General features: G+C 70.1%; 98 protein-coding genes (1 of these 98 running past the window's edge). 60 read left to right on the top strand and 38 right to left on the bottom strand.

Annotated elements, in window-relative coordinates; translation table 11 throughout:
- Together IEY91_RS02140 and IEY91_RS02135 are read left to right on the top strand one after the other, a co-directional pair.
- A protein-coding gene (locus IEY91_RS02140) for an FUSC family protein (protein ID WP_189172573.1) crosses the window boundary here: on the top strand, positions 1-1754 show its 3' portion. It extends 424 nt beyond the left edge of the window; the window shows 1754 of its 2178 coding nt (coding positions 425-2178); the start codon falls outside the window, past its left edge; it ends in the stop codon at positions 1752-1754.
- 122 nt (positions 1755-1876) lie between these two features.
- On the top strand, positions 1877-2392 hold the full coding sequence (locus IEY91_RS02135) for a hypothetical protein (protein ID WP_164321179.1): 516 nt from the start codon (positions 1877-1879) through the stop codon (positions 2390-2392).
- Between the two features lie 62 nt (positions 2393-2454).
- On the opposite strand, the gene IEY91_RS02130 is transcribed toward IEY91_RS02135, so the two are convergent.
- Positions 2455-3810, bottom strand: a complete 1356-nt coding sequence (locus tag IEY91_RS02130; RefSeq protein WP_189172572.1) for a M14 family metallopeptidase — start codon at positions 3808-3810, stop codon at positions 2455-2457.
- A 273-nt stretch (positions 3811-4083) separates the two neighbouring features.
- On the opposite strand from IEY91_RS02130, the gene IEY91_RS02125 reads away from it, so the two are divergent.
- Positions 4084-5445 carry an Nramp family divalent metal transporter gene (locus IEY91_RS02125; RefSeq protein WP_189172571.1) on the top strand — a complete coding sequence of 454 codons (1362 nt, stop codon included), beginning with the start codon at positions 4084-4086 and terminating at the stop codon, positions 5443-5445.
- 162 nt (positions 5446-5607) lie between these two features.
- Positions 5608-6582, top strand: a complete 975-nt coding sequence (locus tag IEY91_RS02120) for an endonuclease/exonuclease/phosphatase family protein (protein ID WP_189172570.1) — start codon at positions 5608-5610, stop codon at positions 6580-6582.
- A gap of 67 nt (positions 6583-6649) precedes the next feature.
- On the opposite strand, the gene IEY91_RS02115 is transcribed toward IEY91_RS02120, so the two are convergent.
- Positions 6650-7711: a chitinase gene (locus IEY91_RS02115; protein ID WP_189172569.1), complete on the bottom strand. Its 1062-nt coding sequence runs from the start codon at positions 7709-7711 to the stop codon at positions 6650-6652.
- Positions 7712-7914: 203 nt separating this feature from the next.
- On the opposite strand from IEY91_RS02115, the gene IEY91_RS02110 reads away from it, so the two are divergent.
- From IEY91_RS02110 to IEY91_RS02080, 7 genes are all read left to right on the top strand, one after another.
- Positions 7915-8895, top strand: coding sequence for a hypothetical protein (locus tag IEY91_RS02110; RefSeq protein ID WP_229696626.1), 981 nt, complete (start codon positions 7915-7917; stop codon positions 8893-8895).
- Between the two features lie 156 nt (positions 8896-9051).
- A complete protein-coding gene (gene cpaB, locus IEY91_RS02105) occupies positions 9052-9765 on the top strand; it encodes a Flp pilus assembly protein CpaB (protein ID WP_164321168.1) in 714 nt (237 codons plus the stop codon).
- Between the two features lie 67 nt (positions 9766-9832).
- Positions 9833-11452: a CpaE/TadZ family protein gene (locus IEY91_RS02100; protein WP_189172568.1), complete on the top strand. Its 1620-nt coding sequence runs from the start codon at positions 9833-9835 to the stop codon at positions 11450-11452.
- On the top strand, positions 11449-11919 hold the full coding sequence (locus tag IEY91_RS02095; protein ID WP_444545461.1) for a TadE family protein: 471 nt from the start codon (positions 11449-11451) through the stop codon (positions 11917-11919). Before IEY91_RS02100 ends, IEY91_RS02095 begins: the two co-directional genes overlap by 4 nt.
- A gap of 5 nt (positions 11920-11924) precedes the next feature.
- Positions 11925-13265 (top strand): TadA family conjugal transfer-associated ATPase, encoded by a 1341-nt coding sequence (locus IEY91_RS02090; protein ID WP_164321164.1) that lies wholly within the window; start codon positions 11925-11927, stop codon positions 13263-13265.
- A gap of 49 nt (positions 13266-13314) precedes the next feature.
- On the top strand, positions 13315-14262 hold the full coding sequence (locus IEY91_RS02085) for a type II secretion system F family protein (RefSeq protein WP_189172567.1): 948 nt from the start codon (positions 13315-13317) through the stop codon (positions 14260-14262).
- Position 14263: 1 nt separating this feature from the next.
- Positions 14264-15154, top strand: a complete 891-nt coding sequence (locus tag IEY91_RS02080) for a DUF5936 domain-containing protein (protein ID WP_268240843.1) — start codon at positions 14264-14266, stop codon at positions 15152-15154.
- Between the two features lie 19 nt (positions 15155-15173).
- Here IEY91_RS02080 and IEY91_RS02075 read toward each other — a convergent pair whose 3' ends face one another.
- Positions 15174-15374: a hypothetical protein gene (locus tag IEY91_RS02075; protein WP_189172566.1), complete on the bottom strand. Its 201-nt coding sequence runs from the start codon at positions 15372-15374 to the stop codon at positions 15174-15176.
- Between the two features lie 274 nt (positions 15375-15648).
- Between IEY91_RS02075 and IEY91_RS02070 the strand changes: the two genes are divergently transcribed.
- From IEY91_RS02070 to IEY91_RS02040, 7 genes are all read left to right on the top strand, one after another.
- Positions 15649-16092, top strand: coding sequence for a hypothetical protein (locus IEY91_RS02070; protein WP_189172565.1), 444 nt, complete (start codon positions 15649-15651; stop codon positions 16090-16092).
- Positions 16093-16120: 28 nt separating this feature from the next.
- Positions 16121-17521: a hypothetical protein gene (locus IEY91_RS02065; protein ID WP_189172564.1), complete on the top strand. Its 1401-nt coding sequence runs from the start codon at positions 16121-16123 to the stop codon at positions 17519-17521.
- On the top strand, positions 17518-18318 hold the full coding sequence (locus IEY91_RS02060) for a hypothetical protein (RefSeq protein WP_189172563.1): 801 nt from the start codon (positions 17518-17520) through the stop codon (positions 18316-18318). Before IEY91_RS02065 ends, IEY91_RS02060 begins: the two co-directional genes overlap by 4 nt.
- A gap of 288 nt (positions 18319-18606) precedes the next feature.
- Complete coding sequence (locus IEY91_RS02055) at positions 18607-18834, top strand: hypothetical protein (RefSeq protein ID WP_189172819.1); 228 nt, start codon at positions 18607-18609, stop codon at positions 18832-18834.
- A complete protein-coding gene (locus IEY91_RS02050) occupies positions 18831-19451 on the top strand; it encodes a pilus assembly protein TadG-related protein (protein ID WP_268240849.1) in 621 nt (206 codons plus the stop codon). Before IEY91_RS02055 ends, IEY91_RS02050 begins: the two co-directional genes overlap by 4 nt.
- Before the next feature lie 32 nt (positions 19452-19483).
- The gene (locus tag IEY91_RS02045; RefSeq protein WP_189172562.1) at positions 19484-20080 is read left to right on the top strand and encodes a hypothetical protein; all 597 of its coding nucleotides are present in this window, start codon (positions 19484-19486) and stop codon (positions 20078-20080) included.
- Between the two features lie 2 nt (positions 20081-20082).
- Complete coding sequence (locus tag IEY91_RS02040; RefSeq protein ID WP_189172561.1) at positions 20083-20721, top strand: OmpA family protein; 639 nt, start codon at positions 20083-20085, stop codon at positions 20719-20721.
- A 16-nt stretch (positions 20722-20737) separates the two neighbouring features.
- On the opposite strand, the gene IEY91_RS02035 is transcribed toward IEY91_RS02040, so the two are convergent.
- Together IEY91_RS02035 and IEY91_RS02030 are read right to left on the bottom strand one after the other, a co-directional pair.
- On the bottom strand, positions 20738-20929 hold the full coding sequence (locus IEY91_RS02035; protein WP_189172560.1) for a hypothetical protein: 192 nt from the start codon (positions 20927-20929) through the stop codon (positions 20738-20740).
- 15 nt (positions 20930-20944) lie between these two features.
- Positions 20945-21796: a helix-turn-helix domain-containing protein gene (locus IEY91_RS02030; protein WP_189172559.1), complete on the bottom strand. Its 852-nt coding sequence runs from the start codon at positions 21794-21796 to the stop codon at positions 20945-20947.
- 179 nt (positions 21797-21975) lie between these two features.
- On the opposite strand from IEY91_RS02030, the gene IEY91_RS02025 reads away from it, so the two are divergent.
- The 5 genes from IEY91_RS02025 (at position 21976) to IEY91_RS02005 (ending at position 25229) form a co-directional block, all read left to right on the top strand.
- Positions 21976-22170, top strand: coding sequence for a PLDc N-terminal domain-containing protein (locus IEY91_RS02025; RefSeq protein ID WP_189172558.1), 195 nt, complete (start codon positions 21976-21978; stop codon positions 22168-22170).
- Complete coding sequence (locus IEY91_RS02020; RefSeq protein ID WP_189172557.1) at positions 22167-23156, top strand: ABC transporter ATP-binding protein; 990 nt, start codon at positions 22167-22169, stop codon at positions 23154-23156. Before IEY91_RS02025 ends, IEY91_RS02020 begins: the two co-directional genes overlap by 4 nt.
- Before the next feature lie 11 nt (positions 23157-23167).
- Entirely contained in the window at positions 23168-23941 is a 774-nt protein-coding gene (locus IEY91_RS02015) for a hypothetical protein (RefSeq protein ID WP_189172556.1), read from the top strand.
- 34 nt (positions 23942-23975) lie between these two features.
- Entirely contained in the window at positions 23976-24767 is a 792-nt protein-coding gene (locus IEY91_RS02010) for a methyltransferase domain-containing protein (RefSeq protein WP_189172555.1), read from the top strand.
- A gap of 99 nt (positions 24768-24866) precedes the next feature.
- On the top strand, positions 24867-25229 hold the full coding sequence (locus tag IEY91_RS02005; protein ID WP_164328216.1) for a winged helix-turn-helix transcriptional regulator: 363 nt from the start codon (positions 24867-24869) through the stop codon (positions 25227-25229).
- A gap of 555 nt (positions 25230-25784) precedes the next feature.
- Here the strand turns inward: IEY91_RS02005 and mgrA are convergent.
- Positions 25785-26822: an L-glyceraldehyde 3-phosphate reductase gene (gene mgrA, locus IEY91_RS02000; RefSeq protein ID WP_189172554.1), complete on the bottom strand. Its 1038-nt coding sequence runs from the start codon at positions 26820-26822 to the stop codon at positions 25785-25787.
- Between the two features lie 164 nt (positions 26823-26986).
- Here mgrA and IEY91_RS01995 point away from each other — a divergent pair, with 164 nt between their 5' ends.
- From IEY91_RS01995 to IEY91_RS01980, 4 genes are all read left to right on the top strand, one after another.
- Positions 26987-27748, top strand: a complete 762-nt coding sequence (locus IEY91_RS01995; protein WP_164321141.1) for an isoprenyl transferase — start codon at positions 26987-26989, stop codon at positions 27746-27748.
- A 298-nt stretch (positions 27749-28046) separates the two neighbouring features.
- Entirely contained in the window at positions 28047-29369 is a 1323-nt protein-coding gene (gene phoH2 / locus IEY91_RS01990; protein ID WP_164321139.1) for an RNA 5'-3' helicase PhoH2, read from the top strand.
- A 427-nt stretch (positions 29370-29796) separates the two neighbouring features.
- A complete protein-coding gene (locus tag IEY91_RS01985) occupies positions 29797-30537 on the top strand; it encodes an aggregation-promoting factor C-terminal-like domain-containing protein (RefSeq protein ID WP_491583901.1) in 741 nt (246 codons plus the stop codon).
- 167 nt (positions 30538-30704) lie between these two features.
- Positions 30705-32237, top strand: coding sequence for an AI-2E family transporter (locus IEY91_RS01980; protein ID WP_189172551.1), 1533 nt, complete (start codon positions 30705-30707; stop codon positions 32235-32237).
- Between the two features lie 339 nt (positions 32238-32576).
- Here IEY91_RS01980 and IEY91_RS01975 read toward each other — a convergent pair whose 3' ends face one another.
- On the bottom strand, positions 32577-33110 hold the full coding sequence (locus IEY91_RS01975; protein WP_164321135.1) for an alkyl hydroperoxide reductase: 534 nt from the start codon (positions 33108-33110) through the stop codon (positions 32577-32579).
- Between the two features lie 15 nt (positions 33111-33125).
- On the bottom strand, positions 33126-33680 hold the full coding sequence (locus IEY91_RS01970; protein WP_164321132.1) for a peroxiredoxin: 555 nt from the start codon (positions 33678-33680) through the stop codon (positions 33126-33128).
- A 127-nt stretch (positions 33681-33807) separates the two neighbouring features.
- Between IEY91_RS01970 and IEY91_RS01965 the strand changes: the two genes are divergently transcribed.
- Positions 33808-34752 carry a LysR substrate-binding domain-containing protein gene (locus IEY91_RS01965; RefSeq protein ID WP_189172550.1) on the top strand — a complete coding sequence of 315 codons (945 nt, stop codon included), beginning with the start codon at positions 33808-33810 and terminating at the stop codon, positions 34750-34752.
- Positions 34753-34818: 66 nt separating this feature from the next.
- On the opposite strand, the gene IEY91_RS01960 is transcribed toward IEY91_RS01965, so the two are convergent.
- The 3 genes from IEY91_RS01960 to IEY91_RS01950 are packed head-to-tail and all read right to left on the bottom strand — an operon-like array spanning position 34819 to position 38455.
- Positions 34819-37248 carry an FtsX-like permease family protein gene (locus IEY91_RS01960; RefSeq protein WP_229696625.1) on the bottom strand — a complete coding sequence of 810 codons (2430 nt, stop codon included), beginning with the start codon at positions 37246-37248 and terminating at the stop codon, positions 34819-34821.
- Positions 37245-37931 (bottom strand): ABC transporter ATP-binding protein, encoded by a 687-nt coding sequence (locus IEY91_RS01955; RefSeq protein WP_164321128.1) that lies wholly within the window; start codon positions 37929-37931, stop codon positions 37245-37247. Before IEY91_RS01955 ends, IEY91_RS01960 begins: the two co-directional genes overlap by 4 nt.
- Entirely contained in the window at positions 37928-38455 is a 528-nt protein-coding gene (locus IEY91_RS01950; RefSeq protein ID WP_030358046.1) for a PadR family transcriptional regulator, read from the bottom strand. The genes IEY91_RS01955 and IEY91_RS01950 overlap by 4 nt, the downstream gene beginning before the upstream one ends.
- A 306-nt stretch (positions 38456-38761) precedes the next feature.
- On the opposite strand from IEY91_RS01950, the gene IEY91_RS01945 reads away from it, so the two are divergent.
- Complete coding sequence (locus tag IEY91_RS01945) at positions 38762-41224, top strand: transglycosylase domain-containing protein (RefSeq protein WP_189172549.1); 2463 nt, start codon at positions 38762-38764, stop codon at positions 41222-41224.
- Positions 41225-41323: 99 nt separating this feature from the next.
- Here IEY91_RS01945 and IEY91_RS01940 read toward each other — a convergent pair whose 3' ends face one another.
- The 5 genes from IEY91_RS01940 to IEY91_RS01920 all read right to left on the bottom strand — a co-directional run bounded on the left by IEY91_RS01940 (position 41324) and on the right by IEY91_RS01920 (position 48253).
- Complete coding sequence (locus IEY91_RS01940; RefSeq protein WP_189172548.1) at positions 41324-42793, bottom strand: catalase; 1470 nt, start codon at positions 42791-42793, stop codon at positions 41324-41326.
- Between the two features lie 164 nt (positions 42794-42957).
- A complete protein-coding gene (locus tag IEY91_RS01935) occupies positions 42958-45078 on the bottom strand; it encodes an ATP-binding SpoIIE family protein phosphatase (RefSeq protein WP_164321122.1) in 2121 nt (706 codons plus the stop codon).
- Positions 45079-45134: 56 nt separating this feature from the next.
- The gene (locus tag IEY91_RS01930) at positions 45135-45821 is read right to left on the bottom strand and encodes a class I SAM-dependent methyltransferase (protein ID WP_164321120.1); all 687 of its coding nucleotides are present in this window, start codon (positions 45819-45821) and stop codon (positions 45135-45137) included.
- A 115-nt stretch (positions 45822-45936) separates the two neighbouring features.
- The gene (gene fomD / locus IEY91_RS01925; RefSeq protein WP_189172547.1) at positions 45937-46620 is read right to left on the bottom strand and encodes a cytidylyl-2-hydroxypropylphosphonate hydrolase; all 684 of its coding nucleotides are present in this window, start codon (positions 46618-46620) and stop codon (positions 45937-45939) included.
- 199 nt (positions 46621-46819) lie between these two features.
- Positions 46820-48253 (bottom strand): class II fumarate hydratase, encoded by a 1434-nt coding sequence (locus IEY91_RS01920; RefSeq protein WP_189172546.1) that lies wholly within the window; start codon positions 48251-48253, stop codon positions 46820-46822.
- 131 nt (positions 48254-48384) lie between these two features.
- Between IEY91_RS01920 and IEY91_RS01915 the strand changes: the two genes are divergently transcribed.
- A complete protein-coding gene (locus IEY91_RS01915; RefSeq protein ID WP_189172545.1) occupies positions 48385-49947 on the top strand; it encodes a ricin-type beta-trefoil lectin domain protein in 1563 nt (520 codons plus the stop codon).
- Positions 49948-50076: 129 nt separating this feature from the next.
- On the opposite strand, the gene IEY91_RS01910 is transcribed toward IEY91_RS01915, so the two are convergent.
- Positions 50077-51744 (bottom strand): fumarate hydratase, encoded by a 1668-nt coding sequence (locus tag IEY91_RS01910; RefSeq protein ID WP_189172544.1) that lies wholly within the window; start codon positions 51742-51744, stop codon positions 50077-50079.
- A gap of 210 nt (positions 51745-51954) precedes the next feature.
- On the opposite strand from IEY91_RS01910, the gene IEY91_RS01905 reads away from it, so the two are divergent.
- Complete coding sequence (locus IEY91_RS01905) at positions 51955-52623, top strand: DUF1707 SHOCT-like domain-containing protein (protein WP_189172543.1); 669 nt, start codon at positions 51955-51957, stop codon at positions 52621-52623.
- A gap of 181 nt (positions 52624-52804) precedes the next feature.
- Positions 52805-53221, top strand: a complete 417-nt coding sequence (locus IEY91_RS01900) for a WhiB family transcriptional regulator (RefSeq protein WP_373287869.1) — start codon at positions 52805-52807, stop codon at positions 53219-53221.
- Between the two features lie 69 nt (positions 53222-53290).
- On the opposite strand, the gene glpX is transcribed toward IEY91_RS01900, so the two are convergent.
- On the bottom strand, positions 53291-54325 hold the full coding sequence (glpX, locus tag IEY91_RS01895; RefSeq protein WP_164321108.1) for a class II fructose-bisphosphatase: 1035 nt from the start codon (positions 54323-54325) through the stop codon (positions 53291-53293).
- Between the two features lie 152 nt (positions 54326-54477).
- Between glpX and IEY91_RS01890 the strand changes: the two genes are divergently transcribed.
- The gene (locus IEY91_RS01890; protein WP_164321106.1) at positions 54478-55020 is read left to right on the top strand and encodes a DUF4245 domain-containing protein; all 543 of its coding nucleotides are present in this window, start codon (positions 54478-54480) and stop codon (positions 55018-55020) included.
- A 97-nt stretch (positions 55021-55117) separates the two neighbouring features.
- Here IEY91_RS01890 and IEY91_RS01885 read toward each other — a convergent pair whose 3' ends face one another.
- The 4 genes from IEY91_RS01885 to IEY91_RS01870 all read right to left on the bottom strand — a co-directional run bounded on the left by IEY91_RS01885 (position 55118) and on the right by IEY91_RS01870 (position 58873).
- A complete protein-coding gene (locus tag IEY91_RS01885) occupies positions 55118-55708 on the bottom strand; it encodes a malonic semialdehyde reductase (protein ID WP_164321104.1) in 591 nt (196 codons plus the stop codon).
- Between the two features lie 202 nt (positions 55709-55910).
- Positions 55911-56153: an exodeoxyribonuclease VII small subunit gene (locus tag IEY91_RS01880; protein ID WP_189172542.1), complete on the bottom strand. Its 243-nt coding sequence runs from the start codon at positions 56151-56153 to the stop codon at positions 55911-55913.
- Positions 56154-56162: 9 nt separating this feature from the next.
- The gene (xseA, locus tag IEY91_RS01875) at positions 56163-57377 is read right to left on the bottom strand and encodes an exodeoxyribonuclease VII large subunit (protein ID WP_189172541.1); all 1215 of its coding nucleotides are present in this window, start codon (positions 57375-57377) and stop codon (positions 56163-56165) included.
- 98 nt (positions 57378-57475) lie between these two features.
- Complete coding sequence (locus IEY91_RS01870) at positions 57476-58873, bottom strand: APC family permease (RefSeq protein ID WP_229696623.1); 1398 nt, start codon at positions 58871-58873, stop codon at positions 57476-57478.
- Between the two features lie 87 nt (positions 58874-58960).
- Between IEY91_RS01870 and IEY91_RS01865 the strand changes: the two genes are divergently transcribed.
- Positions 58961-59956, top strand: a complete 996-nt coding sequence (locus IEY91_RS01865; protein WP_164321097.1) for a 4-hydroxy-3-methylbut-2-enyl diphosphate reductase — start codon at positions 58961-58963, stop codon at positions 59954-59956.
- A gap of 97 nt (positions 59957-60053) precedes the next feature.
- On the top strand, positions 60054-60806 hold the full coding sequence (gene ppgK, locus IEY91_RS01860; RefSeq protein ID WP_189172540.1) for a polyphosphate--glucose phosphotransferase: 753 nt from the start codon (positions 60054-60056) through the stop codon (positions 60804-60806).
- Between the two features lie 84 nt (positions 60807-60890).
- Here the strand turns inward: ppgK and IEY91_RS01855 are convergent, their stop codons facing one another.
- On the bottom strand, positions 60891-61547 hold the full coding sequence (locus IEY91_RS01855) for a DUF6542 domain-containing protein (RefSeq protein WP_373287868.1): 657 nt from the start codon (positions 61545-61547) through the stop codon (positions 60891-60893).
- Positions 61548-61898: 351 nt separating this feature from the next.
- On the opposite strand from IEY91_RS01855, the gene ychF reads away from it, so the two are divergent.
- Positions 61899-62987 (top strand): redox-regulated ATPase YchF, encoded by a 1089-nt coding sequence (ychF, locus tag IEY91_RS01850; RefSeq protein WP_164321093.1) that lies wholly within the window; start codon positions 61899-61901, stop codon positions 62985-62987.
- A gap of 19 nt (positions 62988-63006) precedes the next feature.
- Here ychF and IEY91_RS01845 read toward each other — a convergent pair whose 3' ends face one another.
- The 3 genes from IEY91_RS01845 to IEY91_RS01835 all read right to left on the bottom strand — a co-directional run bounded on the left by IEY91_RS01845 (position 63007) and on the right by IEY91_RS01835 (position 65728).
- Positions 63007-63588 (bottom strand): Uma2 family endonuclease, encoded by a 582-nt coding sequence (locus IEY91_RS01845; RefSeq protein ID WP_164321077.1) that lies wholly within the window; start codon positions 63586-63588, stop codon positions 63007-63009.
- 111 nt (positions 63589-63699) lie between these two features.
- Positions 63700-65013 (bottom strand): MFS transporter, encoded by a 1314-nt coding sequence (locus IEY91_RS01840; protein ID WP_268240841.1) that lies wholly within the window; start codon positions 65011-65013, stop codon positions 63700-63702.
- A 94-nt stretch (positions 65014-65107) separates the two neighbouring features.
- Entirely contained in the window at positions 65108-65728 is a 621-nt protein-coding gene (locus IEY91_RS01835; protein WP_189172539.1) for a malonic semialdehyde reductase, read from the bottom strand.
- Positions 65729-65891: 163 nt separating this feature from the next.
- Between IEY91_RS01835 and IEY91_RS01830 the strand changes: the two genes are divergently transcribed.
- On the top strand, positions 65892-66398 hold the full coding sequence (locus IEY91_RS01830) for a MarR family winged helix-turn-helix transcriptional regulator (protein ID WP_164321071.1): 507 nt from the start codon (positions 65892-65894) through the stop codon (positions 66396-66398).
- Between the two features lie 17 nt (positions 66399-66415).
- Here the strand turns inward: IEY91_RS01830 and IEY91_RS01825 are convergent, their stop codons facing one another.
- The gene (locus IEY91_RS01825; protein WP_189172538.1) at positions 66416-69136 is read right to left on the bottom strand and encodes a discoidin domain-containing protein; all 2721 of its coding nucleotides are present in this window, start codon (positions 69134-69136) and stop codon (positions 66416-66418) included.
- 513 nt (positions 69137-69649) lie between these two features.
- Between IEY91_RS01825 and IEY91_RS01820 the strand changes: the two genes are divergently transcribed.
- Complete coding sequence (locus IEY91_RS01820) at positions 69650-71233, top strand: S8 family peptidase (RefSeq protein ID WP_164321067.1); 1584 nt, start codon at positions 69650-69652, stop codon at positions 71231-71233.
- 32 nt (positions 71234-71265) lie between these two features.
- Here the strand turns inward: IEY91_RS01820 and IEY91_RS01815 are convergent, their stop codons facing one another.
- On the bottom strand, positions 71266-72390 hold the full coding sequence (locus tag IEY91_RS01815) for a serpin family protein (protein WP_189172537.1): 1125 nt from the start codon (positions 72388-72390) through the stop codon (positions 71266-71268).
- A gap of 237 nt (positions 72391-72627) precedes the next feature.
- Here IEY91_RS01815 and IEY91_RS01810 point away from each other — a divergent pair, with 237 nt between their 5' ends.
- The 6 genes from IEY91_RS01810 (at position 72628) to IEY91_RS01785 (ending at position 79994) form a co-directional block, all read left to right on the top strand.
- On the top strand, positions 72628-73380 hold the full coding sequence (locus IEY91_RS01810; RefSeq protein WP_164321065.1) for a GntR family transcriptional regulator: 753 nt from the start codon (positions 72628-72630) through the stop codon (positions 73378-73380).
- Positions 73381-73622: 242 nt separating this feature from the next.
- Complete coding sequence (locus IEY91_RS01805) at positions 73623-75374, top strand: purine-cytosine permease family protein (RefSeq protein ID WP_229696622.1); 1752 nt, start codon at positions 73623-73625, stop codon at positions 75372-75374.
- 261 nt (positions 75375-75635) lie between these two features.
- Complete coding sequence (locus IEY91_RS01800) at positions 75636-75818, top strand: SPOR domain-containing protein (RefSeq protein ID WP_164321063.1); 183 nt, start codon at positions 75636-75638, stop codon at positions 75816-75818.
- A 19-nt stretch (positions 75819-75837) separates the two neighbouring features.
- A complete protein-coding gene (locus IEY91_RS01795) occupies positions 75838-76236 on the top strand; it encodes a (deoxy)nucleoside triphosphate pyrophosphohydrolase (RefSeq protein ID WP_164321060.1) in 399 nt (132 codons plus the stop codon).
- A 145-nt stretch (positions 76237-76381) separates the two neighbouring features.
- Entirely contained in the window at positions 76382-76834 is a 453-nt protein-coding gene (locus tag IEY91_RS01790; protein ID WP_189172536.1) for an ATP-binding protein, read from the top strand.
- Positions 76835-76976: 142 nt separating this feature from the next.
- Positions 76977-79994: a SpoIIE family protein phosphatase gene (locus tag IEY91_RS01785; RefSeq protein ID WP_189172535.1), complete on the top strand. Its 3018-nt coding sequence runs from the start codon at positions 76977-76979 to the stop codon at positions 79992-79994.
- Between the two features lie 46 nt (positions 79995-80040).
- Here IEY91_RS01785 and IEY91_RS01780 read toward each other — a convergent pair whose 3' ends face one another.
- From IEY91_RS01780 to IEY91_RS01750, 7 genes are all read right to left on the bottom strand, one after another.
- Entirely contained in the window at positions 80041-80754 is a 714-nt protein-coding gene (locus IEY91_RS01780) for a PspA/IM30 family protein (RefSeq protein WP_189172534.1), read from the bottom strand.
- An 87-nt stretch (positions 80755-80841) separates the two neighbouring features.
- A complete protein-coding gene (locus tag IEY91_RS01775) occupies positions 80842-82962 on the bottom strand; it encodes a TPM domain-containing protein (RefSeq protein ID WP_373287867.1) in 2121 nt (706 codons plus the stop codon).
- Between the two features lie 60 nt (positions 82963-83022).
- Entirely contained in the window at positions 83023-84303 is a 1281-nt protein-coding gene (locus tag IEY91_RS01770) for an alpha/beta hydrolase family protein (protein WP_189172532.1), read from the bottom strand.
- Between the two features lie 95 nt (positions 84304-84398).
- Positions 84399-85229 carry a succinate dehydrogenase/fumarate reductase iron-sulfur subunit gene (locus tag IEY91_RS01765; RefSeq protein ID WP_189172531.1) on the bottom strand — a complete coding sequence of 277 codons (831 nt, stop codon included), beginning with the start codon at positions 85227-85229 and terminating at the stop codon, positions 84399-84401.
- Positions 85226-87154 carry a fumarate reductase/succinate dehydrogenase flavoprotein subunit gene (locus IEY91_RS01760; RefSeq protein WP_189172530.1) on the bottom strand — a complete coding sequence of 643 codons (1929 nt, stop codon included), beginning with the start codon at positions 87152-87154 and terminating at the stop codon, positions 85226-85228. The genes IEY91_RS01765 and IEY91_RS01760 overlap by 4 nt, the downstream gene beginning before the upstream one ends.
- A gap of 19 nt (positions 87155-87173) precedes the next feature.
- Positions 87174-88007 (bottom strand): succinate dehydrogenase subunit SdhC, encoded by an 834-nt coding sequence (sdhC, locus tag IEY91_RS01755; protein ID WP_164321046.1) that lies wholly within the window; start codon positions 88005-88007, stop codon positions 87174-87176.
- Between the two features lie 45 nt (positions 88008-88052).
- Positions 88053-88370: an Rv0250c family protein gene (locus tag IEY91_RS01750; RefSeq protein ID WP_164321044.1), complete on the bottom strand. Its 318-nt coding sequence runs from the start codon at positions 88368-88370 to the stop codon at positions 88053-88055.
- A gap of 379 nt (positions 88371-88749) precedes the next feature.
- On the opposite strand from IEY91_RS01750, the gene IEY91_RS01745 reads away from it, so the two are divergent.
- The 7 genes from IEY91_RS01745 to IEY91_RS01715 all read left to right on the top strand — a co-directional run bounded on the left by IEY91_RS01745 (position 88750) and on the right by IEY91_RS01715 (position 99533).
- The gene (locus IEY91_RS01745; protein ID WP_189172529.1) at positions 88750-91092 is read left to right on the top strand and encodes an ABC transporter family substrate-binding protein; all 2343 of its coding nucleotides are present in this window, start codon (positions 88750-88752) and stop codon (positions 91090-91092) included.
- Between the two features lie 221 nt (positions 91093-91313).
- On the top strand, positions 91314-93221 hold the full coding sequence (gene typA / locus IEY91_RS01740; RefSeq protein WP_189172528.1) for a translational GTPase TypA: 1908 nt from the start codon (positions 91314-91316) through the stop codon (positions 93219-93221).
- Positions 93222-93712: 491 nt separating this feature from the next.
- On the top strand, positions 93713-95335 hold the full coding sequence (locus IEY91_RS01735; protein ID WP_164321040.1) for a peptide ABC transporter substrate-binding protein: 1623 nt from the start codon (positions 93713-93715) through the stop codon (positions 95333-95335).
- A 90-nt stretch (positions 95336-95425) separates the two neighbouring features.
- Positions 95426-96355 (top strand): ABC transporter permease, encoded by a 930-nt coding sequence (locus IEY91_RS01730; RefSeq protein WP_164321039.1) that lies wholly within the window; start codon positions 95426-95428, stop codon positions 96353-96355.
- Positions 96348-97307 carry an ABC transporter permease gene (locus tag IEY91_RS01725; protein WP_164321037.1) on the top strand — a complete coding sequence of 320 codons (960 nt, stop codon included), beginning with the start codon at positions 96348-96350 and terminating at the stop codon, positions 97305-97307. Before IEY91_RS01730 ends, IEY91_RS01725 begins: the two co-directional genes overlap by 8 nt.
- Positions 97308-97318: 11 nt before the next feature.
- A complete protein-coding gene (locus IEY91_RS01720; RefSeq protein ID WP_164321035.1) occupies positions 97319-98377 on the top strand; it encodes an ABC transporter ATP-binding protein in 1059 nt (352 codons plus the stop codon).
- Positions 98370-99533 (top strand): ABC transporter ATP-binding protein, encoded by a 1164-nt coding sequence (locus IEY91_RS01715; RefSeq protein WP_164321033.1) that lies wholly within the window; start codon positions 98370-98372, stop codon positions 99531-99533. The genes IEY91_RS01720 and IEY91_RS01715 overlap by 8 nt, the downstream gene beginning before the upstream one ends.
- Positions 99534-99615: 82 nt before the next feature.
- On the opposite strand, the gene IEY91_RS01710 is transcribed toward IEY91_RS01715, so the two are convergent.
- A complete protein-coding gene (locus IEY91_RS01710; RefSeq protein ID WP_189172527.1) occupies positions 99616-100701 on the bottom strand; it encodes a methyltransferase in 1086 nt (361 codons plus the stop codon).
- A 237-nt stretch (positions 100702-100938) separates the two neighbouring features.
- Positions 100939-101523, bottom strand: coding sequence for a Uma2 family endonuclease (locus IEY91_RS01705; RefSeq protein WP_189172526.1), 585 nt, complete (start codon positions 101521-101523; stop codon positions 100939-100941).
- A 454-nt stretch (positions 101524-101977) separates the two neighbouring features.
- On the opposite strand from IEY91_RS01705, the gene IEY91_RS01700 reads away from it, so the two are divergent.
- From IEY91_RS01700 to IEY91_RS01680, 5 genes are all read left to right on the top strand, one after another.
- Complete coding sequence (locus IEY91_RS01700) at positions 101978-103609, top strand: peptide ABC transporter substrate-binding protein (protein ID WP_189172525.1); 1632 nt, start codon at positions 101978-101980, stop codon at positions 103607-103609.
- Between the two features lie 67 nt (positions 103610-103676).
- Positions 103677-104600 (top strand): ABC transporter permease, encoded by a 924-nt coding sequence (locus IEY91_RS01695; protein ID WP_164321025.1) that lies wholly within the window; start codon positions 103677-103679, stop codon positions 104598-104600.
- Positions 104593-105576 (top strand): ABC transporter permease, encoded by a 984-nt coding sequence (locus IEY91_RS01690; RefSeq protein WP_164321024.1) that lies wholly within the window; start codon positions 104593-104595, stop codon positions 105574-105576. Before IEY91_RS01695 ends, IEY91_RS01690 begins: the two co-directional genes overlap by 8 nt.
- Positions 105577-105581: 5 nt before the next feature.
- Positions 105582-106625 carry an ABC transporter ATP-binding protein gene (locus tag IEY91_RS01685; RefSeq protein WP_189172524.1) on the top strand — a complete coding sequence of 348 codons (1044 nt, stop codon included), beginning with the start codon at positions 105582-105584 and terminating at the stop codon, positions 106623-106625.
- A complete protein-coding gene (locus tag IEY91_RS01680) occupies positions 106618-107640 on the top strand; it encodes an ABC transporter ATP-binding protein (protein WP_164321021.1) in 1023 nt (340 codons plus the stop codon). Before IEY91_RS01685 ends, IEY91_RS01680 begins: the two co-directional genes overlap by 8 nt.
- A gap of 322 nt (positions 107641-107962) precedes the next feature.
- Here IEY91_RS01680 and IEY91_RS01675 read toward each other — a convergent pair whose 3' ends face one another.
- Positions 107963-110137 carry a S9 family peptidase gene (locus IEY91_RS01675; protein WP_189172523.1) on the bottom strand — a complete coding sequence of 725 codons (2175 nt, stop codon included), beginning with the start codon at positions 110135-110137 and terminating at the stop codon, positions 107963-107965.
- Between the two features lie 211 nt (positions 110138-110348).
- Here IEY91_RS01675 and IEY91_RS01670 point away from each other — a divergent pair, with 211 nt between their 5' ends.
- The 4 genes from IEY91_RS01670 to IEY91_RS01655 all read left to right on the top strand — a co-directional run bounded on the left by IEY91_RS01670 (position 110349) and on the right by IEY91_RS01655 (position 114519).
- Positions 110349-110543 carry a hypothetical protein gene (locus tag IEY91_RS01670; protein ID WP_164321017.1) on the top strand — a complete coding sequence of 65 codons (195 nt, stop codon included), beginning with the start codon at positions 110349-110351 and terminating at the stop codon, positions 110541-110543.
- A gap of 114 nt (positions 110544-110657) precedes the next feature.
- Positions 110658-111584, top strand: coding sequence for an N-acetyl-1-D-myo-inositol-2-amino-2-deoxy-alpha-D-glucopyranoside deacetylase (mshB, locus tag IEY91_RS01665; protein WP_189172522.1), 927 nt, complete (start codon positions 110658-110660; stop codon positions 111582-111584).
- A 188-nt stretch (positions 111585-111772) separates the two neighbouring features.
- Positions 111773-112153, top strand: a complete 381-nt coding sequence (locus IEY91_RS01660) for a DUF6113 family protein (RefSeq protein ID WP_164328206.1) — start codon at positions 111773-111775, stop codon at positions 112151-112153.
- Between the two features lie 140 nt (positions 112154-112293).
- Positions 112294-114519 carry a hypothetical protein gene (locus IEY91_RS01655; RefSeq protein ID WP_189172521.1) on the top strand — a complete coding sequence of 742 codons (2226 nt, stop codon included), beginning with the start codon at positions 112294-112296 and terminating at the stop codon, positions 114517-114519.
- Positions 114520-114552 lie beyond the last annotated feature (33 nt).

The raw sequence follows: 114552 nt of genomic DNA, 5'->3' as shown, positions 1-114552 counted from the left end.
CGACCATGCGGGACGCGACGCGAGTCCTCCAGGAGGCGGACGAGACGGACCGGGTCGCCGAACGGGCCCTGCGGGCACTGGCACGCGGCAAGCACGACTTCTCCGACGTCCGTGTGAACAGCCTCGATCACGCGAAGGACCTTCAGGGCCGGGCCGACGCCGACCGCTGGGCCAAGGAGGTCGCCAAGGGCGACGTCGCCGGATGGAGCGACGAGAAGCTCAAGCGCTTCAACGACGACCTCGCCCGCTACCGCGACACTCCCGCATTCGGCGAGCGCTTCGCCACCAAGCTGGGCGCCGAGGGCACACTCCGCTTCTGGCGCGACCTCGCCCACCCGGCCGACACGTTGGGCGCGGTGGGGCGCGAACGCGCCGAGATCCTGGGAGGCGTGCAGGAGAACCTGAGCCTCACACTGGCCGCGGCCACCAGCGTCGACAGCCCGGCGATGGACGCGTGGAAGAAGGACATGATCGAGGCCGGCGGCCAACGCCTGCCCGCCGCACCGGGATTCGGCGCGGGCACCCCGCCGTACGGCTTCGACGTCATGTCGAGCCTGATGCAGAGGGGGAAGTTCGACACCAAGTTCCTTCAGGACTACGGCGGCAAACTCCTGGAGCACGAGAAGGGGCTGTCCCCCTTCGAGTCGCGTCCTCCCGCGAACCAGTTCAACTACCTCCCTGACGCCCCCGGCGACGCGGTTTCCGGATTCATGGAGTCCCTCAGCCACAATCCAGACGCGTCCCTCCAGTTCTTCCACAGCGGTCCCGACGCCAAGAGCAACTGGGACTACCTCGTCGGCCACGGGGACGGCTCCCGCAACAGCTTCTACGACGCCGCCGAACCGCTGGGTATCGGCAGCGGCCCCCGCGACCAGTACGAGACCAGCCTGGGCCACGCCCTTGAATCGGCGGCCATCCGCACCCCCTACGACGCCGACGCACCACCGAAGCCCCACTCGGACGCCAGCGCGTCCTTCGTCAACCGTCTCGTGGACTACTACGGCAACAATCCGGAAATCCTCGAGGATTCGAAGCTGCGGGGCAGCATGGGGAACATCACGGCGGAGTACATGCGGGACTTCCAGGACGGGATGAACGGGGAGAGGCGGATCGCGACCAACGGAAGTAACGCGGACCTTGGCTCGGTGGGGGGTTCCACACTGCGGGACTTCCTGGGGGCGGTCGGGAAGGACCCCGACGCCTACGGTGCCATCCTCAATGCCCAGCAGTCCGTCACCACGGATCTCGTCAACGAGACTCTTCGGGATCGAAGCGGAATGTCCGACGGCATGATCGCGACGGACGTGAAGAACCTGGTGTCTCCAGGTGGCCAGATCGCGGGAGTCATGGCAGAAGCGCGCACGCAGGCCGTCTACGACGACAGAATCGCGCAGGACGCGGAATTCAACGAGGGCATTCGCACCGCTGACAAGTGGGCTGGGCGCGTCATTGACCTCGGGGCCAACAAGTTTCCGGTTGTCGGTGATGTGGTCAGCTGGGTCGCCGAGGATGCCCGTGAGTCCGTCGTTGAAAAATACACTCGAGACTCAAGTGATGTGGCAGGCCAGGAGAGAGACGATTTCTTGAACGATCAACTCGACAGTTCCGGCAAGGCGGTGTTTGACGCAACCCATCGGGCCGCCCTGGAGCAGGGCTACTCGGAGCGCAAGGCAACTGTACTGGCTGATGCTGCGCAAAAGGACATTCAGGTCTTCTACAGACTTGAGATGCAGGGTGGAGGTGGCGCCGGGTGAGGAAAATCTTGTGGGGTGCCATTTCTGCCGCAGTTGCAGCCTCCGTGGGCGTTGCCGTATGGCAGCTGTCGCCATCTGATGAGACTGCTGTTTCCGTACCTGCCCGGGTATGCGATGAATCGTTGCCGGCGAAAGCCGCCGCCCAGATTCTGCCGAAGAGCGGGAAGCGGTACTTCGAGTACATCAACGGGACTGAGTTCGGTACGGCCTTCCGTCCCGGCGAGCCGCCCCCAACCTGCACCGTCACCGGCGGGGGCCAGCGGATAAGGGTTGAGTACAACCGTCACTTCAACGAACCCTCCCTTGGGATCACGGCGGCCGACGACGCGAGGGGGCAAGCCAAGAAAGAGTCCAAGACTCCGGGCAATGCGTCACTCTCTGTCGGAGAGTCATACGGATATGCGTCGAAGCATGGCGCAGCGCTCCTGCTCGACTGTCGAGACGACGGTGAGACGGGAGTCATCGAGGTGAGCGTCGACGCAGGGAAGGAATTCTCGGCCGACAGCTCTGACACCAAAGCCTTCGCTGAACTAGCCACAGAAGCCCTCCGCATGGTCACCCGGCAGGTGTACCGCTGCGACAGCAACACGCCCCTCCCAGCAGGCCCACCGACCCTCGGCGCACCGAGGGGCGCCTGACGGCAAGGCGCACGGGCGTGGGGCGCCCGAACCGGACGCCCCACGTCGTGTGTCGGACAGGCTCATGTGCCGGAGCAGTACTGCTGCTCCTTCCCAATAGACCGATACATGCAGTCCGAGTTCTCCAGGAGCTGCAGCACCGCGTCCTTGTTGCGGGACGTCTCGCGTTCGATGACCTCGTCGGGCGGGTAGAAACCGCCGCCGCCGGAGCGCGGGTACATCTCGAAGGTGTAGCTGAAGATCTTCTGGTTGCCCCAGAGCCAGTCGTCTATGGTGCCGTCGGTGATGTAGAGGTCGCTGGCCTGCTCGGGGGTGTAACCGTTGCTCGCGGCCATCTTGCGGCCGACCGCGGCGTGGGCGTCGCGGTCGTCCTGGGTGAGGCCGGGGGCGGTGTCGGCGTAGGTGTAGCCGTAGGGCCACAGGACCAGTTCGCTGTACGTGTGGAAGTCGACGCCGGCCTTGATCTGCTGCTTGCCGCCGACGACCCGGCTGCGTACGAAGTCGGCGACGACCTTGACCTCGGGGGCGGACTCGGCGGACCGGCCGCGGTAGGTCTCGGAGCCGGGGGTGCCGGAGGAGCCGCCGCAGCAGCCCCACTTGAAGTTCCAGTTGCGGTTCAGGTCGGTGCCGGTGGCGCCGCCGGAGTTGGGCTGCCGGTTCAGGCGCCAGCTGCGGTAGGAGCCGGTGGCGATGTCGTACTCGCCGCCGTCGGGGTTCATGTCCGGCACGATCCAGATCTCGCGCGAGTCGAGCATCTTCTTGATGCGGGCGTCGGTGCCGTAGCCCGCGCCGAGTTCGCGCAGCAGGTAGAGGGCCATCTCCACCGTCAGGTGCTCACGGGCGTGCTGGTGGTGGGTGAAGAGGACCTCGGGCTCGTTCTCGTCCGTGCCGACGTTGTCGCTGATCTTGATGGCGACGATGTCGCGGCCCTGGTACGACTTGCCGATGACGCGCTTGCTCATCAGGCTCGGGTACTGCTGGATGCGCTGGTCGATCTCCGCGGTCATCTCCGCGTAGTTGTGATAGCGGGCGTCGGCGGGCGGGAAGTCCCGTACCTCGACGCGCTTGCCGTCCGTACGCGCGGGCGGCGCGGGCAGCACCTTCAGCTTGTAGCCGAGCGCGCGCAGCTTCTTGGCCTGGGCGGCGTCCGCCGTGACGACGACCGCGTGGTCGCTCGCCTCGTCGATGGACACGCCGGTGGCGGCGACCGCCGTGCGCGCGGCGGGGGTCGAGGGACCCGGGATGGAGTACTGCCGTACGTTCTCGTCGGCCGCGGTGGCGGCCGCCGCCCTCTCCGCGGTCTTCTTGGCCGACGGCGACGAGGTGTCGGACGCGGTGGCGCTGATGGGCGCCGCGACCGCGAGGGCGAGTACGGCCGCGAGGGCCGCTGATCTCTTTCCGCGGATGCGAAGTCGCATGAATGCTCCTGTGGGGGTGGGGGGTTGTTCAGGCGACGCATGTGGAGCGGCGGTGCGGCGGTGCGATGGAGCGGCCGTGCGGTGTGGCGGCGGTGCGGGACGCACGACGTGCGCGGTGTGCGGGCCCATCGTGCTGGGCTGGCATGCTCCGGTCAACACACCTTTGAGTCGTCTGTGTGAATCCGATGAAATGCGGACTCCCGAGGTCCGGCCCGGCACGAGCGTGCCGTACGACCCCTTGTGCCCCACGCGCCCATGCGCTTTCTTGATCGCATGGCTGAAACGACAGGCGGCGGCATCGGCGAGGTCGGCACAGGTGACGGTCGCGGCGGCAGGCCGCTGCGCAAGGCCAGTTGGAAGTACGTGGGCCCCGGCATCGTCGTCGCCGCGACCGGCGTCGGCGCGGGCGACCTCGTCGCCACCCTGATCGCGGGCAGCAAGTTCGGCTACACCCTGCTGTGGGCGGCGATCATCGGCTGCCTCGTCAAGATCTCCCTCGCGGAGGCGACCGGCCGCTGGCATCTGGCCACCGGCCGCACCCTCTTCGAGGGCTGGCGCAGCCTCGGCCAGTGGACGACGTACTACTTCGCGATCTACGTCGTCATCTGGGGCTTCGTGTACGGCGCCACGGCGATGTCGTCCAGCGCGCTGCCGCTGGTCGCGCTCTTCCCGGACGGGCCCGGCATCAAGACGTGGGCGATCATCTGCGGCCTGCTTGGCCTCGGCTTCGTCTGGTTCAACCGGTACGCCGTCTTCGAGAAGGTCATGACGGTCGTGATCGGCATGAAGTTCCTGATCGTCGTGTACGTCGCGATCAGGGTCTCGCCGGACCTGCCGGACGCCGTCGCGGGCCTGGCCCCCGTACTGCCGGACGGCTCGATCCTCTACACCCTCGGCCTGATCGGCGGCGTCGGCGGCACCATCACCATGGCGGCGTACGGGTACTGGGTGAACTCCAAGGGCTGGACCGACATCACCTGGATCAGGGTGATGCGCCTCGACAACCGCGTCGCGTACATCACCACCGGTGTCTTCGTCGTCGCCATGCTGATCATCGGCGCCGAGCTGCTCCACTCCTCGCACATCGCGCTCACCTCCGGCGACAAGGGCCTGATCCAGCTCGGCGACGTCCTGGAGGACCGCTTCGGCGCGGTGACGGCGAACCTCTTCCTGATCGGCTTCTTCGCGACGTCGTTCGGGGCGCTGATAGGGGTGTGGCACGGGGTGAGCCTGATGTTCGCGGACTTCGTGGAGCGGATCGCGAGGGAGCGGAAGTCCGGTGTCCCCGCCGACGGGGTCGCCGACGGGGAGAGCGACATGGTCAAGGAAGTCGCCGCGGGCAAGCGCGAGAAGTCCCTGCCGTTCCGCGCCTACATGCTCTGGCTCACCTTCCCGCCCATGGGCCTGCTCTTCCTCGACGAGCCCTTCGGCCTGGTCGTCGCGTACGGCGTACTCGGCGCCTTCTTCATGCCGTTCCTGGCGCTCACGCTCCTGTGGCTGCTCAACTCCACGCGCACGCCCAAGGAGTGGCGCAACAGCTGGCTCAGCAACGGCATGCTGGCGGCCGCGGGCCTGCTGTTCCTGGTGCTGTGCGTCAAGCAGGTCATGGACGTGGACTGGGACCGCCTGTTCTGACCGTCGCGCCAGCGACATCCAGCCCCGTTCTGGTCCCTTCCTGGTCCCCTTCCGGTTCCTTTCTGGTCCCAACAGGCAAGCAGCGAACGGGAGTTGTACGTTCGTTGCCGTCCCTCCTCCCGCCGGGAGGAGGGGGAGCCCGGGAGACGATCAGGGGGAACGATGGAATCCGCGAAAGCGGCACGAAGAGTCACCCGTACGTCCCGTACGACTCGCACGTCCCGTACGTTCATCGCGGTGGCGGCACTGCTCGGCGGCGGGACGCTGTGGGCGGCACCGGCGGGCTCGGCCGAGCCGGACCCCGCACGCACGGCCTCGTACCAAATAGGCCAGTTCAACATGGCCGGAGGCAACGCCGAGCACGGCGACACCGGCGACGAGGCGCCGGACGCGCTGGTCCGCAGCGTCCAGGACCGCAAGCCCGCGTTCATGACCCTCAACGAGGGCTGCGCGGACTGGTCGGGCCGGCTGCGGGACAGGCTGGCGGGCGAGTACGAGATCTTCTTCGACCCGGTCCAGACGTCCGCGGGCGGGCCCATGGCCACCTGTAAGCACCCGGTGGACCTGCCGCCGGAGCAGCGCACCCAGTTCGGCAACGGCCTGCTCGTCCGCAACGACCTCGGCTTCGACCGCACGACGGTCAAGGAACACAACCTGCGCAGCTCGGCGGACCGGGAGCAGCGCGAGATGCTCTGCGTCACCTCGCCGTCGCGCAAACTGGCGCTGTGCAGCGTGCACTTGACGCACGACAGCAAGCCGGAGCGGCGCCGCGAGTCCGCGGAGGCCAAGCGCGTACTGGACACCGAGTACGCCGGATTCACCAAGTTCGTCGGCGGCGACCTCAACGCCGAGCCGCTGCACCAGGCGCCGGACAACTTCTACGACACCGGCTACGGGCGGGGCGCGCGCGGGGAGTTCAAGGAGGTCGACAGCCACTGCGGGAACGACATCCGCTGGGGCGACGTGATCGGCGCTCCGTTCCCGGTGTTCCTCTGGTGCAGGGACGGTGAGCGCACGACCGGGGACCGGAAGATCGACTTCATGTTCGTGCCGAAGTCGGTCCACGTCGACTGGGCGGACGTCACGAACGCGATCCACTCCGATCACCGGCTGCTGTGGGCCGGGGTCACGTTCTGAGCGGAACCGCCGCGAGGAGGTAGGGCAGCGCCGCCGGGGGAGCGGCGGCGCTGCGCGACGAGCGGGCTTACGGAAGCCCGTGGACGTGCGGCCCGACCGCGTTGGACCACGCGTTGCCGTTGGCGGCGTCCCAGTTGGTGGACCAGGTCATGGCGCCACGGATGCCGGGGTAGGTCTTCGACGGCTTGAAGGAACCGCAGTTGGTGCCCTTGGCCAGACAGTCGAGGGCGTTGTTCACGACGGACGGCGCGACGTACCCGGAACCGGCGCCGCGCGTCGAGGCGGGCGTACCGATGCCGACCTGCGAGGGCGCGAGCCCGCCCTCGAGCTGGATGCAGGCGAGGGCGGTAAGGAAGTCCACGGAGCCCTGGCTGTAGACCTTGCCGTCGCATCCGAGCATCGAACCGCTGTTGTAGTACTGCATGTTGACGACCGTGAGGATGTCCTTCACGTTCAGCGCGGTCTTGAAGTACTCGTTGTTCGTGTTCTGCATGTCGATGGTCTGCGGAGCCATGGTCAGTACGAACCCGGAGCCGGCCTTCTGCCCGAGGGACTTCAGGGCCTGGGTCATGTAGGTGGAGTTGAGCCCGTTCTCCAGGTCGATGTCGACGCCGTCGAAGCCGTACTCCTGCATCAGCGAGTAGACGGAGTTGGCGAAATTCGTCGCCGCCTCCGAGCTGTTGACCGCCACGGCACCGCGCTCACCGCCGACCGAGACGATGACGGACTTGCCGGCCGCCTTCTTCGCCTTGATGTCGGCCTTGAACTGGTCGACGGTGTACCCGCCGAGCCCGGCCGAGTCGAGGTTGAAGGTCACCTGCCCCGGCGTACCGGTGGCGTCCGCGAAGGCGACGGCGATGATGTCGTACTGATCCTGCACCTGGCTCAGCTTCTGCACGGTCGCGCCGTTGTTGAAGTTCTGCCAGTACCCGGTGAGGGCGTGCTTGGGCACGGCCTTGACCTGCGCGTCCGTGTTGCCTTGCGCGGCAGCCTTGGCCGGCCCCTGCGAGTCGGCGTCCGCCGTAGGCGCACCGGCGGTGAACAGCCCGGTCAACGCAAGGCCGAGAGCGGCCAACGCCCCGGCAAGGACACCGACCCTGCGGCGCGGGGGTATGTGTGCGCGGTCCACTTCTGCCTCCGTGGGGGGATGTGGGGGAGTGGCCCGGTGAGGCCCGGGAGGAAACGGTGGCCACCGCTGCTTGCTTGGTCGTACAAGGTGGTCCAGACCAATGCCCTTGTCAAGACCTCTGGCGCCACTTGCCCCCCTCGGGAACAGGTCGATCTCAAGGTGAACAGTGGGAAGTTGGGTGTTGAGGTGGCCCCTGCCTGGATATGGTGCTCAGGCAGGAGGCCCAGTACGACAAGCGGGACGACAAGGTGGGCGTGAGGACCGGGACCGGGGGTGTGCGGATGCCGACCGCGATAGCCGTCACCAGCCCCGAGCTGGTGCTGCCCTCGCCCGACCGCCACACCCCGACCGCCGCAGTCCTGCAGAGCGCCGTCCAGGCGACGAAGACGCACTCGTCGAAGTCGCTCGCGACGTACTCGCTGGACGACGCCCTCACCGAGATGCACACCCTGATCGAGTACCACGGGTACGTGATCGTGCTGTGCCCGGCCTCCGCCCCGGACTCCGTGCGGCATCGGCTGCACGCCATCCGGTCCGTGCTCGAGAGTGACCGGATTGCCTTTGTGCGTAGTGATCTGCCGCCTCTTGGGCTGTCTGTTCTCGCGCTTCAGTTGCGGCAGTTGTCCATATGCGACTTCAGTCCGGGGGTGCTCGCCTGCGCCGCCCGGCTTCTCAGTCATTACATCTACGCGGGCGCCCTCCTCGGCTCCGTCGCCAAGCTCGACCGCGTGCCCGTCACCCTCCGCTCGCACGCCAAGTCCTGGGTTCCGGGCGCGCAGTTCGCGGTACTCGCCACGCCGCGGCCCGAGCTGGTCAAGGTGAGTGGTGGGGGTGATGCGCTGCTGCAAGGGCCCGGGTTCAGTACGAAAATGCTGTACGCGGCGGGGCAGCTCGCGCCCGACTGGGTGGTCGGGGAGCTGGCGGGCGCATGGAACGTGCAGGGGGCGGCCGACGTGAAGCTGCCCGCCGAGTCGGCGAAGTGGTGGGCCACCGGCAAGCTCGTCGAGTTCGCCGCCGCCATCCCCGACATCTCCGTGCTCTATCAACTGGTGTCGTCCGTGCGGAGGGAGGACTGCCACTGGTGCGGTCTCGAACTCATCGGTGACCGCTGCGCCTTCTGCGCCGCGCCGATGAATACGGCGGCCGAACCAGGAGTACGCGCCTTGCCGCGAGGCGCGACGTAACACCCCGCCCCCTTGCGTACGTACGCATCCGACGTCTCACGCACCACCCCGCTCACTGTCCGTAGCCACCCGCACGCAAGCCACCCGCACGCAAGCCACCTGCACGCAAGAACCACGCACTTGCTGCACGATCGATCGAGGTAGGTAGTCCGGCCCATGAATTCACGCCAGCGCCGCGGTGTCATCCTGCTGGTCCTGTCGGTCCTGTGCGCGCTCGGCGCGTTCGCCGGCGTGCTCTCGGTGATCCGCGACGTGAACTCAAAGGTCGGGCCCGAGGTCGAGGCGTACGAACTCAAGACGGACGTCGCGCCCTACAAGGAGCTGGAGCCCGGCCAGTTCAAGAAGGTCGAGATGCCCGAGCGGTGGCTGTCGGACAACGCCGTGACCAGTTTGAGGGAGATCCGGGGCAAGATCGCCGTCACGCAGCTCCGCAAGGGCTCACTGCTGCAGACCGACATGATCGTGAAGCGGCCCCAACTGGAGCCGGGTCAGCAGGAGATCGCGATCATGATCGACGCCGCGACCGGCGTCGCCGGAAAGATCACGCCCGGCTCGACCGTCAACATCTACGCCACTTTCAAGGCCGAGGACGAGAAGGGCGCCGACCAGTCGAAGGTCATCGTGGAGGGCGCGAAGGTCATCGACGTCGGCAAGCTGACCTCGCTCGACGCCGACCCCGACGACGACCGCTCCCGGCGCCGCGAGAGCGAGGCCGTGCCGATCACGTTCGCCCTCGACACCAAGGACGCCCAGCGCGTCGCGTACGCCGAGTCCTTCGCCTCGCACGTGCGGCTCGCGCTCGTCGGGCAGGGAGGCGACGCGGACGTGCCGCGCGGCGACCGTACGTACACCTTGGACGAAGACAAGTGAGCACGAGTCAAGTGAGCACGATGAGGGGGCCACTCATGTACGTTCCCCGGGCCGAGGGAGGCCGCGTGTGACCACCCGAATCCTGCCCGCCGTCGGCGACATGGACGCGGCACGCGCCCTCACCGGCCTCGCCGCGCAGCTCCCGGACGCCGAGCCCGCCGCGCCCGTACCGGACTCCACCGCGCTCCTGGACACCCTCGCCCGCCTCGCCGCCGAGTCCCTCGACGAGCTGCCCGAGGTCGTCCTCGTCCACGAACGCATCGCGCCCGTGCCCGCGCTCGATCTGATCCGCGACCTGGTCCTGCGATTTCCCGCGGTGGGCGTCGTGCTCGTCACCGCCGACACCAGCCCGGCGCTCCTGACCGCCGCGATGGACAGCGGCGCCCGCGGCATCGTCACCTTCCCGCTCGCCTACGACGCCCTCGCCGAGCGGGTGCAGGCCGCGTCCGCCTGGTCGGCGGGGATGCGGCGGCATCTGGGGTCGAGCGCCGTCGAGCTGTACGGCGGCGGGCCGGGCGCCGCCGTCCCCGGGGGCGGACAGGTCGTGGCCGTCGCCGGCGCCAAGGGCGGCGTCGGCACCACCCTGGCCGCCGTCCAGCTCGCCCTCGCCGCGCAGGCCTCCGGCCGCAGCACCGCCCTCCTCGACCTCGACCTCCAGTCCGGCGACGTCGCCTCCTACCTCGACGTACAGTTCCGCCGCTCCGTCGCCGACCTCGCCTCGATCAGCGACATCTCGCCGCGCGTCGTCCAGGACGCGGTGTACGCCCACGAGTCCGGCGTCGGCCTGCTGCTCGCGCCCGCGGACGGCGAGCGCGGCGAGGAGATCACCGACCGCGTCGCCCGGCAGACGGTCAACGCGCTGCGCGGGCGGTACGACGTCGTGGTCGTCGACTGCGGTACGTACGTCACGTCCGCCACCGCCACCGCCATAGAGATGGCCGACCAGGCCGTCCTCCTGGTCACCCCCGACGTGGTGGCCGTGCGCGCAGCCAAACGCATGGTCCGGCTCTGGGACCGGCTCCAGATCCGCAAGGCCGAGGAGACGGTCACGGTCGTCAACCGGGCCGCGCGGGGCACGGAGATCCAGCCGTCGCTCGTCGCCCGCGTCACCGGCGCACGCGCGGCCCGCGCCACGGTCCCGGACGCCCCCAAGGAACTCCAGGCCCCCGTCGACGCGGGCCGCCTCCAGGACCTCGACAGCAAGTCGACCGTCAAGCAGGCGCTGTGGGGGCTCGCGGGCGAACTCGGGCTCGTGGAGCCGGAGTCCGCGGGGCACGGGCGCAAGGGCGGGCGGGGCACCCGGCGCCTCGGCAAGTCCGACCGCGGCGCGGTCACCCTCGAATTCGCCGGGATGTTCCCGCTGGTGCTTGCCGTCATGGGGATTCTGTGGCAGTGCGCTTTGTACGGGTATACGTACTCGTTGGCCGGGAACGCGGCCGATGAGGCGGCTCGGGCCGCGACGGCCGCGTACGCCATGGGTGACGACGGACAGGGTGCCTGCGAGGCTGCCGGGAAGGAACATCTCCCCGGGGCCTGGCAGGACGCCGAGATCTCCTGTGCCCCGGCGGGCGACGTCGTGGAGGCCACCGTCAGGGTGGACGTGCCGCTGTTCTTCCCGGGGGTGGAGACGGGGTGGCGCGTCGACGCGAAGGCGGGGGCGGCGCGCGAGGGGGAGGACTCGCCGTGAGGGACGTGTTGTGGCGTCCGTCCGCCGTCCCGCACGGCTACCGCCGCGTGGTGGGCAGGCTGCCCGCGCCCCGAGCTGTCGGCCCCCGTACCGCAAAGCGCCGCCACCGCTTCGACGACGCCGGCGTCTCCATCCTCGAATTCGCCGGCTACCTCCCCATCCTCCTCATCATCGGCCTCGCCGCCATCCAGCTCGGCCTCGTCGGCTACGCCGCGAACCAGGCCGGTTCCGGCGCGCGCGCCGCCGCCCGGGTCGCCTCGCAGGGCGAGGGCGGCGGGGAGGCGGCGGGCCACGCGGCCATGCACGACAGCCTTGACGCCACCGTCAGCGTCGGCGACGGAAGCGGCGAGACGACCACCGCCACCGTCACCGTCCAAGTCCCCACGCTCCTCCCGTTCGTGGACACCGACTGGAGTGTCGAGAAGTCCGCGACGATGCCCAACGACGACCCCGACGCCGGAGGCTGACCCCCATGAGCCTGCGAGCCCGCATCGCGTCGCCCGCCGACGCCACCGCGCCCAACCGCGACGACAGCCTCGTGGCGACGTACCGCGCGAAGCTCCTCGAAGAGATCGACCTCGCCGAGATGTCGTCCCTGACGGCGTCCGAGCGCCGCGCCCGCCTGGAGCGCGTCCTCAACCACATCATCAGCCGCGAGGGCCCGGTCCTCTCCTCCGCCGAGCGCGCCCACCTGGTCCGCCGCGTCGTCGACGAGGCGCTGGGCCTCGGCGTGCTCGAACCGCTCCTCGCCGACGCCTCCATCACGGAGATCATGGTCAACGGCCCCGACTCGATCTTCGTGGAGCGGTCGGGCCGGGTCGAGCAGCTCCCGCTGCGCTTCGCCTCCGAGGACCAGCTCATGCAGACGATCGAACGCATCGTCTCCACCGTGAACCGTCGCGTCGACGAGTCGAACCCCATGGTCGACGCCCGTCTGCCCACCGGCGAACGCGTCAACGTCATCATCCCGCCGCTGGCCCTGACCGGCGCGACCCTCACCATCCGCCGCTTCCCGCGCGCGTACACGCTGCCCGAACTCATCGGCCTCGGCTCGCTCGACGAGCACATGCTGATGCTGCTCGCCGCGTTCGTACGCGCCCGCTTCAACATCATCGTCAGCGGCGGCACGGGCTCCGGCAAGACGACGCTCCTCAACGCCCTGTCCGGCCTGCTCCCCGCCCACGAACGCATCATCACCATCGAGGACTCCGCGGAACTCCAGCTCCAGCAGGACCACGTGATCCGCCTGGAATCCCGGCCCCCCAACGTCGAGGGCAAGGGCCAGATAACGATCCGCGACCTCGTACGCAACTCCCTGCGCATGCGCCCCGACCGCATCATCGTCGGCGAGGTCCGCGGCGGCGAGACCCTCGACATGCTGCAAGCCATGTCCACCGGTCACGACGGCTCGCTCGCCACGGTCCACGCCAACACGGCCGAGGACGCGCTGACGCGGCTCCAGACCCTGGGCTCCATGTCGGAGGTCCAGGTCCCCTTCGAGGCCCTGCGCGACCAGATCAACTCGGCCGTGGACGTGGTCGTCCAGCTCGCCCGGCACGCCGACGGCTCCCGCAAGGTCGCCGAGATCGTGCTCCTGGTCAGCCACGGCCGCCAGCAGTTCCGCATCGCGCCCGTGACTCGCTTCGTACCGCGCCCTGTCGGCCCGGACCGCATCGTCCACGGCTACTTCGAGCATCTGCCGCTGCCGCGGCCGATCGCGGAGAAGCTGTACGTCGCGGGGGAGCCGGTGCCGCCCGCGTACGGGGTCGCCGGGGCCATCGACGTACTGAACACCAGGGAAGCGATCGGCTGATGAACACGAACACGCGGACGGACATGAGCATGAGGAAAGCGACCGGCTGATGGACAACCCCACGCTGCTGGCCCTGGGGGCCACGCTCCTCACCGGCACGCTGGCCGTCGCCGGACTCCAGACGTACGCGTCCGGGCGCGCCCAGCGCCGGGCCCTTGAGGACCGCCTGTCGGGCGAGGGCTCCCGGCCGGCCCTGGAGGGCGGCGGCCGCGTACGCCGCTTCACGGCCGTCGACCGCCGTCTGCGCCGCACCCGTCTGGGCCGCGAACTCCAACTACGTCTGTCCGCGACCGGCCTGGACCTGACCCCCGGCGAGTTCTTCACGTACGTCATGGCGGTCGTGGCCGCCCTCTGGCTGATAGCGACCGCCTCCCTCGCCCCCTTCTTCGGCCCCATCGCCGGGGTCGTGGCGGTCTGGGGCGCCGTCGTCTTCCTCAACTGGCAACGCCAGAAGCGCATCGAGGCCTTCATCAACCAGCTCCCCGACGTCGCCCGCATCCTCGCGAACGCGACAGCGGCGGGCCTGGCCCTGCGCACCTCCCTGGCGATGGCGGCGGAGGAGCTGGAGGCCCCCGCGGGCGAGGAGCTCTCCCACGTGGCGCACCAGCTCACCCTCGGGCGCTCGATCGACGACACCCTGGAGGAGCTGGCGCAACGCCTCCCGTCCCGCGAGTTGATAGTCCTCGTAACGACGCTGGTCCTGTCGAACAAAGCGGGCGGATCGGTGGTCAACTCCCTCCGCAACCTCACGCAGACCCTGGAGGACCGCAAGGAGACGCGGCGTGAGGTCCGCACGATGCTCTCGGAGGTCCACGCCACCGCCTTCACAGTCCCGCTCCTGGGCCTGGGCTCCCTCCTCCTGATCAACTCCTCGAACGAGGGCGCCCTGGAGCGCGTGACGGGCTCGCCCCTCGGCCAGACCCTGATCCTGATCTCGCTCGGCCTCTACGCCGTCGGCTTCTTCGTGATCAGGCGCCTCGGAAAGATCGAGGTGTGACGTGACCGCACTACTGCTCGCCGCAGTGATGGGCCTGGCCGTGGCCGGCGCCGCGCAGGGCATCCGCATGTACCGCGCGGAGGCGAAACTCCCGGCGGACCTGGCGGTGGCCCTGGAGGTGGGCGCGTCACGCGTCTCGGTGGCGGGCGGGGCGGTGGACCGCCTGGGCATGCGATTCGCGCCACTCGTCCTGCGCCTCATGGGCCCGAAGCGCGTCACCGCCAAACGCCGCCGCATCGACATGGCGGGCAACCCCGGCGGCCTCACCATCGACCGCTACGCGGCCCGCCGCGCGGTGTACGGAGTCTTCGGCGCCGTCCTGGGCCTGATCTTCCTCACCAACTCCCAACCCCTCTTCGCGGCCATGACCTTCGTCTTCGGCGCGGTGGCGGCGGACGCCCTGATCTGGCAGGCCATCCGCGAACGCCGCGAGGTCATCGACCGCACGCTCCCCGACTTCCTGGACGTCCTGGCCGTCGTCGTCTCCGCGGGCCTCGGCTTCCGGCAGGCCCTGGACCGCGTGGCCGAGAAGTACGAGGGTCCGTGGGCCGACGAACTCCGCATCACCCTCCGCCAGATGGACATGGGCGTCAGCCGCCGCCAGGCCTTCGACGAACTACGCAAACGCAACTCCTCGGAGCAGGTGGCCCAGTTCGTCTCCGCCCTCCAACAGGGCGAGGAACTCGGCTCCCCGATCGCCGAAACCCTGATCCAACTCGCGACCGACATGCGCCGCACAGACGCCCAGAACTCCCGCCGCCGCGCCGCGAAAACAATCCCGAAGGCGACGATGGTGACGCTTGTGTTCATGCTTCCGGCGACGATGATCCTGATCGCCTCCGGGATGTTTCTGGGGTCGGGGTCGGACTTCGGGTCGATTCTGGGGAAGTAGACGTGGCGGAATGTGACCGCTAGTTGCCTTCGCCGTGGTGGTGCGAGGCGGCGTTGGCCACCACACCGGCGAGCAGGCATGCCACCGCCAAGGCGAGGACCGTTCCGTGCAGGACTGTGTACCTGTCGGGTCGCGGGAGCATGGGAAGAACCACACCGAGCGCCACCGCGTACAACAGGAAGCGGCCTCCCCACACATCCCCGAAGTTGAGAGCTGTCATGCAGGCATCGGTGTAGGACGAGCGCTCGCCACACCTCACCGTCGTACCCGTCGGTGCCCATGGATACGATCCCCCACCACACCAACGTCGGCGGCAGGGCGAGCCAGAACACGATGACCGGCCACCTGCGGCCAAAGCCGCCGTGTGGCGGGCGAACTCGCGTCGGCAGCCGAATCCGGCCGTTCACGCTGGGGCCAAGGCCAATGCTTGGGTACGGTTGGCGTTCGTGAACACGGCGATGGTCTAACGGTCCGACAGCTACCGGGGGTTGATCATGACGCACGACTTCGGCGAGGAGTGGGCCCAACTCAAGCAGGACGCCCTGGACCGGCGTGCGGCGGAGGCGCCGATGCAGCTCGCACAGGCTGATGGCACGTCTCCCGCACCAGGTGCGAGCATGGGTGGACCGCCCGACCTGGGCCTGTCGGACGGCCCCATACGTAAGAAGGCGGGAGACTTCCGCGTCGTGAAGTCCGACGCTCGTGACCGCTCCAGGATGGACGACTGCGAAGCGGTGGGCAGGACGCACTCAAGCTGGGCGGCGGGTGCCGCGAGCAAGGACTGCGTAGGCGCGTGGCAGCGGCACCTCCACAAGCTCGGTGACCGCGTCGAGGAGGCGACGGCGGGGCTTACCAAGGCGATGGACCACCAAATCAGTGAGGATGGCTCGGTCGCGGCGCGCCTCAGGGCGGCGGGTAGCTGGCTGGAGAAGGCCTGATGGCGCGCCTGGTCCTGAAGGAGCAACGGTGATATCCGTAAAGGAGTTGGACGAGGCGAAGCCGCAACAGTGGCGGGACGCGGCTGACGACGCACTCCGCGCGGCGAAACAGTGCACGACGATCGCTGACTACGCCCGTGACGAGATTGCCAGCACCGTCAAGTCGAACTGGTCCGGGGAAGCGGGTCGTGCGGCTCGCGCGAAGTTCGTCAAGCACGCGGATGACTACGAGGCGGCGGAGATCGCGCTGAAGGCCATGGCCAACGCGTACGACGACCTGGCGGAGGTCATCAGGGACGCCCAGCGCGATTTGCGCAGCGGTCTCGATTACGCGGCCAGGCATGGCCTGAAGGTCTACCCCAGCGGCCGTGTGGAGCTCGCTCAGCCGATTGCCAGCGAGCCGGGTGCTGACAAGTACGAGTCCGAGGCCGACGCACATGTCCAGCACGCCCATGAGGTCGTTTCCGATGCCTTGGTGAAGGCGTCTCGCGCTGACATAGAGATTGCGGGTCGGCTCCGCACGATCGAGGGCCTCACCGCTGTGTCGGACCCCAAGGTCGCCCGCCAGGCCTTGGAGCCGGGTAGCCCTCTCGGCATCGCCCTGCGTCTGACAGGCGGCTTGGACGGCGTGCATCGCATCAACGTCCCGCCAGCCGTGCTCGCCGCCGTGGACAGAGCTTCCAAGGAAACGGGGGTGAGCCGCAAGCTGCTGCTGGCCACGCTGTGGCAGGAGCAGCAGTGGTACCAGAACTATGACCGCGGCCTGCGCAGTCCATTGAGCGAGTTGTGGCGGGTCGGTGAGTGGATGGCGGCTTCGACGTTCAAGTCGGACAAGTCGCTTGGGATCACGCACATGAAGCTTGAGACGGCACGCCAAGTCCTACGGGAGTACCCTGGTCAATTCAGGCTCGAGGACGGGCGGTTGCTCCGTGACGTGAGTGATACGGAGCTGGCTGCGAAGATCGAGGGAAACCCCGAGCTTGACGTGCGGTTGAGTGCCTACCTCCTGAAATACAAGGGCGAGGATCCGCAGGGTTCCGACAGCGACAAGCAACTCTTCACGCTCTACTCGGCAGACACTTCTCAGGTCCGCAGCTACAACGAGCGATACGGCGACGAATCCGACTATCGTGACGGCGACATCAAGCGGCGGGGTAACAACTGGGACAGGATCGAACCGCACATTGACGATGCCATAGCTTGGAGGAACTTGACCGAAAAGGAACGGGAAGACGCTATGGCCCAGCTGCAGGCGCAGACGCCGGGCCGACAGGTCTCCCTGGATCCGATCTATGGTCATCAGCCGGTCGGCGAGGGCGGTCCGGGCCTCATTCCGTCGGCACCCACTTCGCCGGGCGCTCCCGGCCGTGGTACTCCTGCCCCGAGTCCGCTTCCGGCCCCTGTGCCACCGGAAGGCGGCGACCGATGAGGAAGCTCATACTCTCGCTGTGTGCGGTGCTCACACTGTTTGTGCTCGTCGCTTGCGACAGCGTGAAGACGCACAACCCAACTCCGGTTTCGATGCCGAGCGGCGTGCCCAAAGGTCCTCAATTTACCAAAGCGGACGACGTGGTGGTGGCGCTGGCCAAGGAAGGCATCGGATGCGAGATTCTGCGGCGCAGTCCGGGCGGCCTCGATTGTGCGGCCAATATCGACGGTGCGAAGGTGGAGGTTGAGATCTCTGTTTTCTCGGGAAAGATGAGGAAATATCTTACCGACTCCATCGCTGCTCGGCGTGAACCCCCCGTTCCGCAGACTCTTGTAGCCGCAGGGAATTGGTATATCTGGGTGCGGGGCACGGCGAGAGTCCCGTCCGCTGCTCCCGCGATCGCCAAGGCCCTCGACGCCGTGGTCCTGAAGCCCAAGGGGCCCAAGACCCCGAAGTATCCGCTCCCCAGGATCCCTGAAAAGCCGCGGTACAAGCACGTGAACGACCTCGCCGACGCGCTCGACAAGTCCGTGGGATGCAAACAGCGGAAGACACACTCTGTCGGAAGTTTGGAGTGCCGTACGGCGGTGCCGGGATCGAGAGGGTGTGCGGTTCTGTCCCTCCACGAGACGACCGCACGGCGGGATGCGGTGCTGCGCGAGGCGATCAAGCACCGGGGCGTACCCGCGCAGTTGGTCACGGCGGGGAACTGGACGATCAACTTGTGCCAGAAGGGGCTCGGGACCGAGATCGCGCGGGAGCTCGGCGGGGTCCAGGTGTCGTACGACGGCAGGTAACCGCGAGTTGCGCGAAACGTCGTAGCGGGTGCAACCCGGTGTGGGACAGTCGGCCGAGGAGGCGTTCGGCTGTCGCTCTTCCTGCGCCCCTCCTCCTGTGGTGCATGGTGACCTTGGCGGGAGGGGAGGGAACACGCCAACTTGCTTGTCCGGGTGTGAGTTGGTCGCACAGAGTCTCTGCCGGTGCACGTGTTGTGGCGTACCTTGCCCCTGGCGGCAGTGGCGTTGGTATCGGCAAGGGCAGCGGTATCCCCGTGGATACCAGTTGAAAGAGAAGGGTCGTCCGTCGTGTTGAAGGATCGCGTGCTGGGGGCGTGGGTGACGTGGACGCTGGCAGTGTCCGCCCGGATGAGCCGGGTCCGCGGGAGCGCGGGCGACCGGGGGGCGGGGTTCGTGGAGTATGCGGGGCTGATGATTCTGATCGCCGGGATCTACACGCTGATCGACGGGTTGGCGTTGGACAACAAGATCTCGCAGGCGATCAGCAAGGCTGTCGGAAACGTCATCGGCGGCTGACACTTGTTCGACTGAGGGACGACCAGGGGTCGACGCTGCCCCTCTACATCTGGCTGACGGGAATCCTGCTCTTTGCCGCGCTGGCGTTCTTCGCCTTCGCCCAGGGTGCATCGGCGCGAAACGGTGCCCAATCGGCGGCGGATGCCGCGGCGTTGGCGGCCGCCCAGGAAGCCCGAGACGAGTTGACCGAGGGTTTGGGCAGGGCGATCGCAGCCGGTGACGGCGACGAGTGGCTTGACTGGCTGGATGGGGACATGGCCATCCCGGCGGGGGAGGCCGAGGGCGCGGCCGATGAGCTGGCAGCCGAGAACGACTCCAACGTCACCGGCTTCATGCCGGACGAAGTGAACGGATACCCGGGCTACTGGGTGGAGGCCACCACCAACTACACCGTGGGGGACTCGATCATCCCGGGCACAGAGACGATGCATGCCAAGGCCAGGGCGACCGCAGTCATCAAGCCACGTTGCGGTCTCGGCGAGTCTGCGGACCCGGAGAAGGTCGTGGAGTTCATCTGCGACGGTGATGATGAGTCGACCGAGATAGACCCGGACGACTTCGACCCGGAGGACCTGCCGGACGCGTCCGATCTGTTTGCCGTGCACCTGGCCAAGTAACAAGCGAGCGACGAGAAGAGGAAGCCGTAGCAATGAAACTTCGGCGCACCAGGACGACCCGCAAGGCAATGACCGCCGTGGCGATCACGACTGGGCTGGTCCTCATGGTGGCCGGCTGCGGCGGCGGAGGTGATGACGACAAGTCCGGTTCGGACAAGAACACATCGTCGGCGTCGAGCGGGAGTGGTAGTGACCGGCAGGACGAGGAGTCGAAGGCTCCCACCGAGGACCAGCCACTGGCCGAGGTAAAGGCTGACGGCGTCACCATGGTGGTCAACTCGGCCCAGCGGGATGAGGGCGGTTTCGTCACTGTCGCAGGCAAGGTCACCAACACCTCCGGCGAACTCTGGACCGGTGCCCAATGGCGGGGTGATGAACTGGAGTTGCAACGGAACGGCGGTTCCGTGGCGGGGGCAAGCCTTGTTGATGGTGAGGGAAGGAAGAAGTATCTGGTCCTGCGGGACACCAGCGGCCGCTGCCTGTGCACCAAATTCGAGGGCGGTGTCGAATCGGGCCAGACGGTCGACTGGTTCGCTCAGTTCCCCGCCCCGCCGGAGAAGGTCAGCAAGCTGACATTCCAAGTCGGCTCTATGCCTCCGGCCCCAATCGAGCTCTCCGAGGGCGAGTGACCATGACCCCCACCCGCACGTTGGCGGTGGCCACTACCCTCACGGCCTTCTTCCTCCTCACAGTCACCCCTGCCTGGGCCGACGACGACCCCTCCACGCCCCCCGGCTCCTCCACTACCTCTCCGCCTCCAGAAATCGACGACAACAGCCCCGGTCTCAAGCTCGGCGACGGCGCCACCCTCGCGCCCGCCAAGGTCCTGGACATCAAGTCCGTGGTCGAAGACATGGGGGGCGAGGAGCGCCGGGAGGACACCGGCACCGATGTGAAGTTCGCGCTCCAGGCGGAGGTCCTCTTCCCCAAGGACAGCTCCAAGCTGAACCCCGAAGCGGCAGCCCGCATCAGGGCGATCGCCGAGGAGGCCAAGACCCAAAAAGCCACAGACGTACGCGTCTTCGGCTTCACGGACAACCTCGGCTCGTACGGCCACGGCAAGAAACTCTCCAAGGACCGCGCCGAGGCAGTCCACGACGAACTGGCCAACCACCTGGGCCCGGAAGTCACGTACGCCGTGCGCGGCTACAGCGAGGACTATCCGATCGCGGACAACGGCTCGGAGGAGGGCCGCAAGAAGAACCGACGGGTGGAGGTTTCGTTCCCGCGGGGTGGGGGCGGGGGTGCCTCGGCGGAGGGCGGCCGCTGATTCATGGCGCGGCGGCTCACAGCAGGTGGTCGGCCTTGCCCGCCTTGATGTCGCGGATGAGGGTCGCGAGGGCTTCGCGGGTGTCGGTGAGGTACGTGTGTTCTGCGCCGGCGAGGGTTATGTAGGCGTTGCCTTCGTCGTCGGTGCCCAGGCGGAAGCAGTTGTTGCCTTCGCCGCAGAAGGGCTCTTCCCAGTGGATCCCGGCCACGGTTTCTCCCTGCTCTCAGAGTTCGCGCGCGACCTTGTGGATGAGGTCACGTGATGCCGCGGGCGACAGCGCCGCGTCGTCCCACCAGTCAAGGTGAGAACGGTACTTGGTGAGCTGTGCCTCGGCATGAGTGAATTCCGGCCCGTGTGCGGAGTCCAGCTGCACGGTGTCGAGCTGGGGCACAACTCCATCCGCGTACAGCAATGCGTGCCCGGCGCCCGGAAACGCGCCGATGCTCGTCGGTATGACGCGGACCTCGACGTTCTCGCGCTCGGCGACGGTGGCCAGTCGCGTGAGTTGCTTACGTGTCACGTCGGCGCCCCCGAACGGCATACGCAGCGCGACTTCGTGGACGTACGCAACGTAGGCGAAAGGCCGTGGACGCTCGAGGACCTGCTGGCGGTCCATGCGGTGGGCGACCCGCAGCTCGACTTCCAGACGGGTCAGAGGCGGGAGTACGGCGGTGAAGATCGCGCGGGCGTAGTCCTCGGTCTGGAGCAGACCCGGTACGTGCAGGACCTGGGCAGTGTGTACGCGCGCGGCGTGCCACTCCAACTCGGCGATGTTCAGCAGCCCGGGTGGCAGTGCGCCCCGGTGCTTCTCCCACCAGCCGCGTTCCTTGCTCTCGGCCATCGCGACCAGCCCGTCCACATAACTGTCGTCGGCACAGGCGTAGTTGCGGGCCAGCGTGCGGATGCGCTCTACAGAGACGGGGCGGATGCCCGACTCGATGTCGGAGAGCCGCGTCCGGTCGATTCCGAGCAGCCCGGCGGCGTACTCCGTGGTGGCTCCCGCCGCGACGCGCATCCTGCGCAGCTCGGCACCCAGGCGCTTCTGCCGCTCTGTCGGCGTGGTTCTGGTCGGCATGCCGCCCCTTCATGTGGGCGGTGGTGCCGGGGGAGGGGGCGCGGGCGTACGGCATGGTCTGAGCGGTTGGGCCCGCCTGGATGCGCTGACCCGGCACCTGCCGTCCGGCCGCACGTAGAATCAAGCCCAACGAACCTGATATCAGGCGGAGTTGGCATGGCTCAGGGAGGCATGCGGCGATGGACGGCAGTACGTTGGGCGCGCTGTTACCGGTCGTCATTCTCGTGGTGTCGTTCGTCGGCTATTGCCTGGTCGATCTCGCCAGGGCCGACGCGGCGCGGCACTTGCCGAAGTGGCTGTGGGCCGTCATCTGTGTGGCGTCGGTGCCGCTGGGCGGCATCCTCTATCTCTCCATCGGCAGAGCCCATCGATGAGCGTGGGGCGGGCCGCGCTCACGAGCGCGGGACTTTCGCGTGACTTCGGCGGCGTCGGTGTCTTCGACGTCGATCTCCACATCGACCGCGGCAGCGTCTACGGGCTCGTCGGGAGAAACGGAGCCGGCAAGACGACGCTGCTGTCGATGCTGGCCGGTCTGGAGAAGCCTGACAGCGGCCTCGTAAAACTCGACGGCACCACCGTTTCGATGTGCCCCGATGTTCCGGAATTCGAGCCTTGGCTCACCGCTTTGGAGGTCGTGGAACTCTCCGCGGGGTTGGGGGCGCCACGACGGTCCGGTGTGCGTGAACAGGCGCTGTGTGATGCCGCGCTGCGCGATGCCGCGCTGCGCGTACTGTCCCGCGTCGGAATGGAGTCGGCCGCCCGGCGCCGGGTCGGCGGCTTCTCGCGGGGGATGCTGCAGCGCCTGAGCCTGGCCGCCGCCCTCGTCGTACGGCCGGATCTCCTGATCCTCGACGAACCGACGTCCGGCCTGGACCCCGAGGGGCGCCGCACGATCCTCGACCTTGTCCGGGACCTGAAGCAGGAGTCGACGATCATTCTCTCCAGCCACATCGTTCACGACGTGGAGAGCGTGTGCGATGCGCTGGGGCTGCTGGACGGAGGGCGGCTCGTGCTGCAGGGGCGCACCGCCGACATCCTCGACGCGCATGCCCGCCCGGTGTGGCGCCTCCAGTCACGCAGCTCCCGTGAGGCGCGCATTCTCGCCGCGGCGTTGCGGGCGGAGGAATGGACCCTGTCCGTCGAACCGGCCAGTGAGTTCGGCCTACTCGTCGAGGCGGCTTCCGTTGAAGCCGGGGAACGGGGAATTCCCCAGGTGGTTTCCCGCGAGGGGTGCGCCCTCGCCGGGCTCACGGCCCTGGACTCCGACCTCGAAAGCATCCTCCTGTCGGTGTCGTCGGCGTCAGCGTCAACGGTGGCATCGATGACCGGCGGTGGCACCCGCACCTGGCGGGGCCCATGACGCTGTGGCAATTGGAAATCGCCCGACTCCTCCGCACGCGCCGCGCCCTCGTCCTCGCGGCCCTCTTCACCTTCCTCGGCTGCACCGCCCCGCTCCTGGAGCACTACGCCGCCGACATCTTGGCGAGCGCCACATCGGACGGAGTGCGCGTCGAGCTTCCGCCGCCCACCCCGGCGGACGGGATTGCTTCGTACGAGAGCAACGCGCAGCAACTCGGTCTGATCGGCGTGGTCGTGGTGGCGTCGTCCGCGCTCTGTTTCCACGCCCGCCCGCAGGCCTTCGTCTTCTACCGGATGCGAGTCGCGAGACGACGGGACATGGTCGTTCCTCGCTATGTCGTGGTCGTCGGGGCGTGCGTCGCCGCCTATCTGCTGGGGCTTTTCGGTGCTTGGTACGAGACCACGTTGCTCATCGGCGATCCAGGCGTTCCCCGCACGCTCGCTCACGGCGGGCTGATGTCGCTCCATCTGGCATTCGTCGTTGCTGGAGTCGCCTTCATCGCCTCCTTCTTCCGGAGCGTTCTCGCCTCGGTCGGCTCTTCCCTGGGGGTTTATCTGGTGGCTCTTCCGGCCCTGTCCGTGGTGGACTTCGTGGAGCCGTGGACTCCGCAGGCACTCGCCGACAGCGCTGCCCCTCTGGTCTCGGGGAGCGACGGGCTCGGCCACTACGTCGTGCCCGCCGCGGTGTCCGCAGGACTGACGGTGCTGCTTCTCGCCGTGTCGATCCAACGGGTGCAGACGTCCGCGAGGAGCAGGGACCGTTCGGCAGGCTCCATCCCGGAATGACTGGGGTGGCCGGGATGAGTGGAATGATCGTTCTGTGACGCAGCGTACGAGCAGCAGCGGCCCCCGCGGCCCCCGCACCTTCGACGACCTCGTCGCCGAAGCCGAAGCCGCCCCCGTCGCAGGCTGGGACTTCTCCTGGTTCGAAGGGCGGGCCACCGAGGCGCGGCCCTCGTGGGGGTACGCGCGGGCCATGGGGGAGCGGCTCGGGCGGGCCGAAGCGGCGCTCGACATCCAGACCGGCGGCGGGGAGGTCCTCGCCTCCGCGCCCGCGCTGCCCCCGCTCGCCGCCGCCACCGAAGGGTGGCCGCCCAACGTCGCCAAGGCCGCCGCCCTGCTGCACCCGCGCGGTGTGGTCGTCGTGGCCTCGCCCGAGGACGCGCCGCTGCCGTTCGCGGACGGGGTGTTCGACCTCGTCACCAGCCGGCATCCGGTGACACCGCACTTCCGCGACATCGCGCGCGTACTGCGGACCGGCGGTACGTACTTCGCCCAGCACGTGGGGCCCGCCAGCGTCTTCGAGCTCGTCGAGTACTTCCTGGGGGAGCAGCCCGCGGACGTCCGGGGCGCGCGGGACCCGGAGGGGGAGCGGCGGGCGGCCGAGGCCGCCGGGCTCGACGTCGTCTCGCTGCGGGCCGAGCGGCTGCGGATGGAGTTCTACGACATCGGCGCCGTCGTCCACTTCCTGCGCAAGGTGGTGTGGATGGTCCCGGGCTTCACCGTCGACGCCCATCGTCCGCGCCTGCGCGAGCTGCACGAGCGGATCCAGGACGAGGGGCCGTTCGTCGCCCACAGCACACGGCATTTGTTCGACGCCAGAAAGCGGTAGCCAGAAAGCGGTAGCCAGGAAGCGGTAGCCCGCGGGCGCGTGCTCGGGGGTACTGTCGGTTCGGTAAGTGTGCGGACGTACGTCGACGGGGAGTTGGACATGGGCAAGGGCAAGGGACCGTACCTCTGCGGCCTGGACGCGGCCGTCGACGTCGTCGGCGGCAAGTGGAAGCCGCTGATCCTGTGGGCGCTGTACGCGGGTCGGACGCTCCGCTTCGGTGAGCTGCGGCGGCACGTGCCCGGCGTCAGCGAGAAGATGCTGATCCAGCAGCTCCGCGAGATGGAAGCCGACGGCATCGTCCACCGCGAGGTCTACCGCGAGGTGCCGCCCAAGGTCGAGTACTCCCTCACCGAGCTCGGCGAGACCCTGAACAAGGCCCTGGAACCCCTCGGCCTCTGGGGCGACAAGCACATGGAGCGACTGGTGGCCCGCCAGGCGGAGAAGATCGAGCAGTCCGCCTGAGGCAACCACCCGCCAACTCGCGGCAATTCGGGCATTCCGACCCCGCCTCGCCACTTGATTCCGCATCGTTATCGAGACTGGCTCGATTCCACCCCGTCGTTCCCGTAGGTTCGGACCAACGCTAATTCGCGCGAGCAAAGCAGTGCGGACGGTGCCGCGCAGTGGAGGGGGCTGCGCGGCCTCGCGCACCCGCCGGAGGCCCGCAGTGCACGCCCCGGCCCCGGCCGCCGTCAAGCTCGCGCCCCTCGCCTGCGTCACCCTTCGGGAGTACCGCCTTCCGCGACCGGATCCCGTCAAGAGGGCCGAAATCCGGTGGGAGGACAGGCTCAGGCAGTCGCCGGGTGACTTCGGAGCGTAGTTGTGGCACGCCGATGCACCCCGAACCACTTACGAAGGGTTATGGTGGAAACCCCCCCTCGGGCCGGTCCGTCTCCCCCCCACGGACCGGCCCGTTTTTTTGCGCCCACGAGTGCGCCGCGAACGCGCCGCCGGACGGCACGCGAACGGCGCCCGTTTCAGCCCCTCGCGGGGTGGCCCAGGGCGCCCCCACCAGGCCTAGGCCCGCCCGGCCCAGATGTTCGTCCCCTCAGTCGACACCGCGAACGCGTCGATCTCCTTCAGCTCCTCGTCCGTGAGCTTCGGACCCGACAGCGCCGCCACGTTCTCCTCCAGCTGCTTCACGCTGGAGGCGCCGATGAGGGCGGACGTCATGCGCTCATCACGAAGGACCCAGTTCAGGGCCAGTTGCGCGAGCGACTGACCGCGGCGGGCGGCGATGTCGTTCAGGCCATTGAGACGGCGTACGACCTCGTCGCTGAGGAGGTCCGGGTCGAGGGACTTGCCCTGGGTCGCGCGCGAGCCCTCGGGGATGCCCTTCAGATACTTGTTCGTCAGCAGGCCCTGGGCCAGCGGGACGAAGGAGATGCAGCCCATGCCCGCCGTCTCCAGGGTGTCGAGCAGGCCGTCGTCCTCGGTCCAGCGGTTGATCATCGAGTACGAGGGCTGGTGGATGAGGGGACGTACGCCCATCTCCGTCAGCAGCCGGGCCGCCTCCGCGGTCTGCTCGCTGCTGTACGACGAGACACCCACGTACAGCGCCTTGCCCTGCTGGACCGCGGACGCGAGCGCGCCCATCGTCTCCTCCAGCGGGGTGTCCGGGTCGAAGCGGTGCGAGTAGAAGATGTCGACGTAGTCCAGGCCCATGCGCTCCAGGGACGCGTCGAGCGAGGACAGCAGGTACTTGCGGGAACCCCACTCGCCGTACGGCCCGGGGTGCATGAGGTAGCCCGCCTTGGTCGAGATGACCAGCTCGTCCCGGTAGGAGGCGAAGTCCTGGGCGAAGAGCTTGCCGAAGTTGAGCTCCGCGCTGCCGGCCGGCGGCCCGTAGTTGTTCGCCAGGTCGAAGTGCGTGACGCCCAGGTCGAAGGCGCGGCGCAGGATCGCGCGCTGCGAGTCGAGGGCGCGGTCGTCGCCGAAGTTGTGCCACAGGCCGAGCGAGACGGCCGGCAGACGCAGGCCGCTGCGGCCGCTGCGGCGGTACTCCATGGAGTCGTAACGGTCCGTTGCCGCGAGATATGCGGAGGTGTCGTTCATGAGGACGAAGCTACTTCAGGGAACCGCGACGTGGCTCGCACGCGTGTACTCACAGGGCCCGTGCCGGAAACGGAATGCGGGCCGCACCCCGGATCGGGAGGCGCCCGCGCAGCGGTACGCTTTCGCCTTCGGGGACTGCCGTCTGTATGGAGGGGCTGACACAAGTGAAGCTGCGCGACCTGGTGTACGGACTCTACGCACGCCGGGTGGAAGGCCGCCTCGACCACGACCAGGTGCCCAAGCACATCGGTGTCATCCTCGACGGCAACCGCCGCTGGGCGAAGGCCTCCGGCGGCACCACCGCCGAGGGCCACCAGGCGGGCGCGTACAAGATCGAGGAGTTTCTCGGCTGGTGTGCCGAGACCGACGTCGAGGTCGTCACGCTGTGGATGCTGTCCACGGACAACTTCGACCGCCCCGAGGAGGAGCTCGGCCCGCTCCTCGGCATCATCGAGGACACCGTCCGCAGCCTCGTCGACGACGGCCGCTGGCGCGTCCACCACGTGGGCGCCCTCGACCTGCTGCCCTCGCGCACCCAGGGCGTACTGAAGGAAGCGGAACAGGCCACCCACACCCGCACCGGAATACTCGTCAACGTCGCCGTGGGCTACGGCGGCCGCCAGGAGATCGCCGACGCCGTCCGCTCCCTGCTGCTCGACCACGCCGAGCGCGGCACCGCGATCGAGGACGTCGCCGAGAGCGTCGACGTCGAGCAGATCTCCAAGCATCTTTATACGAGTGGTCAGCCCGACCCCGACCTGGTGATCCGGACGAGTGGTGAACAGCGCCTGTCGGGCTTCATGCTCTGGCAGTCCGCTCACTCCGAGTACTACTTCTGCGAAGTCTTCTGGCCGGCCTTCCGCAAGGTGGACTTCCTGCGTGCGCTGCGTGATTACGCCGCGCGCCACCGCCGTTACGGCGGATGACACCAGCGCCCCGATGAGGTCACGGTAACCAGGAGTTAACCAACGCGCCGTCATATGCCATGGCATGGCTGCGCTTGTTCGAGGGAATACCACTTGCAGGTCGGCGTCCGATTCACGGACGCCGGATCTCAGCGGACGGCACGGGGCCGTCCGCCCGGGAGGCCCTTTGCACCAGGACGACCGCGCGCCGAGCGCGGACGACAGGGAGGGCCGGTGTTCGGCCCGCGCAGGGTGGCCAGATCACCGGCCCAGTTCCCTCCGTCGCTCCCCGACCTCATCCGAGGGGGTACGTCCTTCCGTGGTGACCAGCACAAAGCGCCAGCAAGGCCGGCGCACCTATGTTCTTGACACCAGCGTTCTGCTCGCCGACCCGAACGCCCTGTCCCGCTTCGACGAGCACGAAGTCGTGCTGCCGATCGTCGTCGTGACGGAGCTCGAGGCCAAGCGACACCATCCCGAGCTCGGCTACTTCGCCCGGCAGGCCCTGCGCCTGCTCGACGACTGCCGGATCCGCTTCGGGCGCCTGGACGCGCCGATCCCGATCGGCGAACTTGGCGGCACGCTGCGCGTCGAGCTCAACCACTCCGACCCCGGCGTGCTCCCGGCGGGTTACCGCCTGGGCGACAACGACTCACGCATCCTCGCGGTGGCGCGCAACCTCCAGGCGGAGGGGTATGACGTCACGGTCGTCTCCAAGGACCTGCCGCTCAGAATCAAGGCATCGTCCGTCGGCCTCCTCGCCGAGGAGTACCGCGCGGAACTCGCCATCACGGAAGCATCCGGCTGGACCGGAATGTCCGAGCTGACGCTCTCCGGCGAGCAGGTGGACCTCCTCTTCGAGACGGAGACCCTGTACGTCCCCGAAGTGTCCGAACTGCCCGTGCACACGGGCCTGACCATCCAGTCCGAGCGGGGGAAGGCACTCGGCCGCATCACACCCGAGGGCAACGTCCGTCTCGTACGCGGAGATCGCGAGGCGTTCGGCATCAAGGGCCGCAGCGCCGAGCAGCGCATCGCGCTCGACATGCTCCTCGACCCGGAGGTCGGCATCATGTCGATGGGCGGGCGCGCGGGCACCGGCAAGTCGGCGCTCGCGCTGTGCGCGGGTCTTGAGGCCGTGCTCGAACGGCGCCAGCACCAGAAGGTGATGGTGTTCCGGCCGCTGTACGCGGTCGGCGGGCAGGAGCTCGGCTATCTGCCGGGCACCGAGGCCGAGAAGATGGGGCCCTGGGCGCAGGCCGTCTTCGACACCCTCGGGTCGGTGGCGGGCAAGGAGGTCATCGAGGAGGTCTCGGCGCGCGGCATGCTGGAGGTCCTTCCGCTCACGCACATCCGGGGCCGCTCGCTGCACGACGCGTTCGTGATCGTGGACGAGGCCCAATCCCTGGAGCGGAACGTTCTGTTGACCGTTCTGTCCAGGATCGGGGCGAATTCCCGAGTCGTACTGACCCATGACGTCGCCCAGCGCGACAACCTCCGGGTGGGGCGGTACGACGGAGTGGTCGCCGTCATCGAGAAACTGAAGGGGCATCCGCTCTTCGCGCACGTCACCCTCACCCGGTCCGAGAGGTCGCCGATCGCGGCGCTTGTGACCGAAATGCTGGAGGACGTGCAGATCTGACCGATCCCGCCCGCTTGAGTAACATCGAGCAACTTCACCGTGTTTACGGGGTAGTTGGCGCCGCCCGGCGAAGCCAGAGAGCCTAGCCGGGCGGCGTCTTGGTGTGCGGGTGTTTCCGCAAAACTCCTGGGGCAAACGGGGTGTGAGCTTTCACACGCAACGCAGAATTGCCTCCCGGCATCTCGCTACGGCAGAGTCTGGGTCCTGTCAGGCCCCGCATACGGCACACCTGTACCCCCAGCGGTACGGAACAACAGAACTTCATAGTGACCGCCGTATGCCGCCCGAGCACCAAGCGACGCTCCTGTCCCAGGAGTTGTCCACCGGGCCCGTGCCTCCCGTGACCGATTTACAAGCGGAGGCCAGCGCCAGGGGCACGATTGCGTCCGCGAGGTCACCGATGCGGGCGATGCTGGAAGGAAACCGTGTGAGCCGGATTTCGGTCCGGGGATTCGCAGTGGCGTCGGCCACCGCGGTCACCACCGTCGGCGCTGTCGTGGGCGTTGCCTCGGGCAACACCCAGTCCTCGAACTCGAACGACCTCGAGACAACGGCAAGCGACGGGACTCTCCTCGCAGACATCCCCGCGGGTCAGCACGCCCAGGTGCAGACCACCTCCGTGGCGCAGCAGGCCGACGCCCAGGCAATGGCCGCCGACACGGCCGCGAAGAAGTCCGCGGCCGAGGCGGCCCGCAAGCAGGCCGCCAAGGACGCCGTCGCCAAGCAGCAGGCTGCCGAGAAGGCCGAAAAGGCCGAGAAGGCGGAAGCCGCCGCGAAGAAGGCCGCGGACAAGAAGGAGCGCGAGGAGGCCGCCGAGAACAAGGCCAGCCGTTCCTCCGGCCGCGACGCGGGCAGCTTCGCGCCGCAGAGCTCCTACTCCGTCTCGCAGGTCCAGGCGATGGCCCGGCAGATGGTCCCCGCCGGTCAGTTCCAGTGCTTCAGCAACATCGTGAACCACGAGTCGACCTGGAACTACAAGGCCACCAACGCCTCTTCCGGCGCCTACGGCCTCGTCCAGGCGCTCCCCGGCACCAAGATGGCCTCGGCGGGTGCCGACTGGCGCACCAACCCGGCCACCCAGATCAAGTGGGGCCTGAACTACATGAACGACCGCTACGGCAGCCCGTGCGGTGCCTGGGACTTCTGGCAGGCGAACAACTGGTACTGAGGTGTGCGGCGGGCGCCGACCAGCGGTAACGGCGCCGCGGCCGCTCTCAACCTTCAGGGACCCCTCACCGTCCTACGGTGAGGGGTCCCGTCCGTGTACGGTCGACCCGAACAGCTTCCCGGGAGTCTCGGGACTCCGCGGGGAAAGACGGGGGTAGAGGACGGATCATGGCGCGAGTTCCGGGGTGGCGCGGCCGTGTGGGCGGCGCGCTGACCAGACTGGGTGAACGCCTGGGCGGGGACGGGCCCGTGAAGCGGGCTTCTCCCGCCGACGCGCCCACTGACTCCACCGCCGGGCGGGACGTACCGTCCGACGAGGCCGCCGTCGGTGCTGCCGTCGGAGCGGGTGCGCCCGCGGCCACCGCCGTTGCCGAGGCTCCGGCCGACGCGAAGCTGTCGCTGCGCAAGCGGTACGCGGACCGGGTGCGGGCCGCCGCCGAGGACGACCTGTCGGACGTGACGGCGGGGACGGCCGACGCCGACGCCGACGCCGACGCGGCCGACGCCACCGACCAGGTTCCCGCCCCGCCCGCCTACGCGCCCGCCATAGGGGCTCGGCCCGACCCCGTCGCCGCCGTGCCCTGGGGCGTGCGGGTCGCCGCCGAGGCCGGCTGGCGCCTCCTCGTCCTGGCCGGCACCGTCTATGTCCTGATGAAGGTCATCAGCGCGGTGCAGCTCGTCGTGTTCGCCTTCGTCGCCGCGCTGCTCATCACCGCGATGCTGCAGCCGACCGTCGCCCGGCTGAAGAGGCTCGGGCTGCCGCAGGGGCTCGCCACGGTGGCCACCGCCGTGCTCGGCTTCGTGATCATCGGGCTCGTGGGCTGGTTCGTGGTCTGGCAGGTCATGGAGAACGTGGACACGCTCTCCGACCAAATCCAGGACGGCATCGAGGACTTGCGCAAGTGGCTGCTCAACAGCCCCTTCCACGTCACCGAGGACCAGATCAACGACATCGCGAAGTCGCTGCGCGAGGCGGTGGGCGACAACTCCGAGGAGATCACGTCCGCCGGGCTCGAAGGCGTCACCGTCATCGTGGAGGCGCTGACGGGCATCCTCCTCGCGATGTTCTCCACGCTCTTCCTGCTGTACGACGGGCCGCGCATCTGGAAGTGGTTCCTCAAGCTGGTGCCCGCCGCGGCGCGGCCGGGGGTCGCGGGGGCGGGGCCGCGGGCGTGGCGGACGCTCACCGCGTATGTGCGGGGCACGGTGATAGTGGCTCTCATCGACGCCGTCTTCATCGGTGTCGGCATCTACTTCCTCGGCGTGCCCATGGCCGTGCCGCTCGCCGTCTTCATCTTCCTGTTCGCGTTCATCCCGCTCGTCGGCGCGGTGATCTCCGGGGCGCTCGCGGTGGTCGTCGCGCTCGTCACGCAGGGCGTGTTCACCGCGGTGATGGCGCTGATCGTCGTCCTCGCGGTGCAGCAGATCGAGGGCCACATCCTCCAGCCCTTCATCCTCGGCCGCGCCGTCGCCGTACACCCCCTGGCCGTGGTCCTCTCGGTCGCCGCGGGCGGAATGGTCGCAGGCATCGGCGGCGCCGTGGTGGCCGTTCCTCTGGTCGCCGTGACCAACACCGTCGTCGGCTACCTCCGCGCGTACTCCCGCGAAGCAGCCCTCAAACAGGCTCCGCAACCCAGGGGTTCCACGGCCTCGGAACTGGCTCCGGGCCCCACGGCCAGCGAGGACTCCCCGCAGTCCTGACCCGCGTGGGCGGGCCTTCGCGGGGCGCCCCAGGCCCACCCCTTCACCGTAACCAGGGGGCTGCCGCCCCCTGGACCCCCGCTTATCGGCCTGAACGGCCTCGTCCTCAAACTCCCCCAAGCTCTTAAAGAGCAGGGGGGACCCCCTCGACGGGCTATAGCTTGCCGCTGCGGCTGGGTGTCTTAGCCCGTCCGGCGTTTGAGGACGAGGCGCGGAGCGCCGAAAAGGGGGAGAGGGGCGGAGCCCCAGACGGGGAACGGTGATCTGCGGTCACGCAAGTGGGGCCCCGCTCGGCATGAGCGGGGCCCCACATTGCGTACGTAAGAGAAGACGCGCGCCCTAACCGGCGAGGTGCTCCTCGGAGTCCAGCGTGACGCCCACCGCCTGGAGGACGGCGGCGATCTTGACGGCTTCCTGGATGGTCTCGCGGTCGACGCCGGCCTTGCGGAGCACCTGCTCGTGGGAGTCGAGGCACTGACCGCAGCCGTTGATGGCGGAGACAGCGAGGGACCAGAGCTCGAAGTCGACCTTCTCCACGCCCGGGTTGCCGATGACATTCATCCGCAGACCCGCCCGCAGCGTGCCGTACTCCGGGTCGGAGAGCAGGTGACGCGTGCGGTAGAAGACGTTGTTCATCGCCATGACGGCGGCAGCCGACTTGGCGGCGGTGTACGCCTCGGGGGAGAGGTTCGCCTTCGCCTCGGGCTCCAGCTCGCGCAGCACGCGCGGGGAGCGGGAGGCGATCGCGCAGGCGAGCACCGTGCCCCACAGCTGCTGCTGCGGCAGGTCCGAGTTGCCGATGACCGAACCGAGGTTCAGCTTCAGGTCCTTGGCGTAGTCCGGTACGGCGGACTTCAGTTCGTCGAGAGCCATGAGGTCAGCGCCCCGTCACTCGCCGGAGAGCAGCGCGACCGGGTCCAGGGTCTCGTCGCCCTTGCTCCAGTTGCACGGGCAGAGCTCGTCCGTCTGGAGGGCGTCGAGGACCCGCAGGACCTCCTTGGGGTTACGGCCGACGGAACCGGCGGTCACCATCGTGAACTGGATCTCGTTGTTCTGGTCCACGATGAAGACGGCGCGCTGCGCGAAGCCGTCCTCGCCCTCGATGCCGAGGTCACGCATGAGCTCGTGCTTCGAGTCGGCCAGCATCGGGAAGGGCAGGTCCGTCAGGTCCGGGTGGTCCTTGCGCCAGGCGTGGTGCACGAACTCGGAGTCGCCGGAGAAGCCGAGGACCTGGGCGTCACGGTCGGCGAACTCGTCGTTCAGCTTGCCGAAGGCGGCGATCTCGGTCGGGCACACGAAGGTGAAGTCCTTGGGCCACGCGAAGACGATCTTCCACTTGCCTTCGTACGTCTTGTGGTTGATCTGCTCGAACTCCTTGCCCGTCTCCAGCGAGACACAGGCAGTCAGGTCGAACTCGGGGAACTTGTCACCGACAGTGAGCACGCGCTCTCCTTGCAGCTAGGAACCCGGTAAGGGGCTCCAGGGGGTTGGACTGCTGTCGATCGTGGCACAGAGTGCATTGATTATGGAAATAGCTACACTCTGTCCTGTTGATCGGAGGTGGCTATCAGTGCGAGCCATAAATAGGGGCAAGCAGCCCAGCCTGGCGCAGCTCCGCGCCTTCGCGGCGGTGGCCGAGCAGCTGCACTTCAGGGACGCGGCGGCAGCAATCGGGATGAGTCAGCCCGCGCTGTCCGGCGCCGTCTCGGCCCTGGAGGAGGCACTGGGTGTCCAGCTCGTGGAGCGTACGACGCGCAAGGTGCTGCTCTCCCCGGCCGGGGAGCGGCTCGCGGTGCGCGCGAAGGCGGTGCTCGACGAGGTCGAGGCGCTGATGGAGGAGGCGGACGCGGTGAAGGCGCCGTTCACCGGCGCGCTGCGGCTCGGCGTGATCCCGACGGTGGCGCCGTATCTGCTGCCGACGGTGCTGGCCCTCGTACACGAGAAGTATCCGGACCTGGATCTTCAGGTGCACGAGGAGCAGACGTCCTCGCTGCTCGAAGGGCTCGCGGCGGGGCGGCTCGACCTGCTGCTGCTCGCGGTGCCGCTCGGCGTGCCCGGGGTCACCGAACTGCCGCTGTTCGACGAGGACTTCGTCCTTGTGACGCCGCTGGACCACTGGCTGGGCGGCCGGGAGGGGATTCCGCGGGACGCGCTGCGCGAGCTGAACCTGCTGCTGCTCGACGAGGGCCACTGCCTGCGCGACCAGGCCCTGGACATCTGCCGCGAGGTGGGCCGCGGTGACGCGCCCGTCACCACGACCGCCGCCGGGCTCTCCACGCTCGTCCAACTCGTCGCGGGCGGCCTCGGAGTGACCTTGCTGCCGCGTACGGCGGTGCGGGTGGAGACGAGTCGCAGCAACCAACTGCTCACCGGGTACTTCGCCGATCCGGCCCCGACCCGGCGGGTCGCGCTCGCGATGCGCACGGGGGCGGCGCGGTCCGCCGAGTACGAGGAGTTGGCGGTCGCCCTGCGGGAGGCACTACGGCCGCTGCCGGTGCGGATGCTCGAGGCCTGAGGAGGCCCGGCACCCGCACCGGCAGCGGGAGTTGACCGCGTACGGATGGTCACTGCGTACGGAAGTTCACTCCGTACGCAGCCCATCCGGCCGCATCATCCGCCACAGCGCCGGCAGGCTCAGCAGCGTCACCGTTGCGACCAGCGCCGCGCCCGCCGCGCACAGCGGCAGGAACACCAGCCAGTCGGTGACCGACTTGTCCACCATCCGGCACATCACGGCCCCGAGGGCCAGGCCGCCGGTGATGGCGAGGCCGAGGCCGAGCACCACAGGGACGGCCGTCTGCCACAGCACCGACCAGGCCATCGACGAGCGCCGGGTGCCGAAGGCGGTCAGGGCCGCCAAGAGCCGCTTGCGCTCGCGCAGTTGCTCAAGGGTGGAGACCAGCATGGACGCGGCGATCAGCATCATCGTGGCGATCGCGCCCGCCTGCAGTCCCTTCTGCACCGAGGCGTACTGCTTGTCGCGCTCGATCATGCGGATGGTGTACACGCGGATCAGCGGATCGATCTGCGTGGCCGCGTTGCGCACGTACTCCTCGGCGTCCGTGACCTTCGGGTCGATCTGCACCAGGGCCTGGGTGTCGGCGCCCTTCAGCTTCGCCACGTCGATCGCTCCGGGCGTCACGAAGATGCCGTTGTAGCGCTCGCCCACCGGGTCGGGGCGCGAGGTGATCGTGCGCGACGACTTCGGCAGCGTCCACGGGACGTGCTTGCCGCGCCCCTCGCTCGCGTAGTCGCCCCAGCTCTCGCTGTTGAGGTCGATCTTCTCGCCGGGCCGTGCCGTCTGGTCCACCCACTGGTCCAGGTCCCGGTCCCCGGTGTGCACGACGAAGGTGTCACCGTCCTTGCAGGTGTCGACCCGCGCCAGCTCGCGCAGGGTCGCGCAGGTGCCGACGGACAGCTCCGTGGTGGGCCGCATGTCGTCGGCGTTCTTCAGCTCGCCCGGCTTGACCACGTACGACGAGACCCGGCCCATGACGCCCTTGACGCCCTTCGCGGTGCGGAAGTCGTCGATCATCCGCTGGGCCAGCGGGCCGCTGGCCTCCGGCGAGCTGATGTTGAGCTGGGCGCGCCGGGGGTCCTGCTGGGTGGTCGTGTTGAAGTCGTCGTGCATGGACGCGAAGAGCATCTGCAGCGCGACCGCGCCCGCCACCGCGACCGTGATGCCGCTGACCGCGCGGGCCGCCGTGCCGCTGCTCAACTGCAGCCGCCGGGTGGCGAGCTGCCAGGGCACGGGGCCGCCGCGCAGCCTGGCCACGGCCGCCTCGACCAGCCAGGGCATCAGTGTCGCGAGGCCCACCAGGGCGAGGGTGGCGCCCACGGCGATGGAGTACACCTGCACGTCCTCGCCGCCGGTGCGGGTCACCTGGTCCTGGTTGAGCAGGATCAGCAGGCCCACGACGGGCAGCAGGAGCCGCCACCACAGCCGCCGCTTGCGTGCCGTCGTGCTGCGTACGACGCCGAGGGGCTCGATGGCGACGGCGCGCAGCGAGACCAGCGTGACGAGCACGGAGGAGACCGGTACGGCCACCGCGATCAGCACGGTGAGTCCGGGCAGCGGCACCATGTCGGAGGGGAAGGCGCTGACCTTCCAGATGTCGACGACGCCCACCAACTGCCGTACGCCGAGGAAGAACACGGCGCCGAGCGCGAGGCCGAGGAGGGCGCCGAAGAGCGCCTCGCCCGCCGCGATCCGGCGCACCGCCCGCCGGTCCGCGCCGACCAGGCGCAGCGCCGCGAGCCGCTGGTCGCGCCGCTCGCCGCCGAAGCGCACCGCGGTGCCGATGAAGATGAGCACCGGGGTGAGCAGCACGACGCAGATCAGGACGACGAGCACGACCAGGAGGGGGTCGAGCGGCTCGGCCGGGTCCTCGTAGCCGAACGCCTTGATGCGGTGGGCGCCCTGATCCTTGGTGAGGGTGTCGGAACCCGTGTAGTAGTAGAGCTCCTTGGGGCTCATGAGGCCCGCGTCACCGATGGTGCCCGTGACGCGATAGCCCTCGAAGCGCTCCTTGAGGAGCTTGCCCTCGGAGCTGTTCATCAGGTCGCGCAGGGCGGGCGAGACCACCATCTCGCCGCCCTTGGGCAGCTCGCTGACGCCGGGCGGGAGCACCGGGTGGCCGCCGTCGGCGCGCACCGAGCGGCCGCCGATCTCCGAGTCGCGGAAGTCGGTGCCCGCGTCGACGATCAGGATCGTCGAGTCGCTGCGGTCGATCTTCTTGGCGGCCATCGTGTCCGAGGGATGGCGCGCCGTCGCGCGGGCGTCGCGGTTGGCGAGCAGGTCGGGCACGGAGGCGGCGCCGAGAAGGAGCGCGACGCCCAGGCCCACGCCGACGGCGGTGAGCCCGGTGCGCACCCAGCCCTCCCGGCCGCCGCCGACCGCGAAGCGGATGCCCATGGCGAGGTCGCGGAGCCAGGCGCGGGCGCCGGTGGGGCCGGTGGGCCGGTCCGCGGCGGCGGAGGGCGCCACCGGCTTCGTACGGGTCGTGCTCATACCAGGCGCTCCATGTCCCGGGACTTGCCGTCGCGCACGACGACCTCGCGGTCGGAGTAGGCGGCGACCCGGGTCTCGTGGGTGACGAGGACGACGGCGGCGTTGGTGGAGCGGGCGGCGTCGGTGAGGAGCTCCATCACGCGCTCGCCGTTGAGGGAGTCGAGGGCGCCGGTGGGCTCGTCCGCGAACAGCACGCGCGGGTTGGTGACGAGGGAGCGGGCCACGGCGACGCGCTGGCCCTGGCCGCCGGAGGCCTGACCGGGACGCTTGTCGCGTACGTCGTCGACCTCCAGGCGCTCCATCCAGGTCAGGGCGGCCCGCTCGGCGTCGCGGCGCTTGGCGCCGTTGAGCCTGAGCGGCAGCGCGACGTTCTCCAGGCACGTCAGCTCCGGGACGAGCTGGCCGAACTGGAACACGAACCCGAACTCGCTGCGGCGCAGCGCGCTGAGCGCGGTGTCGCTCATGCCGGTCAGGCTCTGCCCGTTGTACGTGATCTCGCCCGCGTCGGGCCGCACGATCCCGGCGAGGCAGTGCAGGAGCGTGGACTTGCCGGAGCCGGAGGGGCCCATCACGGCGACGATCTCGCCGGGGTGGATGGAGAATTCGGCGCCGTCGAGCGCGGTGGTCGGGCCGTAGGCCTTGCGCAGCCCGTCTGCGGTGAGCAGGGAACCAGCGGGGGTCATGAGGGGAGCACCTCCTTGGCGAGCTTGCCCAGTCGGGCGGAGGTGAGCTCCAGCCAGCGCAGGTCGGCTTCGAGATGGAACAGGGCGTGGTCGCAGATGAGCTGATCGGCGAGATCGCCCTTCCGCTTGCGGTCGGTGAGGATCCGCATCAGGCGCAGATGCTCCGCGCGCTGGGTGTCGAGGATGTCGGCGGCGTCGCGGTGGGTGAGCAGCGCGAGGACGACCTTGGTGTAGAGCGTCGACTGGAGGTACGGCTCCGGCTTCTCCGGGGTCGCGAGCCACCGCTGGACATCGGTGATGCCCGCCTCGGTGATGGCGTACCGCTTGCGTTCGGGACCGCCGCCCGCCTCCACCCCGTCGACCTCGACGAGGCCGTTCTTCAGGAGTCGGGACATGGTCGAGTAGACCTGGCCGTAGTGCAGCGGCTTGTCGTGCCCGAACTTCTCGTCGAAGGCGCGCTTGAGGTCGTAGCCGTGGCGGGGGCCCGATTCCAGGAGCCCGAGGAGGGTGTGACCGATGGACATACGGAGGACTATACACACCACGTATACGTGGTGTGTATACGCGTGGTGTGTAGATCGGCGGCGGCCCCTTCGTGGCCCGGTGGCGACTCCTGTGTGACCCATACCTGGCGCGTGTGTTCGGGTCGCGGGCAACCCTCCGCGCCCTTGGTGAGTCGATTTGGGTGGGACAGCACTGGTTCCCCTGTGATGGGTGCTGATTGTCACGTCCGGAAAAGGCCGGATCGTGGGGATTTTGCCCTCTGGCGCGGTGTTAGCTTCATGAGCTGACCTGAGTTGACGACTAGACGAAGCGGAGCAGTCACAGTCATGGGCCGAGCGGAAGAGCGAAAAGCGCGGCAGCGCGGTGCGCGCCGGGCAGCGCGCGGCCGCCCGTCCGACGGCGCCCCGGCCACCGGCAGTCCGTCGGTCGGCGGCCCTTCCGCCGAGGGCTCCTCGGAGGGCGCGGCGGGTGGCGAGCCGGTCGGGATAGGCCCCGCCGGTGAGGGCTCGGGCGGCCGCGCGGCCCGCCGCGCCCGCCCCGGCAAGCCCAAGCGCACCGGCATCCGCCGCTTCTTCACCTGGAAGAAGCTCCTCGGCTATTTCTTCGGCTTCATCCTGCTCGGCATGCTCGGCTTCGTCGTCCTCTACCTGGTCGTCGACATCCCCAAGGGCAACGCCGCGGCGCGGCTGCAGAGCAACGTCTACAAGTACAGCGACGGCACGATCATGGCCCGCAAGGGCGACATGAACCGCGAGATCGTCGACCTGGACAAGGTCCCGAAGAAGGTCCAGCGGACCTTCGTCGCCGCGGAGAACAAGTCCTTCTACAAGGACTCGGGCGTGGACCTGAAGGGCACCGCCCGCGGTGTCCTCAACACCCTCGCGGGCAAGGGCAAGCAGGGTGGCTCCACGATCACCCAGCAGTATGTGAAGAACTACTACCTCACGCAGGACCAGACCGTCTCGCGCAAGCTCAAGGAACTGGTCATCTCGCTGAAGGTGGACCGCGAGTACAGCAAGGACGACATCCTCGCGGGCTACATCAACACCAGCTACTACGGCCGCGGCGCCTACGGCATCCAGGCCGCCGCCCAGGCCTACTACGGCGTCGACGCCGAGAAGCTGAAGGTGGAGCAGGGCGCCTACCTGGCGGCCCTGCTCCAGTCCCCGAGTTCGTACGACTGGACGAGTGCCACGCCCACCGGCCGGAAGCTGGTCAAGGAGCGCTGGAACTACGTACTGAACAACATGGTCGAGGAGGGCTGGCTGCCCTCGTCCGAGCGCGATTCCCTCACGTTCCCGACCCCGAAGGAGCCCAAGCCCGCGCCGGGGATGAAGGGGCAGACCGGCTATCTGGTCAAGGCCGCCAACGAGGACCTCGAGAGGCAGCTCGTCAAGCAGGGCTACACCAAGTCCGAGGCGGAGGCGCAGGTCGAGGCGGGCGGCTACACGATCACGCTCAACATCGACCGCAAGAAGCAGCGCGCCCTGGAGAAGGCCGTCGACAAGAAGCTCGACTCCCGGCTCGACGAGGACAAGAAGAAGGCCGACGCGCGCGTTCAGGCCGGCGCGGCGTCCGTGGACCCGAAGACCGGCGCGATCGTCGCGATGTACGGCGGCCGCGACTACATCAAGCACTACGTCAACAACGCGACCCGCACCGACTACCAGCCCGCGTCCACCTTCAAGCCGCTGATCCTCGCCGCCGCCCTGGAAGAGGGCGCGACGACACAGGGCGGCAAGCCGATCACCGCGGACACGATCTACAGCGGCCGCAGCAAACGCCCGGTCGTGGGCAGCGAGGTCGGCTTCGCGCCGCCGAACGAGGACAACGTCTCCTACGGCCAGGTCACCGTCCAGACCGCGATGAACAAGTCCATCAACTCCGTCTTCGCGCAGATGGGCGTGGACGTGAAGATGGACAAGGTCCTGGAGACCGCGGGCAAGCTGGGCATGGACACCGAGGACCTGCCCGCCGTGCCCGCGCAGACCCTCGGCTCCATGGGCGCGAGCCCGCTGGAGATGGCGGGCGTGTACGCCACGCTCGACAACCACGGCAAGAAGGTCACGCCGCAGCTGGTGAAGTCCGTCGAGCACAAGGACCGCACCATCGACCTGCCGGACGCGATCGGCGACGAGGTCATCAGCCGGGGCGCGGCCGACTCCGTCACCTCCGTGCTGACCGGCGTGGTCGACGACGGCACGGCCAAGCGGTCGGTGCGCGACGCCTCCAACCGCAAGGGCCAGCAGGTCGCGGGCAAGACCGGTACGTCCGACGACAACAAGTCGGCCTGGTTCGTGGGCTACACGCCGAAGCTGGTCACGTCCGTCGGCCTGTTCGGTGAGCTGCCCGAGGACGAGGGGAAGCTCAAGCGCGGCTCGCAGGTGTCCATGAAGGGCGCGGGCGGCATGCCGCGCGTCGACGGCGGCAGCTTCCCGGCCGAGATCTGGGCGGCGTACACGTTCAACTCGACCGGCTCGCGCTCCAAGTTCAACCTCAAGACGGACATGGGCGTCGGTGTCGCGAAGCCGCCGGAGCCGACGACGCAGGCGCCGACGACCCCGACGGCCCCGCCCACCACGCCGGACGACGACGATGAGCCGTCGACGAAGCCGCCGACGACGAAGCCGCCGACGACCCCGCCGCCGTCCACCCCGACGACGAAGCCGCCGACGACCCCGCCGACGACACCCCCGCCCACGACACCGACGTCACCCCCGCCGACGTGGGGGATCCCGGATCCCCCGGACGAAGACCGGGCGGACCGCTCGGACAGATCGGACGAGTAGCGGGACAGCAGCGGCACAGACACAGGGCAAGGCGCCCGGAACCGAGAGGTTCCGGGCGCCTTCCGCGTATGAGGGTGCCTGCCGCGGGTGCGGCCGGGCCTACTTCCCGCCGCCGTTGACCTTGGCCGCGATCTTGTCGCCCAGCTCCTTGTCGACGTTGCGCCAGTACTGCAGCGCGCGATCGAGTACCGGCCGGGACACCCCGTCGAGCAGATGCCCGCTGACGTTCGACACGAGCCGCTCGCGCTGGGCGTCGTCCAGGACCTGCCGCACCTGCGTGCCGGCCTGACCGAAGTCGTCGTCCTCGCGATGCAGCTTGTACGCCTCGCGCACCATCTCGCCGGCCGTCTGCCAGCCCGCGGGGTCGACGGACTCCTGTGTGGGGGTGGCCGGGCCGCCGTACGAGTTGGGCGCGTACGGACGCGCGACGTGCGCGGGCTCGTACCGCATCGGTCCGTCCTTCGCGTACGAGTTGACGGACGAGTGCGCGCGGTTCGGCGGCAGCTGGGCGTAGTTGGGACCGATGCGGTAGCGATGCGTGTCGGGGTACGAGAACAGCCGCCCCAGCAGCATCTTGTCCGGGGACGGGCCGATGCCGGGCACCATGTTGGAGGGCTCGAACGCGGCCTGCTCGATGTGGACGAAGAAATCCTCGGGGTTCTTGTTCAGCGTCATCCGGCCGACGTCGATGAGCGGGTAGTCGCCGTGCGGCCACACCTTCGTCAGGTCGAACGGGTTGAAGCGGTAGTCCGGGGCGTCGTCGAACGGCATGATCTGGACCTTGAGCGTCCAGCTCGGGTGCTCGCCCCGCTTGATCGACTCGAACAGATCCCTGCGGTGCAGGTCGCCGTCCGACCCGGCAAGCTCGTCCGCCTCGTCCTGGGTCAGGAAGTCGATGCCCTGGTCGGTCTTGAAGTGGTACTTCACCCAGAACTTCTCGCCGCCGGCGTTCACCCACATATAGGTGTGCGACGAGTACCCGTTCATGTGGCGGTACGTCTTCGGGATGCCGCGGTCGCCCATCAGCCACGTCACCATGTGCGCGGACTCCGGGGACAGCGTCCAGAAGTCCCACTGCATGTCGTGGTCGCGCACCGCGCTGTCCAGGGTGCGTTTCTGGGAGCGGATGAAGTCCTGGAACTTGATCGGGTCACGGACGAAGAAGATGGGGGTGTTGTTGCCCACCATGTCGTAATTGCCGTGTTCCGTGTAGAACTTCAGCGCGAAGCCGCGCGGGTCGCGCCAGGTGTCCGGCGAGCCCTGCTCACCGGCGACGGTGGAGAAGCGGGCGAGCATCTCCGTGCGCCTGCCGGGCTGGAAGAGGTCGGCCTTGGTGAACTGGCTGATGTCGTTGGTGACTTCGAAGCTGCCGTACGCGCCGCTGCCCTTGGCGTGCACGACCCGCTCCGGGACCCGTTCGCGGTTGAACTGGGCCATCTTCTCGATCAGATAGTGGTCCTGGAGCAGGATCGGACCGTTGGAGCCGACGGTCAGTGAGTGCGCGTCGCTCTCCACCGGTACGCCGGCGTTGTTCGTGGTGTGCGGCACCTGTCGGGATGCGTCGGTCACGAGCGTCCTCCCGTCATGAATGAGGGTGGGGTCAGGTCGCTTCGTTCACCACGCCAGTCAACTCCGCCGACGAGGTGTCGGCAACATTTGGACGGGGTCCAATTCCAGCTCAGTTCCGAGCAGGGGGCGGGCAGCATCAGGCCGGGGTCCCCGGGAGAGCCCCGTCAGCCGTTCTGGTTCAGCTCGAACCAGACCACCTTCCCCGTGCTCAGCCGCGTGGCGCCCCACCGCCGCGCCAGCCTGTTGACCAGGTAGAGCCCGCGTCCGCCCTCGTCGGTGGCGCGTGCCTGGCGCAGTCGCGGCAGTTGCGGCACGTCGTCGCCGACCTCGCAGCGCAGTACGTCCGTACGCAGCAGCCGCAGCGTGATGGGCCGTGTCGCGTATCGCACGGCGTTGGTGACGACCTCGCTGACCAGGAGCTCGACCGCGTCGTTCAGCTCGGTCAGGCCCCAGCGCTCCAGGGCGCTGCGGGCGAGTCTGCGGGCGCGCGCGGGGGTGGCGTCCTCCGGCTCCAGGAACCAGTACGCCACGTCGCTCGGCGCGATCCCGTCGAAGCGGGCGGCGAGCAGCGCGATGTCGTCGTCGCGGTCGCCGGGGCCGAGCATGTCGAGGACCTCGTCGCACAGGGCCTCAAGGGGCGGCGGGTGGTCGTGCCCGGTGAGCTGGGCGGTGGCGGCGAGGCGCTCGCGCAGCTGCTCTATGCCGGTCCACACGTCGCGCAGCCGGGACTCCACCAGGCCGTCCGTGTAGAGGAGCAGCGTGGCGCCGGCCGGGGCGTCCAGCTCGACGGCCTCGAAGTCGACGCCGCCGACACCGATGGGCGCGCCCGGCGGCACGCGCAGGACCTCGGCGCGGCCGCCCAGGTGCAGCAGGACGGGCGGCGGGTGACCGGCGTTGGCGATGGTGATGCGGTGCGACACCGGGTCGTACACCGCGTAGAGGCAGGTGGCCATGCGGTCCGAGCCGAGGCGCTGGGCCTGCTCGTCCAGGTGGTGCAGGACCTCCTGGGGCGGCAGGTCGAGCCCGGCGAGGGTCTGCGCGGTCGTACGGAGCTGGCCCATGATCGCGGCGGACGTCATCGAGTGCCCCATGACGTCACCGACGACCAGGGCGACGCGGCTGCCGGGCAGCGGGATCGCGTCGTACCAGTCGCCGCCGACGCGGGCGGTCTCGGCGGCCGGGAGGTAGCGCGAGGCCAGGCGCACGCCGGTGGCGCGCGGCAGGGTCTCGGGCAGCATCGTGCGCTGCAACTCGTCCGCGATGTACGCCTCGCGGCCGTACAGGACGGCCTTGTCGATGCCGAGTGCGCTGTGCGTGGCGAGCTGGGCGGCGACCAGGAGGTCGTCGGCCTCGAAGGCGTGCCGGTCGGGGCGGCGCAGGAACACGGCCGCGCCGATCACCCGTCGCCTGCCCCGCAGCGGCGCCAGGATCGCCCGCTGCCCGCCCGGCACGCTGCGGCCCTCGCCGAGCAGCTCGGGCAGCGCGCCGAGCGCCGCCGCGGCGTCCGCGAAGACGGGCCGGACCCCGCGAAGCACCTCGGCGAGGGCGCTGCCGACGCGCACCTCGCACAGCTCGGCGGCCGACGACAGGTCGGACTGGACCTGGAGGGCGGGCAGCGTGCCGCCGTCGGTGTCCTGGTCCTCGGGGATGCGGTCGGTGCGGCGCAGGCGCAGGACCAGCGGCCCCGCGGGGCGCTCGTCGCCGACCGGCAGCGGGTCGCGCAGATAGACGAGGATGGCGTCCGCGAACGTCGGCACCGTGGCCCGGCACAGGCCCATCACGATCTCGTCGAGGTCGATGCCGCGGGCGATGCGCCGGGTCGCCGCGCCCACGAACCGCAGCCGGTCGCCGTCACGCCGCATCGCTGCGGGCCCCGGCGGACGGGGCCTCCCCGAACGGCGGTCGGTGCCGCCGGGGGCGCCGCTCACGCCGGGCAGGGCCGTGGGGCCCTCGGTGCCGGGGCGGGCCGCGTCGGGGCCGGGATATGGCTGGGAAGGAACCCCTTCGGGGGCTGGACGCGGGCGGTGGCTGCCCGGCCCTTCGGTGGCCGGCGTGGACGACTGGGCGTGTTCGCTGCCCGTACCGGCGTCCTGTTCACCGGTGCGTGCCTGCGTGGGCATGGCGTCGATTCCTCCTGAACCCCGGCCCTCGGGACCGCCGGGGCCCCGGGAGCCGTGCGGGTCCGTCTCCGGGGCACGCAGCAGCGCCCCGCGGGGATCCGCGGGGGCGGCCGGCCGGGCAACTGGTGCCTTGCGGCCCTCGTAGGGGCTGAGGTGCTCCGTCACGCGTTTCGAATCCGTCCGTCCGGGGCTGCGCGCCGCGCGCGCCGTCCAAGCGTTGCTCAGCCGCGTCGGCAGTGCAGGAATAACTGGTGCTCGGGTGGTATGTCGCTGCTCGCCGGGGCGTACGAGTACGACTCCTCGTGGGCGATGTCGAAACCGGCGTCCCGCACGACCTGCCGCAGTTCGTCCCGCAGGTATCCGGATACCCGGATTGTGTTCCCCAGGAACGGAATCGCCGCGTCGTCCAGATCGGCCTCGACCATGGAGAGAGCGAGCAGGCCGCCGGGCCCGAGCAGGGTCCGCAGCAGCCGAAGAGCAGACGGTATCTCCTCCCGGGGCAGCATCAACAGCGCGAAGAAACAGGCAATCCCGTCGAACTGCCCCACAGCGCCCGGCCCTTCGCCCGTCGCACACAGATCCGCCAGGTCCACCTGACGGAACTCGGCCACCGGCGGTGGGACGTTCTTGCGGGCGAGCTCCAGCATTCCCGCCGACAGGTCGACGCCGAGCACCCGGTGCCCCGCGTCGGTGAGCTGACGGGCCGTGGGCAGGCCCGTGCCGCAGCCCACGTCCAGGATCCGGGAGCCCGCGGGCAGTTCGGCGATCAGCCGCTCTCCGGCCGAAAGCTGTCCCTCCTTGTGCGGGAACGCGACGTCATAGGCCGTGCCGATGGCGTCGAACGCCTCGGCCTGGCCCGTGCGGTCGTGCACGCCGGGCGCGCCGTACCGCTCGTATCCCTCGCTCACTTCTGCCGCTCCTTGATGACATCCTGTCAGGCGCTGCGGGGGCACGAGGAGTTACTGCTGTGCGCCCTTGCGGAGGACGATCCTACGTTTGAACCCTGGGGGCGCATCAAGGGTCTCATGAGGACACGTGCGCGGGCGTACGGTCCCAGTCACCGGGTAGGGCGGGAATTCGCCACGACGGGTCCGGGCGCCAGTGCGGCCAGTCGTCCCCGAAGGGGGGTCCCCAGGCGCGGATCACGTCCACGGCCTCCCGCCCCGCCGCCCGGACCTGCTCCGCCTTCTCCGTACTCATCAAACCCGCCCGCTGGGCCTGCGCGAACTCGTCCTCGTCGTGCCAGCGCCAACTTCCGTCCGGGTCCACGGAGATGTCCAGGAAGTGGTCCTCGGAGTCCACCCCGCCGTGCCAGCGGCTGCGCGGCTCCTCCAAATTCACGTACCAGTTCTTGAAGCGCCAGCCCGGCTCCCAGAACAGCCACACCGACCACGGCTGGCCCGGCCGGGCCAGCTTCAGCACGCCCGTGCCCGACCAGCGGTCCCTTCGCGTCGTACGCGGCTTCGTGTAGCGCGTCGCCAGGGGTTCCCGGTGGACCGGGGTGCCGTCCGCCAGGACCGGCTTCACGCACTCCGTGCCGGGGGCCATCCAGACGGCCAGCAGGTCCTCGTCGTCCCGCACGACGGTGACGGGCCGACAAATGTGGAACGCGTCCCCGGCGTTCTCCCGATACCGCCACAGAATCTGCGCCCCCGGCCCCCACCGAGCCACCTTCACCGCGCCCACTGCGCCGTCGTCGTCTGTCATGAACAGATATTAGGGTCTGCGGGCGGTGTCCCTGCCGGGGGCTTCCCCACTGCATCCATTGGCGCGCTCCGCGCGCGGGCGCCCCTTCCCGAAACCAGGCGGGACCAGATCCAGCCCCTCCGGCGTTTGAGGAGCGGGGGTCTGGGGGCGGAGCCCCCAGTTTCGGGAAAGGGGCGGGACTGGGGCGCCCCGCGAAGGCCTACGGCCGCGTCATCCGCAGTACGTCCAGCGCCTCGTCCAGCTGCGCGAGGGTCAGGGCGCCTCGGTCGACGTAACCCGATTCGAGGACGACCTCGCGGATCGTCTTGCGCTCCGCCAGCGCCCGCTTCGCGACCTTCGCCGCCTCCTCGTACCCGATGTACTTGTTCAGCGGAGTGACGACAGAGGGCGAGGACTCGGCGTACTCCAGGGCCCGCTCCCGGTGGGCGACGACCCCGTCGACCGTCCGGTCGGCAAGCAGCCGCGACGCGTTGGCGAGCAACCGCACCGACTCAAGGACGTTCTTCCCGATCACGGGAAGCATCACGTTCAGCTCGAAGTTCCCCGAGGCCCCCGCCACCGCGACAGCCGCGTCGTTCCCGGTGACCTGCGCGGCCACCATGAGCACGGCCTCGGGAATGACGGGGTTCACCTTCCCGGGCATGATCGAGGACCCGGGCTGCAGATCGGGGAGGCTGATCTCGGCGAGCCCGGTCCGCGGCCCGGAGGCCATCCAGCGCAGATCGTTGGAGATCTTCGTGAGCCCCACGGCGATGGTGCGCAACTGCCCGGAGGTCTCCACGATCCCGTCCCGGGCGCCCTGCGCCTCGAAGTGGTCGCGCGCCTCGGTGAGCGGCAGCCCCGTGGCCCGCGCCACCTCGGCGATGACGGCGGCGGAGAAGCCGGGCGGGGTGTTGATGCCGGTGCCCACGGCGGTGCCGCCGAGCGGCAGTTCGGCGAGGCGCGGCAGCGACGCCCGCAGCCGCTCGACCCCGTACCGCACCTGCGCCGCGTACCCCCCGAATTCCTGCCCGAGGGTGACGGGCGTCGCGTCCATCAGATGCGTACGCCCGGACTTGACGACGTCGGCGAACTCCTCGGCCTTGCGCTCAAGAGCGGCGGCCAGGTGATCGAGGGCGGGGATCAGATCACCCGTGACGGCCGCGGTCGCCGCGATGTGGATCGACGACGGGAAGACGTCGTTGGACGACTGGGACGCGTTGACGTGGTCGTTCGGGTGCACGTCACGGCCGAGCCGCTCCGAGGCGAGCGTGGCGACGACCTCGTTGGTGTTCATGTTGGACGACGTGCCGGAGCCGGTCTGGAAGACGTCGACGGGGAAGTGCTCGTCCCAGCGGCCGTCCGCGACCTCGCGCGCCGCGTCCGCGACGGCCTGGGCCACGTCCTTGTCGAGCACGCCCAGCTCGGCGTTGACCTTCGCGGCGGCCGCCTTGATCTCGGCGAGGGCGGCGATGTGGGCGCGCTCGAGGCGCTGGCCCGAGATGGGGAAGTTCTCGACGGCGCGCTGGGTCTGGGCCCGCCACTTGGCGCCGGCGGGCACCCGGACCTCGCCCATGGAGTCGTGCTCGATGCGGTATCCGCCCTGGTCACCGCCGCCGTTGTGGCCCTGCTCGCCGCTGTCGCCGCCGCTCATGTCCGCTGGTCCTTCCGTGGTGCCGGATGCACAACTGCCTCAAAAAGTTGAGCACTTGTCTTGTTCGGAGTATTCCCAAGACCCCTACCCACCAGTAAAAACCGTGGGTAACACGAAACCGGGGAGGCGCAATGAAGCGCGTTCAACGCGTCAGACGTGACGGCGCCAGCCGTCTGCGCGGTACGTTCACGGCGGCCGCCGCCCTCGCGGTCCTGGTCGGCGGGGCCGCGACGTCCGTACCGGCACAGGCCGCGGACACCGAGGACTCCAAGAAAACCACTCCGGCGGCCGCCCCGCTGCCGCCCGACCTGGAGAAGATCCGCGCCGCCGAGGCCGCCAAGCTCTACGGCGACTCCGCGGAGCGCCCGCTCGCCGACCGCAAGACCGGCCTGATCTCCCTCGGGGACAGCGAGATCAGCGGCGAGGGCGTCGGAACGTACGAAGCGGGCACCAACGGGCCCGACAACTGGTGCCACCGCTCGCCGCAGGCCGCCGTCCACCGCACCGGCATCCCGGCCGACGTCACGTACAACGTCGCCTGCTCGGGCGCGCAGACCGTCAACATCAAGATCGGCGGCCAGCAGCAGTACGCGGACGAGCTGGTGCAGAGCGACAACCTCGCCATCAAGGCCCGCAACACCAGGATCAAGGCGATCATGCTGGTCATCGGGGCCAACGACGACCTCCAGTTCTCGCCCGTCATGACCGACTGCGTGACCCGCTACCTCACGCTCCAGGGCCCCTGCGCGCCCAAGTACAAGCCGGGCTGGCAGGCCCGAGTCGACGCGCTCGTGCCCAAGGTCGAGCAGTCCGTACGCGACCTGCGCACCGTCATGAGCCAGGCCGGGTACGCCGGCGACGACTACAAACTCGTCGTCATGGGCTACCCGAGCCCCATCGGCCCCGACTTCCGCGACAACCCGAACTTCCCCGGCAAGCTGGCCTGCGGCGGGCTCGGCCACGACTCCGACACCGAGTGGGGCCGCAACGAGGCCGTGCCCGCCTTCGAACGCGGCATGCGCAAGGCCGCCCGCAGCTCGGGCGCGCTCTACCTGGACAACTCCCGGCTCTTCCACGGCCACGAGGTGTGCATGGAGGACACCTGGGCGCGGGGCCTGTACGTGGACGTGACCAACCCCTTCCCGCCGGACTCCAACTCGGTCCGCCAGTCCTTCCACCCCAACGCCCGCGGCCACGCCGCCTTCGCGTCCTGCCTGACCCAGCTCTACGACTCCGGTCGGCGCGAGGGCAGTTGCGCCGACCCGGCGAGCACGGGCACCGCCAAGCTCTACCCGGGCGTCTGGGACGAGAAGTACGCACCGCTCGCCAACGAGGCCACGAAGACCTGCGTCGACGTGAACGCCTCAAGCAGCCGCAACGGCACCAAGATCCAGGGCTGGGACTGCACCGGCAACCGCAACCAGACCTGGTGGTACGACGCCGAACAGCAGTCGCTGCACACCGGGCTGACCCAGGACCGCTGCGTAGACGTGCCCGAAGGCACGTACAAGGAAGGCACAGCCGTCACCCTGTGGAACTGCCACGGCGGCGCCAACCAGAAGTTCGTAGAGAGGTCCGGAACGATACGCCCGGCAGCGGACCCCGCACTCTGCTTGACCCTCTCGGGGCCGAAGGATCCCCTGCGCCTCCAGAAGTGCGAGGGGGCGGGAGCGGCGACCCAACGGTTCGCGTAGGCGTTTCAGCCCGTCCGGCGCTTGAGGACGAGGCGCGAAGCGCCGAAAGGGGGGCCAGGGGGCGAAGCCCCCGTACGGGACGGGTAGGGGCGGCGGGGGCGAAATCCATCCCCCCGCCGCCCGCAGGGGCTACGCCAGCCCAGGCCCCCGCACAGGAATGGACGTGAACGTCGGCTCAGGAGCCGGGTTCTGGAAGAAGTCGTTGCCCTTGTCGTCGACGACGACGAACGCCGGGAAGTCCTCGACCTCGATCTTCCAGACGGCCTCCATGCCGAGCTCCTCGTACTCGACGACCTCGACCTTCTTGATGCAGTCCTGCGCGAGCCGCGCGGCAGGCCCGCCGATCGACCCCAGGTAGAAGCCGCCGTGCGCGTCACAAGCGTCCGTGACCTGCTTGGAGCGGTTGCCCTTGGCCAGCATCACCTTGGAGCCGCCGGCCGCCTGGAACTGCTCCACGTAGGAGTCCATCCGCCCGGCCGTCGTCGGCCCGAAGGAACCGGAGGCATAGCCCTCGGGGGTCTTGGCCGGACCGGCGTAGTACACCGGGTGGTCCTTCAGGTACTGCGGCATCTCCTCGCCCGCGTCAAGGCGCTCCTTGATCTTGGCGTGCGCGATGTCGCGGGCGACGACGAGCGGTCCGGTGAGGGAGAGCCGGGTCTTGACCGGGTGCTTGGTGAGCTCGGCGAGGATGGCGTCCATGGGCTGGTTGAGGTCGATCTTGACGACGCTCTCGTCCTCGCCGAGGTGCTCATCCGTAGTGTCCGGCAGGAACCGCGCCGGGTCCGTCTCCAACTGCTCCAGGAACACGCCCTCCGCGGTGATCTTCGCGGTGGCCTGGCGGTCGGCCGAGCAGGACACGGCGATCGCGACGGGCAGCGAGGCGCCGTGCCGCGGCAGGCGCACCACGCGCACGTCGTGGCAGAAGTACTTGCCGCCGAACTGCGCGCCGATGCCGATCTTCTGCGTCAGCTCGAAGACCTTCTCCTCCAGCTCCTTGTCGCGGAAGCCGTGGCCGGTCGGCGCGCCCTCGGAGGGCAGCTCGTCCAGGTAGTGCGCGGAGGCGTACTTCGCGGTCTTGAGGGCGAACTCGGCGGACGTGCCGCCGACGACGATCGCCAGGTGGTACGGCGGGCAGGCCGCCGTGCCGAGCGAACGGATCTTCTCCTCCAGGAACTTCATCATGGAGGCCTCGTTCAGGACCGCCTTGGTCTCCTGGTAGAGGAACGACTTGTTGGCGCTGCCGCCGCCCTTGGCCATGAAGAGGAACTTGTAGGCGCCGCCGTCGGTCGCGTACAGCTCGATCTGCGCCGGGAGGTTGGAGCCGGTGTTCTTCTCCTCCCACATGGTGAGCGGGGCCATCTGCGAGTAGCGCAGGTTCAGCTTCGTGTACGCGTCGTAGATGCCGCGCGAGAGGGCTTCCTCGTCGCCGCCCTCGGTGAGCACGTTCTGGCCGCGCTTGCCCATGACGATGGCGGTGCCGGTGTCCTGGCACATGGGGAGCACGCCGGCCGCCGCGATGTTCGCGTTCTTCAGCAGGTCCAGGGCGACGAACTTGTCGTTGCCGGACGCCTCCGGGTCGTCGACGATGCGCCGGAGCTGGGCCAGGTGGGCCGGGCGCAGATAGTGCTGGATGTCGTGGATCGCCTCGGCGGCGAGCTTGCGCAGCGCCTCCGGCTCGACCTTGAGGAACGTGCGCTCGTCGGCCTCGAAGGTGGACACACCCTCCGAGGTCACCAGCCGGTACGGGGTGGTGTCCTCTCCCAGCGGGAGCAGATCGGAGTACGCAAACTCTGGCATGACGCCCAATTCCTCACTCGGCAGACAGCGGCGCCGCCTCCATTGGCGGTGCCCGACCAGCGTAGAACGCGCCCGGGGCGCCCTTCTTGTGAGGTAAGGCTCAGTTGCCCGCGGCCCACGCCCGCGCCGGTCGCGACCGCCCCCTCGCGCCCGGGACCCGCCCGCCTCGGGGGCTAGTCGCGATCTATCGCGTTTGGGTACGCTGCTGGCGTGGACCTAGAGAAGCGTTGCCAGACACCTTCCGCCAAGGCGCCCGCACGGCTCCGTGCCTCGGACGCCGACCGAGACCGCGCCGCCGACATCCTTGCGGACGCGCTCGCCACGGGCCGGCTAGACCCGGTGGAGCACGGCGAGCGGATCGACGGGGTCTACAACGCCAAGACCGTCGCCGAGCTGGAGCCGTTCGTCGAGGACCTGCCCGCCCCCGGCGGCAAGAGCCCCTCGTTCGAGAAGGCCCCCGCCCCCGCCGAGCGCGACGAGGGCCCCGAGGCGCCCGACGAGACGCTGCACGCGATCTTCGGCGACGTGGTCCGCAAGGGCCGCTGGCGCGTGGCCCGCCGCACGCACGCGTTCGCCGTCTTCGGCGACGTGGTGATCGACCTCAGCGAGGCCGTCTTCGAGCACCAGAAGGTCGTGATCAAGGGCTTCGCGCTCTTCGGGGACGTAAAGATCCGCGTCCCGGAGAACGTCTCGCTGCGCGGCCGCGGCGCGGGCATCTTCGGCTCCGTCGAAGTGGACAGACTCGACGCCGAGGACAAGGACGCCCCGGTGGTCCAGGTCGAGGGATTCGCCGCCTTCGGCGACATCAAGGCGCGCCCCAAGCGCGGCAAGCTCGTCCGTGACCTGCGCGGTTATCTCCGCAAGAAGCTGGAGGACTGAAGCCGGCGCCAACGGCCCGCGCGCGGCGGCGACATGGGGACGACGACGCGATCCGGCCAAGCCCGCCATCCGGCAGGAACCTGAGCTTCCGTCCAGCGGGACTCAGTGCATAGGCCCGCACACAGCGGGTAGAGCTTCGTGCATCGTCTCTCGCTCGCGAAGCCGTCGTCAGGAGTAGACCGTGCTGCAACCGACGCATCAGTCCCCGCAGGTCGCCGTCCCGGCTGACGGGGCCTCCCCTGCACGAGCGCAGCCGAGCGCTTGGGGCAGGGTGCCAGTGCGAGAGCGGGACCAGGACAACCCATGGCACTCCGACGCCGTGTGCCGCCGGGACGAGGCCGGACTGTTCTTCGCCCCCTCCAAGGAGCCCACCGCGGCCCGGCTCTCCCGCGAGGAAGCGGCCAAGCGCGTCTGCGCCCGCTGTCCCGTGATGGTCGAGTGCCGTGAACACGCCCTGCTCCAGCCCGAGCCGTACGGCGTCTGGGGCGGCCTCACCGCCGCCGAGCGCCGCGTGGTCCTGGCCCGCCGCCGCAGGCGCGACCTGGAGCTGCAGAAGGCCACGCGCACCGCGGCCGACACCATCGCCGCCGCCGGCTAGCGGATTGTTTTCCGTACGACGACGGGGGCGCTCCCCGCACGGAGCGCCCCCGTCGCCGTACGCCGCCCGCTACTTGGCGCGGTCGAAGTCGATGGCGCTGTACGCGCGCAGCTTCGACAGGCGGTGGTCGGAGTCGATCTTCCGGATGGTGCCGGACTTGGACCGCATCACCAGCGAGGACGTCGAGGCGGTCTCCGCGCGGTAGCGCACGCCCTGGAGCAGTTCGCCGTCGGTGATGCCGGTGGCGACGAAGAACACGTTGTCGCCGCTGACCAGGTCGTTGGTGGAGAGCGTGCGGTCCAGGTCGTGCCCGGCGTCCAGGGCGCGCTGCTTCTCCTCGGCGTCCTTGGGCCACAACTTGCCCTGGATGACACCGCCCAGGCACTTGATCGCGCAGGCGCTGATGATGCCCTCGGGGGTGCCGCCGACGCCCATGAGCAGGTCGACGCCGGTGCCTTCCCGTACCGCCATGATCGAACCCGCGACGTCGCCGTCCGAGATGAACATGATGCGGGCGCCGGTCTCGCGGATCTCCTTGACGATGCCCTCGTGCCGGGGGCGGTCGAGGATCATCACCGTGACGTCCTCGGGCGCGGACTTCTTGGCCTTGGCGACCCGGCGGATGTTCACCGCGGCGGGCGCGTTGATGTCCACGTAGTCCGCGGCCTCGGGGCCGGTGACCAGCTTGTCCATGTAGAAGACGGCGGACGGGTCGAACATGGTGCCGCGGTCGGCGGCGGCGAGCACCGCGATCGCGTTGGGCTGGCCCTTGGCGGTGAGGGTGGTGCCGTCGATCGGGTCGACGGCGATGTCGACCTCGGCGCCGGTGCCGTCGCCGATGCGCTCGCCGTTGAAGAGCATCGGCGCCTCGTCCTTCTCGCCCTCGCCGATGACGACGACGCCGTTCATCGAGACGGTGTGGACGAGGGTCCGCATGGCCCTGACGGCGGCACCGTCCGCGCCGATCTTGTCGCCGCGGCCGACCCAGCGGCCCGCGGCCATGGCGGCGGCTTCGGTGACCCGGACGAGCTCCAGGGCGAGGTTGCGGTCGGGGGCCTCCGGGGAGACCTCGAGTTCGGACGGCAGGGAGTGATGCTCGGTCATCGAGGCGCACCTTTCTGATACGACGACGGCCGGATGAGGGTGATGCCGTTGACTCTATCCGCAGGTCGAAAGAATGAGCAGGGGGCCCTCACACGTGAGCGGGGGCGGGGGCCGTGCCGAGGCGGCGCCATGGACCTGCGACGATGGAGGGCGTGGCAGGCAGAAATGGCAAGCAGACCGTGCGGAACATGCTGCTCTCGATGGCCGTCATCGGCATCGTCGTGGCGGGGATCTACGTCTTCATCCCGCACGACGACTCCAAGAAACCCGTCAAGCGGGTTCCCTACGACGTCGAGCTTCTGACGGCCCGACGCGCGGCGCCCTACCCGGTGGCGGCGCCCCAGGGCCTGCCGAAGTCCTGGAAGCCGACGTCGGTGCGGTACAACGGCGAGAACCACGACAGCTGGCACTTGGGCTTCCTCGACCCCGCCGGTGAGTACGTCGTGATCAAGCAGTCCACCGCCAAGCCCGCCGAGTTCATCGAATCGGCCACGCAAGAGGCCAGGAAGACGGACCGTGCGGAGAAGATCGCGGGCCGCACCTGGCAGCGCTACGAGGGCACGCGTTACGACGCGCTCGTCCTGCGGGAGAAGGGCGCCACGACGGTGGTCGCTGGCACCGCGGGGTTCGGGCAGCTGACGGCGATGGCGGAGTCCCTCGAGATGAAGCGGACGCCGATTCGGGCGGACACCTAGAGCCTGTCCGGGACCTGGATGGCCCGGATGACGCGTGAGGCCCCCGGCGGTTGCCGGGGGCCTCACGCGTTCTCGCGCGTCGCTGTGGCGCGGTGGCTCAGACGGTCGTGATGACGTCGTCGTACGCCAGGCGCGGGGAGCGCGGGAACCAGGCGTCGTCGCCCGGCTTGCCGATGTTGACGACCATCAGCGGGGTGTGGTCGTCGTCCAGGAACTCCTTCTGGACGCCCGCGAAGTCGAGCCCGGTCATCGGTCCTGCGGCCAGGCCCGCGGCGCGGATGCCGATGATGAAGTAGGCGGCCTGCAGCGCGGCGTTCAGGCCCGCGGCCTGCTCACGGGCCGGGCGCTCGGAGAAGAACGCGTCCTTGGCCTGCGGGAAGTGCGGGAAGAGGGCCGGCAGCTCCTCGTGGAACTCGTTGTCCGCCGAAAGGATCGCGACGAGCGGCGCCGTCGAGGTCTTCGGGCGGTTGCCCTCGGCCATGTGCTGCACCAGGCGCTCGCGGGCCTCGGGGGAGCGGACCAGCGTCACGCGCAGGGGCGACTGGTTGAAGGCCGTGGGGCCGTACTTGACCAGGTCGTAGATGGCCTGCACCTGCTCCTCGGTGACGGGCTCGTCGGTGAAGGTGTTCGCGGTGCGGGCCTCGCGGAAGAGCAGGTCCTGGGCGGCGGGGTCAAGAACGAGGGACATGTCTTTACAACCTTCTCGATACGTTGCTGAGGGCTCCGGCGGTGACGCTGGGGCCCGGGGGCGGGCGCTCCGGTGTCGGCCGGTGAGTCGACAGTACGACGAGCGAGGTTCAACTTTCAACTAAAACGAGGGCGGGGTGATCCTCTTCACAGGGGTGGGGGTGGATCAGGCGGGGCGCCGGAGCCCGGGTGCCCTGGGCGCCCTAGTCCTCCTCGTCGCCCGCGTCCTCGGCGTCCGGCTCCGCAAGCGCCGCGTCGAGGCGGGCGCGGGCGCCGTCGAGCCAGCGGCGGCACGCGGCGGCCAGCTCCTCGCCGCGCTCCCACAGCGCCAGGGACTCCTCCAGGGTCGTCCCCCCGGCCTCCAGGCGGCGGACCACCTCGATGAGCTCGTCCCGGGCCTGCTCGTAGCCGAGCGCCGCGGCCTCGGTGTCCGTCGTGCTGGTCATGCGCCCACCCTAATTGTCGACTCGTACGGTGAATTCGCCCTCGGCGACGCGGGCCCGCAGTTCCTCGCCGGGCGCCACCTCGTCCGCCGCGCGGACCACGGCGCCGTCCTGCTTCTTCTTCTGCAGCACCGCGTACCCCCGCTGGAGGGTGGCGGCGGGGGAGAGGGCCACCACGCGCGCGTGCGTGTGGGTCAGCTCGGACTGGGCGCGGTCCAGGAGGTGGCCGAGGGTGCGGCGCGCGCGGTCCACGTACGCCGTGATCTGCTGCTCGCGGTCCTCGACCATGCGGTGCGGGTGCTCCATGGAGGGGCGGGCCAGGGCGTGCGCGAGGCCGCGCTCCTCGCGGTCCAGGAAGGCCTCGATGCTGCGGCGGGCGCGGTCCCGCAGGAACGCCACGCGTTCGTACTCCTCGCCGACGTCCGGCACGACCTTCTTCGCGGCGTCCGTGGGCGTCGAGGCGCGCAGGTCGGCGACGTGGTCGAGCAGGGGGTTGTCCGGCTCGTGGCCGATCGCGGACACCACGGGCGTACGGCACGAGGCCACGGCCCGCACCAACTGCTCGTCGGAGAACGGCAGCAGGTCCTCCACGCTGCCGCCGCCGCGGGCGACGATGATCACGTCGACGTCCGCGAGGGTGTCGAGCTCCTTCACCGCCTGCACCACCTGCGTCACGGCGTGCACGCCCTGCACCGCTACGTTGCGCACCTCGAAGCGGACGGCCGGCCAGCGGTGCCTGGCGTTCTCCAGGACGTCCCGCTCGGCGGCCGAGGCGCGGCCGCAGACCAGGCCGACGAGCTGCGGCAGGAACGGCAGCGGCTTCTTGCGCTCCGGCGCGAACAGGCCCTCCGCGGCGAGGGACTTCTTCAACTGCTCCAGCCGGGCGAGCAGTTCACCGACACCGACGGGCTTTATCTGCGTGGCGCGCAGGGAGAGCTGGCCCCGCGGGGCGTACCACTCCGGCTTCGCCTGCACGACGACGCGGGCGCCCTCGGAGACGACGTCCGCGACGGCGTCGAACACCTGGCGGTAGCAGGTGACGCTCACGGAGATGTCGTGCGAGGGGTCGCGCAGCGTCAGGAACACCACGCCCGCCCCCGGGCGCCGCGACAACTGCGTGATCTGCCCCTCGACCCAGATCGCCCCGAGCCGGTCGATCCAGCCCCCGATGAGCCGGGACACCTCCCCGACGGGAAGCGGGGCGTCCGCGGACGTATTGAGACCCATCCCGCGAGCGTAGCCCCCGGCGCTGACAACGCCGGTCCCCGTCGGCATCGGTGTGGGCAGTTGGTCCGCCGCTCAGTGGGCGGAACGGGCGGGGAGCCCTACACCTCCCCCCGCCGCACCCCCTGCGCGACCAGCACCACCAACCCCGCCGCCAGCCAGATCGCCCCCACCACCTGCGCGGAGCCGGACGCCTCGACGATGACGGCGACCACGATCGCGGCGCCGAGCACGGGGACCAGGATGTGCCGCCACCAGCTCCCCCTGCCGCCCCGGTGACGTACTGCGAACCAGCCCACGACGCTCGCGTGCAGCAGGAAGAAGGCCGTCAGCGCGCCCATGTTGACCACCGACACGAGATGGTCCATGCCGTCGTCCCGGCGGGCCGCCCACACGGCCGCGACCAGTGTGACGACGGCCGCGCACAGCAGGGCGACCCGCGGCGTACCCGACTCGGTCCTCGACAGCACGCGCGGCAGCCGCCGATCACGCCCCATGGCGAAGAGCAGCCGCCCCGCCGCGGCCTGCCCCGCGAGCGCCGCGAACGCCGCCCCGATGGCCTTGCTCACCGCGACCAGATCGTGCAGCCAGTCCCCGACAGCCGACTCCGCGGCCGTGTAGAACGCCGACCCCTGGTCCTCGGGGTGGGCGGCGAGTTCGGACGACGACATCGGCGTCAGCAGCGCCGCCAGATACGTCTGCGCCACGAACAGCACACCGGTGAGGACCAGACAGAACAGCACCGCCCGAGCCACCTTCGCGGACCCGCCCGTCACCTCCTCCGCGAACGAGGCGATCGCGTCGAAGCCGAGATACGAAAGCACCGCCACCGACACCGCGCCGATCACCGCCGACAGCGCGAACGCACCCTGCGTACCGTCCCCAGTGAGCGGCGAGAGCCACCCCCGCTCGGCCCCGTCCCGCGCGAGCACCACGATCGCCGCCACCACGAACACAAGAAGGACCACGATCTCCAGCGCGAGCACCGCGAAGCCGACCCGAGCCGCGGGCCGCACCCCCCACAGGTTCAGCGCCGTCGTCACGGCAACAGCGATCGCCGTCCACACCCACCGGGACACCGAGGGCACCAGCTCGTGCATGGCGATCCCGGAGAAGAGATACGCGACGGCGGGGATGAGCAGATAGTCCAGCATCGCCATCCAGCCCGCGATGAACCCGGGCCCCTTGCCGAGCCCCACGCGCGCGTAGGCGAACACCGAGCCCGCCTGGGGGACCACCTTCACCATCTGCGCGTAGCTGAAAGCGGTGAACCCCATGGCGATCGTCGCGATCACATAGACCAGCGCCACCGCGCCGTGCGACTTCGCGTCGAGCGTCCCGAAGACGCCGACCGGGGCCATCGGGGCGATGAACAGCAGCCCATAGACGACGAGGTCCCGGAACCCGAGACTCCGTCGCAGCCGCTCGCCCTCGGCCGCGGGCGGCGGCGGCCCCTCCCCTTCGGAGGGCTGGGGCTCATGCGTCGTGTGGGCGGACATCGGGCCTCCGGGTGCCTCCGCTGGTCACGGGCTGGCTCCCAGTCTCCCCACTGCGGCGATCTTTGACCTGTCGTACGCGGCCTTACGATGGTCCGTATGACTGCAACGCCTGGCTCCCGCCGTGTCCTGCTCGCCGCTCCCCGTGGCTACTGCGCGGGTGTGGACCGTGCCGTGATCGCCGTCGAGAAGGCCCTGGAGCAGTACGGGGCCCCGATCTATGTCCGCCACGAGATCGTCCACAACAAGTACGTCGTGCAGACCCTGGAGAAGAAGGGCGCCATCTTCGTCGACCAGGTGGAGGAGGTGCCGGAGGGCTCCATCGTGATGTTCTCCGCGCACGGCGTGGCGCCGACCGTCCACACGGAGGCCGCCGAGCGCAAGCTCGCGACGATCGACGCGACCTGCCCCCTCGTCACCAAGGTCCACAAGGAAGCGGTGCGGTTCGCCAAGGAGGACTTCGACATCCTCCTGATCGGGCACGAGGGGCACGAGGAGGTCATCGGCACGTCCGGTGAGGCCCCCGACCACATCACCCTGGTCGACGGCCCCGAGGACGTCGCGAACGTCGAGGTCCGCGACCCGGACCGGGTCGTGTGGCTGTCCCAGACGACCCTCTCCGTGGACGAGACCATGGAGACCGTCGACGCCCTGAAGACGAAGTTCCCGGGCCTGATCTCGCCGCCGAGCGACGACATCTGCTACGCCACGCAGAACCGCCAGATCGCGGTCAAGAAGCTCGCGGAGGACGCCGAGCTGGTCATCGTCGTCGGCTCCAAGAACTCCTCGAACTCGATCCGCATGGTCGAGGTCGCCCTGGAGGCGGGCGTGCCCGCCTCGCACCTGGTGGACAACGCCGACGAGATCGACGAGGCCTGGCTGGACGGCGTCACCACCGTCGGCCTGACCTCGGGCGCGTCCGTCCCGGACATCCTGGTGGACGGCGTCATCGAGTGGCTGGCCGAGCGCGGGTACGCGGACGTGGAGACGGTGAAGACGGCCGACGAGTCGATCACGTTCTCGCTGCCGAAGGAGCTGCGCCGCGATCTGCGCGCGGAGGCGGCGGAGCTGTCCGCGAAGAAGTAGACGTCCTGCGGGGCGGGGCGGGGCCAGGCCCCGCTTCAACCGGGTATCCGGGGCAACCGAGGAGTGACTGTCAGTCCGGCGTCGTAACGTTGGGTCCATGCAGATCTTCGGTGTGGACATCGGCGGATCCGGGATCAAGGGGGCACCCGTTGACCTGGAGCGCGGAGACCTGGCTCAGGAGCGGCACAAAGTGCTCACGCCGCACCCGGCGACGCCCGAGAGCGTCGTCGAGGGCGTGCGCGAGGTCGTCGAGCACTTCGGCTGGACGGGCCCCGTCGGGGCGACGTTCCCGGGCGTGATCACGGACGGCGTCGCCCGCACGGCGGCGAACGTCGACAAGAGCTGGATCGGCACGGACATCCGCCGCCTGGTCTCCGAGCGCATCGGCGGCGCACCGGTGACGGTCCTGAACGACGCGGACGCGGCGGGCGTCGCCGAGACGCACTTCGGCGCGGGCCGAGGCCGCACGGGCACGGTCATCATGCTCACCCTCGGCACCGGCATCGGCAGCGCCGTCTTCACCGACGGCCACCTCGTGCCGAACACCGAGCTGGGCCACCTGGAGCTGCACGGCCACGACGCGGAGAAGCGCGCCTCCTCCAAGGCCCGCGAGGACGAGGACCTGACCTGGGAGCACTGGGCGCACCGCGTCCAGAAGTACCTGGCGCACGTGGAGATGCTGTTCTCGCCCGAGCTGTTCATCATCGGCGGCGGCGTGAGCCGCAAGGCGCACAAGTTCCTGCCCCTGATCAAGGGCATCCAGGCCGAGATCGTCCCGGCGGAGCTGCAGAACAACGCGGGGATCGTGGGGGCGGCGATGGCCGCGCGGGCGGATACGCGCAGCGTTTAGGTCTGCGGCCAGGGTGATGGGGGCGGGACCCGGCCGGGTCCGGGACGGGGTGGACCCGGCCGGAGCTGCTGAACCCGACCGGGGCTAGGACGCGGGCACGCGCCGCTGCGGCGGATGCCCGGGCTGCCGTACCTGCCCGCGCTGCTGTTGCTGCCACTGCCGCTGCTGCCGCCGCCGGGTCATGAGCTTGATCTTGCGTACGGTCACGATGACGCCGGCGACCAGCGTCCCTCCGTACAACCAGCCCGCGTGCAGCGCCAGCGCGGTGAGCAGCCCCATGAACTGCCCGCCGAAGCCACCGGTACCGCCGGAGATCGGCAGCACCCCGGCGGCGAAGGCGATCGGCACCGCGACGGGCGCGCTGACCAGGTCGGCGGGCCGCACCCAGAGCGCCGTGAGGGCGCTCACCGGCAGGAACAGCACGCCGTACGCGACGATCGAGCCGCCGAAGAGCAGCTGCAGCAGGCAGGCGAAGAGGAACATCACGGCGGCGGCGAAGAGCCCGCTGCCGAGCCCGGTGAGGCGTGGGTTGGGCATGCGGCGCAGCGCGCGGTACAGGGGCATCCGGCTGACCTTGCGGTACAGCGGGGTTCTGCGCAGGGCGCGGCCCAGCGGCGACGCGGCCTTGCGGGGGCGCGGCGGGGTACGGGGGACGGGGGGCTCCGCGGGGCTGCCTTGTTCGGGCAGCGGCGCGGTGCGGCGCGGCCTGGCGCCCGGCGGACGAGTCCTGTGTTGCTCCACCGGACCAACCTAGGTCCGACCGGGCGGTTAATCCGGTTTGGGACACGCGCTTTGGCCGAGCTTGGCCACGTGTTCGACAGGGCGGCGGTACGGGGCGGGCCCGACGGGGGCGCGGGCGGCCTTTCGGCGACGGGGCGGCGGTGTGCGGGAAGGGGCGGGGCGTCGCGCCGGGCGTGGTGCGCGGCGCGGCCGGGGGCGCCCTTTCGGAGACGGGGCGCCGAGACGGCGCGCGGCACGCCGTAGACTGGTGGATCGCCCCGGAAGACGAGGACGGCGCCGCAACGCCGCCGACCTCCCCGGGCCGCGCCCAGCCAGCCCTCACGCCAGTCCTCACGTACGGGAAGTCGCAACGTGTCGCTCACGATCGGAATCGTCGGTCTGCCCAACGTCGGCAAGTCGACCCTGTTCAACGCCCTGACCAAGAACGACGTCCTTGCGGCCAACTACCCGTTCGCGACGATCGAGCCGAACGTGGGCGTCGTCGGCGTCCCCGACCCCCGCCTCACCAAGCTGGCGGAGATCTTCAGCTCCCAGAAGATCCTCCCCGCCACCGTCGACTTCGTCGACATCGCGGGCATCGTGCGCGGCGCCAGCGAGGGCGAGGGCCTGGGCAACAAGTTCCTCGCGAACATCCGCGAGTCCGACGCGATCTGCCAGGTCATCCGTGCCTTCAAGGACGAGAACGTCGTACACGTCGACGGCAAGGTCTCGCCCAAGGACGACATCGAGACGATCAACACCGAGCTGATCCTCGCCGACCTCCAGACGATCGAGAAGGTCCTGCCGCGCCTCCAGAAGGAGTCGCGCATCAAGAAGGACATCGCGCCGAAGGTGGCGGCGGTCGAGGCGGCCAAGGAGATCCTGGAGAAGGGCGACACCCTCTTCTCGGCGGGCATCGTCCAGGGCTCGGGCAACGAGGAACTGCTCCACGACCTGCACCTCCTCACCACCAAGCCCTTCCTCTACGTCTTCAACGTCGACGAGGACGAGCTGACCGACGACGACTTCAAGGCCGAGCAGCGTGCCCTGGTCGCCCCGGCCGAGGCGATCTTCCTCAACGCCAAGCTGGAGGCGGACCTCGCCGAGCTCGACGACGAGGAGGCCCTCGAACTCCTCCAGTCCGTGGGCCAGGAAGAGCCCGGCCTCGCCACCCTCGCCCACGTCGGCTTCCGCACCCTCGGCCTCCAGACCTACCTCACGGCAGGCCCCAAGGAATCCCGCGCCTGGACCATCAAGCAGGGCGCGACCGCCCCCGAGGCAGCCGGCGTCATCCACACCGACTTCCAGAAGGGCTTCATCAAGGCCGAGGTCATCTCCTTCGCGGACCTGGTCGAGACCGGCTCGGTGGCCGACGCCCGCTCGGCGGGCAAGGCCCGCATGGAGGGCAAGGAGTATGTGATGCAGGACGGGGACGTGGTGGAGTTCCGCTTCAACGTCTGACGGTCGGCCGTGCTCCGTCTCAGGTGCGTCGAGGCGGAGTGAGCTGCTTCAGGTCGAGGGCGATGTCGAAGGGCACCGAGCGCTGGAGTGTGCCGCGGGCGATGCTTGCCGGGGTGTAGGCGCGGGTCGGCTCGTCGAGTTCGTAGACGTGGACGACGGGTGCGCCGTCCTCGTCTTCGATCAGCCAGTAGTGCGGGATCCCGGCTTCGGCGTACTTGCGGAGCTTGACCGTACGGTCAAGGTGGGCGGACTCGGGGGAGACGACCTCTACGACGAGCCGTACTTCCTCCGGTGTGAACCAGGTCCGGTCCCCCTCGAAGGCAGCCGTTGTCACCAGCAGATCCGGCTCGGGACGGTTGCGCTGGTCGAGCTTGATCGTCATCTCGCGCCCGACTCTGGCGTTCGGGGGCGCCTGCTCCATCAGGGCAACAGTGAGCATCGTGACGAGGTGGCCGTGCCACCACCTCTGTGGGGACATCATGAAGACGAGCGCTCCGTCGATCAGCTCGGTGTGGCGAGGCGCCTCGGGGAGGCGGTCCAGGTCCTCCGCGAACCAGCCTTCCGCGCGGGGCGGGCGCATCCAGTCGGGCAGTGCGGTCATGGCATCACGGTAGCGGTTTGTCGGTACGGGGGTCCGTGGCCGAAAGCATGGGTCAGGCCCCTGCCCGGGTGTTCCGGGCAGGGGCCTTGGTGCTTTCTGGTCGGGCAAGGGCTAGGCGAGGACCAGCATCGTGGCTATGCCTGGGCCGAAGGCGCCGCCCAGTTGGTAGCTGAGGGCGAAGAGGCCTATGGCCGTGGGGCGGTGGGAGTCGGGGCCCGCTGAGGCCGCGTGGACCGAGAGGGTGGCGTTGGCGCCCGTCGCCGTGAAGGCCGCCGCGCCCGCCGCGAGGAGGAGCAGGGGGCCGGAGTCGGCCAGGGCCGCCGTCGCCACCGCCGCCGCGCCCACCGTGATCAGCGTCGCGCGGACCGCCGTCCGGCCGAGCCGCGCCGAGCCCGCCGCCAGCAGCCACGACAGCGCCGACGCCGTGAGCAGGGTCAGGAGCTGGCCCGTGCCGATCGCGCCCTTCGACCAGCCCGCCCGGTCCTGCAGCAGGCTCGGCACCGTGAACAGGAGCGTGAAGTACGTGGTGGAGAGCGTTACGCCGAGCGCCGCGGAGATGAGGAAGACGGGGGAGCGGAGCAGGCGTACCGGTACGAAGCCTTCCGGGCGGCGGCGGATGTGCAGGGTGAGGAGCAGGCCCGTGAGCAGGGCTGCCGCCAGTGCCGGGAGAGGGGTGCTCGGCAGCAGGATCAGGGAGGTGGCGAGTGCGATGAGCAGGGCCGCGCCGCGGGCGTCGAAGCGGCCCACCCCGGGCGGCGTCCGACGGGCGTACCGCGACACCGCCGGCACCGCGAGCACCGCCAGCGCCGACACCGCGAACGCAAGCCGCCACGACACCGCGTCCGTGAGCGTCGCGCCGAGCAGCGGGCCCGCCGCGCCAAGGACACCGAAGCCGGAGCTGATCACGCCCATCCTGCGCGCGCTCCCCGCCAGGTTCATCGCCGCCGCCACCAGGCCCGCGCCGCCCAGCGACTGCGCGACCCGGCCCGCGAGGGCCACCGGCAGCCACGGCGCGACCGCGACCAGCGCTGTGCCGCCGAGTACGAGCGCCGTGCTCAGCCGAAGCAGCGGCCGCAGCCCGCGGCGCCGCAGCAGGGCCGCGAGCAGCGGCGTTCCCGCCGCCATGGCCCACGCGAACGCGGTCACCATCCATGTCGCCGTCGCCGTCGCGACCCCGAACGAGCGCGCCAGGTCCGGCAGGATCAGCACCGGCGCGTTGGCCCCGGCGGCCACCGGCGCGGCGAGCAACGCCAGCCAGAAGATGGGGACTTGGGCGGGGCGGGTGCCGCTTTCGGTTCGGCTTCCGGTTTCGGCGCGGGTGCCGTTGCGGGAGCCGGAGGCGGACGCGGTGGTGGGCGGTGTGACGGTGGCGGACGCGGTGGTGGGCGGTGTGACGGTGGCGGCGGGTGCGGTGGTGCTGGACACGGGTCCCCCTGAAGCGGAAGCGGCGGAGCGGGCCGCTGGGTGAGTGGTGAGTGAGGTGGCCGAGTGGCCGGAGCGGGCCGGACGGCCCCCGCGCTCAGACCGACGTCACGACGTCCTCGTACGCGAGCCGAGGCGACCGCGGGAACCACGCGTCCTCGCCCGGCCTGCCGATGTTGACGACCATCAGCGGCTCGTGGTCGTCGTCCAGGAACTCCTTGCGCAGGCCCTCGGCGTCGTAACCCGTCATCGGCCCGGCGGCGAGGCCCGCCGCGCGGACGCCGACGATGAAGTACGCCGCCTGCAGCGTCCCGTTGACCAGGGCGGACTCCTCGCGGACCGCGCGCTCCGAGAAGTACGTCTCGCCGATGCCGGGAGCGTGCGGCACGAGCCGCGGCAGCTCCTCGTGGAACTCGTGGTCCGTGGCGAGGATCGCGACGAGCGGGGCGGTCGCGGTCTTGGGGCGGTTGCCCTCGGCCATGTGCTGGACCAGGCGTTCGCGGGCCTCGGGGGTGCGGACGAGTATCACGCGCAGGGGCGACTGGTTGAAGGCCGTGGGGCCGTACTTGACCAGGTCGTAGATCGCCTGGATCTGGTCGTCCGTGACGGGCTCGTCGGTGAAGGTGTTCGCGGTGCGGGCCTCGCGGAAGAGGAGGTCCTGGGCGGCGGGGGCGAGGGTGAGCGGGGAGGTCGGGGCGAGGGGGGAGGGTGCGGACATGGCGGGGCTCCTTCGTTGTCTCTGGCTTCGTTTTCTCAAGACTGAAAGTCTCAACGTTGAGATAAAAGCACGGGGGTTCTTTCAGCGTCAAGTGTCTTAGCATTGAGAAGGTCAGCGCTGAAGAAGCGAGAAGCAGAGAGTAGTGAGAGAGGGAGTGGCCGGCATGAGTGACGCCGTGGACGCGATCGTCGGGCAGTGGGAGAAGGAGCGGCCCGATCTGGCGGACGACCTCTGGCCGGTCCAGCTCATGGCCAGGATCCAGCGCGCGCACCGCTTCGTGGACCGGGAGCTGAAGGCGTTCTGCGCCGAACACGGCGTGGAGTCGGGCGAGTTCGACGTCCTGACGACCCTGCGCCGCTCGGGCCCGCCCTACGCCCTGACCGCCGGCGCCTTCCTCAAGGCGGCCATGGTGACCTCCGGCGCCATCACCAACCGGATCGACCGCATGGAGGCCAAGGGCCTGGTGGAGCGGGTCAGGGACGGCGCCGACCGGCGGACCGTGCGGATCAGGCTCACCGAGCACGGCAAGCAGCTCACGGACGCGCTCATGGTCAACCACCTCAGCAACTACGAGCGCCTCCTCGACGGCCTCGACCCCGAGGAGGTCGCCGGTGCCGCCGCGCTGCTCCGCAAGCTCCTGGAACTGCACGGCGACACCTCGATCACGTGACTCAGCCCCTCCAGGGGCTACTCGCTCACCCGCAACTCCCGCAGCTCAGGCACCCGTTCCCCCACCCGCACCGTCACACGGGCGAACCGCGCGGGCCCGCTTCCCGGCGCACCCCACTCGCGCCCGTCCCCCGACGTCTCGACGGCGAAGTCCGCGGGCCGCACGCCCCAGCGCGCGGTCACGTCCCGGACGTGCACCTCGCGGCCCAGGTCGACGGTGAGCGTGGCCTGCCGGGTCTTCGCGGCGGGCGACCACGCGGTGACGTCGCTGCCGTCCACCGCGGCGGCCGCGTACAGACCGGAGTCCTCGGACGTGGCCGTCGCAGGGCGGCAGCGCGCGGCGTCCGCGGTCGGCGTGCGGTCGGGCCGCCGCGTAGCGAGCACGCCCGGCGCGCCCCTTTCCACCCGTACGCGCCCCTGCGGGGACTCCACCGTGAAGGGGTGCCCCGCCGTCAGCGTCACCGTCGTCTCGTCGGGGCCGACGGCGATGTCGTACGTACTGCCGCGCCAGCGCTGACCGCGCAGCGTGACCCCGGACCCGAGCTGCGGCGGCAGCGTCGGGTCGAGGCGCAGCGCGTCGGAGTCGCGAAGGCGCAGGCCCGTCAGGCCGTGCGTGAAGACCTGGAGGAAGCCGCCCTTGCCGGTGAGGAAGTCCTGCGCGGGGGTGCCCGCGAGCGCGTCGCCGGCGCCCGCCTTCTCGCCGCGCGCCTCCGAGAACAGCGCGAACGGTCCGCGTACGAAGGGGCGCGAGGCGCGCTGCAAGTACGTGTACGAGGAGCAGCCCGGCTCGCCGATGGCGGCGGCGTCGATCGCGTGCACCGAGTCGGTCATCGCGGGGCCGTCAGGGTCGCTGCGCTCGGCGTAGTAGTCGAGGGTCGCGGCCGCGGCGCCCTCGGGCATCGGCCAGTCCAAGGGGTAGATCAGCAGGACGGTGTCGGCCTGCTTGATGGTCGAGCCCTTGTAGCCGTCGTACTGGAGGAAGATCTTGCGCTTGGGGTCGTACGGGATGCGCAGCCGCTCGGCCTGCCGGGTCCAGTCGGCCGGGGCGGGGCGCCCGAGGGCGCGGGCGGCGCCGGTGGCTGCGCGCAGGGCGGTGGCGGCGACGGCGTTGGTGTAGACGCCGTCGGTCACGCCGTTGCTGTACTCGTCGGGCCCCGCGACGTTCTGGATCGAGTAACTGCCGTCCGGATTGCGGGTGGTGCGGCCCGCCCAGTACTCGGCGATGCCGCGCAGCAGCGGCCAGCCGTGCGCGCGCAGCCAGGCGCGGTCGCCGGTGGCGAGGTAGTACTGCCAGGCGGCCAGCGCGATGTCGCCCTGGAGGTGGTTCTGCTGCACGCAGTGCGGCGGGTACCAGCTCTGGCACTCGGTCCACAGGCGGCCGCGGCTGGCGCTGGTCCAGGGGTAGAAGAGGCCCTTGACCGATGTCTTACGGGCGTTGTCGCGGGCCGCGCCGGCGGTGCGGCCGCGGTAGTCGAGGACGGGGCGGGCGAGTTCGGGGCGCGAGGCGAGCAGCGCCGGGAACATCCAGGTCTCGGCGTCCCAGAACACCATGCCCGCGTAGTTGTCGCTGGTGAGGCCGGTCGGCGCGATGCTGTCGCGGGCGCCGCGGCGCAGCGAGGACAGCAGGCCGTACTGCGAGGAGCGCACCCAGAGCTGGAGGTCGGGGCGGGACGGGATCTCGATGGACGAGGTGTCCCACTCCGTACGCCAGGCCGCCGTGTGCGCGGCGAACAGCGCGTCCCAGCCGCGGGCCGCGGCTTTCACGGAGGCGTCCCGGGCGGCTTCGCGTGGGGTGCGCGAGGTGCGTGGGCTTTGTGCGGCGCCCGAGGCACCTGAGGTGTCCGAGGCACCTGCGGCGCCCGACGCGCCTGAGGTCAGCTCCGTGTCGACGCCCACGTACTTCGTGACGTGATACGTCCCGCCCGCCCGCACCCCGAAGTCCGCGGACTGGCTCACGCTCAAGTCCCGCGCGGGGCGCGCCTGATGGGTGCGGCCGGGGGCCCGGAGGGTGGAGGCGACGGCGCCGTCCGTGCGGGTGCCGTCGGTGCGGAAGGTGACGTCCATCGTGTTCTTGCCGCGGGCGCCGCCGCCGGTGTGGGCCACGCGCCGCGCCCCGCGCCCGTCCACGCGGTCGGTGACCGTGGCCCCGCCGGACCAGTGCGGGGTGAGGCTGAGGCGTACGGCGGCGGTGTGGGCGTGGGTGCGGTCGGCGAGTACGTCGTACGTGAGGTCGGTGCGGCGGCCGTCGGCGGTGGTCCAGGTGAGCGACGTACGGACGAAGCCGCAGCGCAGGTGGAGGGTCTGGCGGTAGTGCGAGACGCGGCTGCGCGGGCCGTACGTCTCGCCGCCGACGGTGAGGTCGAGCGGCGTCCAGGTGGGCAGCGCGGCGATGGCCTCGCGGCCCGCGGTGTTCTCGGGGCCGCGTGCGTACAGGCCGGAGGCGAAGGTTCCGGCGTAGGCCGGGGTGTAGAGGGGCCAGCCGGTCTTGCCGCCGTGCGCGACGTATCCGGTGCCGGCGGGTGCGACACGGGCGCCCAGGTAGCCGTTGCCCACGTACGGGAGGTGCGGGTCGTCGGGGGCGGCGCGGGTGGTGGAGGTCGGCGCCCAGGGGCCCGCGGGGCAGGCGGAGCGCGGGGGTTGGGGCGGGGTGGTGTCCGGGGTCGCGGGGCCCTGGGGGAGCGCGGCCGCGGCGAGGGCGGAGGCGAGCAGGGCGGAGGTGAGGGCGAGGGGAGCGGGCATGGTGCCGACGATGCGGGGCCGGGGGCGGGGAGCGGGGGTGGCGCGCCCTCGGAGTCCCACGGCCGGGGGCGCGGGGTGCGTGCGGTTGGCGGCTCACCCTCCCCACAACCGCCCACCTGACCCACTCACCCCACCCGCCCCTACACCATCCCCCCACCCACCAGAAATCCGTGGTGGCTGAAATCCCGCCATCACCGCACCCCCGCGCCCTCCGCCCCGTGGAAGCCGCAGTCCGGCAGAGCCGGGCGGAAGGCCCCGGAGCTGGGCTGCTCACGACCCCCGCGGGCGGAATGCACGGATTATTGATGCCATGTCATGGCGGGTGCATGGCAGTCGTGTTACGTCCGAACAACGCCCTTGTGGGATTCCTATGGATCCGCCAATCTTTCGTCGGCGACAGAGAGTTGACCATTGATCAACTCGGCGTGGTCAAGGCGCCGCTGTGTCGTGCTGCCTGTCATGTCCCTGTCGCATCCCCCACCAGCGCACCACCGATTGAGGAGGACCCCTCAGATGGCAGTGATGCGTCACTCCCGCCGAAGACTGGCCGGCCTGGGCACGGTTGCCCTGACCGCCGCCACCGCCGTCGCCCTCGGCGTCGTGTCCGCGCTCCCCGCGGCCGCGCAGCCGCAGGCGGCGGAAGGCCGGATTCAGTACGCGGGCGCCGCCGGCGCGGTCGCGAACAGCTATATCGTCACGCTGCACAAGGACGCCGCCAAGGCGGACTCGGCCGAGGGCCGGGCACTGGCGAAGAAGCACGGCGCCGACATCGAGCGCACGTACAAGAAGGTGCTCAACGGCTATGAGGTCGAGGCCTCCGAGTCCGAGGCGAAGAAGTTCGCCGCCGACCCGGCCGTCGCCTCCGTCGTGCAGAACCGCACGTACACGGTCGCCGCCACCCAGCCCAACCCGCCGTCGTGGGGCCTGGACCGCATCGACCAGCGCAGCCTCCCGCTGGACCAGAAGTACACCTACCCCGACAAGGCCGGGGAGGGCGCCACCGTCTACATCATCGACACCGGTGTCCGTAAGAGCCACCAGGACTTCGGCGGTCGCGCGGCCGACGGCTACGACGCCATCGACAACGACAACACCGCGCAGGACGGCCACGGCCACGGCACGCACGTCGCGGGCACGGTCGGCGGCATCGCGCACGGCGTCGCCAAGAAAGCCAAGATCGTCGGCGTCCGCGTGCTCAACAACCAGGGCTCCGGCACCACCGCCCAGGTCGTCGCGGGCATCGACTGGGTGACCAGGAACGCGGTCAAGCCCGCCGTCGCCAACATGAGCCTCGGCGGCCCCGCCGACAGCGCGCTCGACACCGCCGTACGCAACTCGATAGCCGCCGGCATCACCTACGCCGTCGCCGCCGGCAACGAGTCCACCAACGCCAACACGCGCTCGCCCGCACGCGTCACCGAGGCGATCACCGTCGGCGCCACCACCAACACCGACGCCAAGGCGACCTACTCCAACTTCGGCACCGTCCTCGACCTGTTCGCCCCGGGCTCGGGCATCACGTCGGCGTGGAACACCAACGACACGGCGACCAACACCATTTCCGGTACGTCGATGGCGTCCCCGCACGTCGCGGGCGCAGCGGCGCTGTACGTCGCCGAGAACCCGTCGGCCACCCCGGCGCAGGTCTCCACGGCGCTGACGACCGCCGCGACCCCGAACGTCGTCGGCAGCCCCGGCACCGGCTCGCCCAACCGCCTCCTCTACGTCGGCACCGGCGGCACCAACCCGCCCGGACCGAAGTTCGAGAACGGAGCGGACGTCGCGATCAGGGACAACGCCACCTCCGAGTCGCCGGTGACCGTCACCGGCGTCCCCGGCAACGCCCCCGCCGCGCTCGGCGTCCCGGTCGCCATCAAGCACACGTACGTCGGTGACCTGAAGATCGAACTCGTCGCCCCCGACAACTCCGCCTACGTCCTCAAGGACTACGGCGTGGGCGGCAGCTCGGACGACATCAACACCTCCTACACCGTCAACGCCTCCTCGGAGACGGCCAACGGCACATGGAAACTCCGCGTCACCGACAACGCGGCCCAGGACATCGGCATCATCGACAACTGGGGCCTGCAGTTCTGATCACGCAGTTCTGATCAATTGATCAACCAGCTTCACTGCCACGTCAGTTCGTCCTCGTCCTCGCGGTACGGTTCCGGGTCCACGACCCAGCCGGCCGCGAGGACGAGTCGTGTGCGGCGGTGGACGGCCAGGAAGCCGAAGGGTCGGTCGAAGACGGCCGACACTTCTGTGGTGGTGTGGAGCAGTCTTGGGACGCCTCTGATCGCGGATATGGCGGTGACGGCCGCTGCCCGGAAACCGAGTGCCCCGAAGGTCGCGGTGGCCGCCTGGGCGGCCTTGTCCACCGCGACGGGTTCGACGGTCATGCCCGGGAAGTGGCCGAAGCCTCCGTCCGTCGCCGTGGTCAGGCCGAACAGGCCGCGGCGCGCGAGCAGGTCGTGCTCCGTGGTGACGGTGAACGGCACGGTCGTGACGTAGAGCTGCGGGGGCGTCGGGCTCGCGCAGCGTTCCTTGCGGACGGTCAGGCCGGGGCCCGGTTCGCCGTACGGCAGGTGGGTCCCCGGCACTCTCGGCCAGGCGCGGCCGAGGATGCCCACACCCGCGGCGAGCACCTGGCCCGGACTCATCCGCTCCTCGCCGAGCAGCAGATGGACATCGACGCCGGTGTCGCCGAGTACGCGCAGTTCGGTGACCGTTCCCGCCGGTGTGTCCGCGACGCCCACGCGGTCGGGCAGGCTGCTGACCCGGTCCAGGGCGGCCAGGGCGCGCCCGCGCCACGGGCCCGAATCGGCCTCCATGGCGCCCTCGGTGAAGGGGCTCAGCCACGTGGTGCGCAGCGCGAGGGCGCCGGCCAGGACGAGTTCGGTGTTCTCGGCCACGCAGGCCGGCATCCGCTCGATCTGTCCGCCGGTGCGCTCGGCGGACCAGGCGTCGAGGGCGGCCCGGTCGTGGCCGACGTCCCCGGTGAGCACTCCGCGCGTGCTCGCGGGCAGCCCTTCGGCCCACTTCTCGCGCAGCGTGAGGGTCCGCTTCGTCCACAGGCCGATGGCGGAGTCGAGGCCCGGGATCGCGTCGAGAGTGGTCAGCAGTTCCCGTGCCGCCTCCGCCGCCCGGTCCGGCCGCAGGCCGATCGCGAACACGGTGCCGCCCCGCACGTCGTCCGCCCACCGCGAGGTGAGCCCGTTCACCGCCCGCACCGTCGTCTCCGCCACTCGCATCGGAGCAACGTAGCTCCAGGGCCCGGCAACCTCCCTGGCGGGGGCCACCCTTCGCGCATCGGTGCGTCAACTCGTCTGACCAGGTGGTTAGTTGATTTCTATAACGTTTGAAAGGTCCTGCGTAAAGCCCCGCGGGCCTGGAAATCATCACTTCGAGTGATTCCTTGGCCTAGGGTTGCGGCCAACAACCCACGGTTGCCAGGCTGTTGCTGTCTGTCAACCTGATGGGAGTGGCCAGTGACTTTCGGTGAGCAGCCGGCGTATCTGCGCGTCGCGGGTGATCTCCGTAAGAAGATCACCGACGGTTCGCTGCCTCCGCACACGCGGCTCCCCTCGCAGGCCCGCATCCGCGAGGAGTACGGGGTCTCGGACACGGTCGCTCTCGAAGCCCGCAAGGTGCTCATGGCCGAGGGTCTGGTCGAGGGGCGCTCCGGGTCCGGCACGTACGTGCGCGAGCGCCCCAACCCCCGGAGCGTCGCGCGCACGGGGTTCCGGGGGCCCGGCACCTCCACCCCCTTCCGGCAGGAGCAGGCCGCCGAGAGCGCCCGCGGCACCTGGGAGTCCCGCAGCGAGCAGGCGGACGCGGGCGCCGAGGTCGCCGAGCGGCTCGCCGTCCGCGTGGGGGACCGCGTGATGTGCACGAAGTACGTCTTCCGGGACGCGGGCGAGGTCATGATGCTCTCCACCTCCTGGGAGCCCCTCGCCGTCACCGGGCGCACCCCCGTGATGCTCCCCGAGGAGGGCCCCCTCGGCGGCTGCGGCGTCGTGGACCGCATGGCCGCCATCGACGTGATCGTGGACAACGTCGCGGAGGAGGTGGGCGCCCGCCCCGGCCTCGCCGAGGAGTTGCTCGCCCTCGGCGGCGTCCCCGGCCATGTCGTTCTTGTTGTCCAGCGGACGTATTACGCCTCGGGGCGTCCCGTCGAGACGGCCGACATCGTGGTGCCCGCCGACCGGTATCGCATCGCATACCACCTGCCGGTGCGTTGACCGCTCGGCCGCGGGGCGGGGCCGCTCGCCCGCGGACCAGGCCCGTTCGCCCGCGGACCGGGCCCGTCCCGCACCCCGGTGCGCCCGCAATGCGAACGCGCCCGTCCGTCCCGCGTGATCACGAGTTAACGCCCGCCCCGGTTCCGTAACGCCGGGGCAATCGCGCCCTGCGGCGGATCGTCACGCGCGGCTCCTAACTTCCCCCTCCGTACCCGCAGTCCGGTCGGAAGACAGGAACCCTCATGACGGATACGGTCACGCGCGACGACGCGAACCCGGTGGGCGAGGCGGCCCCGGCCGACGCGCCCGCGGCGGACGGGCCCACGGCCGACGGCGCGCCGCAGCGCAGTTACGCCAAGCTCGCCGCCGACGAGAGCCGCGAGGACTACTCGCTGCGCTACGCCCCGCACTCCTTCCGCCGCTGGTCGCCGACCATGGTCGCGTCCACGGCGCTCGGCGGCATCGCCTACCTCGCGGACTTCGCCATCGGCGCGTCCATCGTCTTCACGTACGGCTTCACCAGCGGCTTCGCGTCCATCCTCTGCGCCGCGACGATCATCTTCGTCACGGGCATCCCGATCGCGCGGGCCTGCGCCAAGTACGGCCTGGACATGGACCTGGTCACGCGCGGCGCGGGATTCGGCTACTTCGGGTCCACCCTGACGTCCCTCATCTACGCCTCGTTCACCTTCATCTTCTTCGCCCTCGAAGGCTCGATCATGGCCCAGGCCATGCATCAGGCGGTCGGACTCCCCGTCGAGATCGGCTACTTGGTGACGACGCTCATCGTCATCCCGATCGTCTTCCGCGGCATGGGCGCTCTCGCCAAGGTGCAGGCCTGGACGCAGCCGATATGGCTCATCGGCCTGGTCCTGCCCTTCCTGGTGCTCGCCTTCGAGGCGCCGGACGCCTGGGGCGCCTTCGGCTCGTTCGAGGGCACGGAGGGCGCGGCCCCCGGCTTCTCCTGGATCGGCTTCGGCCTCGGCACCGGCGTCGCGCTCTCCCTCATCGCGCAGATCGGTGAACAGGCGGACTACTTGCGCTTCATGCCGGCCAAGACGGAGGCGAACAAGAGGCGATGGAATCTGGCCGTTCTCGCGGCGGGACCCGGCTGGGTGATCATCGGGGCCGCCAAGCAGCTCGGTGGCGCGTTCCTGGCGTTCGTGGCTCTGGAAGCGGTCGGCAAAACGCACGCCCTGGAGCCGATCGCCCCGCAGATCGAGGCGCTGCGCCCCTGGTTGGGCTCCTTCGCGCTGCCCGCCGCCGCGATCTTCGTGATCGTCTCGCAGATCAAGATCAACGTGACCAACGCCTACAGCGGTTCACTGTCCTGGTCGAATTTCTTCTCCCGCCTCACCCACCGCCACCCGGGCCGGGTCTGGTACATCTTCCTCAACCTCGCCATCGCGCTCACGCTGATGGAGATGAACATGTTCGCCGCGCTCAACAAACTGCTCGGCTTCTACTCCAACGTGGGCATCGCGTGGATCGTGGCCGTGGCCGCCGACCTGGTCATCAACAAGCGGGCCGGCTGGAGCCCGCCGTACATCGAGTTCAAACGGGCCTATCTCTACACCGTGAACCCGGCCGGGTTCGGGTCGATGGTGATCGCCTCGACGGTCTCGATCCTGGCGTTCTTCGGCCTGTTCGGGCGGTACGCCGAGGCCTTCTCCACCTTCATCGCCGCCGGACTCGCCCTGCTCCTGTGCCCGTTGATCGCCTGGGCGACCCGTGGCAGGTACTACCTGGCCCGGCCCAACCCGGTGAACGGCCCGCACGTCGAGGTCCCCGACATCACGGCCACCCACACCTGCGCCGTCTGCGAGACCGCGTACGAACTCCCCGACATCGCCGACTGTCCCGTCCAGTCCGGGCCGATCTGCTCGCTGTGCTGCTCCCTCGACGCCGAGTGCGGGGACGTCTGCCGTACGTCGCCCGGGAACGAGCCGGTGCTCATGCCGGTACCCACGGTGCCCACGGTGCCGTCGGCGTGAGCAGGGCGCGCGTCGGCAAGAGGGAAATCATCAACAAGCCGTAAAGGGGGCCGAGTTCGGGCTTGCCGTGCTCGTCGGCGGCCTTCGGAGGGGGCGCGTCCGGGAGGATGCGCCCCCTCCGCGCTGGCCGATTGCGTATCTCTTTGTGCAAAGTCGTATCCGCTGCGTAAAGGTCGGGCGTAAGCTCGGGCATATGCGGAATGCGGTTTCCTTACTGATCGAGGCGTGGGGTGCGCCCGGGGCGGGGAGCGGAGGGACGGCATGAACGACGGCACGGTCATACTGCCCTGGCTCGTGATACGTCAGGACGACAACGGCAACCGCTACCGGGTCGGAAGGTACGCGACGAAGGCCGAGGCCCAGAAGATCGCGGACAGCCTCGACGACCGCGGCAACGAGAAGCTCTACTGGGTCGAGCGGCTGAGCCAGAACGGCGCCCGCTGAACGCCGTAAGCTCGCGCGCATGACCGAACGGATCGTGGTGGTGGGCGCCGCCCTGTACGACGGGGGACGGCTGCTCGCCGCCCGCCGCAGCGCGCCCGCGGAACTCGCCGGGCGCTGGGAGCTGCCCGGCGGCAAGGTCGAGCCCGGCGAGCGGGGCGAGGACGCGCTCGTGCGCGAGCTCCGCGAGGAACTCGGGGTCGAGGCGGAGCCGCTCGCGCGGGTGCCGGGGGAGTTCGACCTCGGCCGCGGCTATGTGATGCGGGTGTGGCGGGCCAAGCTGCTCGCGGGGGAGCCGCTGCCCCTGGAGGACCACGACGAACTGCGCTGGCTGGGGCCCGACGAACTGTGGACGGTCGACTGGCTGCCCGGCGACGTACCGGCGATCCACGCGTTGACGGCCACCCAGGTCACGGGCTGACGGCCGCCTGGCCGAGGCAGACGCGAGGCGGCGCGCAAGAGGTGATGCCGGGACAGGTCGCACGCCCCTCTACGCCGTTCGTGCCACTGTGCCCCCTTGAACGCGGTACTTCCACCGGGATATCGGGTATGTGCCCATTAACCCCATGAAACCGGACAGAGGTCCGCCGCTGGGCTGGGAAGTGATCGGCGTGATCGACACCGAAGGCGACTGCGCCGAGTGGGACTTTCCCGCGGACCCGGGCGCCGTGCGCACCGCCCGCGCGGTCGTCCGCAAGCAGCTCGGCGAGTGGGACCTGGCCGCGCTCGGCGACGTCACCGTCCTGCTCGTCAGCGAACTGGTGACCAATTCCCTGCGGTACGCCTCGGGCCCCATCGTCGTACGCCTGGTGCGCCAGGCCGGTCCGCTGGGCACCCTCCTCGTAGAGGTCTCCGATCCGGTCCCTGACCCGCCCCGGGAACGCGCCGCGGCACCCGACGACGAAGGCGGCCGGGGCATCCAGTTGGTCGCGCGGTCGTCGAGGCGCTGGGGCACGCGTCCGGGACGCACGGGCACGACGGGAAAGACGGTGTGGTTCGAGCTGGCGCTGCCCGGATAGAAGACAGGAAGCACCGTTACGTACAAGTGCTTGGGACGAGCACAAGGCGGACACGGGCCAAAAAGCGTTGAGTCCGTGCTGTGATCGTGAACGGCGTGTGGCCCGGCTCCGTAGTGCTGGATACTGCGGGCAGCCACATCCGGTGACCGGTGCCGGACGGGGTGAGCTGGAGGGGACGGTTCGCGTGAGCGAGATACCAGCGAAGGCGACGGGTTCGGGGCGGCCTGTGGCGCGAGCGGGCGGGGCCCTGCCTGCCCGGCCGGTGCCGGGAGCCGGGGGAGGACCTCTCTTGCCGGAGCCCGCGGGGAACGCCGACACCGCTGCCGCCAGGGCGGACACGGCGGGCGGCGGCGCGCGCACGGCCGCGGCCGAGGGGCCGGGACAGGAACCCGGCGACCCCGGTGACCCCGGCGACCCCGCGGGCGAGGACGCGCCCGGACCCGGGCGCGCAGGCGGCGCGGAAGACGTAGGCGCGGGCGCGCCCGCGACGGTAGGCGCCGATGGACCGCTCGGCGTAGCAGGGGCGGCCGACCGCGTCGACGCGCGTCCCCGCGCGACGGGCGCCGGGCCCTCCCGCGTCGACACCGCGCCGAGCACCCCGGACGACGTCATCTGGCAGAGCAGCCCTCCCGGGTCCATCTACGACTACATCAAGGTGGCGTCCTTCTCGATCGGCCCCGACGGCCTGGTCGACCAGTGGAGCGCCCGCGCCGAGCGGCTGTTCGGCGTGGCCGCGAGGGACGCCGTCGGCAAGGACCCCATCGAGGCGTTCGTCGCGCCCGAACAGCGCCCCACGGGCCACCGCAAGATGGCCGAGATCCTGGACGGGCGCGAATGGACGGGGTCGGTCCCGTTCCGCGTGCCCGCGCCCGCGGGCGACGACCCCGCCGCCGCGGGCCTGGAAGGCATCGCCGAGGTCTACGTCATGCCGGCCAGCACGGCCGAGGGCGAGCGTGCCGCCGTCTGCATCGTCGTCGACGTCCGCGCGCTCCGCCGGATAGAGACCGACCTCGCCGCGTCGCAGGCGATTTTCGGTCAATCTCCTTTCGGCTTCCTGCTGTTCGGCACGGACCTCAAGGTGCAGCGCGCCAACCGCCGCTTCGCCGCCGTCTTCGGGGGCGCCGCCGACGACCACCGCGGCCGCACCGTCCACGACTACCTCCCCCGCCACGAGGCCGACCGCATGCAGGCCGCGCTGCGCCGCGTCCTGGAGTCCGGCGAGGCCGTCACGGACATGCAGATCGTCGGCCCCGCCCCGGGCAGCAGCGAGCGCCGCCACTGGTCGATCAACCTCTACCGCGTGCACAGCGGTTCGGGCCGCCCCATCGGCGTCGCGGGCCTCGGCAACGACGTCACCAGCCGCCACGCCGCCGCCCGCGAGGCCGCCCACGCCCGCCGCAACCTCGCCCTCCTGAACGAGGCGGGCGCCCGCATCGGCAACTCCCTCGACCTGGAGACCACCGCCCGCGAGCTCCTCGACGTCACCGTCCCCGGCTTCTGCGACCTCGCCTCCGTCGACCTCTACCAAGGCCTCCTGGACGGCGACGAGACCGCGCACGTCCGGCAGAGCCTGGCCGACGGCAGCGCCGAGCTGCGCCGCGTCGCCTTCGCCAGCGCCGTCTCCGACGTGCCCTTCCCCGACGGCAGCGGACCCGTCGAGGTCGGTTCCGTGCACCGCTTCGCCTTCAACTCGCCCTGCGCGGACGCCCTGCGCACCGCCCGCCCCCGCCTGGTCGCCTCCGGCGACGACTGCGGTCCGGCCCGCCGCCTCACCAGCGGCCTCATCCAGTCGACGCTCGCCGTGCCGATGGTCGCGCACGACACCGTCGTCGGCCTCGCGCAGTTCTCCCGTACGAAGGGCAGCGAGCCGTTCGGCGAACGCGACCGGGCGCTCGCCGTCGAACTCGCCGCGCGCGCCGCCGTCTGCATCGACAACGCCCGCCTCTACCGCCGCGAGCACGAACGCGCGCTGATACTGCAGCGGTCCCTGCTCCCGCCCGGCGACCCCGAGGCCGCCGGACTCGACATCGCCTGCCGCTATCTGCCCGGCAACGCGGCCACCGAGGTCGGCGGCGACTGGTTCGACGTCATCGAACTCCCCGGGCACCGCACGGCGCTCGTCGTCGGCGACGTCATGGGCCGCGGCCTGCGCGCCGCCGTCGCCATGGGCGAACTGCGCTCCGCCGTGCGCACCCTCGCGCTGCTCGACCTGGAGCCCGCCGAGGTGCTCTCCGCGCTCGACGAGATCGCCCGCGGCCTCGGCAACCTGCCGGGACCGCAGCGCTCCCGGCGCGCCACCCCCGCGGGCGGCCGCGGCCGCGACACCGACGACCTCGCCGAGGTCTACCTCGCGACCTGCGTGTACGCGGTGTACGACGCCGTCACCCGCCGCGTCACCTTCGCCAACGCAGGCCACCTCCCGCCCGTACTCGTCGAGCCCGGCGAGTCCCCGCTGATGCTCGACGTACCCCCGGGCATGCCGCTCGGCGTCGGCGGCGAGCCCTTCGAGGAGGTCGACGTCGACCTGCCCGAGGGCGCGCTGCTCGCGCTCTACACCGACGGCCTCGTCGAGTCCCGCGACCACCCCCTCGACGAGGGCCTGAACGCGTTCGTCGGCGCGCTCACCGAGCCCGCGCAGGCCCTTGAGGACATCTGCGACCACGTACTGAACACGCTCGACACCCACCACGGCGAGGACGACATCGCGCTGCTCATGGCGCGGGTGCAGGGCCTGCCCGCCGAGCACGTCGGCGACTGGACGCTGCCGCGCGAGCCGCAGTCCGTGGGCCGCGCCCGCGAACTGGCCTGCGAGCGGCTGCGCGCCTGGGACCTCGACGCGCTCGTCGACACCGCCGAACTCCTCGTCAGCGAGCTCGTCACCAACGCCCTGCGCTACGGCGAGGGCGAGATCCGCCTTCGCCTTCTGCTCGACCGCACCCTGGTCTGCGAGGTCTGGGACGCCGGGCTCGTCCAGCCGCGCCGCCGCCGCGCCCGCGACACCGACGAGGGCGGGCGCGGGCTCCAGCTCGTCGGCCTGCTGAGCGCCGCCTGGGGCTCACGCCGTACACCGCGCGGCAAGACGGTGTGGTTCGAACTGGCGCTGCCGGACGGGGACTCGGCGCCGGTGGACGCGGCGGAGGCGTTGATGAGCCTGTTCTGAGGCGCCCGCGCCTCGGTGGGCTGAGTGGTGGTCGCGGGCGGTCTCCTCAGGTCGTCGCCTTGAGCGCGGCGAGCCGTGCCGCCACCTCCGCCGTGTCGCTCAGGCTGTCCAGTTGCTCGAACTGCGCGTCCAGCGAGGAGGCGGCGAGTTCCTCGCGGCCGAGCGCCCGCGCCTCCTCCCGCCGCACCTTCTCCTCGAACCGGCTCAGCTCGCTCGTCGGATCGAGGACGTCGATGCTGCCCGCCGCGTCCAGCATCCGGTTCCGCGCCTCCGCCGACTTCGCCCTGGCCACCAACTGGTCCCGCTTGGAGTGCAGTTCCGTCAGCTTGATCTTCATCGAGTCGAGGCCGTCCTTGAGCCTGCCGACCACGTCGGACTGCGCGGCGATCGACGGCTCGGCGTCCTTCGCCTCCCGCTCCGACTGCAACTGCCGGCCAAGGGCGACCTTGGCCAGGCCGTCGAACCGGTCGGCCTCCGCCGCGTTCCCGTCCGCCCGCAGCAGGTCCGCCTTCTTGCTGGCCGCGAGCGCCTTGCCGCCCCACTCGGCGGCCGCCGCCACGTCCTCCTTGTGGTCCTCCTCCAGGAGCCGCAGATTGCCGACCGTCGTCGCCACGGCCTGCTCGGCCTCCCGGATGTTCTCCGTGTAGTCGCGGATCAACTGGTCCAGCATCTTCTGCGGATCCTCGGCCTGGTCGAGGAGGGAGTTGATGTTGGCCTTCGCCAACTGCGCCACGCGCCCGAGGACGGTCTGCTTGGCCATGAGGGCTTTCTCGCTTTCTCCTTGTGCGTACGCGCGAGACGCATGCGTACGCGTACGACGATGAGTCCCGCGTCCTGCGTACGAGGGTCAGAACCGTCCGCCTCCGCCCCTGCGCCCCCGCGTCCCGCCCCCGCCGAAACTCCCGGGCCCGCCACCGCCGCCCCCACCGAAGCCCCCACTTCCTGTCCCGCCCCCGAGACCCCCGCGCCCCACCCCACCAAGGATCTGCCCGAGCACGATCCCGCCGAGTACGGCACCGCCCGTCCCGCCGCCCCGGCCGCCGTACGGATTGCCGTAGGCGCGCACGTCCCGCTCGGCGAGGGCCTGGGCCTCGCGGGCGAGGGAGTCGGCGCGCTGGGCCTCGGCGAGGGCGGCGGAGGGCTGGTCCGCGAGCTGCTCCGCCCGCTCCAAGTGCCGCCGCGCCTCCGCGAGCCGTGTCCGGGACTCGCTGCCCACCGCGCCGCGGTGCGTCGTGACCTGGTCCGTGGCCGCCGCCACCGCGCTGCGGGCGGTGAGCAGGGCCTGGCCGAGCAGCGAGCGGGCGCGGCCCTCGGCGCTCTCGCGTTCGCGCGCGCCGGAGAGGGACGCGTCCAGTGCGGCGTCCGCCTCCTCCACCCGGCGCAGGGCGTCGATCGGGTCGTACGGGCCCGCGGCGAGGGCCCGCCGCACCTCACCGGCGACGGCCTCGACCCGGGCCACGCGCCCGCGCAGCTCGGCCGTCGGCACGCCCTGGCCGGTGCCCGCGAGCAGCCCGCGCGCCTCCGCGAGGTCGGCCTCCGCCTCGTCGAGGGCGCCCGGCAACCGCTGTGCGGCCTGGGCGAGTTCACCGGCCAGGCGCTCCACGGCCGCCAGGAAGGTGCCCGCCTGGTCGACGGCGCCCTCGGCCGCGCGCAGGTGGACGGCGGCCCGGCCGTGGTCGGCGGCCCCGACCGCCTCGCGGGCCTGGTGGAGGTGGGTCGTCGCGAACACGAGCCGGTCCTTGGCCTGCGCGACATGGCCGACGACCGCCTCGCTCGCCCCGAACGCGTAGGTGGCGCGCAGCTCCTTGAGCGTGCTCTCGGCGTCGATGGTGCGGGCGCTGACCTGCTGGAACGTCGTCTCGGCGTGGTCGAGTGCGGCCGGCGCCTCGCGTTCGAGGGCGCGCAACTGGTCGAAGGCGGCGGCCTCCGCGTCCAGGCGCCGGCCCGCCTCCTCGCAGCGCGCCACGATCTCGTCGAGCATGCGGCGCCGTGTCGCGTCGTCCTCCGGGTAGGCGTCGTCGAGCTGCTGCCGCAGCCGGAAGGCCGCCGTCAGCTCCCCGCGCGCGTAGGAGAGGGCGTCCGTGAAGGGCCGCACGGCCTCGTCGCCGAACTGCGCGGTGGCGAAGCCGAGTTCCTCGGTGCTGGTGCGCACGGCGTCGTCGGTCTCCACGAGCAGGGCCTTGGCGCGGGCGTCGAGTTCGGGCAGCGGCGTGAGCCCGGGTCCCGCGCCGGGGCCCGGTGTCGTACGCGAGGTGAAGCGCCGCTTGCGGCGCCGGTACGCGGCGAACCCGAAGATGCCCGCGACGCCCGCCGCGAGCACCGGAAGCACCAGATCGCCCGCCACCCCGTCGTCACGGCCGCCCCCGCTCGCGGCGCCCGGATCGGCCTCGCCCGGGGTGACGGCGGGTGTCGGCACGGCCCGCCCGTCGAGCACCGCCGCGTACCCGTCCGCGGCCCCGGCGGCGGCGCCCGCCCAGTCGTTCTCCCGCAGGGCGGGCTCGACGGCGGTGGCGGCGACCTCCCGGAGCTGGGCGTCGGTGAGGCGCGAGTCGGCGTCCACCGAGTACGCGTACTGCCGGTCCCGGGTGGCCACGGCGAGCAGCACGTCGTCGAGCCCGAGCCCGTTGCGCTCGGCGGTCGCGTCGGCCCAGCTCTGCGCGGAACGGCCGGAGAAGTCACGTACGTACACGACGAACAACTGGATCCGCTGCTCGTCGTACAGCCGGTCGAGGGCGGTGGTGACGGCCCGGCGCCGGTCGCCGAGCGCGTCGGTCCGGTCGGTGATCTGGCCGTCGCGGTCGAGCCGCACCGGGTCGTCGGCGGGGACGGCGCGCGGGTGGGGCGCGGCGGGCAGGGCGGACGCCGTGGTCACCGAGGGTGCCGACAGCGGGAGCCAGCACCCGAGGAACAGCACGACGGCCGCCGCCCGCGCGGCTATGTGCGACGGGGCGCGGGAGGACGGCGTCACATTTGGCAGCGTATGGCCGCCCATGAGAGCCCGCGACCGGGGCGGGAGCCGCCGTCGCCGCTAGGGCCGCACGAAGCGGACCTCGGGGAAGCGGTCCGAAGGGCCGTCCAGGAGGTGGTCGTCCCGGCCGCCGAGCCAGCGGTCGAAGAACGAGACGACGTACGCGCGCTGGGCGGACGTGGCGCGCGCCGGGTCGACCGTGCCGATGTTCGCCTCGATCACGTCGCGGCCCACTCCGGCCTGCGGCAGGACCGCGGCCAGGTCGGTGTACGTCTGGTGCTTGGAGCCGCGCAGGTTCAGGTCCCGCTTCCAGCCGGGGCTGTGCTTCCAGAAGGCGCCCCAGGAGGGCTCGCTGGTGTGGTCGCTGCCGTCGCGCCCCATCAGCAGGAACGGCCGCTGGTCCAGGCCGTGCCGGGCGACGGGCGTGAGGTTGGTGCCCTTGGGCTCCGAGTTGTGCTCCAGGGTGCCGTCCAGGTCGACGCCCGCCTTCACGCGCTTGTCCTCGTACATCGTCTCGGCGGCGGCCATTCCGCCCGCCGAATGCCCGACCATGCCGACGCGCTTGTGGTCGACCGCCTCGCCCAGGCCGCGCGGCAGCGAGCCGAGCCGGTCGAGCACGAACTTGTCGTCGGCGACGCGGGCGTCGAGCACCTTCTTCATGAGCTGCGGCAGCTTCTCCTGCGGGGTCTGCGCGAGCGCGTCAAGGAGCGGCTTGTTGTCCTTCACCGAGCCGTCGGGGAACTGCACGCCCGGCGACTCATAGGTGTGGTCGACGGTGACGACGACATAGCCGCGGCTCGCCAGCTCCTCGACGAGCGCCGTGCCCCAGGTGCGGGGGTCGCCCGCGCCCGCGGAGTACACGAGCACCGGCAGCTTCCCGCCGTGCGCGGCCCCCTTGTCGAGGAGTGCCTTCTCGCGTGCGTGTGTCCGCATGCCCGCCCAGTCGACGGAGCCCTTGGGGATGCCGTGCGGCGCGGCGGCGTTCCAGCGCGCGGCGGCGCCCTTCGCCATGTACGGCGCGACGCCGTGCCCGCCGGTCGCCCGCGCCGGGTACCAGACGTTCACCATCAGCTCGCGGTACGGCACCGACGTGACCCACGGGTCGTGCCGGGAGCGGTCGACAAGGCGGGTGGAGAACGTACCGATGGCGTGCGGCCCGGTGGGCGCGGGCAGCGTGGCCCGCACCCCGCCCGCCACCGGGGCGCCGCCCGCGTGGCCCGTGTCGCGTGCCGACACCGGCGCGGCGGCCCCGACCGCGAGCACGGTGGCCACGGCGAGCCCCAGGGCGAGGGCGCCCCTGCGGGAACGGGAACGGGAGGAGCGAAGATCGCGAAGGTTCATGCCTCCATGCTGTTCCCGCGCCGCGCCCGTGACCATGGAGGCAATCGGGAGAATCCGGGGTGGGGGATTACCCCCACAGGATCCCCGCGCGACCCCTACGTCGGCCGCCGCCGGATCTTGTTCCCCAGCCAGACCAGCGGGTCGTACTTGCGGTCGACGGCGCGCTCCTTCAAGGGAATCAGCGCGTTGTCGGTGATGCGGATGCCCTCGGGGCACACCTCCGTGCAGCACTTGGTGATGTTGCAGAAGCCGAGGCCGTGCTCCTCCTGGGCGGTGGCCTTGCGGTCGAGGCCGGTGGACGCGGCGGCGTCCAGCGGGTGCATGTCGAGTTCGGCGACGCGCATCAGGAAGCGGGGGCCCGCGAAGGCCGTCTTGTTCTCCTCGTGGTCACGCACCACATGGCAGGTGTCCTGACACAGGAAGCACTCGATGCACTTGCGGAACTCCTGGGAGCGGTCCACGTCCTCCTGCATCATGCGGTACTCACCGGGGCCGAGGTCCTTCGGCGGTACGAAGGCGGGCACCTCCCGCGCCTTCGTGTAGTTGAAGCCGACGTCGGTCACCAGGTCCCGCACCACCGGGAACGCGCGCAGCGGCGTCACCGTGATGACGTCGTCGCGCTCGAACACCGACATGCGGGTCATGCACATCAGACGGGGGCGGCCGTTGATCTCGGCGGAGCACGAACCGCACTTGCCCGCCTTGCAGTTCCACCGCACCGCGAGGTCGGGCGCCTGGGTGGCCTGGAGGCGGTGGATGATGTCGAGGACCACCTCGCCCTCGTTGACCCGGACGGTGAAGTCCTTCAGGTCGCCGCCCTCGACGTCGCCGCGCCAGACCCGGAACCGCGCGTCGTACGCGGCTCCGTCGGCGCCCGCGGCGGAGCCGCTGTCGGAATCCGTGCCGGAAGTCGTACTCGTACTCACTCGTAGAGCTCCTCTTCGGCGAGGTACTTGACCAGCTCCTCCTTGTCGAAGAGGGCGAGCAGGTCGGGGCGGATGGGGTCGGTGGTGACCCGGGTGAGGTCGATCTGGCCGCGGGCCGGGTCCGTGACGGCCGACCCGCCGGTGGGGTCGGCCAGTTGGCACAGCAGGTTGAGGCGGCGCCAGTCGCGGTCCATGCCGGGGTGGTCCTCGCGGGTGTGCCCGCCGCGGCTCTCCGTGCGCTCCAGGGCGGCCCGCGCCACGCACTCGCTGACGAGCAGCATGTTGCGCAGGTCGAGGGCCAGGTGCCAGCCCGGGTTGAACTGGCGGTGCCCCTCGACCCCGGCCCGGCGGGCCCGAAGGCGCAGGTCGGCCAGCTTGTCCAGGGCCTCGGCCATCTCGCCCTCGCGGCGGATGATGCCCACCAGGTCGTTCATCGTCTGCTGGAGTTCCTGGTGCAGGGTGTACGGGTTCTCGGGGGTCGCCCCGGCCTCGGGGCCCTCCGCGCTGAACGGCCGCAGCGCCTCCGCGGCGGCCGCGTCCACCTGCGCCTCGTCCACCACGGGCGCGGCGTCCTGCTCGCCCGCGTACCGCGCCGCGTGCAGACCGGCCCGCCGGCCGAACACAAGGAGGTCGGAGAGCGAGTTGCCGCCGAGCCGGTTCGAGCCGTGCATGCCGCCCGCGACCTCACCGGCCGCGAACAGCCCTGGCACCCCGCGCGCCGCCGCCGTGTCCGACTCGACGGCGATGCCGCCCATCACGTAGTGACAGGTCGGCCCGACCTCCATGGCCTCGGCCGTGATGTCGACGTCGGCGAGCTCCTTGAACTGGTGGTACATCGACGGCAATCGGCGCCGGATGACCTCGGCGGGCATGCGCGTCGACACGTCCAGGAACACCCCGCCGTGCGGCGAGCCACGGCCCGCCTTCACCTCGGAGTTGATGGCCCGCGCCACCTCGTCGCGCGGAAGCAGCTCCGGCGGGCGGCGGTTGTTGTCCGGGTCCTCGTACCAGCGGTCGCCCTCCTGCTCGGACTCCGCGTACTTCTCCTTGAAGACGTCCGGGATGTAGTCGAACATGAAGCGCTTGCCCTCGGAATTACGGAGTACGCCGCCGTCCCCGCGTACGGATTCGGTGACGAGGATGCCTTTCACCGAGGGCGGCCACACCATTCCCGTGGGATGGAACTGCACGAACTCCATGTTGAGCAGCGGCGCCCCGGCGAGCAGCGCGAGGGCGTGGCCGTCGCCCGTGTACTCCCACGAATTCGACGTCACCTTGAAGGACTTGCCGATGCCGCCGGTGGCGAGCACCACGCTCGGCGCCTCGATGACGAAGAAGCGGCCGCTCTCCCGCTCGTAGCAGAATGCGCCACTAACCTGCTCCCCGTCCTTGAGGACGCGGGTGACCGTGCATTCCTGGAATACCTTCAACCGGGCTTCGTGGTCCCCGAATTCACGCTCGTCCTCCTGCTGCAACGCGACGATCTTCTGCTGCAGCGTACGGATCAATTCGAGTCCCGTACGGTCGCCGACGTGCGCGAGCCGGGGATACTCGTGCCCGCCGAAGTTCCGCTGCGAGATCCGCCCGTCCTTCGTGCGGTCGAAGAGCGCGCCCCAGGTCTCCAGCTCCCAGACCCGGTCGGGCGCCTCGCGGGCGTGCAGCTCCGCCATCCGCCACTGGTTGAGGAACTTCCCGCCGCGCAGGGTGTCGCGGAAGTGCACCTGCCAGTTGTCGCCGGAGTTCACATTGCCCATGGACGCCGCGATGCCGCCCTCGGCCATCACCGTATGGGCCTTGCCGAACAGCGACTTGCAGATCACCGCCGTGCGGGCGCCCTGCTCGCGCGCCTCGATCGCGGCCCGCAGCCCGGCACCACCGGCCCCCACCACGACGACGTCCCACTGCTGCCGTTCCACTTGAGACATCAGAAGCACCCTTTGTTCACTAGAAGAGGGTCGGATCGTCGAAGGCGCCCGAAGCGATCAGATACACATAGAAGTCCGCGACGGCGACGCTGATCAACGACGCCCAGGCGAGCAGCATGTGACGACCGTTCAGCCAGCCGACCCAGCGCCACATCCGATAGCGCACCGGATGCTTGGAGAAATGCTTGAGCTTGCCGCCGACGATGTGCCGGCACGAGTGGCAGGACAGCGTGTACGCCCAGATCAGCGTGATGTTCACGAGGAACACGAGGGTGCCGAGCCCCATGTGTCCCCACTCGTAGTCCTCGTTGCGGAAGGAGAGGACGGTGTCGTACGTGAGAATGCCCGCGACCGGCACCGCCGCGTAGAAGAAGTACCGGTGGATGTTCTGCAGGATCAACGGGAAACGCGTTTCGCCCGTGTACTTCGCGTGCGGCTCCGCGACCGCGCAGGCGGGCGGTGACGCCCAGAATCCGCGGTAGTAGGCCTTGCGGTAGTAGTAGCAGGTGAGGCGGAATCCCAGCGGGAAGATCAGGATGAGCAGCGCCGGGGAAAGCCCCCACCAGCTCCCGAAGATCTCCCAGTTGGGCCCGTTCTTCATCGGCTCGCAGTTGTCCGCGATGCACGGCGAGTAGAACGGCGAGACGTAGGGCGCCTCGTAGTAGTCGGCGTTCGCGAACGCCCGCCACGTCGAGTACACGACGAAGGCGAACAGTCCGGCGGCGGTCGCGGCGGGCTGCAGCCACCAGCGGTCCGTCCGCAAATGGGCAGCGGTGATGGCGGCGCGCGTGCCGTGCCGTACGCCGCCGGGGGCCGTGCCCTTCTTCAGATGAGGTTCCGTGCCAGTGGCCAACGAGGCTCCACTCCTTCGTCGACGGGTGGATTGCGGCGGGAGCCGCTAGGGCGCGCGGCGGTCGCGGGCGCCCAGGCCCTCGTCGTCCGAGTCGGTCCACAGGGACGCGTCGTACGGCGTGTCCGGGATGGTGACCAGCTCGGGGCGGGGCTTCGGGGGTGCGGGTGGGTCTTGTGGTGCCGCGGAGGCCGCGGTCGCGCGCAGCAGGGCGACGCTCTCGCGCAGGTGGTCGGTGTCCATGCGGACCCGGCGGAAGTCGACGCCCGCCAGTTCCGCGCCGGCCCGCTGCTCGACCCTGTCCACGGTGCGGACCAGATCGTCCACGCAGCGCTGAATGGCCGTCAGATCATCTTGCAGAGCCATGACTTGCCCTCACTTCACGGGTGCGGCGGCAACGCTCATGCGCCTGCGAGTGTCGCGCGTCACATCCCGAATTGGGAAGCCGTTTGCGCGGATTCACTCCCTCCGGGGGGCGGGGCGAGAAGGCCCGTCCGGCGTTTGAGGGCGAGCGCGCAGCGCGATCAGGGGTGCGCTCGGCGCGGGGCACCCCGGGGGCCACGGTGCCCCGGGGCCCGTTGAGCCGCACGGGTGGCTTCCCGGGGCGCCTCGCCGTGTCTACGCCCAGCGCAGCGTCCCGTCGCCTTCAGTGGGTGCGATAGGTGTGATCAACTCCATATTTCCCCCGTAATACCGCCATACGTGAGCGAACACGTACAGAGCGCAACGCCCGGAGGTACCCGTCATGCCCCACGACCGCGCCAGGCCGCGACCGGTCCGCCCGGCGGCCACGGCCCGATCCGCCGTGTTCCTCGCCGCCGGAGTCCTCGCGCTGCCCGCCCTCGCCGGGTGCGGCTCGGGCGACGAGTCGGGCGCCCCCACGGCCGCGCAGGACATCGCGCCCGCGGCCCGTGACTCGGTCGCCGACGGGGGCACGGTGACATGGGCGGTCGACGCCCTGCCCGAGACGTTCAACGCGTTCCAGTCCGACGCCGACCAGGCGACCGGCCGCGTCACCGGCGCCGTGCTCCCGTCGATGTTCCGCCTCGACGACAAGGGCAGACCCGAGCGCAACGCCGACTTCCTGGAGTCCGCGGAGGTCGTCGAGCGCGAGCCGCAGCAAGTGGTGCTCTACAAGCTCAACCAGCAGGCGGTCTGGAGCGACGGACGCGAGATCGGCGCCGACGACTTCGCCGCGCAGTGGCGCGCCCTGTCCGGAAAGGACAGCGCGTACTGGACGGCCCGCAACGCGGGCTACGACCGCATCGCCAAGATCGAACGCGGCGCCAACAACCTGGAGGTGCGCGTCACCTTCGACAAGCCGTACGCGGACTGGCGCTCCCTGTTCTCCCCGCTGTACCCGAAGGGGGTCATGGGCACCCCGGACGCCTTCAACGACGGCGCGCGCGGCAAGCTCAAGGTCACCGCGGGCCCCTTCGCCCTGAAGGACGTCGACCGCGGCGCCGGCGAGGTCACGCTCCAGCGCAGCGCCCGCTGGTGGGGCAGCCCCGCCAAGGCCGACAAGCTGGTCCTGCGCTCCGTACCGCGCGACCAGCGCGCCGCCGCCCTCGCCGCGGGCAAGGTCGACATCGCCGACGTGGACGCCGACGAGGCAGGACGCATCGCGCTCGCCGCCCGCGACAAGGGCGGCCAGGGCCCGCTCACCCACGGCCCCGGCGCCCGCCTCACCCCCGCGGGGGCACTGCGCTCCTGGGCCCTCGCGAACGGCTCCGACGAGGAGGCCGCGGAGACCGAACAGCTGGCCCGCGCGAAGTCCCGCAAGGCCGTCAGGCGGTACGCCGAGGAGCAGGCGGGCCTGCGCGGCTACGTCGTCCGCAAGTCCCTCGAACCCGCCTACACCCAGCTCGCCCTCAACGGCTCCGCGGGACCCCTGGCCGACGACCGCGTACGCCGCGCCGTGGCCCGCGCCCTGGACCGCGACAAGCTCGCGGAAACGGTTCTGAAGCCCCTTGGCCTGCCCGCCGAGCCGGTCGGCAGCCATCTCGCCCTCGCCGGGCAGGAGGCGTACGCGGACAACAGCGGCGCGCTCGGCGACCAGGACACGGCGGAGGCCCGCGCGCTGCTCGCGGACGCGGGCTGGACGCCCGGAGCGCTCACAGAGAAGAGGGGGAAGAAGACAAAGGACGGGGGCGGGGGCGGGGACGAGGAGGAGACGGCGGGCGGCGAAGCGGGCACGGAGAACTCCGAGGACATCTCGGGCTCCGAGTCCGGCTCCGGCTCCGAGTCCAGCTCTGGCTCCGACTCCGGCTCCGACGACGGCACGTACATCGTCGGCGAGGACGACCCGAAGTCGGGCGCCGCACGCCTGAAGCCCGCCGAGGCAGGCACCGGCACGCGCCGCGAGGCCGACAAGGAGCAGAAGAAGGACCCGGGCGGAAAGCCCAAGACGAAGGCCGAGACCAAGAAGCAGGCCCAGGGCGGCGCCCCCGGCGCGTACGCCCCCAAGGGCACCGCCGCCCCCAAGAGCGGAAAGAGCGCCAAGGGCGCCGCGGCGGGCCCGCTCGCCAAGGACGGCAAGGCGCTCACCCTGCGCTTCGTGCTCCCGTCCGGCGCGGGCTCGGAGTCGCTGCGGGCGGTCGCCGACCGGATCTCGGGGATGCTGCAGCGCATCGGCGTACGTACGGAGATCGCCAAGGTCGCGGACGAGAGCTACTTCAAGGACCACATCGCGTCCGGCCAGTACGACCTGGCGCTGTACTCCTGGCCCGCGTCCGCCTTCCCCGCCACCGACTCCCGCCCGATCTTCGCCAAGCCGGTGCCCGCGGCGGACGGCTCCCTGAACGTCGAGCAGAACTACACCCGCGTCGGCACCGACCACATCGACCAGCTCTTCGACCAGGCCCTGGCCGAACTGGACGAGTCCGAGAACCGCTCCCTGGTCAAGAAGGCCGACGCCCGCATCTGGGCGGCGGCGGGCTCCATCCCCCTCTACCAGCGCCCCCAGCTGGTGGCCACCCGCACCAACCTCGCCAACGCGGGCGCCTTCGGCTTCCAGACCCCGATCTACCAGGACATGGGCTTCCTGAAGCCGGGCGCGAAGGCGAGCAAGCAGCCGAAGCCGGAATAGTCTGTCCGGCGAGTGAGGACGGGCCAGGCCGGAGGCCGCGATCCACGGTGCCCGAGGCCTGGCGGAACCTCCCGTTCCGGGGGCGCCCAGGAGCCCGACAAGCCGCCCCCGGCGAGGACCCGTAGGATGGGGTAAGGCCGTGGCACGTCTGCCCGGCAGTGCACGCGTACGAAATGGACGTACGCGTCGCCTCCAAGCCTCCCGGGAGAAGCGCACCTCGCATGCCCACGCGCCACGACATTCGTAACGTCGCCATCGTCGCCCACGTCGACCACGGCAAGACGACCATCGTCGACGCCATGCTCAAGCAGGCGGGCGCCTTCGCCGCGCACGCCGCAGAGTCCCTCGACGACCGCATGATGGACAGCAACGACCTGGAGCGTGAGAAGGGCATCACGATCCTGGCCAAGAACACGGCCGTCAAGTACCACCCCAAGGATGGCGGCGACGTCATCACCATCAACATCATCGACACCCCCGGCCACGCCGACTTCGGTGGCGAGGTCGAGCGCGGTCTGTCGATGGTGGACGCGGTCGTCCTCCTCGTCGACGCGTCCGAGGGCCCGCTCCCGCAGACGCGCTTCGTGCTGCGCAAGGCCCTGATGCAGCGACTGCCCGTCATCCTCTGCATCAACAAGACGGACCGCCCCGACTCGCGGATCGACGAGGTCGTCAACGAGACGTACGACCTCTTCCTCGACCTGGACGCGGACGAGGACCAGATCGAGTTCCCGATCGTCTACGCCTGCGGCCGTGACGGCGTGGCCTCGCTGACCAAGCCGGAGGACGGCACCGTCCCGGCCGACAGCGACAGCCTGGAGCCGTTCTTCACCACGCTGCTCCAGCACGTCCCGGCCCCCGAGTACGACGAGACCGCGCCGCTCCAGGCCCACGTCACCAACCTGGACGCCGACAACTTCCTCGGCCGCATCGCGCTGCTCCGCGTCGAGCAGGGCGAGCTGCGCAAGGGCCAGACCGTCGCGTGGATCAAGCGCGACGGCACGACCTCCAACGTCCGCATCACCGAGCTGATGATGACCGAGGCCCTCACCCGCAAGCCCGCGGAGGTCGCAGGACCCGGCGACATCTGCGCCGTCGCGGGTATCCCGGACATCATGATCGGCGAGACCCTGGCCGACCCGGAGAACCCGATCGCGCTGCCGCTGATCACGGTCGACGAGCCGGCCATCTCCATGACCATCGGTACGAACACCTCGCCGCTGGTCGGCCGCGGTGGCACCGGCAAGGGCGCGGACGCCAAGGCGGCCGTCAAGGACCGCAAGGTCACCGCCCGCCAGGTCAAGGACCGTCTGGACCGCGAGCTGATCGGTAACGTCTCGCTGCGCGTCCTGGACACCGAGCGTCCCGACGCCTGGGAGGTGCAGGGCCGCGGTGAGCTGGCGCTCGCCATCCTGGTCGAGCAGATGCGCCGTGAGGGCTTCGAGCTGACCATCGGCAAGCCCCAGGTGGTCACCCAGGAGATCGACGGCAAGACGCACGAGCCGGTCGAGCGCATGACCATCGACGTGCCCGAGGAGCACATGGGCGCCGTCACGCAGCTCATGGGCGTCCGCAAGGGCCGCATGGACAACATGTCCAACCACGGCTCCGGCTGGGTGCGCATGGAGTTCGTCGTCCCGTCCCGCGGCCTCATCGGCTTCCGTACGGAGTTCCTGACGAACACCCGCGGTACGGGCATCGCCCACTCCATCCACGAGGGCCACGAGCCGTGGTTCGGCACGCTGACGACCCGTAACAACGGTTCGCTGGTCGCCGACCGCTCGGGCGCGGTCACGCCGTTCGCGATGATCAACCTCCAGGAGCGCGGTGTGCTGTTCACCGAGCCCGGCACCGAGGTGTACGAGGGCATGATCGTCGGCGAGAACTCGCGCGCCGACGACATGGACGTGAACATCACCAAGGAGAAGAAGCTCACCAACATGCGTGCGGCTTCCGCGGACAACACCGAGAACGTGGTGCCCCCGCGCAAGCTCTCCCTGGAGCAGTCCCTGGAGTTCTGCCGCGACGACGAGTGCGTCGAGGTGACCCCGGAGGCCGTGCGCATCCGCAAGGTCGTCCTGGACCAGAAGCAGCGCGGCCGCACGGCTTCGCGCGCCAAGCACGGCTAAGCACCACGGCTATGCGCGGCTAAACGCCCACGCACCGCCTGAGGCCGGTTTTGCCCACTCTCCGGAGTGGGTGAAACCGGCCTCTCGTGGTTGCGGAGGGCGATACGGTGACCACACGGCACACGCGCCAAGGGACAGTCAACGCCCGCGCGGCAACCGGTTTTCGGCGCCGATCTGTCCGGAATACGGACTCCACTGACCGTTAGATGTGTAACACGTCCGTTTCGCAACCATCTATCTAGGATCGGTTTGTCCGGATTTTGGAAGTTGTACGTGCCAGGTGTGATTGAACCGAGACCAAAAGGGTGTGGTCGGGCCGTACCTCATGGCTAATAGTTGACCGCGTATAGCTCGGGTCAATGGGTCACGCGCTGTGGGGAGCGCCGACTCACGAGCACACTGGGGTATTCGATCAACGCCGTCAGGGGTGATGGCGCGATCTCTCGTACCCCCTCTCGTTGTGAACAAGTGGACTCATGAGGAGGAACCCCATGCGTGGTGCCAAGAGCGCCAAGTGGGTCGCGATAGCCGGTGTTGTGGCGCTGACCGCTACCGCCTGCGGTGGTGGCGACGACGACAAGGGCAGCGGCAAGGTCGACCCCAAGGGGATCGTCAGCTACGCCAACGGTGAGCCGCAGAACGCCCTGCAGCCGTCGAACACCATGGAGGCGTACGGCAGCGTCGTCATCGACGCGCTCTTCACCGGCCTTGTGCACTACGACAAGCAGGGCAACATCACCTACGAGAACGCCGAGTCGGTCACCCCCGACAAGGCGAACAAGGTGTGGACGGTCAAGCTCAAGCCGGGCTGGAAGTTCCACGACAACACGCCGGTCAACGCCAAGTCCTACGTCGACGCCTGGAACTGGGCGGCCGACCCGGCCAACGGCCAGCAGAACAGCTCCTGGTACCGCGACATCGTGGGCTACGACAAGGTGCACCCCGAGAAGGGGAAGGCCAAGGCGAAGACCATGTCCGGCCTGAAGGTCGTCGACGAGAACACCTTCACCATCACGCTGAACTCCGGCATCCCGTACTACGCGTACAAGCTTGTCTACAAGCCCTTCTTCCCGCTGCCCGCGGCCGCGCTGAAGGACCCGAAGAAGTACGGCGAGGCGCCGGTCGGCAACGGTCCCTACAAGTTCAAGAGCTGGGACCACAAGAAGTCGATCCAGGTCACGGCGTGGTCCGGCTACAAGGGCGAGGACAAGCCGAAGAACGGCGGCATCAACTTCAAGGCGTACACCACGCCGAACGCCGCGTACCAGGACCTCCGGTCCGACAACGTGGACACGATGCCGCTGATCCCGGACAGCGAACTCGCCAACTACAAGAACGACTTCGGTGACCGCGCGATCACCTCGGACTTCTCGGCGATCAACACGATCAACCCGGCCTTCTACACCAAGCAGTGGAAGGACATCGACGTCAAGGTCATCCAGGGCCTGTCGATGGCGATCGACCGCGAGACCATCTCCAAGACCACGTTCTACGGCACCCGCAAGCCGGCCTCCGGCTGGGTCGCCAGGGGCGTGAAGGGCTACAAGGCCGACGCTTGCGGCGAGTACTGCAAGTTCGACGCCAAGAAGGCCAAGCAGCTCATCAAGGACGGCGGCGGCGTCCCGGGCAACAAGATCTCGATCCAGTACAACGCCGACCAGCCGCACAAGGGCTGGGTCACCGCTGTCTGCAACGACATCCAGAAGAACGTCGGCGTCAAGTGCGTCGGCGACCCGGTGACCGACTTCCAGGCCGACACGGAGATCCGTGACCAGAAGAAGGTCAAGTCGATCTACCGCTCGGGCTGGGTGCTCGACTACCCGTTCAACGGCAACTTCCTCGCGGACCTCTACGGCACCGGCGTCGACGGCAACAAGGGCGGCTTCTCGGACAAGAAGTTCGACGAGCTGACCAAGAAGGCCGACAACGCCAAGACCATCGACGAGTCCGCGGACCTGTACAACCAGGCCGAGGCGGAGCTGAAGAACAGCTTCCCGGGCATCCCGCTCTGGTACAACTCCACGAACTCCGCGTACTCGAAGAACGTGAAGAACGTCGAGTTCGACCAGGCCGGTGACCCGATCCTCTCCGAGGTCCAGGTCTTCGAGAAGTAGCAGTCGCCGGAGTTCCGTTCCCGTAAAGCGACGCCCGGCGACCCCGGGCGTCGCTTGCGGAACGGCTCCGCAATGGACGGAGGCACCACCATGGGGCGCTACGTCGCGAGGCGACTGCTCCAGATGATCCCGGTCTTCATCGGGACAACCCTGCTGATCTTCCTGATGGTCAACGTCCTCCCCGGCGATCCCGTGCGGGCGCTGTGGGGAGACAAGCCGCCGGACCCCGCGCAGGTGGCGCAGATCAAGCACGACCGCGGTCTGGACCTGCCGCTGTGGGAGCAGTATCTGCACTACATGAAGGGCCTGTTCCAAGGGGACTTCGGCAACACCATCGCGGGCAACCGGCCCATTCTCGACGAGATCACGCAGGCTTTCCCGGTCTCGATGCGTCTCGCCGTCATGGCGTGGTCGTTCGAGCTCGTCGTCGGCATCACCCTGGGCGTCTTCGCGGGCATCAGGCGCGGCCGCATCGTGGACAACACGGTGACGCTGTTCACGCTCCTGGTGATCTCCGTGCCGATCTTCGTGGTCGGTCTGCTCTTCCAGCTCTATATGGGCAACGAATGGCAATGGATCACACCGACGGTCCAGGACTCCGAGGACATGGGGCAGTTGGTGGTCCCCGCCCTGGTGCTCGGCATGGTCGGTCTCGCGTACGTCGCCCGGCTGACCCGTACCTCCATCGCGGAGAACCGCCAGGCGGACTACATCCGGACCGCGGTGGCCAAGGGGCTGCCCAAGCAGCGCATCATCACCCGGCACCTGCTGCGCAACTCGCTGATTCCGGTGGTCACTTACCTGGGCACCGACATCGGCACGCTGATGGGTGGCGCGGTCATCACCGAGGGCATCTTCAACGTCACGGGCGTCGGCAACCTGCTCTTCACCTCGCTGGCCCGCCGTGAGGGCGCGGTCATCGTCGGCATCGTGACCGTCCTGGTGCTCGTGTACCTCCTCGCCAGCCTGCTCGTCGACCTGCTTTACGCGGTCCTGGACCCGAGGATCCGTTATGCCTGACCTGACCAAGACCTCGACCACGGACAAGGCGGCGGCACAGGACGAGGTCGTCGCGGGAGCCGCGGTCTCCGCGACACCGGCGCCCGGCAAGCCCCGCAGCCTCTGGGGCGACGCATGGCGGGACCTGCGCCGCAACCCGCTGTTCGTGATCTCCGCACTGCTCATCGTGGTGCTGCTCCTGGTGGCGGCCTTCCCCGGCATGTTCACCGACGCGAACCCGGAGACCGGCGACCAGGCGAAGAACTTCCTGGGCAAGCCCGAGCTGGGCCACTTCTTCCAGGCCGACTGGTTCGGTTACGACGGCACGGGGCGCAGCATCTACGCGCGTGTCCTGTTCGGCGCGCGGAACTCCATCGTCGTCGGCGTCGGCGTGACCCTCCTGGTCACCCTCTTCGGCGGCCTGGTCGGCATGCTGGCCGGATACTTCGGCGGCTTCTGGGACAGCCTGCTCTCCCGGATCACCGACGTGTTCTTCGGCATCCCGTTCCTGCTCGGCTCGATGGTCGTCCTGAACGGCTTCACCGACCGCACCGTCTGGGTGGTGATGGGGGCGCTCGCCTTCCTGGGCTGGACGCAGATCGCCCGAGTGATGCGCGGCGCGGTCATCACGACCAAGCACGCGGACTACGTGGTGGCGGCGCGGGCGCTCGGCGCCGGGACGAAGCGGATCCTGTTCCGGCACATCCTGCCGAACGCCGTCGCACCGGTGATCGTCGTCGCGACCATCGCGCTCGGCACGTACATCGTCGCCGAGTCGACGCTGTCCTACCTGGGCCTCGGGCTCGGCGGCGGCGAAATCTCCTGGGGCGGCGACATCTCCGACGGCACGCAGTTCATCCGGAACAACCCGCACGTGCTGCTGTTCCCCGCCGGAATGCTCAGCATCACCGTGCTGGCGTTCATCATGATGGGTGACGCCGTACGCGAAGCCCTCGACCCGAAGTTGCGCTGAGGGAGGCGTACGTGACGATCACTGATAAGACCGCGGACGTTCCCGCTCCCCGCTCGGGCGAGGAAAAGAGCGGCCGACTGCTCGACGTGAAGGACCTGCACGTCGAGTTCCACACCCGAGACGGTGTGGTCAAGGCCGTGAACGGTGTCAACTACAGCGTGGACGCGGGCGAGACGCTCGCCGTGCTCGGCGAGTCGGGCTCCGGCAAGTCCGTGACCGCGCAGGCCGTCATGGGCATCCTCGACATGCCGCCCGGCAAGATCCCGCAGGGCGAGATCCTGTTCCGGGGCCAGGACATGCTGAAGATGTCCAACGAGGAGCGCAGGAAGATCCGCGGCCGCAAGATCGCGATGATCTTCCAGGACGCGCTTTCGTCCCTGAACCCGGTGCTGAGCGTGGGCTACCAGCTCGGCGAGATGTTCCGGGTGCACGACGGCCTGAGCCGCAAGGCGGCGAAGGCGAAGTCCATCGAGCTGATGGAGCGGGTGAAGATCCCGGCCGCCAAGGAGCGGGTGAACGACTACCCGCACCAGTTCTCCGGCGGTATGCGCCAGCGCATCATGATCGCGATGGCGCTCGCCCTGGAGCCGGACCTGATCATCGCCGACGAGCCGACCACGGCCCTCGACGTGACGGTCCAGGCCCAGGTCATGGACCTGCTCGCGGAGCTCCAGCGCGAGTACAACATGGGGCTCATCCTCATCACCCACGACCTCGGCGTGGTCGCGGACGTGGCGGACAAGATCGCCGTCATGTACGCGGGCCGGATCGTGGAGACGGCCCCGGTGCACGAGCTCTACAAGCGCCCGGCGCACCCGTACACGCGAGGCCTGCTCGACTCGATCCCGCGCCTTGACCAGAAGGGCCACGAGCTCTACGCGATCAAGGGGCTGCCGCCCAACCTCCTGAAGATCCCGTCGGGTTGCGCGTTCAACCCGCGCTGCCCCAAGGCGACGGACATCTGCCGTACGGAGGTCCCGCCGCTGGTTCCGGTGACGGAGCAGGACGGCGCGGAGCTCCCGGGCCGCGGCAGCGCGTGCCACTTCTGGAAGGAGACGATCCATGGCTGAGCTCAAGAAGGGCGCCGAGCCCGAGGGCGCCGAGCCGACGGACGCCACTCCGAACGTGACCGAGGTCGAGACGGTCGACGCGGCGACGCCGGAAGAAGCCGTGGCCGCGATCGAGGCCCCGGCAGAGCGCGGCGAGCCGATCCTCCAGGTCCGCAACCTGGTGAAGCACTTCCCCCTCACCCAGGGCATCATCGTCAAGCGCCAGATCGGTGCGGTGAAGGCGGTCGACGGGATCTCCTTCGACCTCTACCAGGGCGAGACGCTGGGCATCGTGGGCGAGTCGGGCTGCGGCAAGTCGACGGTCGCCAAGCTCCTGATGACCCTGGAGCGGGCCACGGCCGGCGAGGTCTTCTACAAGGGCCAGGACATCACCAAGCTGTCCGGGCGTGCGCTGAAGGCGGTGCGCCGGAACATCCAGATGGTGTTCCAGGACCCGTACACCTCGCTCAACCCCCGTATGACGGTGGGCGACATCATCGGGGAGCCCTTCGAGATCCACCCCGAGGTGGCCCCGAAGGGTTCGCGCCGGCAGAAGGTCCAGGACCTTCTGGACGTGGTCGGCCTCAACCCCGAGTACATCAACCGCTACCCGCACCAGTTCTCGGGCGGTCAGCGCCAGCGCATCGGCATCGCGCGCGGTCTGGCGCTCAACCCCGAGATCATCATCTGCGACGAGCCGGTCTCGGCCCTGGACGTGTCAGTCCAGGCCCAGGTCATCAACCTGATGGAGAAGCTCCAGGACGAGTTCAACCTGTCCTACCTCTTCATCGCGCACGACCTGTCGATCGTCCGGCACATCTCGGACCGCGTGGGTGTGATGTACCTCGGCAAGATGGCCGAGATCGGCTCCGACGAGCAGATCTACGACCACCCGACGCACCCGTACACGCAGGCGCTCCTCTCGGCCGTCCCGGTCCCCGACCCGGAGGCCCGCGAGGGCCGCGAGCGCATCATCCTCACCGGCGACGTGCCGTCCCCGGCGAACCCGCCGTCCGGCTGCCGCTTCCGCACCCGCTGCTGGAAGGCGCAGGACAAGTGCGCGGAGGAGGTCCCGCTGCTCGCCATCCCGGAGCGCTTCGCGGGCCAGGACACCCCCGCCGCGCACGAGTCGGCGTGCCACTTCGCGGAGGAGAAGAACGTGGTGCACGCGGCGTAGCTCCGCGAGTTCGCCGTACGTCAGTGGGGGCGCCCCCGGCCGGATGTGGCCGGGGGCGCCCCCATGTGCGTACGTATCCGTGTCAGACCGGCACGCCTTCGACGACCGCCGGGAACGACCCCGTCTCGACGATCCGGGTCAGGGTGAAACCCGCCTGCTGGAAAAGGGAGTTGAACTCGTCCTCCGTGCGTTCGCGGCCGCTGGCGACGTTCAGCATGATGATGTCCACGACCTTGCTGGGGTCGGGGTCGTTGCCTTCGGGCATGACGGTGTCGACGACCAGGAGTCGGCCGGTGGGCGGGATGACGGCGCGGATGGAGGCGAGGATGCGCAGGCTGTGCTCGTCGCTCCAGTCGTGGAGGATGTTCTTGAGGACGTAGAGGTCGCCGCCCTCGGGGACCGCCCGGAAGAAGTCGCCGCTCTCCACGCGCCAGCGGCCCGCGAGTTCCTTGACGTCGAGCAGGTGCCCGGCGACGGTCTGCTCCTGGTCGAAGAGGACGCCGGAGAGCCCCGGGTGGTGCTGGAGCACGGCCCGCAGGAGCCCGCCCTGGCCGCCGGCCACGTCCACGACGGTGCCGCCGGCGGGGAACGGGTAGGCCGTGGCGATGATGTCGTTGAGCGGGCCGGAGAGGGACGACATGCCCTTGTCGAAGCTCTCCTGGTCCTCGGGGTTGCCCGACAGGTGGTCGAAGAAGAGTGCGCCGTAGGCGATCTCGAAGCCGGGCTTCCCCTCCCGGACCGCGTCTTCGAGCACGCCGAACGAACGCGTCATCGTCTCGCCGGTGGCGAACAGCACGCCGTCCCGCAGGGAACCGGGGACGTCGCGCAGCGTGTGCGCCGCGGGCGTCAGCTCGAACACGCCGGGCTCCGTCTCGCGGAAGACACCCCGGCTCGCGAGCAGCCGCAGCACGCGCCGCAGCGAGTCCGCGTGCACCTCGGCCCGCCGGGCCAGCTCGTCCACGGGCAGCGGGCCCTCCGCGAGATGGTCGGCGACGCGGTGGACGGCGGCGGTGCGCAGGGCGGAGGAGAAGACCGAGCCGAAGAGGAGCTCGATCAGGGCGATGGCCTCGTCGGAGGACGGCTGGGACTGGTCGTCGGACCGGCCGTCGGGCTGGTCATGGGGCTGGTTCTCGGCGGAGGAGCCGGCCGGAGTGGACGAACTGGTCAACGCATGACTCCCGTCCTGGACTTGGGTAATGCCTCGGGCCAGCGTGGCAGCGCGGAGATCTCTGTGTCACGCGGCTTTGCCCCGCCACGGTCGAAGTCAGGCCAGCAACACCAGCCGCCCACCGGGCCCCGCACGTTCCACCCGCCCCTCACACAAGCCACCGGTAACGTCCCGGGCCCGCCGGGCGCACCCGCCGAATTCGAACAGCCCCACGGGTCCGGCACGGCCAAGCGTCACTCAGCCCGCGGCCTGCCCCGGCTTCGCGTAACGCCGGAAGGCGGACGTGTCCACGGTCCAAGGGCCCAGCGCGACTTGGTCGCCGAAGATGTAGGGCTCTTTCCGCTGGTAGCGGTTGCCGCAAGGCTCGGTGTGCACCTCGATGGTGCCCGTCCGCGGGTCGACGATCATGTAGTGGTCGATGCCCATGGCGGGGTACTCGGACAGCTTCGCGCCGTAGTCGTTCTCCGGATTCGAGGGGGACACGATTTCTACGGCGGCGATGACCTGTGTGGCGTCGACCGCGAGGCCTTCTTCGTCGAGGGCCGACTCGGGGATCACCACGGCGTCTGGGCGTCGCATGCGGCCGATTGAAGGGTGCTCGATCTCCGGCCCGTTCTCGCAGGTGTAGCCGGGGTGGGTGCCGGGGAGCTGCTCGTTCAGCTGATTGCGGATGCGCCGCACTGTGCCCTCGTGCCGCTTCGACGGGCACATCATGGCCAGTATCGGGCCGGAGGGGCCGATCTCGACGCTCCAGGAGCCCTCAAGCTGCTCGGCGTAGGCCCCCAGCTCCTCGGCGATCGCCCGCATCTTGGCGTAGTCCATGTACTCAGCGTAGCGAGGCCCGCTCGGCGAGGAGGCCGACTCAACCCCTCGCCCGCGACAGACGTAACAGGTCACCGCGCCGGCCAGTCCACCAGTCCCGCGAAGAGCAGGTAGAGGACGACGACGGAGACGGGCGCCAGGGCGGAGAGCAAGGTCCGGCGGCCCTTGTCGCGCTGCTGCCACGGCAGGACCCACGCGCCAGCAGCAGCCCCGCGGGGACCGTCAGCCCCCAGAGGAAGACCTTGAAGGCCGTGGCGAACGTCGGGCCGAAGCGGTCGAGCTCGGCTTCGGTGCAGGAGTCGCAGGGCATCGGGGGGAGCCCGACGCCGACGCCGCGCGGCATACGTACATCCGGATGGCCTCCCCCTCATACGGCCGGGCTAAATGTGCGGTTCGTACCCTCTGCCGCGATATTTGGCGGTACGTGTCACAGATCGCTCCAAGGAGGCAAGCCATGCGTGGAGCCACGCACGCCAAGTGGGCCGCTTGTGCGGTGGCCGTCGCGCTCGCGGCGACGGGGTGTGGGGGTGGGAGCAGCGACGGCGGCGGTGGCGACGGCTCCGGGATCGTGGGGTCCTCCTGGGGAGATCCGCAGAACCCGCTGGAGCCGGCGAACACGAACGAGGTGCAGGGCGGCAAGGTCCTGGACATGCTCGTGCGCGGCCTCAAGCGGTACGACCCGAAGACCGGCGAGGCGCAGGACATGGTCGCCGAGTCGATCGACACCAAGGACTCGCAGAACTTCACCGTGAAGATCAAGGACGGGTGGAAGTTCAGCAATGGCGAGGCGGTCACCGCCAAGTCGTTCGTGGACGCCTGGAACTACGGGGCGCACCTCAAGAACAACCAGAAGAACGCGTACTTCTTCGGGTACATCGAGGGGTACGACAAGGTCCACCCGGAGAAGGGGGACGCGTCCGCCGAGACGCTTTCGGGGTTGAAGGTCGTCGACCCCAAGACCTTCACCGTGAAGCTCACGCAGAAGTTCTCCACCTGGCCCGACACCCTCGGCTACCCCTCCTTCGCCCCGCTGCCCAAGGCGTTCTTCGACAACCACTCCGCCTGGCTGTCCAAGCCGGTCGGCAACGGCCCGTACACCGTGAAGTCGTACCAGAAGGGCTCCAAGATGGAGCTCAGGAAGTGGGACGGCTACAGCGGGGACGACAAGGCCCAGAACGGGGGAGTCGACCTCAAGGTCTATACCGACAACAACACGGCGTACACGGATCTGATGGCGGGGAATCTCGATCTCGTCGACGATGTCCCGGCTTCCCAGCTCAAGAACGTGAAGAGCGACCTCGGGGACCGGTACATCAACACTCCCGCCGGGATCATCCAGACCCTCGCCTTCCCCTTCTACGACAAGAAGTGGGACAAGGCGGGCGCGGAGAAGGTCCGCCAGGGGCTCTCCCGGGCCATCAACCGGGAGCAGATCACCGAGACCATCTTCCAGAAGACCCGAACCCCCGCCAAGGACTGGACCTCGCCGGTGCTCGGCGAGGACGGCGGCTACAGCGACAGCGTGTGCGGCGACTGGTGCGAGTACGACGCGGGGGAAGCGAAGAAGCTCGTCGAGGAAGGGGGCGGCATCCCCGGCGGCACCCTGAAGATCTCGTACAACGCGGACACCGGCTCCCACAAGGAGTGGGTGGACGCCGTCTGCAACTCCATCAACAAGGCGCTCGGCAAGAGCAACGCCTGCGTCGGCAACCCGATCGGCACCTTCGCCGACTTCAGGAGCCAGGCCTCGCAGCAGAAGCTGGACGGCGCCTGGCGCGCGGGCTGGCAGATGGACTACCCGCTGATCCAGAACTTCCTGGAGCCGAACTACTACACCGACGCCTCCTCCAACGACGGCAAGTACTCCAACGAGGACTTCGACAAGCTCATCAACGAGGCCAACGGCGAGACCGACACCGCCAAGGCCGTCACCAGGTTCCAGGACGCCGAGAAGATCCTCGCCAAGGACATGCCCGCCATCCCGCTCTGGTACCAGAACGGCAGCGCGGGCTATTCCGACAGGGTCTCCGACGTCGCGCTGAACCAGTTCAGCGTGCCCGTGTACGAGGCGATCAAGGTCAACTGACGTCGGTGGAGCGGCCGTTCGGCCCCCGCGCCGGGCGGCCGCTCCCTCTACTCCCGGAGCGAGCCCCATGGGTCGTTATGTGATCCGGCGTCTGCTGCAGATGATCCCGGTCTTCTTCGGCGCCACGCTGCTGATCTTCCTGATGGTGAACGTGATGGGCGACCCCGTCGCGGGCCTGTGCGGCGACCGCAAGTGCGACCCCGCGACCGCCGCCCAGCTCAAGAAGGAGTTCGGCCTCGACAAGCCCGTGTGGCAGCAATACGCGACGTACATGGGCAATGTTTTCACGGGGGACTTCGGTACCGCCTTCAACGGGCAGAAGGTCACCGAGCTGATGTCCACGGCGTTCCCGGTGACCATCCGGCTCACCCTCGTCGCCGTCGTCTTCGAGATCGTCATCGGCATCACGCTCGGGGTCGTCACGGGCCTCAGGCGCGGCAAGCCCATCGACACGGTGGTGCTGCTCCTCACCCTGATCGTCATCTCCGTACCGACGTTCGTGACGGGTCTGCTGCTCCAGCTGCTGCTCGGCGTGGAGTGGGGCGTCATCAAACCGTCGGTGTCCTCGGAGGCGACCGTCGACGAGCTGATCGTGCCGGGGCTCGTGCTCGCCTCCGTCTCGCTGGCGTACGTCACGCGTCTGACGCGTACGTCCATCGCCGAGAACCGGCGCGCCGACTACGTACGCACCGCCGTCGCCAAGGGGCTGCCGCGACGCCGCGTCATCACCAAGCACCTGCTGCGGAATTCACTCATCCCGGTGGTCACCTTCATCGGCACGGACGTCGGCGCGCTGATGGGCGGCGCCATCGTCACCGAGCGGATCTTCAACATCCACGGCGTCGGCTTCCAGCTCTACCAGGGGATTCTGCGGCAGAGCACCCAGACCGTGGTCGGGTTCGTGACGGTCCTCGTCCTTGTCTTCCTGGTGGCGAACCTGATCGTCGACCTGTTGTACGCCGTACTCGACCCGAGGATCCGCTATGCCTGAACCCCATGAGCCCGCCGAGGGGGCCATCGCCGGGACCGGCGCGGGCGGCGCGATGGATCTCGCCGCGAGCGAGGCGACGACGCTGACGCCGGGACAACAGGGTGGCGCCGGTGGTCCCGGAGCCGGTGGCCCCGCCCGCAGCCTGTGGTCCGACGCCTGGCGCGACCTGCGGCGCAACCCCGTCTTCATCATCTCGGGCCTGATCATTCTCTTCCTGCTCTTCATCTCGCTCTGGCCCTCCGCGATCGCCTCCGGCGACCCCCTGGACTGCGACCTCGCCAACGCCCAGAAGAGCTCCTCGCCCGGCCACCCCTTCGGCTTCGACGGCCAGGGCTGCGACGTCTACACGAGGACGGTGTACGGCGCCCGCGCCTCCGTCACCGTCGGCGTGTGCGCCACCGTCGGCGTCGCGCTGCTCGGCAGCGTGCTCGGCGGGCTCGCCGGGTTCTTCGGCGGGGTGTGGGACGCGATCCTGTCCCGCATCACCGACATCTTCTTCGCGATCCCGGTCGTGCTCGGTGGCCTGGTGCTCCTGTCGGTCGTCACCAGCAACACCGTCTGGCCGGTGATCGGCTTCATGGTGCTTCTCGGCTGGCCGCAGATCTCCCGCATCGCGCGCGGGTCCGTGATCACCGCCAAGCAGAACGACTACGTGCAGGCCGCCCGCGCGCTCGGCGCCTCCAACTCGCGGATGCTGCTGCGGCACATCGCGCCCAACGCCGTCGCGCCCGTCATCGTCGTCGCGACGATCGCACTCGGTACGTACATCGCTCTGGAGGCGACCCTGTCGTACCTCGGCGTCGGCCTGAAGCCCCCGACGGTGAGCTGGGGCATCGACATCTCCGCCGCGTCCCAGTACATCCGCAACGCCCCGCACATGCTGCTCTGGCCCGCCGGCGCCCTGGCGATCACCGTGCTCGCGTTCATCATGCTCGGCGACGCGGTGCGCGACGCCCTCGACCCGAAGCTGAGGTAGCGCCCATGGCAACCGAGGACCCTGTGGCAACGGAGGCCCCCACGGCGACCGAAGCCCCTCCGCTGCTCGAAGTGCGGGACCTGCACGTGGAGTTCAGGACCCGCGACGGCGTCGCCAAGGCCGTCAACGGCGTCGAGTACGGCGTGCGGTCGGGCGAGACGCTCGCGGTGCTCGGCGAGTCCGGGTCGGGCAAGTCCGTCACCGCCCAGGCGATCATGGGCATCCTCGACATCCCGCCCGGCCGCATCACCTCCGGCGAGATCCTCTTCCACGGCCAGGACCTGCTGAAGCTCAAGGAGGAGGAGCGGCGCAAGATCCGCGGGTCCGGGATGGCCATGATCTTCCAGGACGCGCTGAGCTCCCTGAACCCGGTGCTCAGCGTCGGCGACCAGCTCGGCGAGATGTTCACCGTGCACCGCGGGATGTCCCGCAAGGACGCCCGCGCCAAGGCCGTCGAGCTGATGGACCGGGTGCGCATCCCGGCCGCCAAGGAGCGGGTCACCCAGTACCCGCACCAGTTCTCCGGCGGCATGCGCCAGCGCATCATGATCGCCATGGCGATGGCCCTCGAACCGTCCCTGATCATCGCCGACGAGCCGACGACGGCGCTCGACGTGACGGTGCAGGCCCAGGTGATGGATCTGCTGGCCGAGCTCCAGCGCGAGCTCAACATGGGCCTGATCCTCATCACCCACGACCTGGGTGTCGTCGCCGACGTCGCCGACACCATCGCCGTCATGTACGCGGGCCGCATCGTCGAGAAGGCCCCCGTCCACGAGATCTACAAGGCCCCCGCCCACCCGTACACCAAGGGCCTGCTCGAATCGATCCCGCGCCTCGACCAGAAGGGCCAGGACCTCTTCGCCATCAAGGGACTGCCGCCCAATCTGATGAACATCCCGCCGGGCTGCGCCTTCAACCCGCGCTGCCCGATGGCCCAGGACGTGTGCCGCACCGACGTCCCGCCGCTGGCCACCGTCACGTACGAGGGACTGACGGCGGAGCGCCGCAGCGCCTGCCACTTCTGGAAGGAGACCCTCCGTGGCTGAGCCCATCCTGGAGGTGCGGGGGCTCGTGAAGCACTATCCGCTCACGCAGGGGATTCTGATCAAGCGCCAGATCGGCGCGGTGAAGGCCGTCGACGGCGTGGACTTCGACCTCGGCACCGGGGAGACGCTCGGGATCGTCGGGGAGTCCGGGTGCGGGAAGTCCACCGTCGCGAAGATGCTCGTCAACCTGGAGCGGCCCACCGCCGGGGTGATCCGTTACAAGGGCGAGGACATCACGCGGCTGTCCGGCCGTGCGCTGAAGGCGGTCCGCCGGAACATCCAGATGGTGTTCCAGGACCCCTACACCTCGCTCAACCCCCGGATGACCGTCGGCGACATCATCGGGGAGCCGTACGAGATCCACCCCGAGGTGGCCCCGAAGGGTTCGCGCCGCCAGAAGGTCCAGGAGCTCCTCGACGTCGTCGGCCTCAACCCCGAGTACATCAACCGCTATCCCCACCAGTTCTCGGGCGGTCAGCGCCAGCGCATCGGGATCGCGCGCGGGCTCGCGCTGCGGCCCGAGATCATCGTGGCCGACGAGCCGGTTTCGGCGCTCGATGTGTCGGTGCAGGCGCAGGTCGTGAACCTGCTGGACAAGCTCCAGACCGAATTCGAGCTTTCGTACGTCTTCATCGCCCACGACCTGTCGATCGTCCGTCACATCTCCGACCGGGTCGGGGTGATGTACCTCGGGCGGATCGTCGAGACCGGGTCGGACGCGGAGATCTACGAGCATCCGACGCATCCGTACACGCAGGCGTTGCTGTCCGCCGTGCCGGTGCCGGATCCCACGGCCCGTGCGCACCGTGAGCGGATCATTTTGAGCGGGGATGTGCCCTCGCCCGCGAATCCGCCCTCGGGGTGTCGGTTTCGGACGCGCTGCTGGAAGGCGCAGGAGCGGTGCGCCCTCGAGGTCCCGGCACTCGCCGTGCCGGCGGAGTTCCGCCTGACGAGTGGGCCTGCGGCGCATGACTCCGCGTGTCACTTCGCCGAGGAGAAACACGTGGTGCCGTAGGCCTTCGCGGGGCGCCCCGGGCCCGCCCCTTCCCGTAACCAGGGGGCTGCCGCCCCCTGGACCCCCGCTATCGGCGCTCCGCGCCTCGTCCTCAAACGCCGGACGGGCTATACCTTGCCGGCGCGGCGGGGTCTGGGGCGGAGCCCCAGTTTTGGGAAAGGGGCGGGTCTGGGGCGCCCCGCGAGGAAACAGGGTGGCAACCCCGGCGACCCAGGGCCGATATGAGGGCGCGCCATCCTGGTGGCGTACGGCCGTGCGGGTGCCGTTGGACCGGCCGGGGTGCGCCATGTCACCCCGGCCGGTCGTGCCGTGCGAGCCGTGGCTACGGCAGGCCCAGCGAGCGCTTGAGGAAGTCGACCTGGAGCAGGAGCAGGTTCTCGGCGACTTGCTCCTGGGGGGTCATGTGCGTGACCCCGGAGAGGGGCAGGACCTCGTGCGGGCGGCCTGCGGCGAGAAGTGCGGAAGAGAGTCGCAGCGCGTGCGCCACGACCACGTTGTCGTCGGCGAGGCCGTGGATGATCAGCATCGGCCGGTGCGGCTCACCGGGGTCGACGAGCCCGTCGTCGGAGACGAGGGAGCTGTTGCGGTAGGCCTCGGGGGAGGTGGCGGGGTCGCCGAGGTAGCGCTCCTGGTAGTGGGTGTCGTAGAGGCGGAGATCGGTGACGGGCGCGCCGGCGACGGCGGCGTGGAAGACGTCGGGCCGGCGCAGGACGGCCATGGCGGAGAGATAGCCGCCGAAGGACCAGCCGCGCATGGCGACACGGCTCAGGTCGAGGGGAAAGCGCTCCGCGAGGCCGTGCAGCGCGTCGACCTGGTCGTCGAGGGTGCGCGTGAGATCGCCGTTGACGGCCTTCTCCCAGGCGGGGGAGCGGCCGGGCGTGCCACGCCCGTCGGCGATCACCACGGCGAAGCCCTGGTCGGCGAACCACTGGGAAGTGAGGTAGACGTTCTGCGCCTTGAGGACCCGCTGCGCGTGGGGACCGCCGTACGGATCCATGAGTACGGGGAGCGGACCCGCCGACGGGTCGTACCCCGTGGGGAGCAGCACGGCGCACGGAATCTGCCGCGCGCCCCCTTCCGTGAGCGTCACGCGCGGGGTGAGCCCCGGGCGCTGGGCGTGCGAGGCGACGGTCGCCACCTGCTTGCCGTCGCGCAGCACGGACACGCGTGAGCCGGGACGGTCGAGAGTGGCCGAAACCAGCACGGTGATGTCGCCCGCCCGGACGGCGGAGTGCACCCCGGGCTCCTGCGAGACCCGCTCCACGCCGAGTTCGTTGACGCGGTAGACATGCACCTCGCCGAGCTCCTGATCGGCGGCGCCCGGACCCGCGGACGCCGAGATCAGCGCGGAGTCCTCGGTCACGTCGAGCACCGCGCGCACATGGAGCGACGAGCCCGTCAGCGGCCGCTCGCCCCAGGCGAGGACACGCGCGCCGCCCTCGTCCGCGATCCGCACCAGGCGCCCGCTCGGCGACCAGCAGGGCGATCCGGGGAAGAGTTCAAGCCAGTCGTCGTCCTCGTCGGCGTGCACCATCCGCGTCGCGCCGGTGTCCGGGTCCACCGCGAGATACAGCGCGCTGCGCTGATCGCGGGCCTGCACCAGGACCAGCGGTGCGCCGTCCGTCGACCAGTGCACCCGCGCCAGATAGGGGTAGCGGGCCCGGTCCCAGGCGACCTCCGTGCGCACCCCGTCCAGACCGACCACGAAGAGGCGTACGTCCGCGTTGGCCGTACCGGCGGCCGGGTAGGCGACCGCCGTCGGCTCCCGGTCCGGGTGCGCGGGGTCCGCGATCCACCAGCGCTGCACGGGCGCGTCGTCCACCCGCGCGACCAGGAGCCGGTCGGACTCGGGTGACCACCAGAAGCCCCGGGAGCGCTGCATCTCCTCGGCCGCGATGAACTCCGCCAGTCCGTACGTCACCGTGTCCGCCTCCACGGCGTCCGGTGCCGCGAGCGCGCGGTCGTCCCCGCCGTCGGCGCCCGTGACGCGCAGGGCGCCCCGGGCGACGTACGCGATGTGACGGCCGTCGGGCGAGGGCCGCGGGTCGATCACCGGTCCTGGCACGGGCAGTTCGCGTGCCGTGCCCGCCCGCAGCTCCGCGGCGAACAGCTTGCCGGACAGCGCGAACGCGGCCAGTTCCACGGCCGCGTCCGTGGCGTACCCGACGATGCCCGCGCCGCCCTCGCGGCTGCGCTCGCGCCGGGCCCGCTCGGCGGCCGACAGCTGCTCCGCCGAGCCGTCGAGGAGCGCCTGCGGATCGGCCGCCACGCGTTCGGTCGCGTCCCCGTCCGCGAGGTCCAGGACCCACAGCCGGCCGGACCGGTCGGTGCCGGAGCCGGAGCGGACGAACACGACGCGGGAACCGTCGGGAGCCACGGTGAAGGCGCGGGGCGCGCCGAGGGAGAAGCGCTGCGTTCGGGCGTGCTGCCGCGGGAAGGAAAGCCGCTGCGCGGAACCCTCCTGGGGCACGTCGGTTTCGGGGGTCTCGGTGGTCATTCCCCGAGCCTATGGCCGATGCGCCCCTCGTGCTGCGGTGCTCCGACTCATGTGGCTCGACACATAGTTATGATCCGTAGCGCTTGGTGGGTATGACCTTGCTGGCACGGTGAGTTGAGTCCTGTCGGCCAGACGCAGGGGGCGGCTCGGGGCAGTTCGGGACAGTGGGTTGGGATCTTTGTCGGGACACGGGAATGGGAGGTGAACCGCCGTGGCACTCTCGGTATCGGTGGTGCTGCTGCTGGCGATCATCGTGATCATGCTGGTGCGGAAACAGGGGCTCAAGACGATCCACGCGATCGTGTGCGCGTTGCTCGGCTTCTATCTCGCGAGTTCGTCGGTCGCTCCGACCATCGATGAGCTGTCGACCAATCTCGCGGGGGTCATCGAGGACATAAAGTTCTGACGGCGCCCGCCGGGCACGCGGCCGCCGTCCGGCGGCCCGGGGAGACCCGGCGAGGTCACAGGGGGACGGGACTCGAGCCCGCGGCGGTGCGTCGCGGGCTCGTAGGCTGTGCTCATGACGGAACCCGCCCGGTGCCTGCTGTTCGTGCACGCGCACCCCGACGACGAGTCGATCAACAATGGCGCGACCATGGCCAAGTACGCGGCCGGGGGCGCCCGAGTCACGGTGGTGACCTGCACACTCGGCGAGGAGGGCGAGGTCATCCCGCCCGCGCTCGCGCATCTGGCCGCCGACCGCGAGGACGCGCTCGGCGCGCACCGCATCGGTGAGCTCGCCGCCGCGATGAAGGAGCTCGGCGTCGCCGACCACCGCTTCCTCGGCGGGACCGGCCGCTATCGCGACTCCGGGATGATGGGCACCGAGCAGAACCACCGCCCCGGCGCCTTCTGGTCCGCCGACGTCGACGAGGCCGCCGCGCACCTCGTCGAGGTGATCCGCGAGCTGCGCCCCCAGGTGCTCGTCACCTACGACCCGGACGGCGGCTACGGCCACCCCGACCACATCCAGGCCCACCGCGTCGCCATGCGCGCCGCGGAGCTCGCGGCCGAGCCCGCCTTCCGCGCCGACCTGGGCGACCCGCACACCGTCGCCAAGGTCTACTGGAACCGCGTGCCCCGCTCCGTCGTCGAGGAACGCTTCCGGTGGCTTGCGGGCGCCCTCGGCGACTCGCCGTTCACGGCCGCCGCCGCGGTGGCCGACGTGCCGGGTGTCATCGACGACGAGCGCGTCACGGCCGAGATCGACGGGCGGGACTTCGGGGCGGCGAAGGCGGCCGCGATGCGCGCCCACGTGACCCAGATCGAGGTCGGCGAGCCGTTGTTCGCGCTGTCCAACGGCCTGGCGCAGCCGATCTTCGACGTGGAGTACTACGAGCTGGTGAGAGGCGAGGCGGGCGCGGTGCGCGGGGTGCGCGAGACGGATTTGTTCGCGGGGCTCGATGTGGCAGGGTCCGGCGCGGCGGCTACGGAGGGCGGGAAGTGAGCGCGCGGTCGAGGGCTTCGTCCTCTTCGTCCACGGGCAAGGCTTCGGCAGGCAAGGCCCCGGCGGGTGCCTCCAAGGGGGGCGGAAGCGGTACGTCCGCATCCACCGGTCGCGGTGCGGCGGCGGCTCCCGCGCGCGGAGCGTCCGGTTCCGGTGGCTCCGGCGCCGCCGCGGCCCCGGGCAGCTTTCTGGCGCAGCCGCTCAAGGTCGCGCGCCTGGCCGCGTACGCCGGGCTCTTCGTGCTCGGCGTGGTCGTCGGGGTCGCGGGCGCGCTCGTCCAACAGGGCTGGTTCCCGGGCGGATTGCTGCTCGCGCTGCTCGGCGCCGCGGGCGCCTTCTACGGCGGATCGCGCGCCACCGGCACCCGGGGCGGCGCCGTCGCGCCCGCCGCGGGCTGGCTCGTCGCGGTCATGCTGCTCACGGCCACGCGTCCGGAGGGTGACTTCGTGTTCGGCGCCGGCGTCGGCTCGTACGTCTTCCTGTTGGGCGGTATGGGCGTGGCTGTGATGTGTGCCACCCTCGGGCAGTCACCGCAACCGGGCCCGTCCGACGCCCGACTTGGCAAGTGACGTACCACTTGAACCCGTGTCCCGCACGGGTTTGACGCCGGTCACGGGATGACCGTGGGCGGCGGCCAGTATGGTGGTGCGCGCCGCCGAGCCGCCCGAGTGGTCGAGACGGGCGGCGGAGCCAACCAGGAGAACCTGCCTTGAGTCGTGAAACTGACAGTTCGTCCTCCGGTCCCCAGGGACGCACGGGGGCCGCGTACCCGTCGGGCACGCCGCCGTACGGCTCGCCCGCACAGGGCGCCGCGCCCGAGGGCGGTCCGGACGGCGTCGGCCAGGGTGCCGGCGACGAGCGGAACGACGAACCCAAGACCGAGACCACGCTGACCACCCGCATCCGGATCAACATCCCCGGTTCGCGGCCGATCCCGCCGGTCGTCATGCGCACGCCGGTCGGCGACGCCGACGGCGACAGAGGCGCGGACCCCACGCGTGCGGACGGCGCCGGTAGCGCGGGTTCGGGCGCGGGCGCCCTCAGCGGCGCGGGTGCGACGGGACTCGCCGGTCCTTCGGCCACGGGGGCGTCCTCCGTGCCCTCGGGCCCCTCTTCGTCGTCCCCGGCCTCCGCCGCCGGTTCCCCCTCCGGGGCGGCGCCGCAGGGCGCAGCCGGTGGCGCGGACGGCGACGAGAAGGCGAGCGACTGGTTCGCGCCGCGCAAGAGTTCCCCGAAGGGCGGGGCGACTTCTACGGATTCGTCCGTCCCTTCCGCTTCGTCCCCTTCTTCTCCTTCTTCTCCGTCCCCTTCCTCCGGTTCGCCTTCCTCTTCTGGTCCGTCCGGTTCCGGCACTGGTTCGTACGACGTGTCCGGTGCCGTCGCCGCCGGGCCGCTGGGGTCGGGCGGGGCGCTCGGCGGGGAGCCGCAGCGTGGGGATCTGCCGTACTTCTCCGGCGGTGAGGGCGACTACGGCCCCACCGGGCCGACCGGCGGGCCGGTGACCGGCGACGGTCCGCTGCTGCCGCCCACCCCGCAGCCCGAGCACGGCGGGTACCGCGCCGCTTCCGACGCCTTTGGCGACGGTGGTGGGGCGTACGGCGACGGCAGTGGCGCTTACGGTGACGGCGGTGCCTACGGCGATGGCGGTGCCTACGGTGACGGCCCGGCCGTCCCTGGTGCCCCCGTCGGCCCCGGTGGCCCCGGCCGCCTGAGCGACGACACCGCCATCCTCACGCCGCAGAAGCAGATGCCCGGCGGCCCCGCGGGCCCCGGCGGCCAGCGCCCGCCCGCCCCCGGTACCGGCGCCCCCGGCGGCAATGTCTCCGGCGACACGCTGAACAGCGGCATCCCCGTCGTCCCGCCCGCCCAGAACTCCCCGTTCGCGCCCGGCGCGCACCTGACCGAGCCGGGCCCGCACACCCCGCCCAAGCTGCCCGAGCCGGTCCAGCCGAACGTTCCGGCCGCGTCCGCGCCCAAGAAAAAGAAGAAGGGCCGCAACAAGCTGGTCCTCCTCACCGGTGTGGTCGTCGTCATCGGCTGCGGGGCGTACGGCGCGGGGCTTTTGATGAACCATGCCGACGTACCGAAGGGCACCACCGTCCTCGGCGTCGACGTCGGCGGCGGCACCCGCGACGAGGCCGTGAAGAAGCTCGACGCGGCGCTCGGCGAGCGCGTCACCAAGCCGCTGAAGCTGACGGTGGGCGGCGACCAGGTCACCCTGAAGCCGGACCAGGCGGGCCTCACCCTCGACAGCCAGGCCACCGTGCGCGAGGCCGCGGGCAGCGACTACAACCCGGTGTCGGTGATCGGCGGCCTCTTCGGCGGCGAACGCGTCGTCGAGCCCGTCATGCCCGTCGACGAGGAGAAGCTGGCGGCCGCCCTGGAGCGCGCCGCGGGCGGCTCAGGATCGGCCAAGGAGGGCACGGTCAAGTTCGAGCCCGGCAAGGCCGTGCCCGTGTACGGCAAGGCGGGCAAGGGCATCGACGCCGACAAGGCGTCCGCGGCGGTCGCCGAGGCGTACGAGAAGCAGGTCGAGACCGGCAGCGCGGGCACCGTCGCGGTGCCCGTCACCAACCGGAAGCCGACCGTCGCGAACGCCGAGGTCGACCGGTTCATGAAGCAGTTCGCCAAGCCCGCCATGTCCGCCAACGTGACGATCTCGGCGGGCGGCAAGTCGATCCCGCTCGGCCCGGCGAAGTCGCTGCCGCAGGTGCTCGGCGTGAAGGTCGTGAACGGCGGCAAGCTCGTGGAGACGTACGACCTCGAAACGCTCAAGCAGCTCTACGGCAACACCTTCGACGGCGTCCTGATCCAGCGCGGCAACGGCAAGAAGACGCCGGTGCAGCCGACCGACGTGGCCCAGGCGATGGGCAAGGCCCTGCGCGGCAAGACGACGGCGGAGCGGACCGGCGTGATCGAGACGAACGCGAACTAGCCGGAGTCGGCAGGCAGGCAGAGAGCGAGTGGC

It is taken from the genome of Streptomyces lasiicapitis (assembly GCF_014646335.1).
Taxonomy (GTDB): Bacteria; Actinomycetota; Actinomycetes; order Streptomycetales; family Streptomycetaceae; genus Streptomyces; species Streptomyces lasiicapitis.
This window is presented reverse-complemented; position numbering and strand designations above follow the sequence as displayed.

What these genes read in the sequence shown, in the direction of transcription:
- IEY91_RS02130 (WP_189172572.1), bottom strand. Translation starts at nt 3,810, where the DNA reads ATGCGACTTCGCATCCGCGGAAAGAGATCAGCGGCCCTCGCGGCCGTA.
- IEY91_RS02125 (WP_189172571.1), top strand. Translation starts at nt 4,084, where the DNA reads ATGGCTGAAACGACAGGCGGCGGCATCGGCGAGGTCGGCACAGGTGAC.
- IEY91_RS02120 (WP_189172570.1), top strand. Translation starts at nt 5,608, where the DNA reads ATGGAATCCGCGAAAGCGGCACGAAGAGTCACCCGTACGTCCCGTACG.
- IEY91_RS02110 (WP_229696626.1), top strand. Translation starts at nt 7,915, where the DNA reads ATGGTGCTCAGGCAGGAGGCCCAGTACGACAAGCGGGACGACAAGGTG.
- cpaB (WP_164321168.1), top strand. Translation starts at nt 9,052, where the DNA reads ATGAATTCACGCCAGCGCCGCGGTGTCATCCTGCTGGTCCTGTCGGTC.
- IEY91_RS02090 (WP_164321164.1), top strand. Translation starts at nt 11,925, where the DNA reads ATGAGCCTGCGAGCCCGCATCGCGTCGCCCGCCGACGCCACCGCGCCC.
- IEY91_RS02085 (WP_189172567.1), top strand. Translation starts at nt 13,315, where the DNA reads ATGGACAACCCCACGCTGCTGGCCCTGGGGGCCACGCTCCTCACCGGC.
- IEY91_RS02075 (WP_189172566.1), bottom strand. Translation starts at nt 15,374, where the DNA reads ATGACAGCTCTCAACTTCGGGGATGTGTGGGGAGGCCGCTTCCTGTTG.
- IEY91_RS02070 (WP_189172565.1), top strand. Translation starts at nt 15,649, where the DNA reads ATGACGCACGACTTCGGCGAGGAGTGGGCCCAACTCAAGCAGGACGCC.
- IEY91_RS02060 (WP_189172563.1), top strand. Translation starts at nt 17,518, where the DNA reads ATGAGGAAGCTCATACTCTCGCTGTGTGCGGTGCTCACACTGTTTGTG.
- IEY91_RS02045 (WP_189172562.1), top strand. Translation starts at nt 19,484, where the DNA reads ATGAAACTTCGGCGCACCAGGACGACCCGCAAGGCAATGACCGCCGTG.
- IEY91_RS02040 (WP_189172561.1), top strand. Translation starts at nt 20,083, where the DNA reads ATGACCCCCACCCGCACGTTGGCGGTGGCCACTACCCTCACGGCCTTC.
- IEY91_RS02030 (WP_189172559.1), bottom strand. Translation starts at nt 21,796, where the DNA reads ATGCCGACCAGAACCACGCCGACAGAGCGGCAGAAGCGCCTGGGTGCC.
- IEY91_RS02025 (WP_189172558.1), top strand. Translation starts at nt 21,976, where the DNA reads ATGGACGGCAGTACGTTGGGCGCGCTGTTACCGGTCGTCATTCTCGTG.
- IEY91_RS02020 (WP_189172557.1), top strand. Translation starts at nt 22,167, where the DNA reads ATGAGCGTGGGGCGGGCCGCGCTCACGAGCGCGGGACTTTCGCGTGAC.
- IEY91_RS02005 (WP_164328216.1), top strand. Translation starts at nt 24,867, where the DNA reads ATGGGCAAGGGCAAGGGACCGTACCTCTGCGGCCTGGACGCGGCCGTC.
- mgrA (WP_189172554.1), bottom strand. Translation starts at nt 26,822, where the DNA reads ATGAACGACACCTCCGCATATCTCGCGGCAACGGACCGTTACGACTCC.
- IEY91_RS01980 (WP_189172551.1), top strand. Translation starts at nt 30,705, where the DNA reads ATGGCGCGAGTTCCGGGGTGGCGCGGCCGTGTGGGCGGCGCGCTGACC.
- IEY91_RS01975 (WP_164321135.1), bottom strand. Translation starts at nt 33,110, where the DNA reads ATGGCTCTCGACGAACTGAAGTCCGCCGTACCGGACTACGCCAAGGAC.
- IEY91_RS01960 (WP_229696625.1), bottom strand. Translation starts at nt 37,248, where the DNA reads ATGAGCACGACCCGTACGAAGCCGGTGGCGCCCTCCGCCGCCGCGGAC.
- IEY91_RS01955 (WP_164321128.1), bottom strand. Translation starts at nt 37,931, where the DNA reads ATGACCCCCGCTGGTTCCCTGCTCACCGCAGACGGGCTGCGCAAGGCC.
- IEY91_RS01950 (WP_030358046.1), bottom strand. Translation starts at nt 38,455, where the DNA reads ATGTCCATCGGTCACACCCTCCTCGGGCTCCTGGAATCGGGCCCCCGC.
- IEY91_RS01945 (WP_189172549.1), top strand. Translation starts at nt 38,762, where the DNA reads ATGGGCCGAGCGGAAGAGCGAAAAGCGCGGCAGCGCGGTGCGCGCCGG.
- fomD (WP_189172547.1), bottom strand. Translation starts at nt 46,620, where the DNA reads ATGACAGACGACGACGGCGCAGTGGGCGCGGTGAAGGTGGCTCGGTGG.
- IEY91_RS01920 (WP_189172546.1), bottom strand. Translation starts at nt 48,253, where the DNA reads ATGAGCGGCGGCGACAGCGGCGAGCAGGGCCACAACGGCGGCGGTGAC.
- IEY91_RS01915 (WP_189172545.1), top strand. Translation starts at nt 48,385, where the DNA reads ATGAAGCGCGTTCAACGCGTCAGACGTGACGGCGCCAGCCGTCTGCGC.
- IEY91_RS01910 (WP_189172544.1), bottom strand. Translation starts at nt 51,744, where the DNA reads ATGCCAGAGTTTGCGTACTCCGATCTGCTCCCGCTGGGAGAGGACACC.
- glpX (WP_164321108.1), bottom strand. Translation starts at nt 54,325, where the DNA reads ATGACCGAGCATCACTCCCTGCCGTCCGAACTCGAGGTCTCCCCGGAG.
- IEY91_RS01885 (WP_164321104.1), bottom strand. Translation starts at nt 55,708, where the DNA reads ATGTCCCTCGTTCTTGACCCCGCCGCCCAGGACCTGCTCTTCCGCGAG.
- IEY91_RS01880 (WP_189172542.1), bottom strand. Translation starts at nt 56,153, where the DNA reads ATGACCAGCACGACGGACACCGAGGCCGCGGCGCTCGGCTACGAGCAG.
- xseA (WP_189172541.1), bottom strand. Translation starts at nt 57,377, where the DNA reads ATGGGTCTCAATACGTCCGCGGACGCCCCGCTTCCCGTCGGGGAGGTG.
- IEY91_RS01870 (WP_229696623.1), bottom strand. Translation starts at nt 58,873, where the DNA reads ATGTCCGCCCACACGACGCATGAGCCCCAGCCCTCCGAAGGGGAGGGG.
- IEY91_RS01865 (WP_164321097.1), top strand. Translation starts at nt 58,961, where the DNA reads ATGGTCCGTATGACTGCAACGCCTGGCTCCCGCCGTGTCCTGCTCGCC.
- ppgK (WP_189172540.1), top strand. Translation starts at nt 60,054, where the DNA reads ATGCAGATCTTCGGTGTGGACATCGGCGGATCCGGGATCAAGGGGGCA.
- IEY91_RS01845 (WP_164321077.1), bottom strand. Translation starts at nt 63,588, where the DNA reads ATGACCGCACTGCCCGACTGGATGCGCCCGCCCCGCGCGGAAGGCTGG.
- IEY91_RS01835 (WP_189172539.1), bottom strand. Translation starts at nt 65,728, where the DNA reads ATGTCCGCACCCTCCCCCCTCGCCCCGACCTCCCCGCTCACCCTCGCC.
- IEY91_RS01830 (WP_164321071.1), top strand. Translation starts at nt 65,892, where the DNA reads ATGAGTGACGCCGTGGACGCGATCGTCGGGCAGTGGGAGAAGGAGCGG.
- IEY91_RS01825 (WP_189172538.1), bottom strand. Translation starts at nt 69,136, where the DNA reads ATGCCCGCTCCCCTCGCCCTCACCTCCGCCCTGCTCGCCTCCGCCCTC.
- IEY91_RS01820 (WP_164321067.1), top strand. Translation starts at nt 69,650, where the DNA reads ATGGCAGTGATGCGTCACTCCCGCCGAAGACTGGCCGGCCTGGGCACG.
- IEY91_RS01815 (WP_189172537.1), bottom strand. Translation starts at nt 72,390, where the DNA reads ATGCGAGTGGCGGAGACGACGGTGCGGGCGGTGAACGGGCTCACCTCG.
- IEY91_RS01805 (WP_229696622.1), top strand. Translation starts at nt 73,623, where the DNA reads ATGACGGATACGGTCACGCGCGACGACGCGAACCCGGTGGGCGAGGCG.
- IEY91_RS01800 (WP_164321063.1), top strand. Translation starts at nt 75,636, where the DNA reads ATGAACGACGGCACGGTCATACTGCCCTGGCTCGTGATACGTCAGGAC.
- IEY91_RS01795 (WP_164321060.1), top strand. Translation starts at nt 75,838, where the DNA reads ATGACCGAACGGATCGTGGTGGTGGGCGCCGCCCTGTACGACGGGGGA.
- IEY91_RS01790 (WP_189172536.1), top strand. Translation starts at nt 76,382, where the DNA reads ATGAAACCGGACAGAGGTCCGCCGCTGGGCTGGGAAGTGATCGGCGTG.
- IEY91_RS01780 (WP_189172534.1), bottom strand. Translation starts at nt 80,754, where the DNA reads ATGGCCAAGCAGACCGTCCTCGGGCGCGTGGCGCAGTTGGCGAAGGCC.
- IEY91_RS01770 (WP_189172532.1), bottom strand. Translation starts at nt 84,303, where the DNA reads ATGAACCTTCGCGATCTTCGCTCCTCCCGTTCCCGTTCCCGCAGGGGC.
- IEY91_RS01760 (WP_189172530.1), bottom strand. Translation starts at nt 87,154, where the DNA reads ATGTCTCAAGTGGAACGGCAGCAGTGGGACGTCGTCGTGGTGGGGGCC.
- IEY91_RS01750 (WP_164321044.1), bottom strand. Translation starts at nt 88,370, where the DNA reads ATGGCTCTGCAAGATGATCTGACGGCCATTCAGCGCTGCGTGGACGAT.
- IEY91_RS01745 (WP_189172529.1), top strand. Translation starts at nt 88,750, where the DNA reads ATGCCCCACGACCGCGCCAGGCCGCGACCGGTCCGCCCGGCGGCCACG.
- typA (WP_189172528.1), top strand. Translation starts at nt 91,314, where the DNA reads ATGCCCACGCGCCACGACATTCGTAACGTCGCCATCGTCGCCCACGTC.
- IEY91_RS01735 (WP_164321040.1), top strand. Translation starts at nt 93,713, where the DNA reads ATGCGTGGTGCCAAGAGCGCCAAGTGGGTCGCGATAGCCGGTGTTGTG.
- IEY91_RS01730 (WP_164321039.1), top strand. Translation starts at nt 95,426, where the DNA reads ATGGGGCGCTACGTCGCGAGGCGACTGCTCCAGATGATCCCGGTCTTC.
- IEY91_RS01725 (WP_164321037.1), top strand. Translation starts at nt 96,348, where the DNA reads ATGCCTGACCTGACCAAGACCTCGACCACGGACAAGGCGGCGGCACAG.
- IEY91_RS01715 (WP_164321033.1), top strand. Translation starts at nt 98,370, where the DNA reads ATGGCTGAGCTCAAGAAGGGCGCCGAGCCCGAGGGCGCCGAGCCGACG.
- IEY91_RS01705 (WP_189172526.1), bottom strand. Translation starts at nt 101,523, where the DNA reads ATGGACTACGCCAAGATGCGGGCGATCGCCGAGGAGCTGGGGGCCTAC.
- IEY91_RS01700 (WP_189172525.1), top strand. Translation starts at nt 101,978, where the DNA reads ATGCGTGGAGCCACGCACGCCAAGTGGGCCGCTTGTGCGGTGGCCGTC.
- IEY91_RS01695 (WP_164321025.1), top strand. Translation starts at nt 103,677, where the DNA reads ATGGGTCGTTATGTGATCCGGCGTCTGCTGCAGATGATCCCGGTCTTC.
- IEY91_RS01690 (WP_164321024.1), top strand. Translation starts at nt 104,593, where the DNA reads ATGCCTGAACCCCATGAGCCCGCCGAGGGGGCCATCGCCGGGACCGGC.
- IEY91_RS01685 (WP_189172524.1), top strand. Translation starts at nt 105,582, where the DNA reads ATGGCAACCGAGGACCCTGTGGCAACGGAGGCCCCCACGGCGACCGAA.
- IEY91_RS01675 (WP_189172523.1), bottom strand. Translation starts at nt 110,137, where the DNA reads ATGACCACCGAGACCCCCGAAACCGACGTGCCCCAGGAGGGTTCCGCG.
- mshB (WP_189172522.1), top strand. Translation starts at nt 110,658, where the DNA reads ATGACGGAACCCGCCCGGTGCCTGCTGTTCGTGCACGCGCACCCCGAC.